Annotated in this window: 95 protein-coding genes, 2 tRNA genes, 2 pseudogenes and 1 riboswitch (2 of these 100 running past the window's edge); of the genes and pseudogenes, 47 read left to right on the top strand and 52 right to left on the bottom strand. The window is 71.1% G+C overall.

Going from position 1 to position 115,343, the window contains the following annotated elements:
* A protein-coding gene (locus tag ACQEVU_RS51000; RefSeq protein WP_433337762.1) for a PASTA domain-containing protein crosses the window boundary here: on the bottom strand, window positions 1-684 show its 5' portion. 219 nt of this gene lie to the left of the window's left edge; only the first 684 of its 903 coding nucleotides appear in the window; the start codon lies at window positions 682-684; its stop codon lies beyond the left edge, outside the window.
* A 149-nt stretch (window positions 685-833) separates the two neighbouring features.
* Between ACQEVU_RS51000 and ACQEVU_RS50995 the strand changes: the two genes are divergently transcribed.
* The 4 genes and pseudogenes from ACQEVU_RS50995 to ACQEVU_RS50980 all read left to right on the top strand — a co-directional run bounded on the left by ACQEVU_RS50995 (window position 834) and on the right by ACQEVU_RS50980 (window position 7,745).
* Window positions 834-2,216: a hypothetical protein gene (locus ACQEVU_RS50995; RefSeq protein ID WP_433337760.1), complete on the top strand. Its 1,383-nt coding sequence runs from the start codon at window positions 834-836 to the stop codon at window positions 2,214-2,216.
* Between the two features lie 166 nt (window positions 2,217-2,382).
* Window positions 2,383-4,482, top strand: a complete 2,100-nt coding sequence (locus ACQEVU_RS50990; RefSeq protein ID WP_433337758.1) for an MMPL family transporter — start codon at window positions 2,383-2,385, stop codon at window positions 4,480-4,482.
* A 71-nt stretch (window positions 4,483-4,553) separates the two neighbouring features.
* Window positions 4,554-4,772, top strand: a pseudogene (locus ACQEVU_RS50985) (helix-turn-helix domain-containing protein); the annotation flags it as partial.
* Window positions 4,773-5,663: 891 nt separating this feature from the next.
* The gene (locus ACQEVU_RS50980) at window positions 5,664-7,745 is read left to right on the top strand and encodes an ATP-binding protein (RefSeq protein WP_433339726.1); all 2,082 of its coding nucleotides are present in this window, start codon (window positions 5,664-5,666) and stop codon (window positions 7,743-7,745) included.
* 513 nt (window positions 7,746-8,258) lie between these two features.
* Here the strand turns inward: ACQEVU_RS50980 and ACQEVU_RS50975 are convergent.
* Window positions 8,259-8,747, bottom strand: a complete 489-nt coding sequence (locus tag ACQEVU_RS50975) for a MarR family winged helix-turn-helix transcriptional regulator (protein WP_433337756.1) — start codon at window positions 8,745-8,747, stop codon at window positions 8,259-8,261.
* A gap of 97 nt (window positions 8,748-8,844) precedes the next feature.
* On the opposite strand from ACQEVU_RS50975, the gene ACQEVU_RS50970 reads away from it, so the two are divergent.
* Complete coding sequence (locus ACQEVU_RS50970; RefSeq protein ID WP_433337754.1) at window positions 8,845-9,420, top strand: YceI family protein; 576 nt, start codon at window positions 8,845-8,847, stop codon at window positions 9,418-9,420.
* A gap of 182 nt (window positions 9,421-9,602) precedes the next feature.
* On the top strand, window positions 9,603-11,078 hold the full coding sequence (locus tag ACQEVU_RS50965; protein WP_433337752.1) for a glutamate-cysteine ligase family protein: 1,476 nt from the start codon (window positions 9,603-9,605) through the stop codon (window positions 11,076-11,078).
* A 30-nt stretch (window positions 11,079-11,108) separates the two neighbouring features.
* On the opposite strand, the gene ACQEVU_RS50960 is transcribed toward ACQEVU_RS50965, so the two are convergent.
* The 9 genes from ACQEVU_RS50960 to ACQEVU_RS50920 all read right to left on the bottom strand — a co-directional run bounded on the left by ACQEVU_RS50960 (window position 11,109) and on the right by ACQEVU_RS50920 (window position 25,237).
* On the bottom strand, window positions 11,109-12,266 hold the full coding sequence (locus tag ACQEVU_RS50960) for an acyl-CoA dehydrogenase family protein (RefSeq protein ID WP_433337750.1): 1,158 nt from the start codon (window positions 12,264-12,266) through the stop codon (window positions 11,109-11,111).
* A gap of 12 nt (window positions 12,267-12,278) precedes the next feature.
* Window positions 12,279-13,793 carry an acyl-CoA carboxylase subunit beta gene (locus tag ACQEVU_RS50955; RefSeq protein WP_433337748.1) on the bottom strand — a complete coding sequence of 505 codons (1,515 nt, stop codon included), beginning with the start codon at window positions 13,791-13,793 and terminating at the stop codon, window positions 12,279-12,281.
* A 175-nt stretch (window positions 13,794-13,968) separates the two neighbouring features.
* The gene (locus ACQEVU_RS50950; protein ID WP_433337746.1) at window positions 13,969-15,582 is read right to left on the bottom strand and encodes a chaplin family protein; all 1,614 of its coding nucleotides are present in this window, start codon (window positions 15,580-15,582) and stop codon (window positions 13,969-13,971) included.
* A 235-nt stretch (window positions 15,583-15,817) separates the two neighbouring features.
* The gene (locus ACQEVU_RS50945; protein ID WP_433337744.1) at window positions 15,818-16,687 is read right to left on the bottom strand and encodes a hypothetical protein; all 870 of its coding nucleotides are present in this window, start codon (window positions 16,685-16,687) and stop codon (window positions 15,818-15,820) included.
* 121 nt (window positions 16,688-16,808) lie between these two features.
* Window positions 16,809-17,702 carry a hydroxymethylglutaryl-CoA lyase gene (locus ACQEVU_RS50940; protein ID WP_433337742.1) on the bottom strand — a complete coding sequence of 298 codons (894 nt, stop codon included), beginning with the start codon at window positions 17,700-17,702 and terminating at the stop codon, window positions 16,809-16,811.
* The gene (locus ACQEVU_RS50935; protein ID WP_433337740.1) at window positions 17,699-19,045 is read right to left on the bottom strand and encodes an acetyl-CoA carboxylase biotin carboxylase subunit; all 1,347 of its coding nucleotides are present in this window, start codon (window positions 19,043-19,045) and stop codon (window positions 17,699-17,701) included. The genes ACQEVU_RS50940 and ACQEVU_RS50935 overlap by 4 nt, the downstream gene beginning before the upstream one ends.
* 70 nt (window positions 19,046-19,115) lie before the next feature.
* Entirely contained in the window at window positions 19,116-19,742 is a 627-nt protein-coding gene (locus ACQEVU_RS50930; protein WP_433337738.1) for a TetR/AcrR family transcriptional regulator, read from the bottom strand.
* 943 nt (window positions 19,743-20,685) lie between these two features.
* Window positions 20,686-23,472, bottom strand: coding sequence for a hypothetical protein (locus ACQEVU_RS50925; protein WP_433337736.1), 2,787 nt, complete (start codon window positions 23,470-23,472; stop codon window positions 20,686-20,688).
* Window positions 23,462-25,237 (bottom strand): HSP90 family protein, encoded by a 1,776-nt coding sequence (locus tag ACQEVU_RS50920; protein ID WP_433337734.1) that lies wholly within the window; start codon window positions 25,235-25,237, stop codon window positions 23,462-23,464. The genes ACQEVU_RS50925 and ACQEVU_RS50920 overlap by 11 nt, the downstream gene beginning before the upstream one ends.
* Before the next feature lie 54 nt (window positions 25,238-25,291).
* Between ACQEVU_RS50920 and ACQEVU_RS50915 the strand changes: the two genes are divergently transcribed.
* The 3 genes from ACQEVU_RS50915 (at window position 25,292) to ACQEVU_RS50905 (ending at window position 29,715) form a co-directional block, all read left to right on the top strand.
* On the top strand, window positions 25,292-26,167 hold the full coding sequence (locus ACQEVU_RS50915) for an ADP-ribosylglycohydrolase family protein (protein ID WP_433337732.1): 876 nt from the start codon (window positions 25,292-25,294) through the stop codon (window positions 26,165-26,167).
* 205 nt (window positions 26,168-26,372) lie between these two features.
* Entirely contained in the window at window positions 26,373-28,775 is a 2,403-nt protein-coding gene (locus ACQEVU_RS50910; protein ID WP_433337730.1) for a glycosyltransferase, read from the top strand.
* Window positions 28,765-29,715 (top strand): hypothetical protein, encoded by a 951-nt coding sequence (locus tag ACQEVU_RS50905; protein ID WP_433337728.1) that lies wholly within the window; start codon window positions 28,765-28,767, stop codon window positions 29,713-29,715. The genes ACQEVU_RS50910 and ACQEVU_RS50905 overlap by 11 nt, the downstream gene beginning before the upstream one ends.
* A 46-nt stretch (window positions 29,716-29,761) precedes the next feature.
* On the opposite strand, the gene ACQEVU_RS50900 is transcribed toward ACQEVU_RS50905, so the two are convergent.
* The 3 genes from ACQEVU_RS50900 to ACQEVU_RS50890 form a co-directional block, all read right to left on the bottom strand.
* Window positions 29,762-30,652, bottom strand: coding sequence for a sulfurtransferase (locus ACQEVU_RS50900; protein WP_433337726.1), 891 nt, complete (start codon window positions 30,650-30,652; stop codon window positions 29,762-29,764).
* Window positions 30,653-30,662: 10 nt separating this feature from the next.
* Window positions 30,663-31,460 carry an SGNH/GDSL hydrolase family protein gene (locus ACQEVU_RS50895; RefSeq protein WP_433337724.1) on the bottom strand — a complete coding sequence of 266 codons (798 nt, stop codon included), beginning with the start codon at window positions 31,458-31,460 and terminating at the stop codon, window positions 30,663-30,665.
* A gap of 178 nt (window positions 31,461-31,638) precedes the next feature.
* Window positions 31,639-33,669, bottom strand: a complete 2,031-nt coding sequence (locus tag ACQEVU_RS50890) for a S8 family serine peptidase (protein WP_433337722.1) — start codon at window positions 33,667-33,669, stop codon at window positions 31,639-31,641.
* 313 nt (window positions 33,670-33,982) lie between these two features.
* Between ACQEVU_RS50890 and ACQEVU_RS50885 the strand changes: the two genes are divergently transcribed.
* The 3 genes from ACQEVU_RS50885 to ACQEVU_RS50875 all read left to right on the top strand — a co-directional run bounded on the left by ACQEVU_RS50885 (window position 33,983) and on the right by ACQEVU_RS50875 (window position 37,096).
* Window positions 33,983-34,720 carry an arginase family protein gene (locus tag ACQEVU_RS50885; protein WP_433337720.1) on the top strand — a complete coding sequence of 246 codons (738 nt, stop codon included), beginning with the start codon at window positions 33,983-33,985 and terminating at the stop codon, window positions 34,718-34,720.
* 130 nt (window positions 34,721-34,850) lie between these two features.
* The gene (locus ACQEVU_RS50880; RefSeq protein ID WP_433337718.1) at window positions 34,851-36,575 is read left to right on the top strand and encodes a VWA domain-containing protein; all 1,725 of its coding nucleotides are present in this window, start codon (window positions 34,851-34,853) and stop codon (window positions 36,573-36,575) included.
* 2 nt (window positions 36,576-36,577) lie between these two features.
* A complete protein-coding gene (locus tag ACQEVU_RS50875) occupies window positions 36,578-37,096 on the top strand; it encodes a YbaK/EbsC family protein (RefSeq protein ID WP_433337716.1) in 519 nt (172 codons plus the stop codon).
* On the opposite strand, the gene ACQEVU_RS50870 is transcribed toward ACQEVU_RS50875, so the two are convergent.
* The 3 genes from ACQEVU_RS50870 to ACQEVU_RS50860 all read right to left on the bottom strand — a co-directional run bounded on the left by ACQEVU_RS50870 (window position 37,055) and on the right by ACQEVU_RS50860 (window position 38,526).
* Entirely contained in the window at window positions 37,055-37,495 is a 441-nt protein-coding gene (locus tag ACQEVU_RS50870; RefSeq protein ID WP_433339725.1) for a SufE family protein, read from the bottom strand. The two genes, ACQEVU_RS50875 and ACQEVU_RS50870, sit on opposite strands and share 42 nt — an antisense overlap.
* 178 nt (window positions 37,496-37,673) lie before the next feature.
* Window positions 37,674-38,099 (bottom strand): CBS domain-containing protein, encoded by a 426-nt coding sequence (locus ACQEVU_RS50865; RefSeq protein ID WP_433337714.1) that lies wholly within the window; start codon window positions 38,097-38,099, stop codon window positions 37,674-37,676.
* Window positions 38,100-38,157: 58 nt separating this feature from the next.
* Window positions 38,158-38,526 carry a hypothetical protein gene (locus ACQEVU_RS50860; protein WP_433337712.1) on the bottom strand — a complete coding sequence of 123 codons (369 nt, stop codon included), beginning with the start codon at window positions 38,524-38,526 and terminating at the stop codon, window positions 38,158-38,160.
* A 169-nt stretch (window positions 38,527-38,695) separates the two neighbouring features.
* Here ACQEVU_RS50860 and ACQEVU_RS50855 point away from each other — a divergent pair, with 169 nt between their 5' ends.
* Entirely contained in the window at window positions 38,696-39,847 is a 1,152-nt protein-coding gene (locus tag ACQEVU_RS50855) for a sensor histidine kinase (RefSeq protein ID WP_433337710.1), read from the top strand.
* Window positions 39,844-40,497 carry a response regulator gene (locus ACQEVU_RS50850; RefSeq protein ID WP_433337708.1) on the top strand — a complete coding sequence of 218 codons (654 nt, stop codon included), beginning with the start codon at window positions 39,844-39,846 and terminating at the stop codon, window positions 40,495-40,497. Before ACQEVU_RS50855 ends, ACQEVU_RS50850 begins: the two co-directional genes overlap by 4 nt.
* A gap of 434 nt (window positions 40,498-40,931) precedes the next feature.
* Here ACQEVU_RS50850 and ACQEVU_RS50845 read toward each other — a convergent pair.
* The 6 genes from ACQEVU_RS50845 to gyrB form a co-directional block, all read right to left on the bottom strand.
* A tRNA-Ala gene (locus ACQEVU_RS50845) sits at window positions 40,932-41,007 on the bottom strand.
* Between the two features lie 37 nt (window positions 41,008-41,044).
* Entirely contained in the window at window positions 41,045-41,173 is a 129-nt protein-coding gene (locus ACQEVU_RS50840) for a DLW-39 family protein (protein ID WP_360368069.1), read from the bottom strand.
* A 439-nt stretch (window positions 41,174-41,612) separates the two neighbouring features.
* Window positions 41,613-41,686: transfer RNA gene (locus tag ACQEVU_RS50835), tRNA-Ile, on the bottom strand.
* Between the two features lie 130 nt (window positions 41,687-41,816).
* Complete coding sequence (locus ACQEVU_RS50830; protein ID WP_433337706.1) at window positions 41,817-42,647, bottom strand: DUF3566 domain-containing protein; 831 nt, start codon at window positions 42,645-42,647, stop codon at window positions 41,817-41,819.
* 3 nt (window positions 42,648-42,650) lie between these two features.
* Window positions 42,651-45,161 (bottom strand): DNA gyrase subunit A, encoded by a 2,511-nt coding sequence (gene gyrA / locus ACQEVU_RS50825; RefSeq protein ID WP_433337704.1) that lies wholly within the window; start codon window positions 45,159-45,161, stop codon window positions 42,651-42,653.
* A gap of 55 nt (window positions 45,162-45,216) precedes the next feature.
* A complete protein-coding gene (gene gyrB / locus ACQEVU_RS50820) occupies window positions 45,217-47,160 on the bottom strand; it encodes a DNA topoisomerase (ATP-hydrolyzing) subunit B (RefSeq protein WP_433337702.1) in 1,944 nt (647 codons plus the stop codon).
* Window positions 47,161-47,606: 446 nt separating this feature from the next.
* Between gyrB and ACQEVU_RS50815 the strand changes: the two genes are divergently transcribed.
* Window positions 47,607-48,164, top strand: a complete 558-nt coding sequence (locus tag ACQEVU_RS50815) for a hypothetical protein (RefSeq protein ID WP_433337700.1) — start codon at window positions 47,607-47,609, stop codon at window positions 48,162-48,164.
* Between the two features lie 12 nt (window positions 48,165-48,176).
* On the opposite strand, the gene ACQEVU_RS50810 is transcribed toward ACQEVU_RS50815, so the two are convergent.
* From ACQEVU_RS50810 to dnaA, 5 genes are all read right to left on the bottom strand, one after another.
* A complete protein-coding gene (locus ACQEVU_RS50810; RefSeq protein WP_433337698.1) occupies window positions 48,177-48,749 on the bottom strand; it encodes a DciA family protein in 573 nt (190 codons plus the stop codon).
* Complete coding sequence (gene recF, locus ACQEVU_RS50805) at window positions 48,682-49,794, bottom strand: DNA replication/repair protein RecF (protein ID WP_433337696.1); 1,113 nt, start codon at window positions 49,792-49,794, stop codon at window positions 48,682-48,684. Before recF ends, ACQEVU_RS50810 begins: the two co-directional genes overlap by 68 nt.
* A 2-nt stretch (window positions 49,795-49,796) precedes the next feature.
* Window positions 49,797-50,672: a phosphogluconate dehydrogenase (NAD(+)-dependent, decarboxylating) gene (gene gnd / locus ACQEVU_RS50800; protein ID WP_433337694.1), complete on the bottom strand. Its 876-nt coding sequence runs from the start codon at window positions 50,670-50,672 to the stop codon at window positions 49,797-49,799.
* Window positions 50,673-50,688: 16 nt separating this feature from the next.
* On the bottom strand, window positions 50,689-51,819 hold the full coding sequence (gene dnaN, locus ACQEVU_RS50795; protein WP_433337692.1) for a DNA polymerase III subunit beta: 1,131 nt from the start codon (window positions 51,817-51,819) through the stop codon (window positions 50,689-50,691).
* Between the two features lie 1,049 nt (window positions 51,820-52,868).
* Window positions 52,869-54,557 (bottom strand): chromosomal replication initiator protein DnaA, encoded by a 1,689-nt coding sequence (gene dnaA, locus ACQEVU_RS50790; protein WP_433337690.1) that lies wholly within the window; start codon window positions 54,555-54,557, stop codon window positions 52,869-52,871.
* A gap of 558 nt (window positions 54,558-55,115) precedes the next feature.
* Between dnaA and rpmH the strand changes: the two genes are divergently transcribed.
* From rpmH to ACQEVU_RS50765, 5 genes are all read left to right on the top strand, one after another.
* Complete coding sequence (gene rpmH / locus ACQEVU_RS50785; RefSeq protein WP_033360019.1) at window positions 55,116-55,253, top strand: 50S ribosomal protein L34; 138 nt, start codon at window positions 55,116-55,118, stop codon at window positions 55,251-55,253.
* A 37-nt stretch (window positions 55,254-55,290) separates the two neighbouring features.
* Window positions 55,291-55,719 (top strand): ribonuclease P protein component, encoded by a 429-nt coding sequence (rnpA, locus tag ACQEVU_RS50780; RefSeq protein ID WP_433337688.1) that lies wholly within the window; start codon window positions 55,291-55,293, stop codon window positions 55,717-55,719.
* Window positions 55,716-55,970: a membrane protein insertion efficiency factor YidD gene (yidD, locus tag ACQEVU_RS50775; protein WP_433337686.1), complete on the top strand. Its 255-nt coding sequence runs from the start codon at window positions 55,716-55,718 to the stop codon at window positions 55,968-55,970. The genes rnpA and yidD overlap by 4 nt, the downstream gene beginning before the upstream one ends.
* Before the next feature lie 30 nt (window positions 55,971-56,000).
* On the top strand, window positions 56,001-57,080 hold the full coding sequence (gene yidC / locus ACQEVU_RS50770) for a membrane protein insertase YidC (protein ID WP_433339724.1): 1,080 nt from the start codon (window positions 56,001-56,003) through the stop codon (window positions 57,078-57,080).
* 120 nt (window positions 57,081-57,200) lie between these two features.
* The gene (locus ACQEVU_RS50765; protein ID WP_433337684.1) at window positions 57,201-57,929 is read left to right on the top strand and encodes a protein jag; all 729 of its coding nucleotides are present in this window, start codon (window positions 57,201-57,203) and stop codon (window positions 57,927-57,929) included.
* A gap of 62 nt (window positions 57,930-57,991) precedes the next feature.
* Here ACQEVU_RS50765 and ACQEVU_RS50760 read toward each other — a convergent pair whose 3' ends face one another.
* Entirely contained in the window at window positions 57,992-58,366 is a 375-nt protein-coding gene (locus ACQEVU_RS50760) for a hypothetical protein (RefSeq protein ID WP_433337682.1), read from the bottom strand.
* Between ACQEVU_RS50760 and ACQEVU_RS50755 the strand changes: the two genes are divergently transcribed.
* The 7 genes from ACQEVU_RS50755 to ACQEVU_RS50725 all read left to right on the top strand — a co-directional run bounded on the left by ACQEVU_RS50755 (window position 58,365) and on the right by ACQEVU_RS50725 (window position 66,618).
* Window positions 58,365-58,634 carry a hypothetical protein gene (locus tag ACQEVU_RS50755; protein WP_433337680.1) on the top strand — a complete coding sequence of 90 codons (270 nt, stop codon included), beginning with the start codon at window positions 58,365-58,367 and terminating at the stop codon, window positions 58,632-58,634. The genes ACQEVU_RS50760 and ACQEVU_RS50755 overlap by 2 nt on opposite strands.
* A gap of 78 nt (window positions 58,635-58,712) precedes the next feature.
* A riboswitch (ZMP/ZTP riboswitch) is annotated at window positions 58,713-58,797 on the top strand.
* Between the two features lie 16 nt (window positions 58,798-58,813).
* On the top strand, window positions 58,814-59,689 hold the full coding sequence (locus ACQEVU_RS50750) for a bifunctional 5,10-methylenetetrahydrofolate dehydrogenase/5,10-methenyltetrahydrofolate cyclohydrolase (RefSeq protein ID WP_433337678.1): 876 nt from the start codon (window positions 58,814-58,816) through the stop codon (window positions 59,687-59,689).
* A 586-nt stretch (window positions 59,690-60,275) separates the two neighbouring features.
* Window positions 60,276-60,959 (top strand): 16S rRNA (guanine(527)-N(7))-methyltransferase RsmG, encoded by a 684-nt coding sequence (gene rsmG / locus ACQEVU_RS50745; RefSeq protein ID WP_433337676.1) that lies wholly within the window; start codon window positions 60,276-60,278, stop codon window positions 60,957-60,959.
* Window positions 60,960-61,511: 552 nt separating this feature from the next.
* The gene (locus ACQEVU_RS50740; protein WP_433337674.1) at window positions 61,512-62,879 is read left to right on the top strand and encodes an AAA family ATPase; all 1,368 of its coding nucleotides are present in this window, start codon (window positions 61,512-61,514) and stop codon (window positions 62,877-62,879) included.
* Entirely contained in the window at window positions 62,876-63,910 is a 1,035-nt protein-coding gene (locus ACQEVU_RS50735) for a ParB/RepB/Spo0J family partition protein (protein WP_433337672.1), read from the top strand. The genes ACQEVU_RS50740 and ACQEVU_RS50735 overlap by 4 nt, the downstream gene beginning before the upstream one ends.
* A 738-nt stretch (window positions 63,911-64,648) precedes the next feature.
* Entirely contained in the window at window positions 64,649-65,428 is a 780-nt protein-coding gene (locus ACQEVU_RS50730; RefSeq protein ID WP_433337670.1) for a hypothetical protein, read from the top strand.
* A 509-nt stretch (window positions 65,429-65,937) separates the two neighbouring features.
* Window positions 65,938-66,618, top strand: a complete 681-nt coding sequence (locus tag ACQEVU_RS50725; RefSeq protein ID WP_433081870.1) for a GNAT family N-acetyltransferase — start codon at window positions 65,938-65,940, stop codon at window positions 66,616-66,618.
* 497 nt (window positions 66,619-67,115) lie between these two features.
* Here the strand turns inward: ACQEVU_RS50725 and ACQEVU_RS50720 are convergent, their stop codons facing one another.
* From ACQEVU_RS50720 to murJ, 7 genes are all read right to left on the bottom strand, one after another.
* Entirely contained in the window at window positions 67,116-68,297 is a 1,182-nt protein-coding gene (locus ACQEVU_RS50720; RefSeq protein ID WP_433337668.1) for an N-acetylmuramoyl-L-alanine amidase, read from the bottom strand.
* A 347-nt stretch (window positions 68,298-68,644) separates the two neighbouring features.
* A complete protein-coding gene (gene trxA / locus ACQEVU_RS50715) occupies window positions 68,645-68,974 on the bottom strand; it encodes a thioredoxin (protein ID WP_433337666.1) in 330 nt (109 codons plus the stop codon).
* Between the two features lie 26 nt (window positions 68,975-69,000).
* Entirely contained in the window at window positions 69,001-69,927 is a 927-nt protein-coding gene (trxB, locus tag ACQEVU_RS50710; RefSeq protein ID WP_433339723.1) for a thioredoxin-disulfide reductase, read from the bottom strand.
* Between the two features lie 92 nt (window positions 69,928-70,019).
* Window positions 70,020-70,931 (bottom strand): hypothetical protein, encoded by a 912-nt coding sequence (locus ACQEVU_RS50705; protein ID WP_433337664.1) that lies wholly within the window; start codon window positions 70,929-70,931, stop codon window positions 70,020-70,022.
* Window positions 70,928-71,602, bottom strand: a complete 675-nt coding sequence (gene sigM, locus ACQEVU_RS50700) for an RNA polymerase sigma factor SigM (protein WP_433339722.1) — start codon at window positions 71,600-71,602, stop codon at window positions 70,928-70,930. Before sigM ends, ACQEVU_RS50705 begins: the two co-directional genes overlap by 4 nt.
* Window positions 71,603-71,668: 66 nt before the next feature.
* Complete coding sequence (locus ACQEVU_RS50695; protein WP_433337662.1) at window positions 71,669-73,186, bottom strand: protein kinase family protein; 1,518 nt, start codon at window positions 73,184-73,186, stop codon at window positions 71,669-71,671.
* Window positions 73,187-74,386: 1,200 nt separating this feature from the next.
* On the bottom strand, window positions 74,387-76,330 hold the full coding sequence (gene murJ / locus ACQEVU_RS50690) for a murein biosynthesis integral membrane protein MurJ (RefSeq protein WP_433337660.1): 1,944 nt from the start codon (window positions 76,328-76,330) through the stop codon (window positions 74,387-74,389).
* Between the two features lie 167 nt (window positions 76,331-76,497).
* On the opposite strand from murJ, the gene ACQEVU_RS50685 reads away from it, so the two are divergent.
* Window positions 76,498-77,940: a CCA tRNA nucleotidyltransferase gene (locus tag ACQEVU_RS50685; protein WP_433337658.1), complete on the top strand. Its 1,443-nt coding sequence runs from the start codon at window positions 76,498-76,500 to the stop codon at window positions 77,938-77,940.
* Here ACQEVU_RS50685 and ACQEVU_RS50680 read toward each other — a convergent pair.
* Window positions 77,918-78,862: a peptidylprolyl isomerase gene (locus tag ACQEVU_RS50680; protein WP_433337656.1), complete on the bottom strand. Its 945-nt coding sequence runs from the start codon at window positions 78,860-78,862 to the stop codon at window positions 77,918-77,920. The genes ACQEVU_RS50685 and ACQEVU_RS50680 overlap by 23 nt on opposite strands.
* A 210-nt stretch (window positions 78,863-79,072) precedes the next feature.
* Between ACQEVU_RS50680 and ACQEVU_RS50675 the strand changes: the two genes are divergently transcribed.
* Window positions 79,073-79,915: a hypothetical protein gene (locus ACQEVU_RS50675; protein WP_433337654.1), complete on the top strand. Its 843-nt coding sequence runs from the start codon at window positions 79,073-79,075 to the stop codon at window positions 79,913-79,915.
* On the opposite strand, the gene ACQEVU_RS50670 is transcribed toward ACQEVU_RS50675, so the two are convergent.
* The 3 genes from ACQEVU_RS50670 to ACQEVU_RS50660 all read right to left on the bottom strand — a co-directional run bounded on the left by ACQEVU_RS50670 (window position 79,909) and on the right by ACQEVU_RS50660 (window position 83,419).
* Window positions 79,909-81,273: an MFS transporter gene (locus ACQEVU_RS50670; RefSeq protein ID WP_433337652.1), complete on the bottom strand. Its 1,365-nt coding sequence runs from the start codon at window positions 81,271-81,273 to the stop codon at window positions 79,909-79,911. The two genes, ACQEVU_RS50675 and ACQEVU_RS50670, sit on opposite strands and share 7 nt — an antisense overlap.
* 110 nt (window positions 81,274-81,383) lie before the next feature.
* Window positions 81,384-82,904: a flotillin family protein gene (locus tag ACQEVU_RS50665; RefSeq protein ID WP_433337650.1), complete on the bottom strand. Its 1,521-nt coding sequence runs from the start codon at window positions 82,902-82,904 to the stop codon at window positions 81,384-81,386.
* 14 nt (window positions 82,905-82,918) lie between these two features.
* Complete coding sequence (locus tag ACQEVU_RS50660) at window positions 82,919-83,419, bottom strand: NfeD family protein (RefSeq protein WP_433337648.1); 501 nt, start codon at window positions 83,417-83,419, stop codon at window positions 82,919-82,921.
* A gap of 97 nt (window positions 83,420-83,516) precedes the next feature.
* Here ACQEVU_RS50660 and ACQEVU_RS50655 point away from each other — a divergent pair, with 97 nt between their 5' ends.
* Window positions 83,517-83,990, top strand: coding sequence for a methylated-DNA--[protein]-cysteine S-methyltransferase (locus tag ACQEVU_RS50655; RefSeq protein ID WP_433337646.1), 474 nt, complete (start codon window positions 83,517-83,519; stop codon window positions 83,988-83,990).
* 50 nt (window positions 83,991-84,040) lie between these two features.
* On the opposite strand, the gene ACQEVU_RS50650 is transcribed toward ACQEVU_RS50655, so the two are convergent.
* Together ACQEVU_RS50650 and ACQEVU_RS50645 are read right to left on the bottom strand one after the other, a co-directional pair.
* Complete coding sequence (locus ACQEVU_RS50650) at window positions 84,041-85,120, bottom strand: inositol-3-phosphate synthase (protein ID WP_433339721.1); 1,080 nt, start codon at window positions 85,118-85,120, stop codon at window positions 84,041-84,043.
* A gap of 23 nt (window positions 85,121-85,143) precedes the next feature.
* Window positions 85,144-85,740: a PadR family transcriptional regulator gene (locus tag ACQEVU_RS50645; protein WP_433337644.1), complete on the bottom strand. Its 597-nt coding sequence runs from the start codon at window positions 85,738-85,740 to the stop codon at window positions 85,144-85,146.
* Window positions 85,741-85,944: 204 nt separating this feature from the next.
* On the opposite strand from ACQEVU_RS50645, the gene ACQEVU_RS50640 reads away from it, so the two are divergent.
* The 4 genes from ACQEVU_RS50640 to ACQEVU_RS50625 all read left to right on the top strand — a co-directional run bounded on the left by ACQEVU_RS50640 (window position 85,945) and on the right by ACQEVU_RS50625 (window position 92,108).
* Entirely contained in the window at window positions 85,945-86,370 is a 426-nt protein-coding gene (locus ACQEVU_RS50640; RefSeq protein WP_433337642.1) for a DUF5318 domain-containing protein, read from the top strand.
* A 145-nt stretch (window positions 86,371-86,515) separates the two neighbouring features.
* Window positions 86,516-89,341, top strand: coding sequence for a transglycosylase domain-containing protein (locus ACQEVU_RS50635; RefSeq protein WP_433337640.1), 2,826 nt, complete (start codon window positions 86,516-86,518; stop codon window positions 89,339-89,341).
* Window positions 89,342-89,425: 84 nt separating this feature from the next.
* On the top strand, window positions 89,426-90,631 hold the full coding sequence (locus ACQEVU_RS50630; protein ID WP_433337638.1) for a glycosyltransferase family 87 protein: 1,206 nt from the start codon (window positions 89,426-89,428) through the stop codon (window positions 90,629-90,631).
* Window positions 90,632-90,635: 4 nt separating this feature from the next.
* Window positions 90,636-92,108, top strand: a complete 1,473-nt coding sequence (locus tag ACQEVU_RS50625) for a glycosyltransferase family 87 protein (protein WP_433337636.1) — start codon at window positions 90,636-90,638, stop codon at window positions 92,106-92,108.
* Window positions 92,109-92,227: 119 nt separating this feature from the next.
* Here the strand turns inward: ACQEVU_RS50625 and ACQEVU_RS50620 are convergent, their stop codons facing one another.
* Window positions 92,228-92,596 (bottom strand): hypothetical protein, encoded by a 369-nt coding sequence (locus ACQEVU_RS50620; RefSeq protein WP_433337634.1) that lies wholly within the window; start codon window positions 92,594-92,596, stop codon window positions 92,228-92,230.
* A 94-nt stretch (window positions 92,597-92,690) separates the two neighbouring features.
* Window positions 92,691-93,173: pseudogene (locus tag ACQEVU_RS50615) on the bottom strand (MFS transporter); the annotation flags it as partial.
* 89 nt (window positions 93,174-93,262) lie between these two features.
* Here ACQEVU_RS50615 and ACQEVU_RS50610 point away from each other — a divergent pair.
* On the top strand, window positions 93,263-93,865 hold the full coding sequence (locus ACQEVU_RS50610; protein ID WP_433337632.1) for a TetR/AcrR family transcriptional regulator: 603 nt from the start codon (window positions 93,263-93,265) through the stop codon (window positions 93,863-93,865).
* Window positions 93,866-94,249: 384 nt separating this feature from the next.
* Here ACQEVU_RS50610 and ACQEVU_RS50605 read toward each other — a convergent pair whose 3' ends face one another.
* On the bottom strand, window positions 94,250-96,529 hold the full coding sequence (locus ACQEVU_RS50605) for a hypothetical protein (protein ID WP_433337630.1): 2,280 nt from the start codon (window positions 96,527-96,529) through the stop codon (window positions 94,250-94,252).
* Window positions 96,526-97,299, bottom strand: coding sequence for a deoxyribonuclease IV (locus tag ACQEVU_RS50600; protein WP_433337628.1), 774 nt, complete (start codon window positions 97,297-97,299; stop codon window positions 96,526-96,528). The genes ACQEVU_RS50605 and ACQEVU_RS50600 overlap by 4 nt, the downstream gene beginning before the upstream one ends.
* Before the next feature lie 202 nt (window positions 97,300-97,501).
* Here ACQEVU_RS50600 and ACQEVU_RS50595 point away from each other — a divergent pair, with 202 nt between their 5' ends.
* The 5 genes from ACQEVU_RS50595 to rplI all read left to right on the top strand — a co-directional run bounded on the left by ACQEVU_RS50595 (window position 97,502) and on the right by rplI (window position 100,227).
* Complete coding sequence (locus tag ACQEVU_RS50595; protein WP_433337626.1) at window positions 97,502-98,332, top strand: hypothetical protein; 831 nt, start codon at window positions 97,502-97,504, stop codon at window positions 98,330-98,332.
* Between the two features lie 230 nt (window positions 98,333-98,562).
* Window positions 98,563-98,853, top strand: coding sequence for a 30S ribosomal protein S6 (rpsF, locus tag ACQEVU_RS50590; protein WP_033359943.1), 291 nt, complete (start codon window positions 98,563-98,565; stop codon window positions 98,851-98,853).
* A gap of 118 nt (window positions 98,854-98,971) precedes the next feature.
* Complete coding sequence (locus ACQEVU_RS50585; RefSeq protein ID WP_433337624.1) at window positions 98,972-99,505, top strand: single-stranded DNA-binding protein; 534 nt, start codon at window positions 98,972-98,974, stop codon at window positions 99,503-99,505.
* Between the two features lie 20 nt (window positions 99,506-99,525).
* On the top strand, window positions 99,526-99,765 hold the full coding sequence (gene rpsR, locus ACQEVU_RS50580) for a 30S ribosomal protein S18 (protein WP_223100246.1): 240 nt from the start codon (window positions 99,526-99,528) through the stop codon (window positions 99,763-99,765).
* Between the two features lie 12 nt (window positions 99,766-99,777).
* A complete protein-coding gene (gene rplI / locus ACQEVU_RS50575) occupies window positions 99,778-100,227 on the top strand; it encodes a 50S ribosomal protein L9 (RefSeq protein WP_433337622.1) in 450 nt (149 codons plus the stop codon).
* A gap of 93 nt (window positions 100,228-100,320) precedes the next feature.
* On the opposite strand, the gene ACQEVU_RS50570 is transcribed toward rplI, so the two are convergent.
* Together ACQEVU_RS50570 and ACQEVU_RS50565 are read right to left on the bottom strand one after the other, a co-directional pair.
* The gene (locus ACQEVU_RS50570) at window positions 100,321-101,844 is read right to left on the bottom strand and encodes a YfbK domain-containing protein (protein WP_433337620.1); all 1,524 of its coding nucleotides are present in this window, start codon (window positions 101,842-101,844) and stop codon (window positions 100,321-100,323) included.
* Window positions 101,845-101,956: 112 nt separating this feature from the next.
* Window positions 101,957-102,631, bottom strand: coding sequence for a hypothetical protein (locus ACQEVU_RS50565; protein ID WP_433337618.1), 675 nt, complete (start codon window positions 102,629-102,631; stop codon window positions 101,957-101,959).
* Between the two features lie 337 nt (window positions 102,632-102,968).
* Between ACQEVU_RS50565 and dnaB the strand changes: the two genes are divergently transcribed.
* Window positions 102,969-105,542 (top strand): replicative DNA helicase, encoded by a 2,574-nt coding sequence (dnaB, locus tag ACQEVU_RS50560; RefSeq protein ID WP_433337616.1) that lies wholly within the window; start codon window positions 102,969-102,971, stop codon window positions 105,540-105,542.
* Window positions 105,543-105,766: 224 nt separating this feature from the next.
* On the opposite strand, the gene ACQEVU_RS50555 is transcribed toward dnaB, so the two are convergent.
* From ACQEVU_RS50555 to ACQEVU_RS50545, 3 genes are read right to left on the bottom strand one after another with little or no spacing between them, the layout of a single operon-like run.
* Window positions 105,767-106,390: a phosphoribosyltransferase gene (locus ACQEVU_RS50555; RefSeq protein WP_433337614.1), complete on the bottom strand. Its 624-nt coding sequence runs from the start codon at window positions 106,388-106,390 to the stop codon at window positions 105,767-105,769.
* Between the two features lie 32 nt (window positions 106,391-106,422).
* On the bottom strand, window positions 106,423-107,637 hold the full coding sequence (locus ACQEVU_RS50550) for a glycosyltransferase 87 family protein (RefSeq protein WP_433337612.1): 1,215 nt from the start codon (window positions 107,635-107,637) through the stop codon (window positions 106,423-106,425).
* Window positions 107,638-107,648: 11 nt separating this feature from the next.
* Entirely contained in the window at window positions 107,649-110,171 is a 2,523-nt protein-coding gene (locus ACQEVU_RS50545; RefSeq protein WP_433337610.1) for a putative bifunctional diguanylate cyclase/phosphodiesterase, read from the bottom strand.
* A 356-nt stretch (window positions 110,172-110,527) separates the two neighbouring features.
* On the opposite strand from ACQEVU_RS50545, the gene moaC reads away from it, so the two are divergent.
* Genes moaC through ACQEVU_RS50520 form a run of 5 tightly spaced genes read left to right on the top strand, consistent with a single transcriptional unit; the run spans window position 110,528 to window position 113,467 of the window.
* Window positions 110,528-111,001, top strand: coding sequence for a cyclic pyranopterin monophosphate synthase MoaC (moaC, locus tag ACQEVU_RS50540; protein ID WP_433337608.1), 474 nt, complete (start codon window positions 110,528-110,530; stop codon window positions 110,999-111,001).
* The gene (locus ACQEVU_RS50535) at window positions 110,998-111,465 is read left to right on the top strand and encodes a MogA/MoaB family molybdenum cofactor biosynthesis protein (RefSeq protein WP_433337606.1); all 468 of its coding nucleotides are present in this window, start codon (window positions 110,998-111,000) and stop codon (window positions 111,463-111,465) included. The genes moaC and ACQEVU_RS50535 overlap by 4 nt, the downstream gene beginning before the upstream one ends.
* A gap of 56 nt (window positions 111,466-111,521) precedes the next feature.
* Window positions 111,522-111,845 (top strand): hypothetical protein, encoded by a 324-nt coding sequence (locus ACQEVU_RS50530; RefSeq protein WP_433337604.1) that lies wholly within the window; start codon window positions 111,522-111,524, stop codon window positions 111,843-111,845.
* An 18-nt stretch (window positions 111,846-111,863) separates the two neighbouring features.
* A complete protein-coding gene (locus ACQEVU_RS50525) occupies window positions 111,864-113,057 on the top strand; it encodes a molybdopterin molybdotransferase MoeA (protein ID WP_433337602.1) in 1,194 nt (397 codons plus the stop codon).
* Window positions 113,054-113,467: a molybdenum cofactor biosynthesis protein MoaE gene (locus ACQEVU_RS50520; protein WP_433337600.1), complete on the top strand. Its 414-nt coding sequence runs from the start codon at window positions 113,054-113,056 to the stop codon at window positions 113,465-113,467. The genes ACQEVU_RS50525 and ACQEVU_RS50520 overlap by 4 nt, the downstream gene beginning before the upstream one ends.
* Here the strand turns inward: ACQEVU_RS50520 and ACQEVU_RS50515 are convergent.
* On the bottom strand, window positions 113,430-113,951 hold the full coding sequence (locus ACQEVU_RS50515) for a DoxX family protein (protein WP_433337598.1): 522 nt from the start codon (window positions 113,949-113,951) through the stop codon (window positions 113,430-113,432). The two genes, ACQEVU_RS50520 and ACQEVU_RS50515, sit on opposite strands and share 38 nt — an antisense overlap.
* Window positions 113,952-114,006: 55 nt before the next feature.
* Between ACQEVU_RS50515 and ACQEVU_RS50510 the strand changes: the two genes are divergently transcribed.
* Window positions 114,007-115,343, top strand: partial view of an SWIM zinc finger family protein gene (locus ACQEVU_RS50510; protein WP_433337596.1) — the 5' portion only. The gene runs 13 nt beyond the window's last position; only the first 1,337 of its 1,350 coding nucleotides appear in the window; its start codon is at window positions 114,007-114,009; the stop codon falls past the right edge of the window.

Raw genomic sequence — 115,343 nt, 5'->3', positions numbered from 1 at the left:
CAGCGCATCGCCCCGCAGCGGCGGGATGACCACCTGCCCCGCCGGCGCGCTCGACGGCGGCTCCGACGACGGCGGCGGGGACGACTCCGGCGGCGGGGTGCTCGCCGGCACCGGGGGCGCCGGCGCGGCGGTGGCGACCGACGGCTCCTCCCCGGCCGGCGCGTTGTTCCCGTTCGCAGTGGCGCGGTATATGAGGTACAACCCGACGCTCAACGCCGCGACGAGCACCAGCGCGACGATGCCGACGATCACCGGGGTCAGCCACGAACGCCCCTGGTACGGATCCTCTTCCTCCACCCACTGCTGCTGCGGCGCCGCCCGCCGCAACGCCTCCTCGGGCGAGGGCACCCCGGCTCGCGCCGACCACCGCTCCCCCTCGTCGGCCGCCGGCTGCACCCGCGTCCCGTCGCCGGCCCCCTGCACCCTCGTCGCGTCGGGCTCCCCCGGCCGGTGCGGCTGCGTGGCGTCGGGCTCCCCCGGCCGGTGCGGCTGCGTGGCGTCGGGCTCCGGGGCCCGGTGCGGCTGCGTCGTCTCGTCGCCCGCCGCGGGCTGAGGCCGCGTCGAGCCGCCTCGCACGCGCGGATGAATCTGCGTGGCATCGGCGTCCGACGGGCCCGTGGGGCCGGAGGCAACCGTGGGCTCATCGCCGTGCGGGTCGGGTGAACGGTCCGCGCTGTTCGACATAGGTCCAGTTCACCACCTTGTCCGACTTGTCCGCCCGCATGCATCAACCTGCCCATTGGTGAACGCTCCTAACACGGGCGCCGGTTGGCCGCTGACGTTCCGCCGACTAGGACTCGCCGGGGTGGACGGCTGGGCGTACGCTGCGCGGCATGGCGGCACGAAGCTGGGCAACCTCAATATTCACGGCGATCGGCGTAGCGGCCGGCGCGGGTGCCGCGCAGCTCGGGCTGGGTTATGGCCTCGGCATCATCTCCTGGCAGCCGACCGGCAGCAGCGCCACCGTCTGGGTGAGCAGCCTGGCCTGGGTGGCGTGGCTCGCCGCGTCCTCGACGGTCATCGGCGCCATCTGCGCCGACCGGCTCGCCGGCGCGGGCACCCCGGTCCCGGCCGATCCCGACAGCATCGGCGGGCAGGCCCTCATCGCCGCCTGGCGGGTGGTCATCGCGCTCGCCGCGGCCGTCGGATCGCTGATCATCGTGCCGCTGGTCGCAATACCGGCCCGCACGCCGCGGCCGGACAACGCCGCCCCGTACTTCACCGCCGGCGGCTACGCGATCGCCGGCCTCATCGTCGGCCTGCTCATCGCCGTCGGCGCGCTCGCCGCCCGGGCCATCGCCGCGAACATCATCGCCTCGTCCGCCTGGCTGTGGACGCTGGCCGTCGTCGCCGTCGCCGACGTGGTGCGCGCCGACGGGGACACCGCCACCGCCGCCCAGCTCGGCACCTGGCAGTTCACCGACGCGACCTGGGTGAACGGCATGGTCAACCTGCCCGGCGCCCTGCTCATGCTCGCCATAGCCCTGGTCATCGGCGCCCTCGCCGCCTGGCCGGCCGGCCGCCGCGGCGACAACCGCGTCGGCGTGGCCGTCTCCGGCGCGACCGGCCCGCTCCTGGTGGCCCTCGCCTACTTCCTGGCCGCGCCCGCGCTCGGCGAGCACGACCAGCACCTGTCCGCGTTCGTCATCGCGCCGTATGCGGTGCTCGCCGGCCTCGCCGGCTCCGTCATCGTCTCGGCGATCGGCCCGCGCGGCTCCCGCGCCAAGGCCCGGGCCGTGCGCCGCGCCGCCGCCGAGGAGCGCGACGCGCGCTCCGCCGCCGAGTACTCCGACTGGGCCGCCGCGCTGGCCGAGGCCGACGCCGCCGACGACCGCCGCCGCCCGAGCGACGACAACGCCGACTCCCCGGCCGAGCCGGTCCACGCCTCCGCGAGCCGCACGCGGGAGCCGGTCTCCGTCGGCGCCGAGCTCGACTCCGCGACCGACCTCGAGTCCGACGCCTACGCCCCGTCCCGCGCGTACGGCGGTAGCAGCGAGTCGGCCACCGGCCGCACCTACACGTCGGACGCCGCCAAGCGCGCCTACGCCGAGGACACCGTCGATGAGGAGCCGGCGCCGGCCCCGAGCGCGTCGACGACGAGCTCCGGCCGCGCCGCCGTCGCCCCGCTCTGGCCCACCGAGGCCACCAGCGGCGACTCCTCGCCGTCGAAGCCGTCATCGCGCTCCAAGCGCGGCCGCGGCAAGCCCACCGAGTAGCCCGACCCCGGCAAAGCAGCTTCAGGCTGGGCCGCGGCAAGCCCGCCGAGTAGTCCAAGCCCGGCAAAGCAGCTCCGGTGCGGGCAAAGCTCGGCGGGTCGAGGGAGGGCCGGGCCGCCGGGATGGAGGATGTCCCGGCGTACGTGAGGCGTGCTTGCATAGCGCCGTGTTCGCGAAACTCGGGGCGGTCATGGACCGCGGTCGCTGGCTCGTCGCCGGCGCCTGGCTGGTCGCCACGATCGCCGGCGCCGTCTTCGGCGGCGGGCTCTTCGACCGGCTGACCACGACGGACACCAACCGTCCCGACAGCGAGTCCGCCGTCGGGCAGGCGCGCATCGACCAGCTCGCCCCGACCGGCTCGCTGGTGTGGGTGGCGATCGAGGGCCTCCCGCCGTACGACCCGGGGCTCGTCGCCACCGTCTCCTCCGCCGCCACCGACGTGCGCGCCATGCCGGGCGTGAAGGAGGTCAACGACCTCTACACCGGCGTCGGCGGAAGGATCGGCGCCGACAACAACAGCGTGCTGGTCCAGGTCGAGCTCGACCCGTCGCTCGCCGAGGCGCCGCGCGAGGCGCTCGAGGACCGGGTCAAGGCGCGCCTCGAGCAGATCAAGGCGCCGACCGTGAAGGTCGGCGGCACCAAGCTCGCCGAGCGCGCGTTCGCCGACCAGTCCGTGCACGACCTCGCGATCGGCGAGAGCGTCGCGTTCGCGGTGCTGCTCGTCGCGCTGTTCCTCATCTTCGGCGGGGTCGTCGCCGCAACGCTGCCGCTGTCCGTCGCGATCGCCGGCGTGACCGGCTCGCTCCTGCTGCTGCTCGGGATCAGCTACGCGACGAAGGTCAGCGAGTACTCGCTGAACGTCGTGACCCTGCTCGGCATCGGCCTCGCGGTGGACTACTCGCTGCTGATCGTCGCGCGGTACCGCGAGGAGCTGCTCCGCCACGATCCGCACGAGGCGCTGGTCGTCGCCGTCGACCGGGCCGGCCGCGCGGTCGCGATCTCCGGCCTCGCCGTCATGCTGACAATGGCCGGCCTGACCGCGTTCGCCGAGCCGCTCCTCGCCGCGGTCGCCCTCGGCGGCGCCGCCGTCGTGGCGGTGGCGACGCTGGCCGCGCTCACGCTGGTCCCGGCGCTCATCGCCCTGGCCGGGCGCCGCATCCGACCCCAGGGCGAGGGTTTCCGGCTGCCCTTCAAGCCCCGCCCAGGTGTACTCGCACGACTCGCCACCCGCGCGCAACGCGACCCGGCCCGGGTCGCCCTGCTCGCGACGCTGGCCCTGCTGATCCTGGCCGCACCGCTGCTGGGCGCCAACCTGGCCAACTCCGACGCCCGCGCGCTGCCGCGCAGCAACGAGGCTCGCCAGGAGTACGACATCATGGCTTCGAAGTTCTTGAACCACGAGGCCGAACCGGTCGTGGTGCTCATCCAGGCCGGCCCGGAGCGGGCCGAGGTGCGCGACCTCATGAACCGCATCGGTAACCAGCTGCAGGCCGACCTGCTGCGCCAGGACGTGCGGGACAAGGTGCCCGCCGGCTGGACCATCCTCGAGCTGACCCCGAAGGGCGGCGTCGGCGGCGAGGAGGGCTACGACCTGGTCCGCCGCGTCCGCGCGATGCCCACCCCGTTCGCGAAGTGGGTGACCGGCCCGGCCGCCGAGGTCGTCGACTACCGCGAGTCGCTGGCCGCCCGGCTGCCCATCGCCGCGTTGATCGTGCTGCTGGTGACGGTCGTGATGCTGTACCTCCTGACGGGCTCGGTCGTCATCCCGCTCAAGGCCGTCCTCATGAACCTGCTGACGCTGGCCGCCACCCTGGGCGTTCTCGTGGTCGTCTTCCAGTGGGGCTGGGGCCAGATCCCGCTCTTCTTCGACTCGTGGGGCGGCCTGGACCTGACCACGCCGGTACTGCTGTTCGTCTTCGTCTTCGGCCTGTCGATGGACTACGAGGTGTTCCTGCTGGCGCGGATCAAGGAGGAGTACGACCAGCGCCCCGACACGGCCCGCGCCGTCCTGCGCGGCATCACACGCTCGGGCCCGGTCGTCACGGCCGCCGCGATCTGCATCGGCATCGTCTTCCTGGGCTTCGCCGCCGGCGGCCTGGTCGCGGTGAAGGAGATCGGCGTCGGCATGACGGTCGCGATCCTCATCGACGTGACGATCGTCCGCGGCCTCCTCCTGCCGGCCCTCATGGCCATGCTGGACACCTGGAACTGGTGGTCCCCGCGCTTCCTGCGCCGTGAGGACCGCCCGGAACCGGTCCGAACGTGACATATTGACAACGGTCGTGGTTCCGACGCCCGCCTGTTTCGGGCCCCCTTCCCCCCGTACCCTTCCAAAACATGTCTCCAGTTGCGGATCATGATCCGCGAAGCGCCGGAGCAAGCTTTTCCGCGATGCTGCGGGCGCGCCGCCTCGCCCGGGGACTGACCCAGGACGAACTGGCCGCCCGCGCCCACCTGGGCGTGCGGACCCTGCGCGAACTGGAGCGCGGCCGGGTCGCCCGGCCGCAGCGCAACACGGTGGCCCTGCTCGCGGACGCACTGGCCCTGACCGGTCCGGAGCGCGAGTCGTTCCTGATCGCCGCCCAGGCGCCGTACGACACGGCAGGTTCTTACGCCACCTTGCCGCCACAGCGCAGCCCGCGCGGGCGGCCAGGGGCACCGTCCACTCCCGGCTCAGCGGCCCGCGCTACGGCGGATGGCGGCCGCCACGCGCGTGATCCGGCGGTCATGCCGGTCGCCGAGAGTGGAAAGCCGTCTTCGGGCACGCTGCCGCTGCCGACGTTGCCTCCGCTCATCGGCCGCGACGCCGACGTGGCCGAACTGCTGGCGCTGCTCGGCGTGCCAGCCATGAACGACGCAGCGCCGACCGCCGCTGCACCCGCCGGCCCCGCTGCACCCGCCGGGTCCGCTGCACCCGCCGGGTCCGCTGCGACGGCCGGCCGCGCTACGACCGTCGGCGCTTCTGGAACCGCCGACGATCCCGCGACGGCCGGCGTCGCTGCGACGACCGCCGCTCCTGGCACCGCCGGCGCTCCTGGCACCGCCGGCGCTCCTGGCACCGCCGGCGCTCCTGGCACCGCCGGCGCTCCTGGCACCGCCGGCGCTCCTGGCACCGCCGGCGCTCCTGGCACCGCCGGCGCTCCTGGCACCGCCGGCGCTCCTGGCACCGCCGGCGCCGCTGCGACGAGCGGCAACCCCGGAACGGCGAGTGACCCGGGAGCGGCGACTGACCCGAGAGCGGCGAGCGACCCGAGAGCGGCCGAAGAACCGGGAAGAGCTGGAGAACCGGCAGCCGCCTGGGGATCTGCGAGCCCCGAGGACCCCAAGACGGCTGCGGGCGTGGCGTTTGCGGGCCGCCCAGCGGCCGGATCAACGAGGGCGGACGGGGGCATCGGGCCGCCCGAGCTGGCGCCCGGGACGACCGCGGAGATCATCGCACTGATCGGCATGGCTGGAGTCGGCAAGACCGGGCTGGCTCACGCGGTTGCGCATTCCGCGGCGGCGGCCGGCTGGACCGCCGTCTCCATCACCATCACGAATATATCCCAGCCCACCGACATTTTTTCCGCCGTCGCCGCCGTCTTCGGCGTCGCCCGGGTCGATGAGCTGGTCGAACGGTACGCGCGCCGTCGCGCCGAGCGGCCCGCGCTCCTCGTGCTCGACAGTGTGGACCGGTCCCCGCGGGCCACCGTCGAGGCCATCTCCTGGCTGCGCTCGCGGCTGCCGACCGTGCGCATCCTCGTCACCTCGCGGCGGCCGCTGGCGGCGGAGGTTCCGGGCGCCGCGGACTGGCAGGTACTGCCCCTGGAGACGGCGGCGGCCGAGGCGGACCTCGACGTGACCGGGCTGCGGCGGGTGCCGGCCGTCGCGCTGTTCGTCGAGCGCCTACGGCTGGTGCGTCGCGAGCCGGCCCGGGACGACGAGATCCCGACGATCGCCGAGCTGGTACGGCGGCTCGACGGCCTGCCGCTCGCGATCGAGCTCGCGGCGGCCCGCGGGCGGGTGCTGGAGCTGCCGGAGCTGCTGTCGCGGTACGGTAACCGGCTCTTGGATCTTGCCGCGACGGACCCGGCGGGGCAGCGGCTGCGCGATGCGGTCGCGGCCAGCTATCAGCTGCTCGGGGATCTGGAGCAGGCGGCGCTGCGGCGGCTGTCGACGTTTCGCGGGCGGTGGTCGGTCGAGCTGGCCGAGGCCCTGCTCGACGGCGTGGTCGAGGACGTCGAGGCCGTCCTGGACCGGCTCGTCGGGCTCGGGCTGCTGAGCGTGCGCGGGCCGGGCGACCTGCGGTTCCGGCTGCTCGACGTGGTGCTCGACTTCGCCGCCGAGCAGTGCGCGGACGCCGGGGAGCTGCGAGCCGCCCGGCTGCGGCACGCGCAGGTGATCACGCACGTCGTCGTGCGCGTGTCGGCCGGGCTGACCGGGCCGGACAGCGCGGCCGCCGTGTCCCGGCTGGACTATCTGAACAGCGATATTCGTACGGCGCTGCGGTACGCCGCGGTCCGCGAACCCGACCTCGCCCTGCGCCTGGCGGGCGCGATCCCGCGCTGGTGCCGGCTGCGCGGGCGCGACGTCGAGGCGCACCAGCTGCTGCGCCGGCTGCTGGACGACCCGCGGACGCGGGAGTGCGATCCAGGCGTACGCGCCTGGGCCCAGGTCGGCGCGGCCATGCTCGCCATGGCGCACGGCCGCGGCGTCAACGAGCTCTTCGCGACCGAGTCGGCCCTGCTCGTGCTCGAGGCCCGCGGCGACGTCATCGGCGAGCTCACCGCGCGGGCGCTGCTGGCCGGGATCTGGCAGGCGCTCGGCGGCAACGACGAGGCGCGCCGGCACAACGAGCTCGTGCTGGGCCTGGCCATCCGCACCGGGCGCGTGCGCGAGATCGCCGTCGCGCAGAACAACCTCGCCTGGAACGACGTGCTCGGCGGGGACCTGGCCACGGCCGCGCGGCGGCTGGCCGGGGCCGGGCGGCGGGCGCTCGAGGCCGGCGACACGCGGATCCGGGCGCTCGTCGAGGCCAACCTCGCCGAGGTCGCACGCTTGGACGGGCGGTTCGACGACGCGGTCGCGCTGGCCCGGCGGGCCGCGGCGGCGATCGCCGAGGTGGGGGATCCGACCCATCGCGTACGCGTACTGGGCACCCTCGGCCAGGCGTTCGCCGAGGCGGGGCGCGCGAGCGAGGCGGCCGCCGTGCGGGAGGAGCTCTCCGCGGTCCCGGGCAGCGACGGTACGGCGGCCCTGATCGACGGCTACCTCGCGCTCGCGAGCGGCGACCACCCGGCCGCGGCGGACGCGTTCGAGTCGGCGGCGAACCTGCTGGCCGGCCGCGACGACGTGCGTGACGTGCTGGAGGCGCTCACCGGCCTGGCCGCCAGCGCCGAGCCGCCGCGGCGGGCCCGGGCCCTCGAGGAGCTGGCCGGCCTGCGCCGGCGCGGGCGGATGGCGCTGCTGGCGCGCGAACACCGGCTGCTGTCGGCCCTGAAGGGCACGGACGAAGACCCCCTGGCTGCGTTCACACGCCTGCCCACCTAGCTTCGTCCGTGCCGGCCCCACCGGGGCGCGCTGCACCTCCCCGGCCGACGACGCTAGCCCAGCCGCAACCGCTCAGAACCGATTTTTCCGACTTGTACCCCAGTCAGACCCAGACCTGCCGGTGTTTCTGCCGGTAGGCGCCTTGACCCACGGTTCCGAATGTTTCTCACGTTCCGCAAGGATCCGCGACCGGTCGGACGGCATCGTCGCGGCCACTGAAGCGCCCCGAAGTGCGGCCGCCGCATTGTCGGCGCATATCCGATATTTCGGACATGCGCGGCGCAGGAGCTACGAAGTGCCATGTTTCCCGTGAAACCATCACAAGTCACGCAGCGCGATCGAGCCGCTACGCTGGGCATGCGCACACCGCCCGGCTATATGTTGAAATATCGGATTTGTCGGGCGCGGGGTTTGCGCCCGACAAATCCGGCGTCAACCAACGACCCGTCCGTCAGACGTACACATCGGAGATAGGGTCAACCGCCGGGAGGCGAAGGAGATGTCGAGCCGGTCTCAGGCCGCGGGGCGCATCGACGCGGCGCCCGAGGTGGCCTCCGGGCGGACCGCGTCGCGGATCGTGCGCAGGCCGGTCAGCAGCGACTCCAGCGCCGCCGGCGACAACCGGCCCGTGAACCACTCCTCGATCAGCGCGAGGTGGCCCGGCAGCACCTCCCGCATCTTGTCCAGGCCGGCCGGCGTGATCACGGTGAACGAGCCGCGGCGGTCGGTCGGGCAGGCGCGGCGCGTCGCCAGTCCGTCGCGCTCCAGGCGGTCCACCACCCGGGTCACGCCGCTGGTGGACAGGCCGGTCTGCGCGGCCAGGTCGGTCATCCGCAGCTCGCCGCCCGGCGAGCGGGCCAGGCGCACCAGCACCTCGAAGTCGACGTTGCCGAGACCGTGCTCGGCCAGCTGGACGTTGAGTCGCGCGTTCACCCCGGAGAAGGCCTCCACGAACAGGCCCATGGCGGTGATTCGCGGATCCTCCAGCATTTCGTCGGTCACAGTGCGAGTCTACCAGAGAACTTGACGAACGAGAGTCTGTCGTGTGTATATTTGCGGTGGCAATCTTCTTCAGAACCGCACAACCGAGGGAGTCACCATGACGGCACCCGCGAACACCCGCGAGTACAACGGTCTCACCATCCCGACGCCCGGCAAGTTCGAGCTCGACCCCGCGCACACCCGGGTCAGCTTCACCGCCCGGCACATGATGGTGAGCAAGGTTCGCGGCGGCTTCACCAGCGCCAGCGGCAGCATCGTGATCGCCGAGGACCCGCTGCAGTCGCACGTCGAAGTGAGCATCGACGCGGCCAGCATCGACACCGGCGTGGCCGACCGCGACGGCCACCTGCGCAGCCCGGACTTCCTGCACGTCGAGCAGTGGCCGGCGCTGACGTTCAAGAGCACCCGCGTGGTCGGGCTGTCCGGCAACGAGTTCAAGCTCATCGGCGACCTCACCATCCGTGACGTCACCCGCGAGGTCGAGCTCGACGTCGAGTTCGAAGGCCACGCGAAGAGCCCGTGGGGCCAGGAGGTCATCGGCTTCAGCGCGACGACCGAGATCGACCGCGAGGAGTTCGGCATCACCTGGAACCAGGCCCTCGAGACCGGCGGCGTCCTGGTCGGCAAGAAGGTCAAGATCGAGATCGGCGCCGAGGGCGTCCGTCAGTCCTGACCCGAAAAGTGCAAGACCGGCACCAATTGCCGGAGTTTGACCATCGTGCAGAGGGTGGGCGAAATCTCCCACCCTCTGCAAGGTTTCGCTCACCCTCGGCTGACATGATGCCCGCTTTGTCCCTAGCGGTACATCTGGACTGCTCCTAACGTGAGGGGTCCAGATAGGGCCAGGGGGCAGGCATGGGCCAGGACGTCACACGGGGCTCGTTCTCGCGTGAGGACCGTGCTCGATATCGGCGAAAGGTACGCCGATGCCTGGACGTCTTCGCACTCATGCTCAACGATTTCCGGTTCGACTCCGACCGGCCGATGACCGGCCTGGAGATCGAGGTCAACCTCATCGACCCGGACGCCCAGCCGGCCATGCGCAACGCCGAGGTCCTCGCCGACCTCGCCGACCCGTCGTTCCAGACCGAGCTGGGCCAGTTCAACCTCGAGATCAACGTCGCGCCGCGCGTGATCGAGGGCGACGGCCTGGACGTGTACGAGCGCGAGCTCCTCGCGAGCCTCGTGCACGCCGACGAGCGCGCGCACAAGTCCGACGCCCGCCTGGTGCTCATCGGCATCCTGCCCACGCTGCGCCCGGAGCACCTGGTGCTGGCCAACATGTCGGACAACCCGCGGTACCGGCTGCTCAACGACCAGATCATCAACGCCCGCGGCGAGGACATGACGCTCGACATCCGCGGGCAGGAGCGGCTCGAGGCCCAGTCCGACTCGATCGCCGGCGAGTCCGCGTGCACCAGCGTGCAGTTCCACCTGCAGGTCGCGCCGGAGGAGTTCGCGCGGTACTGGAACGCCTCCCAGGCCATCGCGGGCATCCAGGTCGCCGTCGGGGCCAACTCGCCGTACCTCTTCGGCAAGCGGCTCTGGGCCGAGACCCGCATCGCGCTGTTCGAGCAGGCCACCGACACCCGGCCCGAGGAGCTCAAGGCGCAGGGCGTGCGGCCGCGGGTCTGGTTCGGCGAGCGCTGGATCACCTCGATCTTCGACCTGTTCGAGGAGAACGTCCGCTACTTCCCGCCGCTGCTGCCGATCACCGAGGACGAGGACCCGGTGGCCGTGCTCGAGGCCGGCGGGGTGCCGCGCCTGGGCGAGCTGCGCCTGCACAACGGCACGATCTACCGGTGGAACCGCCCGGTGTACGACATCATGAACGGCCGTCCGCACCTGCGCGTCGAAAACCGGGTGCTCCCGGCCGGCCCGACGGTGGTCGACCAGCTCGCCAATGCCGCGCTGTACTTCGGCCTCGTCCGCGAGCTGTGCGAGCAGGACCGCCCGATCTGGACGCAGATGTCGTTCTCGGCGGCCGAGGAGAACTTCCACACCGCCGCCCGCGAGGGCCTGGAGGCGCAGGTCCGCTGGCCGGAGCGCGGCGAGGTCGGGGTCGCCGGCCTGGTGCTCGACGAGCTCCTGCCGCTGGCCGCCACCGGGCTGGACCGCTTCGGGGTGCACCCGGCGACGCGGGACCGGCTGCTCGGCGTGATCGAGGGCCGCTGCCGCACCGGGCGCAACGGCGCCGCCTGGCAGACCGAGGTCGTGCGGACCCTGCAGGAGCGGCACGGGCTGGACCGGCCCACGGCGTTACGCCAAATGCTGCAGCGGTACGCCGAGGGCCTCCACGAGAACGTCCCGGTCCACACCTGGCCGGTATAGCAGCCGGTCTAGAGCAGGTCTAGAGCAGGTCTAGAGCCCCATCGACCGCGAAATGATCATCCGCTGGACCTCGGACGTGCCCTCGCCGATCTCGAGGATCTTGGCGTCGCGGTACATGCGCCCGACCGGCGTCTCGTTCATGAACCCGTAGCCGCCGTGCACCTGCGTCGCCTCGCGCGCGTTGACCATCGCCGCGTCGCTCGAGGCGAGCTTCGCGATCGCGGCCTGCCGCTTGAAGTCGCGCCCGTTGACCAGCCGGCTCGCGGCGTCGTAGTACGCCAGCCGCGCGGTGTGGGCCCGGCTCTCCATGTCCGCGATCTTGAACTTGATCGCCTGGAAGTCGCCGATCGTCCGGCCGAACGCCTGCCGCTGCCGCGCGTACGCGAGGGACTCGTCGACGCAGCCCTGCGCAAGGCCGACGCCGAGCGCGGCGAACGCGACCCGGCCCTCGTCGAGGATCTGCAGGAACTGTGCATAGCCGCGGCCCCGCCGGCCGAGCAGGTTGGCGGCCGGCACCCGCACGTCGTCGAAGGTCAGCTCGTGGGTGTCGGAGGCGCACCAGCCGACCTTGGAGTATCCGGGCAGGACGGTGAACCCGGGCGTGCCGCTGGGCACGATGATCGCCGAGAGCTCCTTGCTGCCGTCCGGGTTGACGCCGGTGACCGCGGTGACCGTGACCAGCGCGGTGATGTCGGTGCCGGAGTTGGTGATGAACGCCTTCGACCCGTTGATCACCCACTCGCCGGCCGCCTCGTCGAGCACGGCCCGGGTCAGGGTGCCGCCGGCGTCGCTACCGGCGCCGGGCTCGGTCAGCCCGAACGCGGCCAGGGCCTCCCCGGCGGTGAGCCGCGGCAGCCACTGCTCCTTCTGCGCCGTCGTGCCGAACCGGTAGATCGGCATCGCGCCGAGCGAGATGCCGGCCTCGAGCGTCACCGCGATCGACGAGTCGACGCGGGCGAGCTCCTCCAGCGCTATGCAGAGCGCGAAGTAGTCGCCGCCCATCCCGCCGTACTCCTCGGGGAACGGCAGCCCGAACAGCCCCATCTTGCCCATCTGGCGGACCAGCTCGTAGGGGAAGGCGTGCCGCTCGTAGTAGTCGCCGATCACCGGCGCGACCACCTCGTGCGCGAACTCGCGGACGCTGTCGCGCAGCGCCTCGAGCTCCTCGGTCAGTGTGAAGTCGACCATCTCAATCGCCCCTCAGACGGGAGTCACGCCGTGGCGGCGGCGGGAGAACGCGCGGTCCTTGGTCCGGGCCGCGGCGAAGCGGCGCACGAGCTCGCCGCGCAGCGCCGCCGGCTCCACGACGGCGTCCACGACGAGCTCGCTGGCCAGCCGCATGATGTCGATGTCGCGCTCGTAGTCGGCGCGCTTCGCGGCGACGAACGCGGCCCGCTCGGCCTCGTCCTCGATCGCCGCGATCTTGTTGGCGTAGACGGCGTTGACCGCCGCCTCGGCGCCCATGACCGCGATCTTTGCCGTCGGCAGCGCGATCGTGGCGTCGGGCTCGAAGCCCGGTCCGGCCATCGCGTAGAGGCCGGCGCCGTAGGCCTTGCGCACCACGACGCAGATCTTGGGCACCGTGGCCTCGGAGATCGCCGTGATCATCTTGGCGCCGTGGCGGATGATGCCCTGCTTCTCCACCGCGGAGCCGACCATGAAGCCCGGCACGTCGGCGAGGAAGAGCAGCGGCACGTTGAAGGCGTCGCAGAGCTGGACGAACCGGGTCGCCTTGTCGGCCGAGTCGACGAAGAGCACGCCGCCCTTGAACATCGAGTTGTTGGCGACCACGCCGATCACCTGGCCGTCGAGGCGGCCGAAGCCGACGGTCAGCTCGCGCGCCCAGAGCGCCTGGATCTCGAAGAACGAGCCCTCGTCGAGCAGGCCCTTGACGACCTTGCGCATGTCGAACGCCTGCCGCTCGCTGGCCGGGATCTCGGGCAGCCCGGTCTCGGCGCGGGCGTCGGCGGCCGGCGGCTGTGACGTCCAGCTCGACGGCAGGTAGGAGAGATAGCGGCGTACCGCATCAATGGCTTCCTGCTCGGTCTTGCACAGAAAGTGCCCGACGCCGCTCTCGGCGCAGTGCAGGCGCGCCCCGCCCATCGCCTCGAGGGTCGTCTTCTCCCCGGTGACCATCTCGACCATGCGGTCCGATCCGAGGTACATCGACGCGTTGCCCTCGACCATGGCCACGACGTCGCAGAACGCGGGGATGTAGGCACCCCCGGCGGCGGAGGGCCCGAAGAGCGCGCAGGCCTGCGGGATGCTGCCACTGGCCCGCACCTGGCTGTGGAAGATGCGCCCGGCGCCGCGCCGGCCCGGGAAGAGCTCGACCTGGTCGGTGATGCGCGCGCCGGCGGAGTCCACGAGGTACACCATCGGGACACCGGTCGCGTAGGCCTTCTCGATGATCCGGATGATCTTCTCGACGGTCCGCGCGCCCCAGGACCCGGCCTTGACGGTGGAGTCGTTGGCCATGAGGCAGATCGGCCGCCCGTCGACCGTGGCGGTGCCGGTGATCACCCCGTCGGCCGGCAGACCGTCGGCCAGCGCGTTGGCGAACATGCCATCCTCGACGAAGGACCCCTCGTCGACGAGCAGGGCGACCCGCTCCCGGGCGAAAAGCTTGCCGCGGGCCGCGTTGGCCGCGTGGTACTTCTCCGCGCCGCCGGCCTCGACCCGCTTGCGCGTCTGGGTGAGGGCATCACCCTCCATGGTGCGACCTCCGCGTCGGCTGCCTGAACGATCGTTCATGCCTAACGATCGTTCAGGTTAGCCGACGCGGAGGTGAAGTTCCAACTCCGGCGACGGACCCGTTCCGGACAGCGGGTCGGCGTGCGCCCAGCCGGGTCCCGATACCCCCTGCGGATCAGGGGGTACCGCTATCGCTTCAGCAGGAGTAGGCCAGCGCCCCGCCCGAGCTCGACGCGTTCGAGAAGCCGAGCAGCGAGACCGCGTTGCCGCTGATGTTGATCGGCACCTGGACGGTCGTGTCGAACTGGTTGCCGTTGAGCAGGCCGGCGTTGTACCCGGTCGTCCAGTCGCCGCAGCCGCCCTTCACCGCGGTGGCCCCGCCGTTGCCCTGGCCCGCGCCGCCGTGGTGACGGTGGTGACGACGGCCGCCGTTGCCCCAGCCGCCGTTGTCGTCGCCGTTGCCGTTGCCGTTGCCGTAGCCGCCGTTGTTCTGGCCGTTGTAGCCGTTGTCGTCGCCCACGCCCGAGCCGTTGCCGTAGCCCGAGTCGCTGGCCGGCGACAGGCCGGCGCCGGTGCCGTTGTGCTTCTTGTTCTTGGCGTGCTCGTCCAGGTCGATCGCCTTGTGGGTCTTCTTGCTGGCCTTGTGCATGCTCTTGTGCGTCATCGAGGCGTTGTTGGCCTTGACGTCGCTCGCGTTGCCGCTGGCGTGGCTGTAGGCGTTGCTGTTGCCGTTGGTGTCCGGGCCGTAGCCGTTGGCGTCACCGTTGTCCGAGCCGTTGCCGTAGCCGTTGCCGCCGTTGCCCTGGCCGTTGCCGTCGCCCCAGCCGCCGTGGTTGCGGTGGTGGCGGTGGCCGCCCTGGCCGTTGCCCTGGCCGTTGCCGTCGCCCTTGACCGCGGTGGCGCCGCCGCCGCAGGACGCGCTGGAGAAGCCCAGGATCGCGATCGAGTTGCCGCACAGGTTGATCGGCAGCTGCAGCGTGGTGTCGAGCTGGTTGCCGTTGAGCAGGCCGGCGTTGTACCCGGTGGTGTGGTTCGACTCGGTGGCCTGCGCGCTCTCGGTGGCCTGGTAGCTCTCGCCCTTGACCGCCCACGCGCCGCCCTGGCTGGACGCGCCCGCGAAGCCGAGCAGCGCGATCGCGTTGCCGCTGACGTTGATCGGCAGCTGGGCCGTGGTGTCGAACTGGTTGCCGTTGAGCAGGCCCGCGTTGAAGCCCGAGGTCCAGTCCTCGGTGCGGTTCGCGGCGCTCTCGGTGGCGTAGTTGCCGTTGTTGGAGGCGCTGTAGCCGCCGTTGGCGCCGCCGTTGTACCCGCCGTTGCCCTGGCCGTTGCCGTCGCCGTCGTGGCGGTGGTGGCGGCGGCCGTGGTGCGAGTCGTCGGAGGCGATGCCGCCCTTGACCGCGGTCGCCCCGCCGGCGCTCTGGGCGCTGGAGAAGCCCAGGACCGACACGGCGTTGCCGCTGACGTTGACCGGCACCTGCAGCGTGGTGTCGAGCTGGTTGCCGTTGGCCACGCCGGCGTTGTAGCCGGTCGTCCAGTCCTCGGTGGTGGCGCTCTCGGTGGCGCTGGCGCTCTCGGTCTTGACGGCCGTGGCGCCGCCGCCGCAGTGGGCGTTGGCGAAGCCGAGCACGGCGATCGAGTTGCCGCAGACGTTGACCGGCACCTGCAGCGTGGTGTCGAACTGATTGCCGTTGAGCAGGCCGGCGTTGTAGCCCGTCGTCCAGTCGGAAGCGTGCGCGACCCCGCCCGAGACGAGCAGGAAGCCCGCGGAAAGCACGCCCACGTTGAGCGACTTACGAACCCACGTCTTCATGGTGGAAGTGAGACCCTTCGGTAGTTTTCGATTCTCGGTACTGCAAATGGCGCGGGACTGGAGCCCCAGAACCTGCGTGCGGGCAGGCTCGGCCCGGCTCCGCCCTGTCGACGTGCGCCCGGTGGTGCGTATTGCGTGTTACGAGATGCCGCGATGTGGTCGATGCGGGTTCGCTGGGACCAAGGCTTGGCTTCCGGCGGCCCGCCGCGCGTCGCGTTGGCTGGCCGGAGCCGCCTCAGTCGGGTGAGACTGTCGGCTTCTCGGCTGCGAGCAGCCGCAACTCGACGTCCTCGACCGCCTCCGGCCGGAAGGTGAGCACCTTCGCGCCGGCCGGTGCGGCGGGCAACGCGGCGGCGGCGCCCGCGTCTTGGTTGAGGCCCGAGCCGGTGCTCGGCGCCCCCGACGTGAGGCCGGCCGCCGGCGGCGCCGGGACGGGCGCCGGGCGGGGCAGCAGCGGCACGTGGTGCGTACCCTGCGCTACGGTCCGGTCGGCGACCGGCTTGGCGTGCGCGCCGCTCAGCGCCTCGGCCGCCGGGAGGGCGCGGAGGCGGTCGGCCGCACGGGCGGCGGCGACGACCGGGTCGACGCCGGCAACAGAGGTGCCGGTCGCCGCGGCGGTGACGTCGCCGACGGACCCGGAGCGGACCGGCACGGCCTGGACGGCCGGCTCCTGCGTCCGCTTCGAGTGGGTCTTGACGATGCCGGCCTTTGCCGGCCTCCTGGTGCTCGCGTGCTTGGCGCTCGGCGCGTCTACCGTCGTCGAGCGGGTTGTGCGTGCGGTCACCGTCCGGTGCACGGTGCCGGTCACGGCCCCGGTGACCGTTGAAGTCACAGGCTCCTTCGTCATCGGGCGCAGCACCGTGAGCACCGTGCCCGTCAACCGGTCAGCGTGCTGGTGGTGGATGCCGCCCCCGTTGAGCAGGCCGGTGACCTGCGCTTCGATGGCGTCCGAGCCGTCCGAGGCGTGCGCCGCGGAGGCCGACAGCAGCCACACGGCGCCGGCGAACCCGGCGACGATCAGGCCGCGGACGGCGTACCTCGCGCAGCGGGAAACGGCCGGCAGCGAAGCCGTGCGCGGGTTGCGCTCGCTCCTCGACTGGGCCATTTCCGCCTCTCAGTACGGCTCAATGTCGGGCATACGCCCTACATGTGACTGTTTCCGTACTGAGCAACGAACCGCCCCGGCCTGGGACACGCCACAACACCGGGCGAATCGGGCACAAGCCTCACAAGGGTATGCGCGGGCCCGCTTTCAGGACCCCGGACGGCAGCTCCCGCCCCACGATCTCCTGCGCCAGCCGCGCCGCCTCAAGCAGGGCTTTCAGGTCAATCCCGGTCTCGTACCCCATGTCGTGCAGCATGTGGACGACCTCCTCGGTGGCCACGTTGCCCGTCGCCCCCGGCGCGTAGGGGCACCCCCCAAGCCCGCCGACGCTCGCGTCGAACTCGGTGATGCCCAGCCGCAGCGCGGTCAGGATGTTGGCCAGCGCGGTACCGCGGGTGTTGTGGAAGTGCAGCAGCAGCGGCAGGTCCGGGTGGCGGTCGCGGACCTTCTGCACGACCTCCTCCACCCGCCGGGGCGTGCCCATGCCGGTCGTGTCGCCGAACGCGATCCGGTCGGCGCCGTCGGCCACCGCGCGGTCGACGATCGCGGCCACCCGGCCCGGGTCGATGTCGCCCTCGAACGGGCAGCCGAAGCTCGTGGAGATGATGACCTCGGCCGTCGCGCCGTGCTGGTGCAGCAGGTCGATGAGCCCGGCGATGTCGTCGAGCGACTCCTCGGTCGAGCGGTTCACGTTGCGCCGGTTGTGCGTGTCCGACGCGGACACGACCACCTCGATCTCGGTGAAGCCGGCGGCCAGCGCCCGCTCGGCGCCCTTCGTGTTGGGCACCAGCGCCGAGTACCGCACCGACCTGTTCTTCTCGGCCCGCTCCCACACCTGCGCGGCGTCCGCCATCTGGGGGATCGCCTTGGGGTGGACGAATGAAACCGCCTCGATCCGCTGTACGCCGGTCGCCGAGAGCGCGTCGAGGAGCCGGACCTTCGCGTCGGCCGGCACCGGGTCCTCGTTCTGCAGCCCGTCGCGCGGCCCGACCTCGCGGATGGAGATGAAGCTCATTTGACGGCCCGCATTCTCGCGACGATGCCGGTGTCGTAGTCCCCGCTGACGAACTCCGGGTTGTCGAGCAGCTCGGCGAAGAACGGCAGGTTGACCTTGGGCCCGGCGACCTCGAAGGCCTGAACCGCGGCTCTCAGCCGCGCGAGCGCCTCGGCCCGGTCCTCGCCGTGCACGATCAGCTTGGCCATGAGCGAGTCGTAGCTGGGCGTGACGGTGTTGCCTTCGGTGTACCCCGAGTCGACCCGGACGCCGGCCGTCTGCGGTTCCACCCAGGTCGTGATCGTGCCCGGCCCCGGCAGGAAGCGCTTGGGGTCCTCGGCGTTGACGCGCACCTCGATCGCGTGCCCGGTCACGGTCAGCGCGCCGGGGTCGAACGTCGGCTCGAGCCCCGAGGCGATCCGCAGCTGCTGCTCGACCAGGTCGACGCCGAACACGGCCTCGGTGACCGGGTGCTCGACCTGCAGCCGGGTGTTCATCTCCAGGAAGTAGAACTGGTCGCCGGCCGGGTCGTACAGGCACTCGACGGTCCCCGCGTTGCGGTAGCCGACCGCCTCGCCGGCCCGCACGGCCGCCGCGAGAAGGTCCGCCCGCCGCGCCGGCGTCAGCGCGGGCGACGGCGTCTCCTCGACGAGCTTCTGGTTGCGCCGTTGCACGGAGCATTCGCGCTCGCCGAGTGCGACCACGCGCCCGTCGCACAGCCCCAGGATCTGCACCTCGATGTGGCGCACCCTCGGGAAGTAGCGCTCGATCAGCACGGACCCGTCGCCGAACATCCGCTCGGCGAACGCGCGCACCTTGTCGTACTCGGCGCGCAGCCCGTCGGCGTCGTTCGCGACGGCCATGCCCATGCCCCCGCCGCCGGCCGCCGCCTTGACCATGACCGGAAAGCCGATCCGTTCCGCCGCGGCGAGCGCCTCGTCCGCGCTTTGCGCCGGCGCCTCGGTCCCCGGCGCCACGGGCACTCCCGCGGCCGCCATCAGGTTCCGAGCGTTGATCTTGTCGCCCATCGCGTCGATCGCCTCGGCACCGGGCCCGACCCAGATGAGCCCATGCTCGGCCACAGCCGCCGCAAATGCCGCATTCTCGGACAGAAACCCATATCCCGGATGAATCGCCTCAACTCGGCTCATTTTCGCCGCCGTGAGGATCGCCTCGGTATTGCGATACGACTGCGCGGGATTGGCCGGCCCGATGAGCACCGCTTCGTCAGCCTCAACGACGAACGGCAACCCCGCATCGGCCTCGGAATACACCGCCACGGTGCGAATCCCCAGGCGACGCGCCGTGCGGACAATCCGCCGCGCGATCTCTCCCCGGTTGGCGACGAGCAATGAGCTCAGCATCGTTGCTGTTCTCCTGTGGATAACTCTGTGGGCAGGAATGCGGCGAGCCTGTGGATAACTTTGCCGACCGTTATCCTTGCAGCGCGGAGAGTGTCGCGGCCCGCAGCAGTTCGGCGCGCCGCGTGCGGTCGACCTCGCCCCCGAGGAACGGCGTCGAGTTCATGAGACCGAACGCCGCGTGCGCGAGCACCCGGGCCTCCCCCGCGTCGAGCTGCCCACCGCGCAGCGCCGTCAGCGTGGTCACCCACTCCTCGACGTAGAGCCGCTGCAGCCGCCGGATCTGCCGCCGCGGCTCCTCCGGCAGCCGATCGAGCTCGTGCAGGTGCAGCGCGATCACGGCCGGGTTGGCCAGCGCAAACTCGACATGGAAGTCGACGAGCGCGGCGAGCGCCCGGCCGGGGTCCTCCCCGGCCTCGGCGATGCGCGCCTGCCCCCCGGCGAGCAGCTGCTCGCTCACGGGTATCAGCGCCGCCGCAAGCATGGCTTCCTTGCCGGCAAAGTGGTGATACAGGGCGGGCCCGGTCACGCCGGCGGCCGCCCCGATGTCATCCATGGACACCCCGTGGTACCCACGCGTGGCAAAGAGCCCGACGGCGATCTCCAAGATCTCGTCGCGCCGCGAGCGCCGCCGCTGACCAGCGGGCCCCGCCCCCCGCGACTGAGCCGGCGGCCGAACGACATGCTGTTCCAGCGTCATGGAGAAAGCCTAACCTCATGTCAAGCGTCGGACTAAACGATCGTTAAGACTGTACCTATAGCCCACCGGCGCTCGCGGCGGGGGGCGTGGACGGCACCCTCCGCGCGTGCGAGCGCAGGTGGTGCGGCCACGATCGGTTCTCCCACACGCGCTCACGATCGGACAGAGCGAAGATCATCACGGCCGGGCGGGCGCTCGCCTTCGCCTTTGCCGCGCGACGCCTGCGCCGTCCGTCGCCGCCGGGCCGGGCCTGATCGCGTGCGCTTCCGGAAACGATCTTGGTGCCGGGCACATACGCGCGCGTGAGGTCGGAGGCGGGGCGGGACGTGGGCGGTTGGCTTCGTCGGCTTGGTTGGGCGACCTCGCGGTCCAGCGGGAACGTGGGCCTTGAGGTGGTGCCGGCCGGTCTATCAGCACCCTACACGAGCCGAAAAAAGCCGATCTTGCGAAAACTCGGAGCGTGATCGGTCCATTACTGAAACCGGACACATCTTCGCGCGCCCGCTAAGTATTCATTGGGGACGCGCATCGGAAGGCATGCAGCCGCTTCCGACACTAAACGATCATGCGAAAACGTGGACATCGCGAAGATCCTGGAGAGGAAATGCACGCCCTGCTCCCGAATCACGACAATGTCCGTTTTGTCCCAACAGGACTACGAACGCTCTCCGTAGGGCGACCGAGCGGCAGTCGGAAGCCAGCAAAGGCCGAGGACATTAGGCCCGTCGAGCACGACCGGTGCCAGCGGCAATGCCAAACCGGCCCGGCCCGGCGACCGCGCGAGTCGCGACCTCGAGCCGATCCACAGCCGCCATGTCGGGAGGCGCTGCTGCGCATCGCCGGGCCGCCCCGCGCGCCCGCGCCGCGTCGGCGCGTCGATGCGAGAGGGCGCGCTTCCGGTGCCGAAACGACGCCGGCGGGATCGGAGGCGTCGAGCCGCGGCCTACCGGTTCAAGTACTCCGCGCGGATCTGAGCGGCCTCCTCACCCCGCCCCTGCGCCTCGAGCGACTCAGCCAGCATCCAGGCCGAGTTCTGCTCCAGCTGCGAGCCCCGCGGAGCCGCGCCCACCACCGAGCGCAAATGAGGCTCGGCGGCCGACGGGTCGCCCTGGCGCATCAATGCCTCGGCGTGCAGAAAGTCGGCATCCAAGGCGTCACCGAGGGAGCCGATCGAGCGCAGCGCCGCCGAAGCGGACGCCGAGCGGGTGATGGCCTCGTCCAGGTGGCCGGCGCCGATGAAGACGCGGGCGGCGTCGCTGTCGAGCATGGCGCGCTGCCAGATCAGCCAGGGCTCGGCGGCGTCCGGGCCGGCGGACAGGGAGGCGGACAGGGCGTCGGCCTCGGACAGGGCCGTCAGGGCGGCGGGGAGATCGCCGGCCCAGCGCAGGGACAGGGCGCGCATGCGGCGGGCGTACATCTCGCCCTGCACGACGCCGCCGGCGTGGAAGGCGTCGGCCGCGGCGGCGAAGCGGTCGGCGGCCTGGGCGTCGCGGTCGGCCTCGTAGAGCAGCTGGGCCGCCTCCTGCAGCATGCGGCCGCGGGCCGGGAGGTTGTCGTAGCCGTCGAGGTTGGTCGCCAGGGTTTCGAGCAGGGACAGGGCGAGCTCGGTCTCGCCGAGCTCGCGGTAGATGCGCGAGAGCAGGTAGCGGGTCTGGTCGGCCTGCTCCTGGGCGCCGGCGCGGTCGAGGGCGTCGAGTGCGCTCTCGGCGGCCTCGGCGGCGTCCAGCGGCTGGCCGGACTGGTGGTAGGCGGTGGCCAGGTCGTAGCGCAGCAGGCCGGCCGGTGTGTCCTCGCCGTGGGCGACGTGGTCGGCGACGGCCTCGACGAGGTCGTCGATCGCGTCGGCCGGGCGGTCGGCGGCCAGGCGGGCGCGGGCCCGGCCGACCAGGGCTGAGAGGCGGACCGAGCGGTCGGCGGCGAGGGACAGCGCGGTGTCGAAGGACGCGACGGAGTCGTCGAAGCGCTCGAGGTTGCCCAGCGCGTGGGCGCGGATGAGCGCGGCGATGCCGGCCGGGGGCGGGGTGCCGATGGCCGCGTAGCGCTCGAGGGACTCGTCGGCGCTGGCCACGGCCTCCTCGTAGCGCTCCAGGATGAGCAGGCCGCGGGCGCGGCGGGCGAGCAGGTCGGCGCGCAGCGACGGGCGGGGCGGGTCCTCGGCGAGGGCGGCGTCGACGGCGTCCAGGGCCTCGGCCGAGCGGTCCAGGCGCAGCAGGGCGGACTCGGCCCGCAGCCGGGCCTCGGCGCGCATGTCGGCGTCGGCGTCGGGGTGGGTGACGATCCGGTCGATCAGGTCCGTGAGCTCGGCGAGCAGGGACTCGTCCGCCTCGCGGCAGAGCGCGGCGCGGGACCGGGCGGCCAGGGCGAGCACCTCCTCGCCGCGGGCCTCGCGGACGGCGGCGACCTCGTTGAACAGCGCCTCGGCCGCGGGGCCGCCGTCGTCGCGGACCGCGGTCAGGCGGGCCCGGCCGTCCAGGCGGCGCACGGCCAGGTCGGCCGGCGGCTCGGGGTGCAGCTCGTCGAAGCGCTCGAACGCGGCCGCGGCGGCTTCCATGCGGTGCTCGTCGTAGAGCTCCCAGGCGCGGTCGAGCAGCTCGGCCGGGTCGGTGGGCAGCTCCCGCGGCGGCGGGGTGGGCGCGGCCGGGGTCTCGACCCGGCGGCGGGCGACGGCGCTCAGCGGCAAGTACTCCACCAGCGACGCCGCGCCCAAAGTCGCCTCGATGCGGTCCGACACCGACGAGGTGCCGTTGCGCTCGTCGAAGCGGCCGGCCCAGTCGCGGGCCCGCTCGGACATCCGGGCGGCGAGCTCGCCGGCGGTGGTGTCGGCGAGGGTGAGGGCCGGGTCGATGCGGCTCAGCAGCAGCGCGGCCGACGCCGAGAACCACATGTCGGCCTGCGGGCTGGGGGCGCGGTCGAGCCAGGGCAGGTGGCGCTGGACGAGCTCGAGGCCGCGGGCCTCGTTGCCGGTCCGCGCGCAGAACTCGACATGCGTGCCGATGCTCTGCAGGTCGGCGATGTTGCCGCGCAGGCGCCGATAGGCCTGGCGGTGGGCGTCGGCGGCCTCGACGAGCCGGCCCGTGCGCACATACGGCACCAGCAGCGACGTCAGGATCGACTGCGGCTGCTCGACGCAGGTGAGGCGGCCGGCGAGCACGGGCGCGGCCATGGCCACCGCGTCCTCGTCGCGGCCGAGGCCGGCGAGGTGGTCGACCTTGGCGCCCGGGTCGCAGCCGGCGCAGTCGGAGTTCTGGTCGCGGGGTGCGGCGTTCCATTTCGCATACCACTCCTCGGCCGCCGGGTCGCCGAGGTGCGCGGCGACCTGGTAGCGGTGGGAGTAGACGGCGTGGAGGCTGTGGCCGCCGGCCCGGTAGCGCCGCTCCATGTCGTCGAGGACGTCATAGGTGCGCGCCAGCGGCACGGCCGGAAACTTCATCAGGCCGTTGACCATGTACTTGTAGTGCCACAGCAGGGAGTGCTCGTCGTCGGCGTCGAAGCGCTCGGGGTGGGCGTCGTACTCCGCCCGGCACCACGAGAACGTCACGAACGACTTCGCCGGCTCGCCGCCCTGCACGTAGGCGGTCGTCGCGAACAGTCGCGAGGCCAGCCGCAGCTCGTCGTGCCCGCCCGCGTCGGCGTGCTGCATGACCTGCTCGACGAGCGCGATCTGGGCGCCGCCGTAAGGCATGTGGTAGGCCTCGCGCAGCAGCGACCACAGTTCGTCTTCAGTCTTCATGTCCGACCGCCTTATTGAGCAGGCCCAGGAACGAGCCGTTGAGCAGCGCGGCGTCGGCCGGCCGCAGCGGATGATGGCCGAGCAGCAGGGCCTGGCCGTAGAGCCCCTCGACCGCGAGGCGGACGAGGTCCGGGTCGGGGATCTCGCTGACCCGCCGCACGAGCGGGTTGCGGTAGTTGAGCACCAGCTGGGAGCGGTCCTGCTCGTCGGTGCGGGCCAGCGCATCGAGCACGTCGGCCCAGACCTCGTCGACCCGCTCGCGGGTGGCCCGCAGCTCGGCGGCGAAGGAGGCCGAGCGGCTGGTGAGGTACATCGCCGGGAGCCCCGCCGGGTCGTAGGCGCGCAGCACGACCTCGCAGCCGAGCCGGTCGAGGGCCCGCTGGGCGAGCTGCAGGAACGGCCGCTTGGCCAGCTCCACCTCGGGCTCGAGCGCGTCGAAGGCGGTGCTGAGGTCGCCGGGCTCGACCCGCTCGATGAGCGCGCCCGGCTCGACCTGCGGCAGCCGCTCGATGATCTCGGTGTCGTAGATGTAGCCGGCGTTGACCAGCGGCATGCCCTGCGCGGCGGCGACGGCGCCGATCTGGCGGAACTCGTCGAGCTGCGCGGAGTAGCGCACCAGCCCGTGCTGGGCCCGGAAGTCGGCGAGCGTCATCCGCCCGGTGTTGGTCTCCATCGGCCACCAGCGCTCGACCAGGCGCAGCATCTCGTCGTCGTGCAGCGCGAGCGCCTTGACGCCGAGGTGGTGCACGTCGAGGAACTCCCCGAGGCGGCGCGGGTTGCGCCCGGCCAGCCGCATCAGCCAGCCGCGCAGCTGGTCGCCGAGCGCCTCGCGGGTCGCCTCCAGCAGGGAGTCCTCGTAGAGCGCCTCGCGGCTCGCGGTCGGGCGCAGCTCGCTGGTGTCGATCACGCAGCGGGCGAAGAACGCCCACGGCGGCAGGACGCCCTCGGCGCCCTCGGCCAGGAGCATGCGCTTGAGGTAGACCCGGTGGCCGGCCCGCGCGGCCGGGTTGGCCGGCGTCGGCAGGACGAACGCGACCCCGGTCAGGCCCGACTCCGGCACCGAGAGGTCGATCGCGTCGAAGGGGACAAACCCGAAGACCTGCCGGCAGTACTCCTGGAGCCGCTCCCGCCGCCCGTCGCCCCCCGCCCGCCACGGCAGGCCGTCGCCGCTGATCGGCACGCCCGCGACCTCGACCCGGAAGGGCAGCAGCGACCCGTACAGCCCGGCGAGCTCCACCACCGTCATCCGCTGCAGCCACTGCTCGGCGTCGCGCCGCGGCACGAGGGTGACCGTCGTGCCGACCTCGTCGCGCCGCCGCCCCTCGGTCTCCACGCTGTAGCGGCCGTCGGCGTATCCGCGCCAGAGGACCGCCGGGGCGCCCTCGGCCCGGGTCAGCACCCGGATCTCGTCGGCGACGAGGAAGCACGACAGCAGCCCGATGCCGAACTGGCCGAGGAAGTCGTGCCGGGCGAAGCCGAGGTCGTCGCGCTTGGAGCTGCGACCGATGGTGGCGAGGAACTGGTGCACCTGCTCCTCGGTCAGCCCGATGCCGGAGTCGATGACCCGCAGCGTGCCGTCGCCGGTGACGTCCGGCGGCTCGATGCGGATCAGCGCCGTTGCGCCCGGGTCGACCGAGCGCCGGGCGGTGATGGCGTCGACGGCGTTCTGCAGCAGCTCCCGGACATACACCCGGGGGCTGGCGTAGAGGTGATGGCTGAGCAAGTCGACGATGCCGCGCAGGTCTACTTGGAACGTCCGATCCACGCGGGCACGCTACCGCGTTGGTCTGACATTTCCTGCCCCGTTATCTTCGGGCCCGTGAACCGACGTGCCGCCGCCGACAGCCTGACCGGACTCTCCGTCGGCGACGCGCTGGGCGCGCCGTTCGAGATGAAGCCGCCCCTGCCCGACGGCGCGCCGTTCGCGCTGCGGCCGGCACCGTGGCGCTGGACCGACGACACGGAGATGGCCTGCTCGCTGCTGCAGGCCCTGCTTCGCGACGGCCGCGTCGACCAGGACCAGCTGGCCCTGTCGTTCGCGCTGCGCTGGAGCTCCGACCGCGGCTACGGCCGGGGCGCGATCTCGCTGCTGGCGAGCGTCCGCGAGGGGGTGCCGTGGCGCTCGGCCGCCGGCGACCTGTTCTCCGGGCGCGGCTCGGCCGGCAACGGCGCCGCCATGCGGGTCGCGCCGCTGGGCGCCCTGTTCAGCCATGATCCCGACCTCGCGGCCCGCGAGGCGGCGCTGTCCGCCGAGGTGACCCACCGCCATCCGGAGGGGGTCGCGGGAGCCGTGGCCGTCGCGCTGGCCGCCGCCTGCGCCTCTTCCGGCGGTACACCCGAAGGCTTTCTGCGGATCATCCTGAACCAGCTGCCGCCGTCGGACGTGCGCGACGGCATCGCCCGGGCGGCCCGCATCGCGCCGGGCGCCGACCCCCGCGAGGCCGCGGCCGAGCTCGGCAACGGCTCGCACGCGCTGGCCCAGGACACGGTGCCGTTCGCGCTGTGGGCGGCGGCGGCGCACCTCGATGACTACCCGGCGGCGCTGGAGGCGTGCGTGCGGGCCGGCGGCGACGTCGACTCCATGTGCGCGATGGTCGGGGGGATCGTGGCGGCCCGCGTCGGCGAAGCCGGAATTCCGCGGGAATGGATCGACTCGCGCGAACCGCTGCCCGAATGGTTCCAGAGTCCACGGTGACATTACGTGAGCTTTGAGCGCTCGCGCAGGCGAATGCCATAGATTGACGAGTATCAACGTTAATCGAGGGGTGATATCGGGCATGAGCAGCGGGTGGGCAAGATCTGCCCACCTCCCTCATCCGGGCGTATGAAGGTTTTTCGGTGTCGCCGGGGGTAACAATGTGCTCATGTCACACCCTGCCGCGACCTATCGACTCGGTATCGTGTCGACCTATCTGCCTCGCCAATGCGGTCTTGCGACGTACACCGCGGACCTGCGCGAAGCACTGGGTGTCGCCACCGACGATCTGGAAACAGTCGTCGTGGCCATCGACCGTGACGGGCTCACCTACGGCGACGAGGTCGTCGCCACCATCAATCAGGACCGCATCGAGGACTACTCCGCGGCCGCCCGCGCACTGCGGGAGGCCGGCGTCCAGGTCGTGCTGATCCAGCACGAGTACGGGATCTTCGGCGGGCCGGCCGGCTCGCACCTGCTGGAGCTCACCCGCGCGCTCAACGCCTGCGGCATCCCGTACCTGCTCACGCTGCACACCGTGCTGCCCACGCCGTCGCACGGCCAGGCGGCCACGCTGCGCGCGCTGTGCGCCCGTGCCGCGCGGGTGACGGTGTTCACCGAGACGGCGCGCCGGGTCGCCATCCGCACCGGCATCGCCGCCGGGCACCAGCTGGTCGTGGTGCCGCACGGCGCGCCCGAGGTGATGCGCCGCCCGCCGGAGCCCGCGACCCTGCGCCCCGAGCTGCGCGAACTGCTCGACGCCGTGCGCGACAAGCCGACGCTGACCACGTTCGGCCTGCTCGGCCCGGGCAAGGGCATCGACATCGCGATCGACGCGCTCGCCGAGGTGGTCCAGAAGCACCCCGACGTGCAGTACATCATCGCCGGCACGACCCACCCCGAGATCAAGCGGCAGGGGGGCGAGGTCTACCGGGAGGGCCTGCACGCGCAGGTGGAGCGGCTCGGCCTCACCGGCAACGTGCACTTCGTCGACGCGTTCCTCGCCCTCGACGAGCTCTCGGCGATCCTGCACGCGAGCACGCTGTTCGTGACGCCGTACCGCCAACCGGAGCAGATCTGCTCGGGCGCCCTGACGTTCGCCCTGGGCGCCGGGCTGCCGGCCGTGTCGACGTCGTACAGCTACGCCGAGGACATGCTCGCCGGCGGCGCCGGCCGGGTCGTGCCGATCGGCGACGGCGGCGCGCTCGCCGCCGAGATCATCGACCTGCTCAGCGACGCCCGGGCGCTCGCCGCGGCCAAGGCCGTCGCGGAGGCGTGCGCGTCGTGGCTGCCGTGGCCGGCGGTCGCGGCCCGCGAGGCCGACCTGTTCGCCGACGTCGTACGCCAGTCGCAGGCCGCCTCGGCCCGCCCGGGCCACGCGACGGCCGCCGCGCCGGTGCTCAACCTCGACCACCTCGACCGGCTCACCGACGAGATCGGCATCATCCAGTTCTCCCGCGGCCCCAACCCGGACCAGACCTCGGGCTACTGTGTCGACGACGTCGCCCGGCTCGCGATCGTGGCCGCGGACCTCATCGCCGTCGGCACCGACACGAAACAGACGGCGCTGGCCACCCGCTGGCTGCGCCAGTCGATGCGGTTCCTGACCGCGGCGTACGACCCGACCGGGGCGATGCACAACGTGCTCAGCTACGGCGGCACCTGGCAGGACTGGCCGCACATGGGCGACCACGTCGGGCGCACGGTCTGGGCGCTGGGCGTGCTCGTGGGCACTCCGGCCGTACCGGATGACATCAGAAGGCCGGCGGCGGCCCTGCTGGACGAGCTGGGCCCGCGCACCGAGGCGCTGGCCGGGCTCGGCCTGCGCTCGGCCGCGTACGCGCTCATCGGCCTCGCCCGCGCGGGGCGGACCGAGCAGGCCGCGCCGCTGCTGGCCCGCCTCGACGAGGCGCTCACCGAGACGGCCGCGGTCGACCCGGGCTGGCGCTGGTTCGAGCCCGAACTCACGTACGACAACGCGCGCCTGCCGCAGGCCATGCTGCTCGGCGCCGCGCTGCTGCAGGACGACGAGGCGGCCGCCCGGGCCGTCGCTTCCCTGGACTGGTACGTGCAGCACGTCGGCCTCGCCGACGGCACCCTGCGCTGCGTGGGCAACCGCTGGCACCGCCGGGGCGAGACGAGCTCGACGTGGCTGGCCGACGACGGCGACGAGCAGCCGATCGACGCGGCCGCGGTCACCGAGGCGCTGGTCGACGCGTGGCAGCACACCGCCGATCCGCACCTTGCGCAGCTGGCCGGCTGGGCCTATGCGTGGTTCCTCGGGCGCAACCGGGCCGGTGCCCGGCTCTACGTGGACGCCACCGGCGCCTGCCACGACGGTTTGTCTGCTACTGAGCCAAATGGGAACCAAGGCGCCGAGTCCACGCTAGCCTATTACCAAGCGCTCCTCAGCCTCCTCAGGGCCGGTCTGGCCGCGTTGCCGCATCCCGTTGCGCCCACAACGCCGGTCCCGACCGCCCTGCCGGTCACCACGTTGTCCAAGCCCACCAACAAGGGCCGCGTGGTCGGCCGGGCGTCGGCCGGGTTCAGCGCGACCGCGACACCGCCCCGTCTGCGCAACACGGAGGACCATTCCGATGCACTTTGACGCGGAGCTGTTCCACCGGGAGGCCGCCAATCCGCTGCTCACCGCAGCGGACTGGCCCTATCCCATCAACAGTGTGTTCAACCCCGGCGCTGCCATGCACAACGGTGACACGGTCCTGCTCTGCCGGATCGAGGACCGCCGAGGCATCTCGCACCTCACGGTCGCCCGGAGCAAGGACGGGCGTACCAACTGGGTCGTCGAAGGCAAGCCGCTCATCGCCGACGACCCGACCGACGCGCACAGCTGCTGGGGCGTGGAGGATCCGCGGGTCACCTACGTCGAGGAGCTCGGCGGCTACGTGATCGCCTACACGGCGTACGGGCCGGGCGGCCCCTGCGTCGCGCTCGCACGGACCGAGGACTTCCAGACGGTGGAGCCGCTGGGCGTCGTCATGCCGCCCGAGGACAAGAACGCGTCGCTGCTGCCGCGCATGATCAACGGTCAGTACCACCTCTTCCACCGCCCGGTGTCCGTGCTGTCGGCCCGGGCCGACGTGTGGCTGTCCAAGTCGTCCGACCTGCGCTCGTGGACGACGCCCGAGCCGGTCATGCAGTCGCGGTCCGGGCCCTGGTGGGACGCCACCCGGATCGGGATGGGCCCGCCGCCGATCGAGACCCCGCACGGGTGGCTCGCGGTGTACCACGGCGTCAAGCAGATGGTGGCGACGTCGATCTACCGCGTCGGGCTCGTCATGCTGGACCTCGACGACCCGACCAAGGTCATCCGGCGTACGCCGAGCTGGGTGCTCGGCCCCGAAACGGAGTACGAGCGGGTCGGCGACGTGCCCAACGTCGTCTTCCCCACCGGTCTCGTCCACGACGAGACGCGTGACGAGCTGCGGATGTACTACGGCGCAGCCGACCTCACCGTGGCGATGGCCAGCGCCAAGTACTCCGAGGTCGTCGACTACCTGGTCTCGCTGCCGGCCGAGGACGAGTAGGAAACATCGGGGAGCGGGGGCCGCCGTTGCGGCCCCCGCTCCTTCGTCACTTCGGCTCGGTGCCCTTGACCACGGGCACCCGCACGAGGTTGCCCCACTCCGTCCACGAACCGTCGTAGTTGCGCACGCGCTGGTAGCCGAGCAGGTGCGTCAGCACGAACCAGGTGTGCGACGAGCGTTCGCCGATCCGGCAGTACGCCACGATGTCGTCGCCCGCCGAAAGCCCGAGCTCGTCGGCGTAGATGCGGCGAAGCTCGTCGGCCGCCTTGAACGACCCGTCGTCGCGGGCGGCCTGCTTCCACGGCTTGCTCACCGCGCCCGGGATGTGGCCGCCGCGCAGCGCGCCCTCCTGCGGGTAGTCCGGCATGTGCAGCAGCTCGCCCGAGTACTCCCCCGGCGATCGCACGTCGACCAGTGGCCGGCCGGCCTTGATGTGCTCGAAGACGTCCTCGCGGAAGGCGCGGATCGGCGCGTCGTCGCGCTCGCGCACCGGATACTGCGTCGCCGGCCGGGGCACGACCTCCCTGGTCATCGCCCGGCCCTCGGCGACCCACTTGGACCGGCCGCCGTCGAGGATGCGCAGGTCGCGGTGGCCGAAGAGGCTGAAGACCCACAGCGCGTAGGTGGCCCACCAGTTGAAGTTGTCGCCGTAGAACACGATCGTGTCGTCGGGCCCGATCCCCTTGGCCGAGCACAGCGCCGCAAAGCCCTCGGCGTCGAGGTAGTCGCGGGTGACCTGGTCGTTGAGCTCGGTGTGCCAGTCGACCTTGACCGCACCCGGGATGTGTCCGGTGCCGTAGAGCAGCACGTCCTCGTCGGACTCGACGACGACCAGCCCGGGGTCGCCGAGATGCTCGGCCAGCCACGCCGTGGTGACGAGCCGGTCCGGATGCGCGTAGGCGCCGAGCTCGGGCGCCGGATCGGAAGCAACAGCCATAAGCCCGACCCTAGCGCCGCGGCGGGTGGGTCCAGGCGTCGTTGAGAGGAGCCAGTTCCGGGCGCTTCGCGGTCACCATGTCGCCCGACGAGCGCCCGGTCAGCCGGCGCTTCACCCACGGGGCGAGGTGCTGCGTGGCCCACATCGCGTCGGCCGCCTTGCGCGAGACCCAGGACAGCTCCTCGGGCGGCGGCGGGGCGGCGAGCCAGTCGGGGTCGCACTCGACGCCGAGCTCGGTGAGCACGTGGCCGGCGACGCGGCGGTGGCCGGCCGGCGAGAGGTGCAGGCGGTCGATGCCCCACAGCCGCGGGTTGGCGAACTCCGGGTCGTCCCACAGGCTCACCACGTGCGCGCCCTGCCGGTCGCCGACCGACTGGATGGCCGCGTTGAAGGTGTCGACGCGCGGGCGCAGCATCTTGCCGCCCGGCATCCGCCCGGTCATGTCGGCCCAGCGGAAGAGGATCACGTCGGCGCCGGTCGCGCGCAGCCGCTCGATCGTGCGGTCGAAGCGCTCGACGAGGACGTCGAGGTCGAAGGAGCGGCGCAGCGCGTCGTTGCCACCGCCGGCGAAGCTGATGAGGTCGGGCTTCATCGCCACGGCCAGCGGCACCTGCTCGGCGACGATGTTGTCGAAGAGGCGGCCGCGCACGGCCAGGTTGGCGTAGCGGAAATCGGTGTCGTCGCCGGCCAGAACACCGGCAACGAGATCGGCCCAGCCGCGGTAGCCCTTGCCGTCCGGCCGTGGATCGTCGAGGCCCTCGGTGAAGCTGTCGCCGACCGCCACGAAGCTTCCGTATTGTCGCGCCACCCTGTGTTTCCTCCCCGTCAGCCCTCGAGCCGTCCCCGCTTCGCATCCTGTCAGCACCGCGCGGCCCGAGAAAGCGACTTTGGCCGAGACCACACCGCCGCCGAACGACGAACCGCCCGGTCGCGTTCCCCTGCGTGGGAAACGCGGCCGGGCGGCCGTGGGTATCGCGTTTCGTGACTTACTTGCCGTACGTGTTGGTGGCCCAGATCACGCCGTGGTCGCTGTTGCGGTACAGGACGAGGTTGCCGTCATCCTGCAGCGTCAGCGTGCCCTGGCCCTTGTTCTGGGTGTTGGAGGCCCAGACGGCGCCACCCTCCGACTTGTAGGCAACCATGTTGCCGTCGGTCTGGACGGTGAACCACGAGTCCCAGCGCGGGCCGAACGCCCACAGCGCCTTGGTGCCGTTCTTGTACAGCACCAGGTTGCCGTCGAAGTCCTGCAGCACGAGGGTGTAGATGCCGTTCGGCGAGGTCAGCTTCTGGCCGAGGTGGATCGACTGGCCGACCCCGATGGTGTTCTTAATTGTGGGCGACGGGTTCGGCGGCGGCGCGCCGTGGCAGCAGGTGCCCGCGGCCCAGAGGACCTTGTGGTCGCTGTCACGGTAGAGCACAACGTTGCCGTCGTTCTGCAGCACCAGGGTCGACTTGCCGCCCCCGGTGTTGGTGGCCCAGCCCGCGTAGGTGCCGGAGCTGTTGTTGTCCACCACGTTGCCGTCGGGCTGGTTGAGCAGCCAGGCCGCGCTCGTCTTGATGCCGCTGGCCCAGAGCGGGCGCTTGCCGTACTCGTACAGGACCAGGTTGCCGTCCTGCGGCTGCAGCGTCAGGGTGAAGCGGCCGTCGGGCGACGTGATGGTGTTCTTCGTCGGGTCGTTGCGGATGAGCGCCTCGCCGCTCTTGAGCCGGTCCGCCTCGGACGGCCCACGGGTCGGCGTGTTGGTCTTCTGCACGTCCGTCGTGTAGAGGAACGCGTTCGGCGAGCCCTTGACGTCCTTGACCGCGTTCTGGGTCGCCGCGCCCATGATGCCCGCGCGCACCTCGGCCGGGGTCGCCTGCAGGTTCTTCTGCAGGAACAGCGCCGCCGCGCCGGTCACGTGCGGCGTGGCCATCGACGTGCCGGAGAGGTAGACGTAGTAGTACGGAGCGTCGGAGTACAGGTTCGGGTTGAACGTGGAGGGCACGTCGGTGCCCGGCGCGAACAGGTCGACGCAGGTGCCCCAGTTGGACGCGTCCCCGGCACCCGGGGTCGGGTCCCACACGGAGCGGTTGTCGGCATCGTCGGTGGCTGCGACCGTGAGCGCGTCCGGCACGTCCGCCGGCGACGACTGGCACGCGTCGGCGTCCTCGTTGCCCGCGGCGACGGAGTAGGTGACGCCGGAGTCGATGGAACGCTTGACGGAGTCGTCGAGCGCCTGGGACACGGCGCCGCCGAGGCTCATGTTGGCGACGGCCCAGGCCGAGTGGTTGGCGGTGACCCAGTCGACGCCGGCCATGACCGTGGCGACGGAGCCGTTGCCGTTGCAGTCGAGCACGCGCACCGGAACCAGGCCCACGTTCTTGGCGACGCCGTAGGTCTTGGAGCCGACGGTGCCCGCCACGTGCGTGCCGTGGCCGTCACAGTCGTTGGTGCCGTTGCCGTCACTGATGCTGGTGTAACCAGCCCTGACCCGGCCGCCGAAGTCCGGGTGCGAGGCCCAGATGCCGGAGTCGATGATGTAGGCGTTAACGAAGGATCCGTCCGCCGTGTAGTTGTACTTGTAGTCGCCCGGAAGGCTTCGCTGGTCGATCCGGTCGAGGTTCCACGCGTCGATCTCGTAGGTCGGCTCGGTGGCCTTCGCCTGGATCGGCGATGCCGCGATGACCTGGTCCGCCTCGACGTAGGCGACGTTCGGGTCCTGGCGGACCTTCGTCAGCTGCTCCTGGCTCAGGCTGGCGGAGAAGCCGTGCACCGCGTGCTGGAACTGCCGGTCGACCTTGATGCCGTACTTCTTCGCCGGGTCGGACGACGACGTGCTGTCGGCGTGCAGGTCGCCCTTGATGTTCTTGTCCGACTTCAGCACGACGATGTACTTGCCCGCGATGGCCTTACTGGACGGCGCCTTCATGGGCGCCAGCGTCGGCGGGGTGACGCCGGCCACCGCTGACGGCGAAGCCACGACCATCGCCGCGGCGAAGCCAGTCAGCGTGATAAGCCACTTTTTCCCTACAGACATCTCCCGCTCTCTCCATAGTGGACGGTCTGCGGTCTGTGCCGGTGCACTGTAAGCCTTCTTGGTGTTTGCGCGCTGCCCCGCATTTTCGTGATGGCGTTCGCGATCGTGAATCGCGACAACACCCAATTCGCTCGGCGAACGGGCGGACACGTCGAATTCGGACGTGTCATTACGTATAGCCCCGGACACTCCGCGTTACGAGATCGTCATAATCCCTGGTCGCGACGCAAACGCAACGGAACAGAGGCCCAAAAAGGCCGCACCGGGGGAGAGTGGTGAAAGTCACTCACTAAAGGTTCGCTAAAGTCGGGAAATGATCCTCGTGCCCTACCACTTGGACGAACGGCTGCACGGATTGGAAGCCGATCTGCCGGGCTTGCCGGACCGAACGGTTACCGCCGAACTGCCGGATGGTGACATCTGGGCGCGCCTTGCCGCGCTCTACGACCGGGCCGCGGACGCCGTCGCCGACGACGTCGCCGCCGGACACCGGCCGGTGGTCGTGTCCGGCGACTGCACCACGTCGCTGGCGACCGTGACCGGCCTGCAGCGCGCCGGCGTGGAGCCGGGCGTGGTGTGGTTCGACGCGCACGGCGACGTGCAGACGCTGGAGACCACGACGTCGGGGTACATCGGCGGCATGCCCCTGCGCATCCTCGTCGGCTACCGCCCGGAACTCATCGCGGACCGGCTGGGCCTGCGAGCCGTGCCGGAGGAGCGCGCGGTGCTCGTCGACGCGCGCGACCTCGATCCGGCCGAGGCCGAGTATCTGGCCGGGGCGCGGCTCATGCGGTACGACATCGAAGAGCTCCAGGCGCCCGACGGACCGTTTCTGGTCCACGTCGATCTCGACGTCGTGGACCCCTCCGAGGTGCCCGGAGTACTCTTTCCCGTCGATGGCGGCCCCACCGGGCCCGCCCTCGTCGCTGCGGTCGCGCGGCTCGTGGCTACCGGCCGGGTCGTGGCGCTGGACGTCGCCTGCACGTGGCGGCCCGATGGAGGCGATGCGCGGCGACGGAGTTTGGTCACCGCCCTTACTAAGTGTCTCTAAAGGAAACCTACAGAGTTTCCCACTCCGCGTGATCAAGGAGATGCGGAGTGTACACGAGCCCGGTGATCCCGGCCGACGAATGACCGAACGCTGGACCCACGAATCACTTATCTAGGGAATATTGGTACCTGTGAGAGGACGGCACCGGGCGACGGACCTGAGGAGCAACGGGTTCGCCGCCCTCGCGGCCGGCATGATCCTTCCCCTCGTCGCCATCGGTGCCGTCTACGGCGGATATCGAGTCATGTCGACGTCGGGCTGCTCGGGAACGGTGCGCCTGGCCGTCGCCGCCAGCCCGGAGATCGCGCCGGTCATCAAGGACGCCGCGGCCCGCTGGGTGAAGACCGAGCCGCGCGTCGACAACGAGTGCGTCGCGGTCGACGTGACCGCGGTGGACTCCGCCCAGGTCGCCGCCGCGGTGACGGGCGAGGGCGGCGCCACCGTGCCCGGCCTCGGCCAGGCCGACGGCAAGACGCAGGTTCCCCAGATCTGGATCCCCGACTCGTCGCTGTGGCTGCAGCGCCTGCGCACGGCCCGCGGAGACCTCGTGCCGCTCGTGGCGCCGTCGCTGGCCCGCAGCCCCATCGTGCTGGCCGTGCCGGAGCCCACCGCGAAGGCCCTCGGCTGGATCGAGACCAAGGTGACCTGGAAGCAGGTGCTCGAGCAGATCGTCGGCAACACCGGCATCAACTCCGCCATCGTCGACCCCAACCGCGACTCCGTCGGCGTGTCGACGCTCGTGGCGATGGCCTCCGTCCGCGACCAGTTCGGGCCGGAGGGCGACTCGCTCACCGTCGGCGCGGTGAAGTCGCTGATGACGGGCAAGTCCGAGCAGCAGACCGGCCTCGTCGCGCGCTTCCCGCGCGACGCCGACCCGAAGACCCTGTCCACCGCGGTGACCCTGGCCCCGCTGTCCGAGCAGGCGCTGCACGCCTACAACGCGGCGAGTCCGGCCGTGCCGCTCATCGCCGTGTACCCCGACCCGGCCCCCATCGCCCTGGACTTCCCGTTCGCGGCGATGCCGCGGCTGTCGCCCAACCGGGCGGCGGCGGCCGAGCAGTTCCGCTCGGTGCTCACCGGCGTCTCGTTCCGCAACGCGCTGGCCCAGCACCAGCTGCGCGCCAACGACGGCACGGTCGGCGCCGGCATGACGCTGAGCCCCAGCGCCCCGGTCGGCGGCCAGGTCACCCCGGTGCCCGACGCCACCGTGATCTCCAAGGCCCTGCAGATGTGGGTCGAGATCACCCAGCCGTCGCGCATGCTCGCCGTCGTCGACGTGTCCGCGGCCATGAAGACGCCGGTGCCCACCGCCGGCGGGATCACGAAGGAGCAGGTCGCCGTCCAGGCCGCCCAGGGCGGCCTGGACCTTTTTCCCGATTCGTGGGCCGTCGGGCTGTGGAGCTTCTCCACCAACATGCCCGGCGGCCATAACTACCAGGAGCTTGTGCCGATCGGGCCGCTGACCTCGCAGCGCGACCAACTGCGCGGCGCGATCGGCGGCCTGAAGCCCAACCCCAAGGGCGGCAGCGGGCTGTACGACACCATCCTCGCCGCCTACCAGACGGTCCAGCAGGGCTGGGACCCCGGCCGCGGCAACTCCGTCGTCGTGGTGACCGGAGGGCGCAACAACGACCCCAACGGGCCGTCGCTGGATAGTCTGGTGTCGTCCCTGCAGAAGGCGGAGAAGCAGGATCAGCCCGTGCAGATCATCATCATCGGCGTCGGCTCCGAGGTGAACGAGACCGACATGCAGAAGATCGTCGACGCCACCGGCGGCGCGGTCTTCGTCGCGCCCGACCCGTCGAAGATCGGCGAGATCTTCATGAAGGCGCTCGCGCTGGACGACGGGCGCTGACCTTGCGACTCGATCTCTCGCCCGCGCTTTCCACCCCCGAACTGCTCGCGCCGCCCGTGCGCGACGCCCTGCCGAAGGTGCCCGGCCTCGACACCGTCCGGGTCGCGCCGATCGATCCCGGGCTCGCCGACACCGCGGCGTTCTGCGCGGCGTACGACGTGACGCTCGAACAATCCGCAAACTGCGTCATCGTCGTGGGCAAGCCCGCCGGGGTGTACGCCGCGTGCGTCATCCTCGCGACGACCCGCGCCGACGTGAACGGGGCGGTGCGCCGGCTGCTCGGCACGCGCAAGGCCAGCTTCGCGCCGATGGACGAGGCCGTGGGGCGCTCCGGGATGGAGTACGGCGGCATCACCCCCATCGGCCTGCCCGCCGACTGGCCCATCTACGTCGACGCGCGGGTGACCGACGTGGCCGACGCCGTCATCGGCAGCGGCATCCGCGGCAGCAAGATCGTGCTGCCCGGCAGCGTGATCGCGTCACTGCCCGGCGCCACCGTCGTGGACGGCCTGGCGCTGTAGCTGGTTCTTGAGCCGCTGCAGGATCGCGGTGCCACCGCGCACGCGCAGTGGGCTGATCGCGTTGGCCAGGCCCATGCGCTGGTAGATGTCGGCCGGGACGGCGAGCACCTCGTCGACCGTCGCGCCCTCGAGCCCCTCGGCGAGGATGCCGGCGAACGCGCGCGTGGTCGGCGCCTCCGGCGGGCAGTCGAAGTGCAGGTCCACCGTCCCCTGCGCGGTCACGTCGGCCTTCAGGAAGAACGGCGTCTGGCACTCGGGCACCTGCTCCATGCCGGCGTGGCCCTCGAGCTCGGGCGGCAGCGGCCGGACCGCGTCGGAGTACTCGAGCAGCATCTCGAGCACGACGTCGCGCGGCGCGGAGGCGAAATCGTCGACGATCGCGGCCAGCTTTTCGGGCATATCCACCCTGCTAACGTACCGCCGTGCCGTACCTCGTTGCGGATGTGGTGACCGCCGGAACGCTCGCCTCGACGCCCCAGCCGACCCTTGCCGCCGGCGGCCTGACGCTGCGCCCGCTGGCACGACATGCACATCCACGCCCGCGTTGCCACGGACGTGGATGCTTTCGGACCTGGAACTAGTTGTTGGGGTGGGCCCGGCTGATCCCGCCGAGCACCGACTCCGGGTCGATCTCCTCGGCCAGGTCGCCGATCGACACGATCCCGACGAGGCCGTTGTTGTCGTCGCAGACAAGGACGCGGCGCACGGCCTGGTCGCGCATGAGCAGCGCGGCCGAGTGGATCGAGTCCTCGGGCCGGACCGTCACGAGGTTCTTGCTGAGGATCTCCCCGATCGTCGTGGCGGCCGGGTCGCATCGCTCGGCCACCGCGCGTACCACGATGTCACGGTCGGTGACGAGCCCGGCCAACTCCGGCCCGTCCGCCACCACGACGTCGCCGATGTCCTGCTCACGCATCGTCCGCGCGGCCTCGGCCAGCGTGGTCTCGCTGGGCAGGTAGACCACATTCGTGGTCATCACATCCCTGACCGTCTGCATCGTCATTATCGACCTCCCGCCGCTCGATGCAGACCTGTTACCCAGCGTGGGATTCACTTAACGATCAAGCAATCACCCCGGCCGGGTTGAAGTGCCGGCGGCTGGCCGGCAGCGCGAGCAGCCCGGCCGCGACCGCGACGAACGCGAGGAACACCAGCGACGCCGACTCGCCGAATGCGATCAGCTTGAGCAGGCAGAACGCGGTCTGCGCGGCGAGCAGCACCAGCGCGGCCCGCAGCCGCCCCGGCTCGCCGCGCCGCAGCCGCAGCGCGGCGATGATGCAGGCGAGCGACATGATCGGCGCCCACACGACGGCGATGTAGTCCTTGCCGGACAGCGACATCGTGAGCGAGAAGGCGATGGTCGCGACGAGCTGGAACCCGCCGAGCGGCACGAGCATCATGAACTGGGCGCCACGAACGGAAAAGGGCATCGGAGCCTCCGAATATGCGATGGTGTTTGGGTCGACGCCGATCGTGCGCTGCGCGGGCCCCCGCGCTCATCGAGCCGAGGGCGGGAACTGCGCCGACACCGCGGGCGGACCGCGAGCTCAGCCCTGGGGCTGATGACACTCCCGCCGCCGCTCACCTAGCGTTTGCCGCGTGTCCGCCACCACCGTCCGGCCCGCGCGCGTGTCCGCCACCGTCCGGCCCGCACGCGTGGATGCCGCCGCCGCGATCGTGCTGGCCGTCGTGGCGCTCGCGCAGGTGCTCGTGTTCCTGCCGATCGCCTCGCGCCCGATCGGCGCGTTCATCGCGATCGCCTCGACCGCGCCGATCGCCTGGCGCCGCACGCACCCGGTCCCGGCCGCCCTGGTCGGCTCGGCCGTGTGGCTCATACCGACCGACGGCTATCTCCTCGTCGGGTACATCGCCTCGCTGCTGCTGTTCTACGCGGTGACCGCCCACGGCGCGGACCCGTACCTGGCCGCGGCCACGATCCTGATCGGCGCCGTGTTCGGCATCATCGGCACCGCGCTGCAGCCCTCGGGCATCGGCGACTACGTCGGCGCGCTGCTGGGCGTGCTGGCCCCCGCCGCAGTGGGCGTGCTGGTGCGCCGGCAGCGGGGCAGGACCGCCCGCCTGGAGGAGCTGACACGGTACCTCGAGCAGGAACGCGACCGCCGCGAGCGCGCCGCCGTCGCCGACGAACGCGCCCGCATCGCCCGCGAGCTGCACGATCTCGTGGCCCACGCGATCAGCATCATCGCCGTGCAGGCCGACGCCGCCGAGGCGGCCCTGGAGCGCGACCCGGCCCTGGCCCAGCGCCCGCTCGCGGCGATCCGCGGCTCCGCCGGCGAGGCCCTGACCGAGATGCGCCGCCTGCTGGGCGTCCTGCGCGCCGACGAGCCGGACGACGACCGCGAGCCGCTGCCCGGCCTGGCCCAGCTGCCCTCGCTGGTGGCCCGCACCCGCGCCGGCGGTGTCGTCGTCGACCTGTCGGTCGAGGGCACCGCGGTGCCGTTGCCGCCGAGCCTGGATCTCACGGCGTATCGCATCCTGCAGGAGGCCCTCACCAACGCGGTCAAGCACGCCCCCGGCGCCCCCGTGGCGATCGCCCTGTCCTGGCGCCCCGCCTGGCTGGACATCGAGGTGACCGACCGCGGCCCCGGCACCGCCGGCCCCGCCTCCCCGGACGCCCACGGCCTGGTCGGCATGCGCGAGCGCATCCGCATCCACGGCGGCGAGCTGCACACCGGCAACGTCGACGGCGGCTTCGCCGTGCAGGCCCGCCTCCCGATCGAGCCCGCATGACCACGGTGCTGCTCGCCGACGACCAGGACCTGGTCCGCTCCGGCATCCGTCTGATCCTCGAGGTCGCCGGCCTCGATGTCGTCGGCGAGGCCGCGGACGGCGCCGAGGCCCTTGAGCTGGCCGAGCGCCTGCGGCCGGATGTGGCGCTGATGGACGTACGCATGCCGGAAATGGACGGCATCGCCGCGACCAGCCGCATCGTCGCCGCTTCCTTGCCCACCCGCGTCCTGATGCTCACGACCTTCGACCTCGACGAGCACGTCTTCGCCGCCCTGAAGGCCGGCGCGAGCGGCTTCCTGCTCAAGGACGTGGGCCGCCAGCAGCTCGTCGAGGCGGTCCATACGGTCGCCGCGGGCGAGTCCCTTTTCGCCCCGTCGGTGCTGCGCCGCTTGGTCGCGCACTACGTGTCCCGCCCCGCGCTGGTCGCCACGCCCCCGACGCTGTCCGACCTGACGGCCCGCGAGCGCGAGATTCTGCGCCTGATCGCGCGCGGCCGCTCCAACACGGACATCGCCGCCGACCTGGTGATCTCGATGGCCACGGTCAAGACCCACGTCCGCCACCTGCTGCAAAAACTCAACCTGCGCGACCGCGCCCAGGCCGTGGTGGTCGCCTACGAGTCCGGCCTGATAACCCCGAACACCCCATAAGATCGACGCCCATGGCCCGCATGAGGGTCGAACGCGCCGAACCTGCCGCTCCGCCTCGACGACGTCACGCGCATCGCCACGGCACAGCTGGTCACGGATGGGGTGATGTTGCTCCGCGCTACCCGGCAGGGAAGCCGCATACCGATCGCACATGGGCGCGGTGGTGGGGCCAGTGGCATGAGGTGGCCGGGCAGCGAGCGCGCCGGCTTTCATGTGCTGCGGCTGTCCATCGCCACGATGCTGATCGCTCGCAACCTGGACCCGCATGAGGTGCGGCGACCGCTTCGGCGCCGAAGCCGACCCGGAACGCGACACCGTGGGCACGGCGCTGCGGAAGCTGGCCGGACACAGATGACCGCGAGCCAACCTGAGTTGGCCCCGATTCGGTCCGGGCGATCATGGCGGACCCGAAGCCACAGGTCGCAGCCCAAGATTGGTGGAGACGAGGGGACTCGAACCCCTAACCCCCGCCTTGCAAAGGCGGTGCTCTGCCAGTTGAGCTACGCCCCCGCGCGCCGGGGTGTGCGGGCGGACCCGCGCGTAGAGACTACCGCAGATCGGGAGCGGTGGTCGCCTCGTGCCAGAGGGCCCGCTCCTCGTTGGCGGACTTCACGCGCTTAGCAACGTACGCAGCCGCGCCAACGACAGCAACTACGAGAAGCACCTTTTTCCACATGTGGGCCTACCTGGACTCGAACCAGCGACGTCACGAAACTCCATGACCGCCCGCGCACCAAGCTGCGCTTATCCCGGGCAACACAGGAAGACGGAGCGCCTTCCTTGCCGCCGACCGGAGCTTAGCACCGCAAGACTGCCCAAGACGCAGGGGGCCACAAACCCGACACCGCACCAAAACCACGCACACAAACAACAAGACCAAGCCCGCGGCGCGGTTGCTGAAAGGGGAGTCTGGCATGCAGACGAGCCGCGGCGCGGTTGCGGGAGTGCGGCACGCAGGACGGCCTGCGGTGCGGCTGCGGAAGCGTCGCACCCAGAACGACCCGCGACGCACTTGAGGGGGCGTGGGTGGAGCGAAGCTCCCCCACAGCGAACAAAACCCACGGCCACAAACGGCAAGCGGCCCCCGCCGCGAAGCAGGGGCCGCCAGTTGGCCGTGGGGCTAGCTGGAATCGAACCAGCGACCTCAGAGTTATCAGCTCTGCGCTCTAACCGACTGAGCTATAGCCCCGTGACACCGAAGCCGCGGATCGTGGTGTCCCGCGCGGTGCGAACAGAAGGTTACCGTACCCGACGCGCTCGCCTCAAACCGGTTACCCCCTGGCGCGGCGCGCCGGCGCCAGGGGGAACGAAACGGCAGGTCAGTCCTTCTCGGCGAGCGTCAGCTCGATGCCGCCGACCAGGTCGGCGCACACGTTGTAGATGAACGAGCCCAGCGTGGCCAGGGCGGTGAAGAGCACCACGTTGACGACGCCCAGGAGGGCGGCGCTGCCGATGACGCCCTTCGCGGTGATGCGGAAGGTGTCGTTGCCGGTGCCGCCGGTCGAGCTGATGAGCTCGGCCAGGACCTCGTTGATGCTCTTGAAGACGTCCATCGCGTCGAGGGCCAGGTAGAGCACCGAGGTCGCGACGATGAGGACGACGAAGAGGACGAAGCTCACGGCGAACGCGAACTTCATCACCGACCACGGGTCGATGCGCTTCAGGTGCAGCCGCGCCCGGCGTGGGCCGCGGCCCACGGCGGAGCTGACCGTCTTGCGGGCCGCGCGGACGGCCTCCGTGACGCGGGCCGAACCGCTGACCGCGGGGGCCGGCGTGTTGATGGCCTGCGTGGCGGCGGCGGCCGGCGTCCGCACGGCGGCTCGCGCGATCGCCGACACGCTCGCCGTGCCCGTGGCCGGGCCGCTGGTCGGCGCGACGCCGGCCGGGATCGAGACGGGCGGCGGCCCTGCGGCCGACGGCGACTGCAACGGCACCGTGAGCGAGTCGGGAGGCGGCGCCATGCCCGGAGCACGCGTGAACCTCGGCGTGCCGCCGGTCGTGGTTTCGCCGGGGAAGCCGCCGTTGACCGCTCCCGGCTCTCCGCCGGCGGCAGGCGCCCCCGAGTCAGATCCCGTCATGGCAGCCTCTCCGGCCTCCGAGGCCTCGTCGGTTGCCGAGGCGGACCCCGACTTCGCCTGAGTGTCTGTCATCAACTAGTCCTGTTCGTCGGGCTCATCGGCGTTGCGGGCGATCGCAACGATCGTCACACCCTCGGGAAGGTCCATAAGCTTGACCCCCATTGTGTTCCGATCCCGCGTACGCCGTACAGGCTTCACGGGAGTCCGGATCACGCCACCATTGGAGGTGATGGCGAACAACTCGTCATCCGGACTGATCACCACCGCGCCGACGAGACCACCGCGCCGCGACGTGATTTTAGCGGTCAGGACGCCCTTGCCACCGCGCCCTTGCACCGGATATTCCTCGATCGGAGTCCGCTTGGCAAAGCCACCGTCGGTGGCCACCAGAACGTCCAGGTCCATCCCCTCGCGAACCACTTCCATGGCGAGCAGCTCGTCGCCGTCGGCGAACCGCATCCCGATCACGCCGGACGTGGCGCGGCCCATTGGGCGCAGGGCCTCGTCGCTCGCCGTGAAGCGGATGGCCTGCGCCTGCTTGCTGACCAGGAGGAGGTCGTCCTCCGGGCCGAGCAGCGCGGCGCCGACCAGCTCGTCGTCCTCGCGCAGGTTGATCCCGATGATGCCACCCGACCGGTTGGAGTCGAACTCCTCCAGTTTGGTCTTCTTCACCAGGCCCTCCTTCGTCGCGAGGACGAGGTACGGGGCGATCTGGTAGTTCGGGATCTCGATCACCTGCGCGATGTGCTCGTCGGGCTGGAAGGCCAGCAGGTTGGCAACGTGCTGACCCTTCGCCGCCCGGCTCGCCTCGGGCAGCTCGTAGGCCTTTGCCCGGTACACCCGACCTTTATTCGTGAAGAAGAGCATCCAATCGTGCGTGGAGCACACGAAGAAGTGGCTGACGATGTCGTCCTGCCTCAGTGTCGCACCCGAGACGCCCTTCCCACCCCGCTTCTGGGATCGGTACAGGTCGACCTTCGTGCGCTTCGCGTAGCCGGTCCGCGTGATCGTCACCACAACGTCCTCCCGCACGATGAGGTCCTCCATGGAGACCTCGCCGTCGAACGGGATGATCTGGGTGCGGCGGTCGTCGCCGCGGCGGGCGACGATCTCGGCCAGCTCCTCGGACACGATCTGCCGCTGCCGGGCCGGCGTCGCCAGGATGTCCTTGTAGTCCGCGATCTCGATCTCGATCTTGGCCAGCTCGTCGAAGATCCGCTGCCGCTCGAGGGCGGCGAGGCGGCGCAGCTGCATGTCGAGGATCGCGGTGGCCTGGATGTCGTCGATCTCGAGCAGGTTCATGAGGCCCGTCTTCGACTCCTCCGCGCTCGGCGAGCGACGGATGAGCGCGATGACCTCGTCGAGCATGTCGAGGGCCTTGACCAGACCGCGCAGGATGTGCGCGCGCTCCTCGGCCTTGCGCAGCCGGTAGCGGGTGCGCCGGACGATGACGTCGATCTGGTGGGCGACGTAGTACCGCACGAACTGCGCGAGGTTGAGCGTGCGGGGCACGCCGTCGACCAGCGCCAGCATGTTGGCGCCGAACGTCTCCTGCAGCTGCGTGTGCTTGTAGAGGTTGTTGAGCACCACCTTGGCGACGGCGTCGCGCTTGAGCACGATCACCAGGCGCATGCCGGTGCGGCCGGAGGACTCCTCGCGGATGTCGGCGATGCCGGCGAGCTTGCCCTCCTTCACCAGGTCGGCGATGCGCTCGGCCAGGTTGTCGGGGTTGACCGCATACGGCAGCTCGGTGACCACCAGCTGCGTACGCCCCCGCGCCTCCTCCTCGACCTCGACCACGGCGCGCATGCGGATCGAGCCGCGGCCGGTGCGGTAGGCGTCGATGATGCCCGCCGTGCCGACGATGAGGCCCTTGGTGGGGAAGTCCGGCCCCTTGACGATCTTGATCAGCTCGTCGAGGGTCTCGGCCTCGTCCGCCTCCGGGTTTTCGAGGCACCACTGCACGGCCGCGGCGATCTCCCGCAGGTTGTGCGGCGGGATGTTGGTCGCCATGCCGACCGCGATGCCGGTGCTGCCGTTGACGAGCAGGTTGGGGATGCGCGACGGCAGGATCGTGGGCTCCTGGGCCCGGCCGTCGTAGTTGGGGACGAAGTCGACGGTCTCCTCGTCGATGTCCCGCAGCATCTCCATGGCCAGCGGGTCGAGGCGGGCCTCGGTGTACCGCATGGCGGCGGCCGGGTCGTTGCCCGGCGAGCCGAAGTTGCCGTTGCCGTCGATCAGGGGGTAGCGCAGCGACCAGCCCTGCGCCATACGCACGAGGGCGTCGTAGATCGAGGCATCGCCGTGCGGGTGGTAGTTGCCCATCACGTCGCCGACGACGCGGGCGCACTTCACGTAGCCGCGGTCCGGGCGGTAGCCGCCGTCGAACATCGCGTAGAGGATCTTGCGGTGCACGGGCTTGAGGCCGTCGCGCACGTCGGGGAGGGCCCGTCCCACGATCACGCTCATGGCGTAGTCGAGGTACGAGCGCTGCATCTCGACCTCGATGCCGACCGGCTCGATCCGGCTGGCGACCGCGGACCCACCCTCGTTGGGAGTCTCAGGGGTGGAAGTCGGTTCCGTCACGCTCTTATATCCCTTTTCTCAGGAGCGGCGATTCCTGTTCTCATGTGTCCGCGGGTCAGATGTCGAGGAACCGGACGTCCTTGGCGTTTCGCTGGATGAACGAGCGTCGAGCTTCCACGTCTTCGCCCATGAGGACGCTGAAAAGCTCGTCCGCGGTTGCAGCGTCGTCCAAGGTCACTTGGCGCAACATGCGCGTGTCCGGGTTCATCGTGGTCTCCCACAGCTCCGGGTAGTTCATCTCACCCAGACCCTTGAACCGCTGGATGTCGTCCGGCTTGGCGTTGGGCTTCGAGCGCTGCCGCAGCTCGATCAGGCCGTCGCGCTCGCGGTCGGTGTACGCGTACTGCGCGTCGTCGCCCTTCTTGTTCCACTTGATCTTGTACAGCGGGGGCGCCGCAAGATACACGTGCCCGAGCTCGATCAGCGGCCGCATGAACCGGAAGACCAGCGTCAGCAGCAGGGTCTGGATGTGCTGGCCGTCGACGTCGGCGTCGGCCATGAGGATGAGCTTGTGATACCGCAGCTTCTCGATGTCGAACTCGTCGTGGATGCCGGTGCCCAGCGCCGTGATGAGCGCCTGGACCTCGTTGTTCTTGAGCACGCGGTCGATGCGCGCCTTCTCCACGTTGAGGATCTTGCCGCGGATCGGCAGGATCGCCTGGACCCGCGGGTCGCGGCCCTGCTTGGCCGAGCCGCCGGCCGAGTCGCCCTCGACGATGAACAGCTCGCACAGGCGCGGGTCGTTGGACTGGCAGTCCGCCAGCTTGCCCGGCATCGAGCCCGACTCGAGCAGCGACTTGCGCCGCGCCAGCTTGCGCGCCTGCGAGGCGGCGATGCGGGCCCGGGCGGCCTGGGAGGCCTTCGTGATGATGGTCTTGACCTCGGCCGGGTTGCGGTCGAACCAGTCGACCAGCCACTCGTTGCACACCTTCTGAACGAAGCTGCGGGCCTCGGTGTTGCCCAGCTTGGTCTTCGTCTGTCCCTCGAACTGGGGGTTGGCCAGCTTCACCGAGATGATCGCGGCCAGGCCCTCGCGGATGTCCTCGCCGGTGAGCTTCTCGTCGCCCTTGAGCAGCTTCTTGTCAGCGCCGTACTTGTTCACGACCGTGGTCAGCGCGCTGCGGAAGCCCTCCTCGTGCGTGCCGCCCTCGTGCGTATTGATCGTGTTGGCGAAGGTGTAGACGCTTTCGCCGTACGACTCGTTCCACTGCATCGCGATCTCCACCGCGATGCCCTCGCCCTCGGACCCGAACTCGATCACCGAGCGGTGGATGGGGGTCTTGGTGGCGTTGAGGTGGCGCACGAAGTCGGCGATGCCGTTCTCATAGCAGAAGACGACCTCCCGCTTCTCCTCCGGCACGTCGGGGCGCTCGTCGCGCAGCGCGATCGTCAGACCACGGTTCAGGAAGGCGTACTCCTGGATGCGGCGGTAGATCGTCTCGTAGACGAAGACGGTCGTCTCGAAGATGGTGTCGTCGGGCCAGAAGGTGACGCTGGTGCCGGTGCGGTCGGTCGGCTCGCCCTTCTGCAGCGGCTCGGGCTTGGAGTTGTTGTATCGCTGGCGCCAGACGAAGTCGTCCTTGTGGATCTCCAGGTCGATGCGCGTGGACAGCGCGTTGACGACAGAGATGCCGACGCCGTGCAGACCGCCGGAGACCGCGTAGGCCTGGCCGTCGAACTTGCCGCCGGCGTGCAGCACGGTCAGCACGACCTCGACGGTGGGCCGCTTCTCCTTCGGGTGCATGTCGACCGGGATGCCGCGGCCGTTGTCCACGACCCGAACCCCTCCGTCGGCCAGCAGCGTGACCTCGATGGTGTCGCAGAAGCCGGCCAGGGCCTCGTCGACGGCGTTGTCCACGACCTCCCACACCAGGTGGTGCAGGCCGCGCTCGCCGGTCGAGCCGATATACATACCCGGGCGCTTGCGAACCGCCTCGAGGCCCTCGAGCACGGTGATCGAAGAGGAGTCGTAAGACTGTTCGGGCTTGTTTGCTGACACCCTCTGTCGCTTTCTCGCACTGGCCGGCCGCGCGGTGTGCGCCCCGGGTCTCGTGCGGAGTCGGTGCGGGGGCGCCCGGGACAGCAGTAGGCACGCCGGTAGCCGGCGCCCCTGTGACAGGCGCCCCGACCTCGGCGGGCCGACCACTGCTGTGACGCACACGCGGATGTGATCGACTGTTCTATGAGCCGATGCAATCCTACTGTGTCCGTGCGACATTTTCGCGCCGGGACGGTGCCTGTAGTCGACGTAGCGGCCCGAACGGTGCGGTCCGAAGGTCCCCCTACGCGGGAGGGGTCTCGGTGCCTGGTGGCGGGCGGCACAGCCAGTGCGGGATCCTGTTGCCGCTTTGGGAACCTCCGGGGGTCGCGCAAGTGGCCGTTCGTGCCGTATGTTCCCCGCCGCGGGGCGGGTTGAGCGTTACATGAACAAGCGGAGGGTGCGCGATGGGCCTGGACAACGTCGCCGTGCAGTGGCCGCGCACCGGCCGGTTCTACGATCCGGTCGCGCCGGCCGAGTTCGTCGACTTCGCGGACCTGGCCGAGAAGCTGCCGCTGCACGCCGGCCCGGCCGCGGCGCTGGCCGACCACGTGGCCAAGACCGGCACCGTCCGGGTGACCGGCTACACCGAGCTGGTCGACCTGCTCTTCGGGCTCAATGGCGTGCTCTTCGCCACAGATGCGGCCGCCGAGGACGAGGACCCGGTGATCAGCCCGGACGACTGCGCCTGGATCGCCGGCGGGCTGGAGCGGTTCGTCAACGGCCACCAGGAGTACGGCGACGAGATCACGTTCGAGACGGTGAGCACGGTCCTGCGTAAGGCCCTCGAGGGCTCCCGCCTGGCCGAGCAGCAGCTGCGGTGGCTGCAGAGCCGCCTCGACGCGCTGCGCGACGACTCCGGCAACGCGCCGCAGTGGAGCTACTCGATCGCGGAGCTCGACGTCCTGGCCAAGTTCTACCGCCGCTGCGCCAACCGCGGTTTCGCGGTGTACGCCGACTTCTGACACTGCTCGGTCTCAGCCGTAGGTGTCACGGGGACCGCGGCCGCGGACGCGGCGCGGCCCGCTGCTCCACGACGGCGCGCTCGGCCCGTGGATGTGCAGGCGCTTGACGACGTTGTGGCCGACCTCCTTGGCGATGCCGGCCAGCAGCCGCGCGGCCAGCAGTCGCAGCTGCGTCGCCCACGCCGTCGACTCCGCCTCGATCGTGAGCTCGCCGTCCTCGAGCTTGACCGGCCGGCTGTGCGCGGCGATGTCGGCCCCGACGACCTTCTCCCACTCGCCGAAGATGCGGGCCTCGCGCGTCGGGCGCTGCCAGCCGCGCTGCTTGACCAGGCGCTCGAGCACCGCGCCGAACGGCTGCGGGTCGCGCGGGTCCGGGCCGGGCCCGGTGTAGCCGCGCCGGCGGGGCTGGCCGTCGATGACGGATTTGCGACGCGGCGCCGCCCGGTGCTTGGCCAGCGCGGCCTCGACCGCGGCCCGCGCCAGCTCCGGACCCGACTTTTCCGATTTATCCGAATTCTCAGACACGCCGCACCTCGCCCCCGCCGACTGCGAACCGCGCGCCTCGCAGCCCGGCCGGCACATCATCTTCCACCGCGCAGGTCACGATCACCTGGCTGGCCCCGCCGACCAGGGCCGCGAGCCGGTCCCGCCGGCCCGCGTCGAGCTCGGCGAACACGTCGTCGAGGATCAGCACCGGCTCGATGGCGTCATCGCGCAGCAGGTCGTACGCCGCCAGCCGCAGCGCGAGCGCGTATGACCAGGACTCGCCGTGGCTGGCGTACCCCTTGGCCGGCATCTCCCCGAGCTGGAGGGTGAGCTCGTCGCGGTGCGGGCCCACGAGCGTGACGCCCCGCTCGATCTCCGACGGTCGGGATTCCGACAGCGCCGCCAGCAGGGCCGCCTCGAGGTCGTCCTGCAGAGCGAAGGAGGGACTGTACGCGACCCGGGCGTCGGAGCGGCTGGCGCTCACGGCCGCGTAGGCCTTCGCGACGTGCGGCGCGAGCGCGGCGACGAGGTCGAGCCGGGCGCGGACGAGCTGTGCGCCGTGCCGGGCCAGGTGCGCGTCCCACACGTCGAGGGTCGACAGGTCCCCGCCGCGGCTGCCGCCGGTCTTGCGGGCGAGGTAGGAGCTGCGCAGGAGCGCGTTGCGCTGCTTGAGGACCCGGTCGTAGTCGGATCTGACCCCGGCGAAGCGGGGCTGGCGGGCGACGAGCAGCTCATCGAGGTACCGCCGCCGCTCTGAAGGGTCTCCGCGAATCAGCGAGAGGTCCTCCGGCGCGAAGAGCACCAGGCGCAGCGCGCCCAGGATGTCGCGCGTGCGGGTCACCGGGGAGCGGCCGAGGCGGGCCCGGTTGGCGCGGCCGGGCTCGATCGAGAGCTCGATCAGCAGCTCCCGCTCCTCGTGCACGACCGCGCAGCGGATCACGGCGCGGCCGGCACCGAAGCGGACCAGCGGCGCGTCCGTGGCGACCCGGTGCGACTCCAGGGTCGCCACGTAGGCGAGCGCCTCGACGAGGTTGGTCTTGCCCACCCCGTTCGGGCCGACGAGCACGCACGGCCCGGGGCCCAGCTCGACGACGACCCGCTCATAGCTTCGGAAGTCGACGAGCTCCAGGCCCCGGACGTACAAGCTCAGCCCTTCTTGACCGCGTGGCCGCCGAACTGGTTGCGCAGCGCGGCGACGGCCTTCATCGCCGGCGAGTCCTCCTGGCGCGAGGCGAACCGGGCGAACAGCGATGCGGCGATCACGTTCATCGGCACGGCGAGGCGGATGGCCTCCTCGACGGTCCAGCGGCCCTCGCCGGTGTCGTCGGCGTAGCCCTTGATCCCGCCGAGGTCGGGGTCCTCGTCCAGCGCGCGGTCCAGAAGATCCAGAAGCCACGACTGTACGACCGAGCCGGCGCGCCAGCTCTTGATGATCTCGGGGATGTTGTCGACGTACTCCGACGTCTCGAGCAGCTCATAGCCCTCGGCGAAGGCGTGCATCATCCCGTACTCGATGCCGTTGTGGACCATCTTGGCGTAGTGGCCGGCACCGGGGGTCTCACCGGCGTGCGCGAAGCCGAACTCGCCCTCGGGCTTGAGACCCTCGAAGATCGGCATGCAGTGCTCGACGTGCTGCTTCGGGCCGCCGACCATGAGCGCGTAGCCGTTGGTCCGGCCCCAGATGCCGCCCGACACGCCGACGTCGAGGTAGCCGATGCCCTTGGCCCCGAGCTTGTCGGCGCGGGGCTTGTCGTTGCTGAACCGCGAGTTGCCGCCGTCGATGACGATGTCGCCGGCCGCGAGCAGGCCGGACAGCTCGTCGATGGTGGGCTCGGTGAACTGCACCGGGACCATGATCCAGACCACGCGGGGCGCGGCGAGCTTCTCGACCAGTTCGTTGAGGGACGACACGTCGGTGACGTCGGGGTGGCGGTCGTAGCCGATGACCTCGTGCCCGGCGGCGCGCAGCCGCTCGCGCATGTTGAAGCCCATCCTGCCCAGGCCGATGAGACCGAGCTGCATTAGTGGTGCCTCCGAATCAGCTGCCGATGCGAACCGGCATGATCAAGTACCAGTACCCAGGGATGATTTCTCCATCATCCTTGGCCGGGGACATGACCGCAGGCTTCTTCGGGTCAGTGAACGACAGCACCGCAATGGGCGCGTCGAGCGCTTTGAGCCCGTCGAGCAGGTACTGGTGATTGAAGGCGATCGTCATCGGTTCACCTTCGTACTGGCAGTCCATGGCCTCGCTGGCCCGCGCGTCCTCGCTGCCGCTGGCCTCCACGACCAGCCCGTCCGCGCTGAAGGACAGCCGCACCGGCGTCTGGCGCTCCGCCACCAGGCCGACGCGCCGGACCACCTCGTTGAGGGCCGCCACCGGGACCCGCGCCTGCGCATTGTGCGTGTCGGGCAGCAGCGCCCGAACCTTCGGGAAGTCGCCCTCCAGGAGCCGCGACGTCGTACGCCGGGCGCCGCCGGAGAAGCCGATCATCCCGTCGCCGATCTTGCCCCGCGACAGCGCGACGGACACGTTGCCGCCGAGCGGGCCGAGGGTCTTCGCGGTGTCGTCGAGCGTGCGGGCCGGCACCAGGGCGTGAACGCTCATGTCCGGCTCGTCGGGGTGCCACATCAGCTCGCGCACGGCCAGGCGGTAGCGGTCGGTGGCGAGCAGCGTCAGCGTCGTGCCCTCCAGCTCGATCCGCACGCCGGTCAGCATCGGCAGGGTATCGTCCCGGCCCGCGGCGATCGCGACCTGCGACACCGCCTTGGCGAACAGCGCGGCGTCGACGGCGCCGGCCGACTCGGGCATCTCCGGCAGCGTCGGGTAGTCCTCGACGGGCATGGTTGGCAGCGTGAACCGGGCGCTGCCGCAGGTGATCTCGACGTGGGAGCCCACCGCGGCGACGTCCACCGGCTTGGCCGGCAGCGACTTGGTGATCTCGGCGAGCAGGCGCCCGGAGACCAGCGTCGCGCCGTCGGCGTCGGCCTGGACCTCGACGGTCACCTGGCTGGACACCTCGTAGTCGAAGCTTGACACCTGCAGGCGGCCGTCGGCGACGCGCAGCAGGACACCGGCGAGCACCGGCACCGACGGGCGGCTGGGCAGGCTCTTGGCCGTCCAGGCGACGGCATCGGCGAGCGCGTCGCGCTCGACTCGGAACTTCATCGCGGTCCTCCCGCATTCTCTTCGGTACTTCATGTTCGCCGCATGACGCGCGCCGGGCCGGGCGGCCGCGGTCGATTCGCTCTGGGGCGTACGTCCGGGTGTGCCGAGTGTGCCGTCTGATTGTCGCCGGTGTCCGGCGCCGCCGGTTGCTCGGTGCCGGTGCTTGCTGCGGATGGTCGGTTGGTGCCCGATGGTCAGTGCCCCGGGTCGCCGGCGGCCGTGTGGTGCCGCCGGGTTCCCGACGGCGGTCTCTCGCCTTGCCGGATCGCCGGCTGTTCGGTTTCGCCGGATCGCCGGCGGTGGTCGTTGAGCGGTGGCCCGGCGGTCGTGGTGCGTCCGGTCAGGCTCGCTCATCGAACCTTAGGGCTTCCGGCCGATGGTCGTGCAACGACCCCGCCAAATCGGGCGGCCCGAACTTGCCCACACGCTGATGATTGTTTTTCTTCTCTTCTTAAAAGAAATTTCCTTCGTAGTCATAGGGGGTGTGGATTCTGTGGAAAACCCTCGTATTCGCAGCTCAGGAGACGTAGGTACCTTTGGATGAGCTGTGCATAGAGCGGTGTGTACAGCCCTGTGGATTGTGGATGACCGTCTGTCCACAGGCGTTATCCACCGCTTATCCACCGGTGATCCCCAGGGTTTGTCCACCGCTGTGGATAACGTATGGCCCGAACTTACCTCACGTTTGGTCGTTCGACCGTCACTCTCCGGAAGCATCCACACGACGTCCACACGTCGTCCCCAGAAGTTATCCACAGCCTGTGGCTAACTCCTGTGAGCAATCCGTAGTCACCCGGTGACTCACCCCCGGAACTTGGCACAAAGAAAGTTATCCACAGGAAATCTGTGGACAGCGTGTGGACGCTGGGGACAACCGGGCGAGCTCGGGCCCGGCCGGCCTGTGGATCACCTGGGGATGAAATGTGGAAAACGTAGGGCCACACGGCCCCTCGCCCGAGGTCACCCGCCTGTGGACACGGTGGAAAACCCAGTTGTCCACAGGCTGTGATCAACCCCGGTGGACGGTGCAAACCTGTGGATCAGGCCCGTCAGGTGGTCTGCTTGATCCGGTTCGTCAGCTCGGCGATCTGGTTGTAGAGCGAGCGCCGCTCCGCCATCTGCTGCCGGATTTTGCGGTCCGCGTGCATCACCGTCGTGTGGTCGCGGCCCCCGAATGCCTGCCCGATGCGGGGCAGCGACAGGTCGGTGAGCTCGCGGCAGAGGTACATGGCGACCTGGCGGGCGTTGACGAGCACCCGGGAGCGGCTGTGCCCGCGCAGGTCCTCGAGGCTCACGCCGAAGTAGTCGGCCGTGGACGCCATGATCTGGTCGGCGGTGATCTCGGGGCCCGAGCCGTCCGGGATGAAGTCGCGCAGGACCTCCTCGGCCAGGCCGAGCTCGACCGGCGAGCGGGTCAGGTTGGCGAACGCGGTCACCCGGATCAGCGCGCCCTCGAGCTCGCGGATGGACGATGCGATCCGCGAGGCGATGAACTCGAGCACGTCCGGCGGCGCGAACAGCCGCTCCTGGGCCGCCTTCTTCTGCAGGATGGCGATGCGCGTCTCGAGGTCCGGCGGCTGGATGTCGGCCAGCAGCCCCCACTCGAACCGCGTGCGCAGCCGGTCCTCGAGGGTGGCCAGCTGCCGCGGCGAGCGGTCGGAGCTGATGACGATCTGCTTGTTCGCGTTGTGCAGGGTGTTGAACGTGTGGAAGAACTCCTCCTGGGTCCGCTCGCGGCTCTCCAGGAACTGGATGTCGTCGATCAGGAGGATGTCCACGTCGCGGTACCGCCGCTGGAACGCCTGGGTCTTGTCGTCGCGCAGCGAGTTGATGAAGTCGTTCGTGAACTCTTCGGTCGACACGTAGCGCACGAACCGCGCGTTGCCGAGCATCGTCGCGTACTGCCCGATGGCGTGCAGCAGGTGCGTCTTGCCCAGCCCCGAGCCGCCGTAGATGAACAGCGGGTTGTAGGCCTTCGCCGGCGACTCGGCCACGGCGACCGACGCGGCATGCGCGAAGCGGTTCGAGGAGCCGATGACAAACGTTTCGAAGGTGTACTTCGGGTTGAGCCGGTTCCCCGCGGAGTCCCCGGCCGGCGTCGGCGCGCTCCGGCGGTCGTCGCGGCCGGTGCCCGGCGTCGAGGGTCGCGGCTGTTCGTTGCGGGGCGCCTCGAACTGGGGCTGCTCGTAGCGGCCGGCCTCGGACGCGGCGGCCTCGACCGCGGTCCCGGAGTGCTCGTACGGCTTGTCCGGCCCGTACGTACGCTCCGGCGTCATCTTCTCCGGACCGTAGGTGCGCTCGGCCGGCATCTTCTCCGGGCCGTACGTGCGCTCCTGCGGTATCTCGAACAGCCGGTCGGACTCGGGCGCCGGCCGGTCGTCGCGCAGCGGCTCGGGCCGGCTGTCGAGCTGGTCACGCAGCGAGGCCGACGCCCCGTTGGACCAGTGCGACGCCGACGGGGCCGGCAGCGACGGGGCGTCCTCGGGCGGCCGCACGGTCACGGCCACCTGGATCGCGCGGCCGAGCAGCCGCGAGAGCGCCTCGGTGATGACCGGCCGGAGCCGGCTCTCGATCATGTCGCGCGAGTACGGGTCGGGCACGGACAGCAGCGCGGTGTCCTCGACGATCGCCCGCAGCCTGGTCATGCGCAGGTAGGCTCGCTGCTGCGCCGAGTCGATACCATCGGCGAGCTGATCCGTCGCTGCATGCCAGATCGCTGCGAGGTCGGTGTCAGTCACCGTTCGCGCACCCCCATCATTGTTCGCGGCCCCCACCGCGAGTGGACGGTGCCCGGTACTTCCCGCCGCCCCCGGCCATTGTCCACAGGTTTTCCACAACCTGTGTATCAACGAGTCATGTGCCGTGGACGGATCGTCCTGTTTCCACCCGCGTCGCGCTGACTATGCGGTGATCAGCGCATACGCAGAGGTGGTGCAGGCCGGGCGCGCGCCCTTTCCCCCTCGTCGAGCGCCCGTTCGTGCCAGAAAGTCCGTTGTGCCCCGCCGCCGGTCGTCGCGGTGTCTACCGGCAACCGGGCACGTTAACAGCGTTGTCCACAACCGCTCAACCGTTGTCCACAACGAACCTGTGGATTACCGCCCTGACCTGGGGATTATTTATTCACATCCCCCCGGTTCGCGAGCGTCGGGGGGCGCGCGTCGGTGATCGTTGACGGCCAGTAGGGCGGCGCGTACCCTGTTTCGGTTGGAGCACCGCTCCCTGGTAAACTCCAAAACACCGTTCGACATCCCCGAGGGCGCCTCGCGTCCCCCCAAGCCACGAAGACGGAGCCCGACGTGAGCAAGCGCACCTTCCAGCCGAACAACCGCCGGCGCGCGAAGACCCACGGTTTCCGGCTGCGCATGCGCACCCGCGCCGGCCGTGCGATCCTCTCGGCGCGCCGCGCCAAGGGGCGCGACCGCCTCTCGGCCTGAGCCTGAACCACCACGACCGGGCCCTCCGGGAGGCAGCGTGCTTGCGGCCGCTCAGCGACTGCGGCGGCGGGAGGATTTCGCCGCCACCATTCGCAACGGCCGGCGGGCCGGCCGGGGGGCCTTGGTCGTGCATTTCCTGAACCCCGGGCTGTCGCAGCCCGGGGTTGCTCCATTTGAGGGCGATGCCCGCTCCGAGGACGGCGCCGGTACTCACGCCGAAGGCGCGGGTGCCCGGGCCGGCTTCGTCGTGTCCAGGGCCGTGGGCAACGCCGTGGTGCGCAACGCCGTGAAGCGGCGCCTGCGGCACCTGGTGCGTCCGCGCCTGGCCGAGCTGCCCGAGGGTTCCGTGATCGTCGTGCGGGCGCTGCCGGAGGCGGCCCGTGTCGGGTATCACGCCCTGGAACAGGACCTCGACGCGGCGCTACAGGCGGCGCGCCGACCGAAGAGCCGAGGTGAGCGTCGATGAACGCCGGAGCCCGGATCGTGATCGCTCCTATCGTCGCGTACCGTCGTTGGGTAAGCCCGGCGTTGCCGGCGCGTTGTCGGTTCTACCCGTCGTGCAGCGCTTATGCCCTGGAGGCGGTCAGCACCCACGGCGCGATCCGGGGAATCGGTCTCGCGATCTGGCGGCTGCTGCGCTGCCACCCATTCCACCCCGGTGGGTTCGACCCGGTGCCTCCGCGCCGGGGACACTCGCCCGAGCCCGAGTCGACGTGACGTGACTGGAGCAGTGTCGTGAGTAAGCTGATGGGCGGGATCTACTGGCTGATCTCGAAGGTGATGCTGTTCTGGCACACCGTCTGGGATTCGATCCTGCCGGACCACCGGGTGCTCAGCACCAACTGGCAGTGGGTCCTGGCGATCGTCTTCCTGGTGATCACCGTCCGGGTCGTGCTCTTCCCGATCTTCGTCAAGCAGATCAAGTCGCAGCGCGCCATGCAGGCGATCCAGCCCAAGATGAAGGCGCTGCAGGAGAAGCACAAGGGCGACCGGGAGACCCTCCAGAAGGAGGTCATGAAGCTCTACCAGGAGGAGAAGGTCAACCCGCTCATGGGCTGCCTTCCGATGTTCCTGCAGATCCCGGTGTTCATCGGCCTCCTGCACGTCCTGCGCCACCTGCGCCCCGGCCAGTCCGAGCACCAGCAGACGCTGTACGGCTGGACGGTCGACGAGTTCAAGAGCGCGGTCGACGCCCGCCTCTTCGACGCCCCGATCGTCGCCAAGTTCAGCAGCAGCACCGCCGACCTCATCCAGATCAACGCCAGCTCCACCACGGTCAAGATCGTGGCGGCCATCCTGGTCGCGCTGATGATCACCACGACCTACCTGACGCAGCGTCAGATGATCAAGAAGACCGGCTGGAACACCGACCCGCAGCAGCGGATGATCCAGAAGTTCATGCTGTACGGCATCCCGTTCTTCACCCTGACCTCCGGCTGGTACTTCCCGATCGGCGTCATCATCTACTGGGTCACGAACAACGCCATCACGCTGGCGCAGCAGTTCTGGGTGCTGCACAAGTACCCGCCGCCGGCGAACGCGACGACCACCACCACGCCGCTCAAGGCCGGCGGCACCGCGAAGGTTGCCGAGAAGCCGAGCGGACTGGCCGCCCTGTTCGGCCGGGCTCGCGAGGAGGCCGCCGCGCAGCGGACCAACGGCAGGAGCCCCGCGAAGGCGACGGGTGCGAAGGCGACCGGCGCGAAGGCGACCGGGGCCAAGGCGACCGACACTGGCGCCAACGGCGCGCCGTCCCGGGCCCCGAAGCCCGGCGCCAAGCCGATCAACCCGAAGAAGGGTGGCGCCGCGAAGCGGCAGTCGGGTTGATGCGACCCCGCCGGGCCACCCCTCACTTGGCCCGGCGCGGGGCGCTCCCTGTAGCAACCCACCCCTCACCGACGACCTGTGACGGCGCTTCGGCGCCCCAAACAAGCGGAGATGAGTTTCGTGACCGACACCACCAGTGATCTCGACGCGGCGGCCGTGAGCCGAGACCGGGACAAGGACGTGGATCAGGCCGAGCACCAGGACGCCCGCCTCGCCGAGACCGACGAGGTCGAGGAGTCCGATGACGAGCTCGCGGAGGGCGAGGACGCGGAGGACGACGAGGCCGAGGACGAGGACGGCGAGGAGGATGAGGAGGAGGACGAGGCCGAGGACGCCGAGGCCAAGTCCGGCGCCGGCTCCGGCCGCGCGGCCGCCGACCTGTTCCGCGAGAGCGAGATCGCGGCCGACTACGTCGAGGGCCTGCTCGACATCCTCGACTACGACGGCGACATCGACGAGCTGGTCGTGAGCGGCCGCCCGGTCGTCGAGGTCGTCGAGGGCGGCGACGGCTCGGGCAAGCGCCTGCAGGCCCTGGTCGGCCAGCGGGGCGCCACGCTCGAGGCGCTGCAGGAGCTGAGCCGCCTGGCGGTGTTCCGGCAGACCGGTTCGCCGAGCCGCCTCCTGCTCGACGTGGGCGGCTACCGCGCCCTGCGCCGCAAGGAGCTCGGCGCGATCGCGAAGAACGCGGCGGAGAAGGTGAAGGAGTACGGCGAGGCCGTCCGCCTGGAGCCGATGAGCGCGTTCGAGCGCAAGTGCGTGCACGACGTCATCAACGCCCTGCCGGGTGTCGAGAGCGAGTCGGAGGGCGTCGAGCCCGCGCGCCGGATCGTGGTTCGTCCGACCGCTTAGTTTCGTTCTGCCTCACAGACCGCCCCATCCGCCTCGTCGCGGATGGGGCGGTCTGCTGTTTTCTACTCGTAGCAGTGGTGCGGGCGGACCTGCAGCTCGAGGAAGTTCACGACGCTGATGTTGTACTCCGCCTTGCCGTTGCTGCCCGGTGCGAGGGCCACGCCGCGGGCGTTGTCCGGGTTCGGGTCGGAGGCGGGAGTCCAGTCCGGGCAGGCCTTGCGCATGCCGGCGCCGGACGAGCCGACGTGTACGCCCTCGGGCGTGCGGACGCTGGTGCCGCGCACGTCGATGGCGACGACCCCGGACGCTCCGTCGAAGAAGACGGTGGACTCGGACCCGACCGTTGAGGCCCGCAGCTTCGTTGTGCTGCAGCCCTTGTCGGCGGCGGGGTCGACGCCGGTGACGAGGCCGGTCGCCTCGGCCTGCTGGCGGGTCATGCCGAGCTTCAGCGCCCCGAACCCGTTCGGCCCGAGCACCGTCGCCGCGGTGTTCCCGGTCTCGGTGGCGTTCGCGGTGGCGGACGGCGTGGCGGAGGTGGTGGAGGTCGCCGGCGACTGCGCGTCGGCGGAGGCGCTGCTCTACGGCACGTTCTTGCTTGACGGCGCCTCACTGCTTGACGGCGCCTCACTGCTTGACGGCGCCTCACTGCTTGACGGCGCCTCACTGCTTGACGGCGCCTCCTTGGTACATGGCGCCTCGCCGTGACGGGACCCAGGGCGGCGGGCTTGGCCCCGGTTGGGCTTCCGGGCTGCCGCCTCGTTCACGTCCGTCGGTCCGGCATAATTGAGAGGACGCGACTGGCGGCACCAAGGATGGGCCAACCATCGGGAAGCCTCGTCGTGGGACGTCGACCGCCTGGGCTCCCACGATTTGCGAGGAGCCGTATGTCTGTCGCCTCCCCCACCACCGCGCGCATGCTTCCGGGCGCCCCGGTCGCCGATCAGATCCTCGCGGACGTCGCGTCCCGCGTGTCGGCCCTACGCTCAAAGGGCGTCACCCCGTCGCTGGCCACGATCCTCGTCGGCGACGACGACGCGAGCGCCGGCTACATCCGGATCAAGCAGCGTCAGGCCGCCGCCTTGGGCTTCGAGTCCCCGCACAGCCACCTTCCGGCGACGGCGACCCAGTCCGATCTGCACGAGGTCATTGACGCCTTCAACGCGGACCCCGACGTCCACGCGCTCCTGATCCAGTACCCGACGCCGGCCCACCTCGACTACGACGCCGCCCTCATGCGCGTCGACCCCGACAAGGACGTCGACGGCATGCACCCCCTCAACCTGGGTCGCCTGGCGGCGGGCATCCCCGGCCCGCTCCCCTGTACGCCGGCGGGGATCGAGGCGCTGCTGGCGCACCACGAGATTCCGGTGAGCGGCCGCGAGGTTGTGATCCTCGGTCGCGGGGCGACGCTCGGCCGCCCCCTGGCGATGCTCCTGGCTCAGAAGCGCCCGACCGCGAACGCTGCCGTCACCGTTGTGCACACCGGCGTTCCGGACTGGTCGCGGTACACCCGCCGCGCCGACATCCTCATCGCCGCCGCCGGCGTTCCGGGCATCATCCAGCCCGAGCACGTGAAGCCGGGTGCGGTCGTGGTGGGTGGCGGTGTGCGCTACGAGGGTCGTCGCCTCCTGCCGGACGTCGACGAGTCCTGCGCCTCCGTCGCCGGCGCCATCACGCCGCGAGTCGGCGGCGTGGGCCCCACGACGGTGGCCATGCTCTTCCGCAACGCCATCGAGGCCGCCGAGCGCCGTTTCACGTGAAACACGGGTGCGGTCGCTGACCATCGCTGAACCGCGGCTGTCCGCGGGTCGGATGTCCCCGACCCGCGGGCGCCGGGCGCAACACCGGCCGTCGTGGGGCGACCGCCCTGACCCCTTGCCGCCGTACAACAACCGGCTCCGGGGCGACGGTCCCGACCGGGCGGGCGCCGGGCAACAACCGCCGTCCGGGGCGACGGTCCCGACCGGGCGGGCGCCGGGCAACAACCGCCGTCCGGGGCCACCGCGCCGCCGGCGCCCCGTCTGAGCGTGGCGTGCGTCTCGAGCTGCCGGGCCAAACCGCATCCCGGAGCTCCGCCCCGGCTGTTGCGTTCGCCGAGCGGCACGGTGCGCGCAGCGCGGTCTGCCACCAGTCGTAGCCTGGCCTCCCGAGCCGCCCGCCCGAACTGGGCTCCCTGCTGATTGTCCCGAGGTTCGAGGTTCCCGTTTCACGTGAAACAGGGTCCGGTCCGTATTGCCGCCGACTGGACTACCCTCCCGCGCGTGGGGGCGAGACGCTCGGTCGGCGGAGCTGGGGCCAGTGCACCCGCGTCCGGGGAGACCGCATCGGGCATGGTTTGCTTGACGGATGGATGGTGCGGTACCGAATGAGATCCTCCCGGCGGCCGAGAAGGCCTTCGGCGATCGTCTGCCCGACGCGCGGCGGTTCGCGGAACTGCTCGTGACCGATGGGGTCGTGCGGGGGCTCATCGGGCCGCGCGAGGCGCCGCGGATCTGGGAGCGGCACCTGCTCAACTGCGCCGTGGTCGCGGAACTCATACCGTCGGGTGCCTCAATCGTCGACGTCGGGTCGGGGGCCGGTCTGCCCGGTATGGTGCTGGCAGTGGCTCGTCCCGACCTTTCCGTCACCCTGGTCGAGCCGCTCGCACGACGTACCGCATTCCTTTCCGAAGCGGTGACGGCGCTCGGCCTGGAGCGGACCACCGTGGTTCGCGCCCGGGCCGAGGAGTGCGTCGGGAAGCTCCCGCTCGCCGATGTCGTCACCGCCCGGGCCGTCGCTCCGCTGGATCGACTCGCCGGTTGGTGTCTCCCCCTCACCGCCATCGGTGGCCGGCTGCTCGCGATGAAGGGTGCCTCCGCCTCGGCCGAGATTGCCGAGCACGCGGAGGCGCTCGCCCGGCTCGGTGCGGGGGCTCCGTCGGTGCGCACGTGCGGGGAGTCGTTCCTGGCCGAGCCCACCACGGTCGTCGAGATCGTGCGCGAGCGGGAAGCCGCGCGTCCGCGAAAGGCGGGGGGACGCCGCGGCCGATGACCCGGGGGGCGGTACCGCATCCCCGGGCGACGGGGGAATGCGGAGGCACTCATGGGGGACGGCAGAACGGTGGGCATCGGGTGGCCGATGTCGCCGATACAACGGCTCGGCGGCTTGCTCCGGCGAGTTGACGGTTTTCTGGTCTTTTGGCGTACGACTCGAGGTGACAAGGCCAACGACGCGCCGGTGGGTCATGGCTCCGCCCGGCGAAGCGCCGTAGGCTGGCCCCGCGCCACTTCTCTGTCCGATGGGACGGGCCCCGAGGAAGCCGGCCTGGACGGAACGGATCCGCGCGCATCGCCCTCCGAGGGAGCGGTGTCGACCGGATCCGAGCCCGACGGGACGAGTCACGAAGGGCCGGGCCCCGAGCGGCGGGCTCCCAGTGAGCCGGTTCTCGGCGGGCCGGCTTCGGGTAACCAGACTTCAAGCGCGCCGGACTCCGGTCTGACTCCGGAGGCGGCGACTCGAGGTCCGGCGGGAGATCCCACCGCATCGGAACCGGCGGACGAGGCGGCCGAGGGTGCACATCTTTCCGAGCGGGACGGGACTGACATGGTGCGCGACAGCGATGATGGTCCGGGCTACGGCGATGCTGACGGTCATGTTTCACGTGAAACGGGGATAGAGGGTTGGGGCGTCCGTCCCGCCGGTCGCGCGGTGCCACAGCCGCGGAATGAGGGCACCGAACCGCCCCGCCCGGGCGAACCCGCGCGCGGCACGGAGTACCGGTCGGAGCATCGAACCGACCCCGGCCCGGCGCGCATGGACCAGATTCGGGCACCCGAGCAGGGCCACGTCGCCGAGCCGATGCGGGCACCTGACTCGACACGCGGCGGCATGGTGGAGTTTCACGTCTCGGGGTCAAGCGACCGCGCCCAGACCGGTACTCTGTACGGCCGGGGAGTATCGCCGACAGTCGACGCTTCTCCGGCCGAGGTGAGGCCCGAACGACGGAACCCACCATCCCCCCGGCCGCACCCGACCGTCGTCACCGCGGATTCCGAGGGCGCAATGACTGACGCGTACGTTTCACGTGAAACCGAAGACCCCCCACTGGCACAGGAGGCAAAACGCGCCGTGGAGATTCTGAACCCGAGCGGGGAGATCACCATGCCCCGCCCACCACGGCGTCGCACGATGTGTGTGGCCAATCAGAAGGGCGGGGTCGGCAAGACGACCACCGCGGTGAACATCGCCGTCGCCCTGGCCCTCCACGGCAACCGCGTCCTCGTGATCGACCTCGACCCCCAGGGCAACGCCTCCACGGGGCTCAACGTGCCCCACCACTCCGGCGTGCCCGACGTGTACGACTGCCTTATCGACGGCGCCCCGCTCGACGCGGTGACCCAGCAGGTGGAGGGGATCCCGAACCTGTGGGCCGTACCGGCGACAATTGACCTCGCCGGGGCGGAGATCGAGCTCGTGTCGGTCGTCGCCCGTGAGTCGCGGCTCAAGCGCGCGATCGAGGCCGGCGGCGACAACTACGACTACATCTTCATCGACTGCCCGCCCTCGCTCGGGCTCCTCACGGTCAACGCGCTCGTCGCCGCCGAAGAGGTCCTCATCCCGATCCAGTGCGAGTACTACGCGCTCGAGGGTGTGCAGGCGCTGACGAACAACATCGAGCTGGTGCGGTCGCACCTGAACCCGAAGCTCGACATCACGACCGTGCTGCTGACGATGTACGACCGGCGCACGCGACTGGCGGATCTGGTCGAGCAGGACGTGCGGAACCACTTCGGTGAGAAGTGCCTGAACGCCGTCATCCCCCGCAACGTCCGCGTGTCGGAGGCGCCGAGCTACAGCCAGTCGGTCATGACGTACGACCCGGGCTCGCGGGGTGCGGTCAGCTATTTCGAGGCGGCGCAGGAGATCGCGCTGCGTGGTGCGCAGGGCGCGCAGGTGGGAGGCGTGGCATGAAGTCCAACCGACGTGGAGGTCTCGGGCGAGGGCTCGGCGCTCTCATCCCAACGGCCGCCGCGCCGGTCGAGGGCACGACCGGTACGGGTACCGCACTCGCGACGCCCCCCTCCCCCGCTGTCGCCAACGGCGCCCCCGCCGCCGCTCCCGAGCCGCCGGCCGAGGACACCCTCGCCCCGGTGCCGGGCGCGCGGTTCGCCGAGATTCCGGTGGGCGCGATCATCCCCAACCCGAAGCAGCCGCGGCAGGTCTTCGACGAGGAGGCGATCGAGGAGCTGAAGACCTCGATCCAGGAGGTCGGATTTCTCCAGCCCATTGTTGTACGCGAACTTCGCGAGACTGACGGCGAAAAGCAGTTCGAGCTCGTCATGGGCGAGCGCCGCTGGCGTGCCGCCCAGGCGCTCGGCAAGGAGGCCATCCCGGCGATCGTCCGCGAGACGCGCGACGATGCGATGCTGCGGGATGCGCTCCTGGAGAACATCCACCGGGCGAACCTGAACCCGCTCGAAGAGGCGGCCGCGTACCAGCAGCTGCTCGAGGAGTTCGGCGCCACCCATGAGGAGCTCGCCCGGCGCATCGGCCGGAGCCGCCCGCAGATCTCGAACACGATCCGACTCCTGAACCTCCCCGCTCCGGTACAGCGGCGCGTCGCCGCCGGCGTCCTCTCCGCCGGCCACGCGCGGGCGCTCCTCGGTCTCGACGACTCGGAGGAGCAGGAGCAGATGGCGACGCGGATCGTCGCCGAGGGGCTTTCGGTGCGCGCCACCGAGGAGCTCGTCGCGCTCGCCGCGTCGGAGGGCGCGCCGGCCAAGAAGCAGGCACCGGCCCAGCGCCGCGCGAAGCCACACGCCCCGGCGCTGTCCGATCTGGCCGACCGCCTCTCGGACCGCTTCGACACTCGGGTCAAGGTCGACATCGGCCGCCGCAAGGGCCGCATCACGATCGAGTTCGCGACGGTCGACGACCTCGAGCGGATCGTCGGCATCATTGGCGTGCCCGAGGAGGGCGCGGGAGGGCAGCGGGAGCAGTAGCAGCCGCCGAGGCGAACCGCCGGTTTCAACGACACGAAGGCCGATCCCACGAGGGGTCGGCCTTCGTCATACGCGGGGTCGCGTGAGGCCGATGCCGCCGGGTCGGCGTGCGCGGCGGCTAGGCGAGCGGCGGTCGGCGCCGGCGGTGCGGGCGGTGACTGAGGGCGGCGTGGGCATGACGGGGTCAGCGTGGCGCGGGCGGGCGGCGGCGGGGGCGGTTGCGGTGCAGCGAGCGATGGAAGCCGCGCACCGGGCGGTCGATGGCGCGGGGCGGCGAGTGACCGGTGGCGTCGGCGAAACCGACGGCACCGCGGGGCCGCGAGTGTTCCTGCGGCGTGGCGATGCGCGGATGACGAGACCACGGTCCATACGGTCGACTGACGCCGGCATTCGATGGCCGACGCGGGCGGATGCGCTCAGATGCCCGCCGCGACGGCGCGACAGGCATAGAAGGCCGATTTGGATTCCCTGGAGGCCGAAAATGGGCACCGGGCGAATCTTGAGACAACGGCTCCTACAGAAGTCTGTCCACAGGAGTTATCCACAGGCTCACCCGTTTCACGTGAAACCACGTGCTAGGCCCAGTGCGGGCCTGTGGATGAAGCTGCGTTCGGCAGGGCCGCGACCGAACCTCGAAGCGGCTTCATCCACAGGGCCGCTGTGGATAACTCCCCGACACGGTGGCTCACTGTCCACAGGGTACGGACACCGGCCCCGCGGTCGGCTAGGGTCGGCTTCGTGCCTGAGACGCCAGCAACCCCGGCCGATCCCGCGGCCAACCCACAGCGGTCGGCCCCGCAGCAGCTGCCCGCCTTCACGTACTGGCCGACCTTCCCGTTCGAGGGCGACCTTCGAGTCAAGCGCCTCCTCGATCCCGTGCCCATCGAGCCGCCCCGCCACGGCGACAACCCTGCCGAGTGCCGGGCGTGTGCGGCGCCCGATGACGCGTACATCTGGGTGAGCGACCGCTGGCGGGTCCGCGCCCTCGACCGCCCGACCGGTCTGCCCGCCGTGCTGATCCTGGAGTCTCGCTCGCATCTCGACCTCGGCGACCTGCCGAACATGCTCGCGGCCGAGCTCGGCGTGATGACCGTCCGGCTCGAGCGGGCCATCCGCTCGCTCGACGGCGTCGCTCGGGTTCACGTGAATCGGTGGGGCGACGGCGCGGCGCATCTGCACGTGTGGTTCCTCGCCCGGCCGTACGGGCGGCTGCAGCTCCAGGGCACCTTCCTCGCACTGTGGGACGACATCCTCCCGCCGATCCCGGAGGAGCGCTGGCGGGAGAACCTTGCGCTCGTGGCGGCGTGGTTGGCCGAGTTCGGCGGGCGTCCGCTGGCCGAGCCTCCACGCATCAACTGGACCGCGCCGGCGAGCCTTGCCCGCGACCAGGCCGTCGATGATGACGAACTCGAACCGGCCGCGGCCGCCGAGGAGAACGACGACATCGTGGTACCGGAGCCGGCCGCCGGCAACGCCGACGGCGAGAAGGACGGCGGCAAGAACGGCGAGAAGGTATGACCGGATTCGGCTCGCGGGGACCTTCGGCTCAGGACTGACAGTCGGCCGCCGACGGCAGCTGAGAGCGGCGAGCACAGCGCCCGCCAGCCAGCCAGTCCAACGACCGGCAGCGATTCGCGCCCTCGGCCGCAACTCGACGCCCAGCGAGAACTACGCCCCTGTGTGCATGCCGGCCTCGGCCGTCACTACTAGCGAGCTCAATCGGCCTTGCGGCCCCGGGGATGACAGGCACGGTGAATCGGGGTCGCGAAATTGACCAGCGGGGCGTCACACGGCGACGGTTGGAGCAGGCGGTCGAGGTTGCCGGCAAGAGGCCGGTCGCGCAGAACAGGGCGATCGGCCAGGGTGCGGCGACAGATCGGTGAGACGTCGGGGCAGCAGGGGGCACGGATGGCCAAAGGTGAGCCGGACGTCCCAGGGATGAGGAACTGTGGCGGATGGCTCCCATGACGGATCGTGAGTGCGTACCATCATGACGAGCTAATGCCGGGTGCGGTGGAGATGGGCCAATGTCGCGACGTCTCGTCAGTCTGACGCTCGACACCCTCGAGGATCTTCCTCGATCGTGCCGCGATTGCGTGTTCTGGGAACTCGACCCGGTCGCGGCCGACCGCGCCTGTGCCAACGGCGATCCCGGGTTGGAGAAAGAGGCCTGGGTCTCGCAGACGCTGCTCGAGTGGGGCTCCTGCGGCAAGCTGGTCTACGTCGACGGGATGCCGGCCGGGTTCGTGATGTTCGCGCCGCCGGCGTACGTGCCGCGGAGCATGGCGTTCCCGACGTCGCCGGTGTCGCCGGATGCCGTGCTGCTGATGACCGCCCACGTCGTCCAGCCGTTCGCGGACGGCGGGCTCGGTCGCATGCTCGTCCAGGGCGTTGCGCGCGACCTCACCAAGCGCGGCGTCAAGGCGATCGAGGCGTTCGGCGACGCGAAGTTCGGCGAGGTCGACGAGGCGGGGCGCAACGAGCGCGGGTGCCTCGCGCCGGCGGACTTCTTCCTGTCGATCGGCTTCAAGACCGTACGGCCGCATCCGCGCTATCCGCGCCTGCGCCTCGAGCTGCGGACGGCGCTGTCGTGGAAGTCCGACGTCGAGTACGCGCTGGAGAAGCTGCTCGGGTCGATGAGTCCGGAATCGCTGCTTCGACCGGTTCTTCCGGTTCGCCCGGCAACGAGGGAAATGACCTCTGGCTGAACTCGCGCCGAGGCCGGCCGAGGCCGGCCTTCGGACCGAGGACCTGCACTTTGCCTAGGGTGTGACAGCTCCCTCGGCCGGCGGCGGCTCGAAAATCCCGGCCTGAGAAAGCCGCGCGCGGAACCGAGAGGCGGCGCGACCGCGAGGCGGCGCGACCGCGAGGCGGCGCGACCGCGAGGCGGCGCGACCGCGAGGCGCGAATTACGAAGCCGAGGGAACCCACGGCGGACAGGACGGGCGGCGAAGAGGATGCCGGCCCTCTTCCGTGCTTCGCGCGAGTTCGGGCAGGCACGACATTTCTCTTCGCCGCGCGGCGACGAGGACCGCGCGGCGAAGAGAGAACGAGGACACCGCGCGGCGAAGCGAGCCGCGGGGCGAAGCGAACCGCGCGGCGATGAGAACTGGGCGGCGATGAGAACTGGGCGGCGAAGAACCGCGCGGCAATGGAACTGCCGGGCAGGACAGCTGCCCGGCAGGAGACGACGAGGCGAAGAACGCTACGGCGTCGGGGCCGGGGACGAGTTCGTAAGGGCGCGCAGCAGGCTGACGTCGATCGAGCCCGTCGGGACGTCGGCCTCCACCGGGAGGTACATCCGCTGGACCGCCGCCATGATGGCCTCGACCACCCGGTCGCGGAACGCCGGGTCGATGAGCTGGCGGCGGTCGCCGGGCGAGGTGAGGTAGCCGACGTCCACGCGGACGGCCGGCATCCGGGTGAGGCGCAGCAGCTCCCACGTCTTCGCATGGGTGTGGCAGTCGCGCAGGCCGGTGCGTACGACGATCTCGCGCTGCACCAGGCCGGCCAGCCGCTCGCCGACGACCGAGGTCGGGCCGGAGGCGGAGCCGTAGTGGTAGGTGGCGACGCCGTCCGCGGTCGGGCTGTGGTGGCCGTCGATGTGGATCGAGATGAGCAGGTCGGCGCCGAGCTCGTTGGCAAGCTGCACCCGGTCACGGTCGCTCAGAGCCCCCGTAGGCTGCGGACCCCTGGTGAGGTTCACCCGCATCCCCGCGGCCGCCAGACGGCCCTCCAGACGGGCCGCAAGGTCATACACGAGGTCCGCCTCCACCCACCGCAGCGGGCCGTCGGGGACGACGTGGCCGGTGTCGGGGCCGCCGTGGCCGGGGTCGATCACGATGCGCTTGCCGAGCAGGGTCGGGCCGGACTCGCGGAAGGCCTCCGCCTCGCGCAGCAGCTGCGGGCGGCCGCCGATCACCTTGCGGCCGAGGCGGCGCAGGGCGCCGACCGTGGCCGGGCCGCACTCGCCGTCGGGGCGCAGGCCGACCTCGCGCTGGAACTGGGCCACGGCGTGCGCGGTGCGGCCGCCGTAGATGCCGTCGGCGCGGCCGGGGTTGTACCCCATCTCGAGCAGCCGTTCCTGCAACTGGCGCACGTCGTCGCCGATGTAGGGGTCGGCAACGGTGTGGAAGAGGGCGCGCTGGCCGAGCCGCCAGCGGGCCGCGTCCAGCGCCCGCCAGGTCTCGTCGCCGACCTCGCCGTCGACCGTCAGGCCGCGGCTCTGCTGGAAGGCGCGCACGGCGCGCTCGACGTCCGCGTCGTACTCGGGGTCGTGCGCCGCCGGATCGGTCGGCAGCAGGTCCTCCAGCAGCTCCAGCACGACAAGAATGCCGCGGATCTCGGCAACCGCCGCTCCCCGCGCCCCGCGCCGGATAGCCCGCATGTGGTCCTCCTGACAGCCTGTGACCCCGCGACGGAATCGTACGTGCCCGGCCGAGCACGCCGTTATCGGGCGAATGATCCCGCGCGGCGCCGCACCCGCGAGGCAGCGTACTCCCACCACCCCCACAGCGCGCCCCTGCCGAGCCGTCACCCCGGGTGCAGCCGGCGGCCAGGTGCAGACCGCCGAGAAGCAGCGTGCCCGCGCCGAGCCGTCACACCGAGAGCGCCTTGCCCCGCCACGACGGATCGGAAACGCGTCGCCCCGCCTCGGAACGAAACCGGGCGGGGCGGCGTGCAGAAAAGGACGTACAAAAGCGACGTACTACGACGTATCAAAAAGTGGAGATGTCAGTCGAGCGCGGACTCGATCAACCGCACCAGCGCGCTCTTCGGCTTGGCCCCGACCTCCGACCGGAACGGCTCGCCGTCCTTGAACACGGTCAGCGTGGGCACCGACAGCACCTGGTACGTCCGGGCGATCTCGGGGTTGTTGTCGATGTCGACCTTGACGATCTTGACCTTGTCGGCGAGCTCACCGGCGGCGATCTCGTTCAGCATGGTCTCGATCTTGCGGCACGGCTGGCACCATTCGGCCCAGAAGTCCACCAGAACCGGAATATCCGATTTGAGAACATCGACCTCGAAGGTCTTGTCACTGACGGGCTGGATGGCTCCCATGCGCTCTCCTTCTCTTCAAAGCTTGCTTACAGCGCCGCGATGAAACGCTCGGCGTCGAGGGCCGCGGCGCAACCGGTGCCGGCCGCGGTGATCGCCTGCCGGTACGTGTGGTCGACGACGTCGCCGGCGGCGAACACGCCCTCGATGTTGGTACGGGTGCTCGGCGCGGCCACCTTGACGTAGCCCTCGTCGTCGAGCTCGACCTGGCCGCGGAACAGCTCGCTACGCGGGTCGTGGCCGATCGCGACGAACACGCCGGCGACGGGCAGGTCGCTCTCCTCGCCGCTGACGACGTTCTTGACCCGGATGCCGCCCACGCGGCCGCCGCCGTCAAGGACCTCGGTGACGACGCTGTTCCAGAGGACCTCGATCTTCTCGTTGCTCAGCGCGCGCTCGGCCATGATCTTGCTGGCCCGGAACTCGCCGCGCCGGTGGATGATGGTGACCTTGGTGGCGAACCGGGTGAGGAAGGTCGCCTCCTCCATCGCCGAGTCACCGCCCCCGACCACAACGATGTTCTCGTTGCGGAAGAAGAAGCCGTCACAGGTCGCACACGACGACACGCCGCGGCCGAGCAGCTCCTGCTCGCCCGGGACGTGCAGCGGGCGCCAGGCGGAGCCGGTGGCCAGGATCACGGCCTTGCCGCGGTACTCCGTCTCGCCCACCCACACGCTCTTGACCGGGCCCTCCAGGGCGACGCGGGTGGCGTCGTCGGTGATGAACTCGGCGCCGAAGCGCTCGGCCTGCTTGCGCATGCTGTCCATGAGCTCGGGGCCGTTGATGCCGTCCGGGAAGCCCGGGAAGTTTTCGACCTCGGTGGTCGTCACCAGCGCGCCACCGGAGGTAACCCCCTCGATCACCAGGGGCTTGAGGTTGGCGCGGGCGGCGTAGACCGCGGCCGTGTACCCGGCGGGGCCGGACCCCACGATGATCAGGTTGCGGACCTCGTCCACGGTCGACTCCTCGATTTCAGCCTGTGCCAGCAAAACGTCATCCTACGAACCGGCAATTCCCGCCGGGTGGTGACTGGTGTGCCACATCACCGCTACGGGGCGGTAGTCCGGTACCGCTCGTCGGCGATGGCGCCGCCGATACCGCAATCGGGGCCCACCACGACGATCAGCCGCTTACCGGCGCCGACCCGCGTGCCGTCGACGACGACCACGAGCGCGGGCCGGCCCTCGAACGCGGCGTAGTCGACCAACGACACCTGACCACCGTATTCCCCGGTGATGGCGCCGAGGCAGGCGGCCCGGGCGGCCGGCTGGGCCAGGCGCGCGAGCGGGCTCGGCACGTTGTCCGGCGCGGGCGCCTGCGCGGCCATCGGCGCCCCCGAACCCTCACCCTGCAGGTTGTTGCTCTTCGCACCGGCGGTGCCGGCGGCGGCGAGGTCGCCGAGCGTGCCCCGCCCGTAGTCGCGCCCGCTGCTGATGACGCCGCCACCGCTGGTGCGCCCGCCGGTCGACAGCTCACCCTTGCCCTCGGCCGGCGTCGGCCGATCGTTCGGACCGGCCGCCACGCCCGGGGCCGCCGAGTCGACCCCCTCCGTAGTCACGATGCCGGAGCGCAGCGCCTGCACCCCGACGCCGCCGCACACGATCACCGCGGCCGCGGCGGCGAGCCCGACGGCCCAGCGCGTCCGCCGCCGCTTGCGCGCCTCCCGCGCCCGGGCCAGATCAACTACCGGGGCGTCCGCCGGGGGCGCGGTCACCGCCGCCGCCAGGGCCGCGTCCAGCCGCTGCTGCACTTCCGGCGGTACACCTGGAGCCTCCGCGCCCAACGAATGCAATTCGTCGCGGATGGCCGCGTCGGCGGACACGAGCATCGCGTAGGCCTCGGCCCAGCTCGTCTCCGTGCTCACCAGGCGACGCACGTCGTCCGCCTCCGGGGTGCCGTCGAGCGCCCCGCCGACGAAATCGGCGAGCCGGTCGAGGTCGGCGTCGGAGAAGGCCGTCACGCGCCAGTCTCCTTTCCGGATGCAGACGGAACGTCGGTCGCGACGTCCACGGGCGGGACGTCGGCCCGGGCCTCGGCGTCGGCTCGGACCGCACCGCGGCCCTGAGCGGCGCCGCCCCGGACGTCAGATGGGACGCGGCCGCCGTCGGCCGGGTTCCGCAGGTGGCCGAGGAGCAGCGCCAGCCGGGCCCGGCCGCGCGCACATCTGCTCTTGATGGTGCCCTCCGCGACGCCGAGTATTACGGCCGCCTCGGCCACCGCGTACCCCTGCACGTCGACCAGGACCAGCGCCGCGCGCTGCTCGGCGGGGATCTGCTGCAGTGCCTGCCGCACGTCCATCGCCGTGTCGCGGTCGGACGCCGGGGCCGGTGTGACGTCGGTCTCGGGCAGCGGCACGGTCGGGCGGGCCTGCCGCCGGCGCACCCGGTCCAGGCAGGCGTTCACCACGATCCGGTGCAGCCAGGTCGTGACGGCCGAGTCGCCCCGGAAGTTGCCGGCTGAGCGGAAGGCCGACAGCAGGGCGTCCTGCAGCGCGTCGGCGGCCTCCTCGCGATCGCCCAGCGTGCGCAGGGCGACGGCCCACAGGCGGTCGCGGTGGCGCCGCACGAGCTCGTTGAACGCGTTGGGGTCGCCCGTCGTGTGGGCGCGCAGCAGCCACGTGTCGTCGCGCATCTCGTGCGCGATCGGGCCCGCAGCGTCCACGGCACGCACCTTATCGATCCGGGCGCGTCCGTGGGGTCACTGCACGCGGACGGTTATCTCTCCGATAGCCAGTCGGTATCCGCTGGAGCTGCTCTCCTTCGGCAGCTTCGTGATCCAGACCAGCAGGTAACGGGTCTTCGCTTCCGGCCCGTTGAAGATCGTGGTGGTGTTCATGCTTTCGCGCTTCTGCCCCACGAGCGTGTACTGCTGGACGGTCGCGGCGTCGCCCTGCGCACTGCTGCCGAGGTCGGCGGTGCCGGCCCGCAGCTCGCCGTCGGCGCCCGGGGTCTGCAGCACGACCTGCACGGAGCTGACCTGCTTGGCCTCGCCGAGGTCGATCCACACGCCCATGCCGGTCTTCAGGCCGCCGAAGTCAGGCTTCGGATACCGGGCGGTCTTCCACACCGTGTTGGTGTCGCCGTCCACGGTGTTGGCCGCGTCCTTGACCTCTTTGCGGTCGCCCTGCGGGTCGACGATACGGACCTTGCTCGGGTCGATCTTGAACTCGACCGGCTGCCCCTGCGGCTTGGCCTGCTGCGACGCGCTCGCACCGGGCTGCGTGGTCGCTCCCGGCGCCTCGGGCGTGGCCGGGTCGCCCAGCACCCGCGCCGCGGCCAGCGTGCCGGCCAGCGCGAGCACCAGCAGCCCGACGACGCCGACGGCGAGCTTGCGCCCGGCCGGCTTCGGCGGCACGGGCGAGGCCGCCGCGGAGTCGAAGGCGTCGAAGTCGACGCGCCCGCCCTCCTCGGCCATCTCGTCCTCGTCGAGGGTGCCCATGGACGCCAGCTCGCCGGCCAGCGACTCGGCCGACGGCAGCGGAAGATCGGGGTTGAGCAGGTCGGCGACCAGCGAGTCGAGGTGCGCGGGGACGCCCGCCCGCACCTGGCGCGGTGTGGTCAGCGCGCCGGAGGAGTCGCGCACGCCGTCGGGCACGGAGTACACCCCGGCTTCGGCATGCGGCCAGTACCCGGTCAGCGCGCAGTAGAGGATCGCGCCGATCGCCCGGATGTCCGTCTCCGGCGTGGCGCCGTCGTCGGCCCGGGCGTCGGTCAGCACCACCCGACCGTCGTGCGCGACCAGCACCGTGCCCGGGTGCACGTTGCCGTGCGCCATCCCGGTCCCGTGCAGCGCCGCGACGGCGTCGGTGACGGCCCACGCGATCGCGACCGACCGCCCGGCGTCCAGCGGCCCGGAGGCGACGATGTCGCGCAGCGCGATCCCGTCGACCCACTCGCGGACCACATACGCCCGGCCGCCCTCGTCGATCGCGTCGTAGACGCCGACGAGGTGCGGGTGCACGATGCGGCTGGCGGCAACGGCCGCGGCCAGCATCTCCTTGGCGCTCTCCCCGCCGGGGTAGCGCAGGACCACCGCCACGGGGCGGCGCAGGATGACGTCGATGCCGCGGTACAGCTGGCGGCCTAGCGAGTCGTTGCCGATGTGCTCTTCGAGCTGGTATCGCTCGGCAAGGATTTCACCGACGGATGGGGTGCCGAAGGTCAGGACCTGAGGGTTGCCCCCCGAAGCCTGCAGCCCTTCGTCGAGCTCAGCCACCCGTCCTCCCTTCCGATCCGTGTGCCGTACTTCATCGCTGGCCAGAACGGCGTCTGTCGTAACGCGAGTCGCAGTCACTAAGCCTAAGCGCTTCGGCAGGGCGCCGGGGTTGACCTTACCTGTCGCCAGTTCGGTCTCCGACACGTCATCATCTCCGGACCACCCCGTGTGAGGCCAATTGATCACCCATGTCCCGACATGGCGGCCATTTACTCTTTACCTACATTTCATCGGATCACCGCAGGCCGCATGAGAAGCCCCGAGCCCCGCGCGCCTCGAGGCGCCCGGCGGGCAAAATGGACGGATTGTGACGAATCGCCAGATTTCTCGCCGGTGACTTACGGTTTCTCAACAGTCACGCCCACCGCGACGCCGCAACGCAATACCGCCGACCCCGATTCGTCCCCACGAGTCGATTCCCTCACAGCCGCGCGACGTCCGGCGTAGCTCCACACGGCCCCCACCGGAAGCACCGGTTACGCGACGCCGAACGCCGTGTGCGGGCCGCGCGAGCGCCAGACTTGCATCGCGGCCCAGCGCTCGGCTCGGCGGTGCCGAATCGACCCGCCGGCCGTCCGCCGCGCGGCGCTCGCACGGTCCCAGCGCGAAGTAGCGACGGCGACCACTCGACGGTTACTCCCGCCACCGCGGCGAAGGCCCCGACCAGGAGGCGCCTGGTCCACCGCCCGCGCCGGCGTGGGAAGGACGGTGGCGCCGGTGAGGCGGTGCGAGTCGGATGCCGCGACGACATCGGCCCGATCCTGACGGAGGCGCGCTGCCCGCCCCGCCGCCGGTCGAGGAGTTCCACCCCGCACGACATCTCCGCCGGGCGACGGCCGCCTCGCACGGCGAGGGCGCGCTCCCATCCCCCGTACGGCACGGCGGTCGGCCTTCTCTGGCTGCGAGGGCGCGCTCCCGCCCACCGGGTCGATGTCGACTTCCCCGGCCCCGCGCACGACGGCGACACGGGGCGCCGAGAGGACGCATTACACGCATAACCGCATTTGCCGCCTGCCAGGGTATAAATCCGACAAGTCGTGGCGCGCCAGCGCCCGACTTGTCGCTCGGCGAGGCCGGCGAGCGCTTCGGAGCGCCCGGCATCATCCCGCCCCCGGCGGGTGTGGCGACCGTGCGGCGCCACCGCCGCGCTGGCCAGTGTGGCGCCAGAAGGTGCGGCGACTGCGCGGAACGAGGGCCGGGTCAGCGGCCCAGCCGCGAACGGATCATGCCGGCGAACTGGCGGACCTCGGGAACCTTCAGGAAGACGGCGCCGGCCGCGTACACGGCCAGGAGCACCGCGCTGCCGAACACCAGCTGCACGATCCCCTGCACCTTGCCCGGGTCGATGATCAGGCCGATCAGCCACGAGACGGCCAGGGCGAGCAGGCCGCCGGCCACCGCCGCGGCGCCCAGGCGCAGCAGGGTGTCCAGAAGGCGGCGCAGGCCCAGGCGGCCGAGGCGGCGGCGGAGCAGGACGTAGCCGACGACCAGGGCGACCACGTAGGACAGCGCGGTGCCCACCATCAGCGACGTCGTGACCACCGCGACCGGCAGCAGCACGTAGAAGCCGATGTCCAGGATGAGGCGGACGGCCACGCCGCCGATGTTGACCAGCGCCGGCGTCTTCGTGTCGCGCAGCGCGTAGAAGACGCTCGTCTGCATCTGGCTCAGCGCGAACGGGACCAGGCCGACGCCGGCCGCGGCGACCACCCAGCCCGTCGCGACGGCCTGGTCGTAGCTGTAGCTGCTCCAGTTGAACAGCGTCACGGCCAGCGGGCGGCCGAGGACGATGTAGACCATGGCGGCCGGGATCAGGATGACCGACGCCAGGCGGCTGCCCTGGGAGAGCTGCTCGGTCACGTCGTCGAAGCGGCCGTCGGCGGCGGCCGCCGAGATGCGCGGCATGATCGCGGTGATGACCGAGACGGCCACGATGCCGTGGGCCATCATGAAGATCAGGAAGGCGTTGTTGAAGATGGCCGGGCCGTCGCCGCCGCGGAGCTGGTTGTTCTTGGCCAGGGCCATGACGACGGTGATGCCGAGCTGGTAGACACCGACGTAGAGCAGCATCCAGGCGCTGAGCTTGGCCAGCTCGCGCAGGTGGAGCTTGCGGAAGTCGAAGCGCCACTTCCAGCGGAAGCCGGTCTTGCGCAGCGCGGGCCACAGGCCGGCGGCCTGGACGACGATGCCGAGCGTGGTGCCGATGCCCAGCACGAGCACCTGGGTGAGCGTGATCGTGTCGGGGGTCGGGGCCTTGTCGCCGCGGACCAGGATGAACAGGCCGGCGGTGGCGATGATGACGATGTTGTTGAGGATCGGCGTCCACATCGGCGCCGCGAAGTGCCCGCGGACGTTGAGGATCGCGGCGGAGATGCCGGCCATACCGTAGAAGAAGATCTCCGGCAGGAGCAGGTAGGCCAGGAACGTGATCAGATGGCGGTCGCCCGCCGTGACCTTGTCGTTGCCGAGCGTGTACATCGCGGTGATCAGCGGCGCCGCGATCACCACGATGAGGGTCGCCGCGCCGAGCGCGACGGCGGCGAGGGTCAGCAGCCGCTGGGCGTGGGCCTGGCCGCGGTCGGACTCCTCCTTGCGGGCCCGCACCAGCGTCGGGATGAGCACGCTGGCCAGCACGCCGCCGAGCAGCAGCTCGTACACCTGGTTGGGCAGGTTGTTGGCCAGCGTGTAGTCGTCGCCGACGACCGCGCCGCCGATCGCCGCCGCAATGGCCGCCGCCCGCACGAAGCCCGTCGCGCGGCTGACCAGGCTCAGGATCGCCATCGTGCTGCTGTTGCGGACCACGGTGCCGGTGCTGTCGTCGTCGTCGGCCGCCGGCGGTGGCGCGGACTCCTCGACGACCGGTGCGTCGGCGACCACCTGCGGCCGCGGCGTGATCAGCGGCAGCTTGACGGTCGGCGCGTTGGCCGGATCGACGGACATGCCCTCGGGCCGCCGCCCGACGTGCAGCTTGACCGTCTGTCCAGGATCCGGCTGCCCGGGATCCGGCGCCGGCTGCGCAGCAGGCGCGAGCAACTCGGTCGGCTCCTCGGGCGCGCGATGGGCCCCGCCGCCGGTCGGCCGCAGCTTGACGGTCGGCTCAGTGCTCCAGCCCCCGCGCTGAGCCGGGTCGCTACCCGGTTCCATTCGCCACACCTCGACTCGGCCGTGCTTCCGCTCGCAGCACAGACCATAGTGGCACCCCCCGACACTTGCGGTGCGCGGCGGATTTTCGCGCGACCCGGCGCACACCGGGCGGCTACCCTCGGTGCCGATCTTCTCCGTCGCGATAGGCTGACCGACCGATGTCCGAAATGACCCGTGCCCTCACCGAGGCGCAGCGCCGTGCCGTCCACGAGCTGCTGCGCGTCTCCCCCGTCGCCGACGAGCTCGGCCGGCGCTTCGCCAAGGCCGGCTTCGAGCTGCACCTCGTCGGCGGCTCGGTCCGCGATGCGCTGCTCGGGCGCCTCGGCGACGACCTTGACTTCACCACCGACGCCCGGCCCGAGGACACCCTGCGGGTCATCAAGGGGTGGGCGGAGTCGGTGTGGACGACCGGCCAGGAGTTCGGCACGATCGGCCTGGCCCGCCGCGGGCTGCGCATCGAGGTCACGACGTTCCGCGCGGACGCGTACGACCGGGTGAGCCGCAACCCCATCGTCCGGTACGGCGACAACCTGGCCGACGACTTGCGCCGCCGCGACTTCGCCGTCAACGCGATGGCGGTCTCGGTGCCCGGCCACGAGTTCACCGACCCCCACGGCGGCCTCACCGACCTGGCCGAACGGGTGCTGCGCACCCCGGGCGCGCCGCAGGAGTCCTTCGCCGACGACCCGCTGCGCATGCTGCGCGCCGCCCGGTTCGTCAGCCAGCTCGGCTTCGAGGTCGCGCCGGAGGTGCGCGCCGCGATGACGGCGATGGCCGGCGACCTGTCCCGGATCACGGCCGAGCGCATCCGCGACGAGTTCGTCAAGCTCATGTGCGGCGCCGACCCGGTCGCCGGCCTGCGGCTGCTGGTCGACACCGGCCTGGCCGAGCAGTTCCTGCCGGAGCTGTCCGGCCTCAAGCTGGAGATCGACGAGCACGCCCAGCACAAGGACGTGTACGAGCACACGCTGATCGTCGTGCGCAACGCGATCGCCCACGAGCGCGAGGGCGCCGACTTCACGCTGCGCATGGCCGCCCTGGTGCACGACATCGGCAAGCCGGCCACGAAGGCGGTCGGCCCGGACGGCGGCGTGAGCTTCCACCACCACGAGATCGTCGGCGCCCGGCTGACCAAGCAGCGGATGAAGGCGCTGAAGTTCCCGAAGGACGTGATCTCCGACGTCGCCGAGCTTGTCGCGCTGCACCTGCGCTTCTACGGGTACGGCCGCGGGGAATGGACCGACTCGGCCGTGCGCCGCTACGTGACCGACGCCGGGCCGCTGCTGTCGCGGCTGCACAGCCTGACCCGCTCCGACGTCACCACCCGCAACCGGCGCAAGGCGGCGCAGCTCGCGGCCGACTACGACGCGCTGGAGGAGCGGATCGCGCGCATCGCCGCCGAGGAGGACCTGGCCCGGGTCCGGCCCGACCTCGACGGCAACGCGATCATGGAGCTGCTGGGCGTGCCGCCCGGCCCGATCGTCGGCCGGGCCTGGCGCTACCTCAAGGACCTGCGGCTGGAGCGCGGCCCGCTGGACCACGACGAGGCCGTGGCCGAGCTGCGGCGATGGGCCGAGGCGGAGGGCGTCACGCCACCCGGATCTCGCTGATCTGCACCGTGAGCTTCGGCGGGCCGTCCGGGCCGCCCGTCGCCGTCCCGGCGGCGGCGATCCGGTCGAGCAGGTCCAGCCCGCTGGTGACCGTGCCGAAGACGGTGTAGTCGGCCGGGATGTCGCTGTCCTTGTACACCAGGAAGAACTGCGACCCGTTCGTCCCCGGCCCGGCATTGGCCATCGCCAGCGTCCCCCGCGGGTACGGCGGCACCGTCGTGGGCAGGTTCTCCTCGCCGAACTGGTACCCCGGCGTCCCCGTGCCCGTCCCGCTCGGATCCCCGCACTGCAGCACGTACAGCCCGTCGGTGGTCAGCCGGTGGCACGGCGTGTCGCTGTAGAAGTCGTCGCGCGACAGGTGGACGAAGGAGTTGACGGTGCAGGGGGCCCGGTCGGCGTACAACTGCAGCCCGATCGGGCCGAGGTTGGTCTGGATCGTCGCGGACACGCGCCCGGCGAGCGTGGCCCGGGGCGCCGGCGTGGCGATCAGGCGCGTGTCGCCCTCCCCCCGCTCCGCCGGCGCGTAGGTGCAGGCCGCCCCGGCGGCCGCGGCCGAGCTCGTCACCAGCGGCGCGCCGACCTGGGGCGCCGGCCCGCGGCCCGAGGCCGTGGCGGGCGGTGGGCCGGCCGAGACGATCGACCCTCCGATGGATTCGACCGACCGGCCGGACTGGCTCAGCGCCAGGTAGGCGACCAGCGCGCAGACCAGCACGGCGAGCACCGCACCGCCCGCGATGGGCACCATCGAACGCCGCGGCGGTGGCGCAGCGGCTCCGGGCAGCGCGGGCACGGGCGGCGGGAAGGCCGGCGGCTCCGCCTTGCGCACGGACCGGCGCGGCGAGTCCGGCGTCGGCGCGGAGGGCGGGAGCGGCTCGACGGGTTCGGGCGGGCGCCGGTCACCGGGCTCCGGAGGCGTTGACACTGTGTAATCATACGACTACACAAGGCCACGAGTTCATCGATTGCTGCTCGTTGTCAGAACCCCGACCACCGTAGCGTCGCCCATGTGGCGATTCAGCCGGTTCTGCACCTAGACCGGTTCCGCTACCGTCGCTAACACGAACCCCCGAATCGTTTTCCCTGGAACCTGAACCTGGAGGCAGACATGCAGCCGTGTCCCAACTGCGGCGGCATGGGCATTGATGCGAACGGCTACTGCACGCAGTGCCGCACATATCGAGGCGTCCCACAGGCGCCGCAGCAGCCGACGAGCGGCACGCCCTACAGCGGCGCACCGTACGGCGGACAGCAGCAGCCCTATGCCGGCTACCCCGCGAGCTCCGTACCGTCGTACTCCGACCCGGTCAGCGCGCCGCCCACCGCCTACGGCGCGACGTACGGCGCGACCCCGTCCGGCTCGGGCCGGAACAAGTTCCTCATGCCGGTCCTGGCGCTCTCGGGCGTGCTGGTGGTCCTGGTCGTGGCGATCGTCGTGGTCGCCGCACTGAAGAAGGACGACCCGAAAACTCCGCAGGCCAACTCGACCGGCGGCCCGGCCGCCACCGCGACCGGCAAGTCCAAGCCGTCCGCCGCGATCGACGAGTGCCTGGTCGGCACGTGGACCACGAAGACGTACACCGAGAAGACCGCGATGGAGACGGTCGGCACGGTCGAGTTCACGCTGCAGAAGAACGGCTCCACGCTGAAGTTCGCCCCGGACGGCAAGTCGACCGAGACGTACAAGGACAGCACGTTCGGGGCCAACCCGACGATCCAGGGCCAGGCGGTCGCGATCACGATCGTCGCCAACGCCACGGTCACCGCGAACATCGCGACGACCAGCGGCAGCCTCGCGTACTCGAACGTCGCCGCGACCGGCACGCTCAACACGAAGGCGCCGTTGATCAACTACGACGAGACCGAGCCGTTCACGGCCAACGACGACCCGGCGAAGTACACCTGCAACGGCGACTCGCTGAGCATCACGACCTCGATCTACAGCCAGACCCTGACGAAGTCGGGCTCGAGCTACTGATCCGCGCGTGAGACCGCCCCGCCGGGGCCGGCGATGTCGTCGCCGACCCGGCGGGCCCAGCGGCCGCCGAGGGCCCCGTACGCCACGGCGGCCAGCACGTAGCCGACGGCCACCGCCGACAGTACCGCCGCCGAGTGCCCCGTCTCGGGCAGGGTGAGCGCGCCGATGTACATGCCGGCGACGAGCGTCACGTTGAACGCGGTGTCGTTGATGCTGAACACCCGTCCGCGGAACTCGTCCGCGCACTCGTGCTGCAGCGACGTGTCGGTCACGATCTTGATGCTCTGCGCGGCCAGGTTGGTGACGAAGACGGCGCCGAGCAGCAACACCGGGTCGAACGGCAGCCCGAAGCCGAGGATCGCCGCCCCGGTGCCGCCCAGCACGACCGACACCCACCGCCAGCCCCCGATGCGGCGCGCGACCGGGGGCGTCATGAACGACGCGACCAGCATTCCGGCGCCGCCGGCGGCAAAAGCATTGGCGATGGTACCGAAGGAGCCGCTCACGTCCGTGCCATGGTTGAACTCCGTGCGGAAGAGCAGCAGGCTGGCGAGCAGGATCACGCCGTACAAGAGCCGGAACATCGCCTGCGCGAGCACCAGGTAGGCGGCGCCGCGCTTGGCCCCGAGGTGCCGCGCGCCCGCCACCGTCCCGCGGCTGGTCTCCCTGATCGCGGCGAGGATCGAGCCGCCCCGCCGGTCCTCGGCGTCCGGCCCGAGCTCGTCCGGGCCGTACGAGGTGTGCCCGACGAGCGCGGAGACCAGGTAGAACGCGGCGGCGCCGGCGGCGACCAGCGCGTAGCCGTGAAACGACGTGTGCAGGACGGTCTTGATGAGCGTCGCGCCGACCCCGATGCCGACGGAGAAGCTCAGCGAGCCCAGCGTCGCGGCGAACGAGTTCGCGGTCACGAGCACGTCGTCGGAGACCACGTGCGGCGTGGCGGCGCTCAGCCCGGCCAGGAAGAACCGGTTGAGGCCGATGACCAGCAGGGCGAGCAGGAAGGGTACCGGCGAGTGCTCTCCCTGCCAGATGTAGAGCGCGATCGGCAGGACCAGCACCGCCCGCACGAGGTTGGCCACGGCGATGATGGAGCGGCGCCGCCAGCGGTCGAGGAACACCCCGACGTAGGGCCCGACGAGCGAGTAGGGCAGGAGCAGGATCGCGAACCCGGCCGCGATGGCCATGCCGCCGGCCCGCTGCTCCGGGTTGAACAGGACGCTGCCGGCCAGGCCGCCCTGGAACAGCCCGTCGCCGATCTGCGCGACCATCCGCACCACGACCAGCCGGCGGAAGCCGCGCTGGCGCAGCACGGAACGCACGTAGTGCGCCTGCGTTTGGGCGGTAACGACGGCGGACACGGCAAAAGCCTACGGCGCCGCGAGCCGGACGCGAGTCGCACGAACGGAAGGGGGCCCGCGCCGAGCGGCGCGGGCCCCCTGTCCGGGATGTGTTTGCGGGCGGTTCAGGACTACTTCGGGGCCTCGACCGCGGGCCGGCCGTTGACCGGCTCGTCGTCGCCGCCGGTGAGGGCGTTGAGCTTGCTGAGCAGCTTCGGCAGGTCGATGCCGGTGAGGTCGGTGCCCAGCTGCAGGCCCTGGGCCACGTTGCTGGCGACCGACCTGCTCAGCGAGGACGCGCCGTCGGTGGAGATCACCGTCAGCTTGTCGATGTTGCCCATCGGGTCGCTGGCCGCCTTGACGACGTCCGGCATCACCCGCACGAGGAGGTCGAGGATGGCGGCCTCGCCGTAGGTGGCGAACGCGTCGGCCTTGAGCTTCATCGCCTCGGCCTCGGCCTGGCCGCGGGCCAGGATGGCCGACGCCTCGGCCGAGCCCTCGCGCTCGAGCGCCTCGGCGATGGCGACGCGCCGGCGCTGCTCCGCCTCACCTTCCTTGGCACCCTCGATGGCGTTGGCCTCGGCGAGCGCGGCGCGGCGGGACCGCTCGCCCTCACCGGTCAGGCGGGCCTGCTCGGCCTGGGCCTGTGCGGCCGCGATGGTGGCCTGCCGCTGCGCCTCGGCGTTGGCGATCGCCGCGTTCTTGGCCGCCTCGGCCTCCTGCTCGACCCGGTACCGGGCGGCGTCGGCCGGCTTGCGGACCTCGGTGTCGAGCTGGCGCTCCTTGAGCTCCGCGTTGCGCTCGGCCACCTTCTGCTGCTCGGCGAGGATCGCCTGGTCGCGCTCGGCCTGGGCGAGCGGGCCGGCCGCGGCCGACCGCGCCTTGGCCGCGTCGATCTCGGCCTGGATGCCCGCCTGCTTGAGGGCCAGGTTGCGGTTGGCCTCGGCGATGGCCTCCTCGGACTTGAGCCGCTCGGACTCGGCGGCCTGGCGGGCCTGCGCCTCGGCGATGGCGGCGTCGCGCAGCACGCGGGCGGCCTCGGGCCGGCCCAGGTCGGCGAGGTACGAGCCGTCGGCGATGATGTCCTGCAGCTGGAAGGTGTCCAGCACCAGGCCCTGGTTGGTCAGCGAGTGCTCGGCCTCCTCGGCCACGGCGCTGGCGAACGCCGTGCGGTCGCGGATGATCTCCTCGACGGTCAGCCGGCCGACGATCGAGCGCAGCGCGCCGGCCAGGACCTCGCTGGTGAACAGGTCGATGCCCTGCTGCTGGTTGAGGAAGCGCTGGGCGGCCGCGCGGATGGCGTCCTCGGTGCCGCCGACCTTGACGATCGCCACGCCCTGCAGCTTGGCGCGAATGCCCTGCTTGCTCACCGCGCCGGTGATCTCGACGTGGATGCGGCGGCTGGACAGGTCGAGCACCTGCAGCTTCTGCACGATCGGCATGACGAAGACCGAGGCGCCCATGACGACCTTCTGCCCGGACAGGTCGGTCGAGCGGCTGCCGTCGACCCCCTGGACCGACTTGCCCTTGCGGCCGGTGACGATGAACGCCTCGTTGGGGCCGGCCACCTTGATGCGAGAGACGATGAAAATCACCAGGAACAGGACCAGCAGCACGCCGCCGCCGATCGCGATGAGCAGGACGGTATCCATCCGCTTCCTTACTGCTAGAGGGGGGTTTCTTCCACGATCACGCTGGTGGGGCTCGTCGCCTCCACCACGAAGATGCGGGCACCGAGCGCGATCGGGCGGTCCGCGCGGGCGCTGAGCTTGACCGGCTGGCCGCCGAGGGAAATACGCACCTCGCCGAAGCCGTTGCCGGTAATGGGCGTGACGACGACGCCCGTGGTGCCGATCATGTCCCGCTGGGTGGGGGTCGCGTCGGTGCGCATGTTCATCGCCATGCGGGCCAGCCGGGTCGCGACCCACGCGGTGGGTAGCGCCGCCACGACGCCCGCGACGGCCGGCACCAGGGGGCCTTCGGACCCGGTGATCGCGGCGGTCGCGGCGCCGGCGAAGCCGAAGGCGCCGATGAACCCGGCGATGGCGGGCACCGAGAACGGGCCGGCCGAGTCGGGATGGCCGAAGTGGAAGAGGTCGCCGATGAGCACCGACAGGGCCAGGACCACGACACCGACACCGCCGATGACGAGGAATGTCGTCTCCACGGTCCCCTCCCCTCCAGGACAATTGGAGGGTAGACCCGGTGCGCCACTCATGGCGTCCGGCAAAAGGAGCAGAATCGACCCCGTGCGGTGGGTTGAGGTGGCGGCGCCGATCGATGCGCTCGGCGTCGCGGTGGACGACGGCGGGATTTGCCGGATCCGATTCGGGGGCGTGCCGCCGAATCAGGCCGTCTCCGCGCCGGACGAGGTGATGGCCCGCGCCGCCGACGAGCTGGCGCGCTATTTCGCCGGCGAGGACGTCCCATTCACGGTGCCCTTGTCGGTGACCGGGGGATCCGAGTTCGAGCGGGCGGTCTGGCGGCAGCTCTACGCCATTCCGTACGCCGAGATGCGCACGTACGGCCAGATCGCCGCCGCGGTCGGCGAGCCCGACGCGGCCCGGGCGGTCGGCACCGCGTGCAACCGCAACCCGATTCCCGTGATCATTCCGTGCCACCGCGTCGTGGGCGCCGACGGCAAGCTCGTCGGTTTCGGCGGCGGGCTCTGGCGCAAGAAGCTGCTGCTGGAACTCGAGGCAAAGGTGCGCATCGAGCGCGAGTTCGGGCTGGGCTGACAAAAAAGGCCGGCCCGGGTGGGCCGGCCTTTCTTATGTCGCTGGGCGGGTCAGCGCTCGACGTCGCCCTTGATGAACGCCTCGACCGAAGCGTGCGCGTCGTGGTCGTTGTACTGCACCGGCGGCGACTTCATGAAGTAGCTCGAAGCCGACAGGATGGGGCCGCCGATGCCGCGGTCCTTGGCGATCTTCGCGGCGCGCAGCGCGTCGATGATGACGCCGGCCGAGTTCGGCGAGTCCCAGACCTCGAGCTTGAGCTCGGCGTTCAGCGGCGTATCGCCGAACGACTTGCCCTCGAGGCGGATGTACGCCCACTTGCGGTCGTCGAGCCACGGCACGTGGTCGGACGGCCCGATGTGCACGTCGGACTTCACCATCTCGTGCGGGATCTGGGACGTCACCGACTGGGTCTTCGAGATCTTCTTCGAGACCAGGCGGGTGCGCTCCAGCATGTTCATGAAGTCCATGTTGCCGCCGAAGTTGAGCTGGTAGGTGCGCAGCAGCTCGACCCCGCGGTCCTCGAACAGCTTGGCCAGCGCGCGGTGCACGATCGTGGCACCGACCTGGCTCTTGATGTCGTCGCCGACGATCGGCAGCCCGGCGTCCTCGAACTTCTTCGCCCAGACCGGGTCGGAGGCGATGAAGACGGGCAGGGCGTTGACGAAGGCGCAGCCGGCGTCGATCGCGGCCTGCGCGTAGTACTTGTCCGCTTCCTCGGAGCCCACCGGCAGGTAGCACACGACCACGTCGACCCGCGCCTCGCGCAGGGCGGCGGCCACGTCGACCGGCTGCTCGTCGGACTCCTCGATGATCTCGCGGTAGTACTGCCCCATGCCGTCGAGCGTCGGGCCGCGCTGGACGGTCACGCCGGTCGGCGGCACGTCGCAGAACTGGATGGTGTTGTTCTCACTCGCGCCGATGGCGGCGGCGAGGTCCTGGCCGACCTTCTTCGCGTCGACGTCGAACGCCGCCACGAACTCCACGTCGCCGACGTGGTAGTCGCCGAACTTGACGTGCATGAGACCCGGTACTCGGTCATTCGGGTCGGCGTTGCGGTAGTACTCCACGCCCTGGACAAGGGACGAGGCGCAGTTGCCGACACCGACGATGGCAACGCGGACGGAGCCCATCGCGGATGCCTCCTTCTTGTTGTTCACGATGACCGCTCCGGATTTGCCGAAGGCGGCTGTGGGGTGTTGCCATTGCGTTCGTTCGCAATGAGCTCTTCGAGCCAGCGAACCTCGCGCTCGCAGGCATCCAGGCCGTGACGCTGCAGCTCGAGCGTGTAGGCGTCGAGCCGCTCGGCGGCTCGACTGAGCACGTCGCGCATGCCCTCGCGGCGCTCCTCGACGCGGCGGCGGCGGCCCTCGAGGATCCGCAGCCTGGTCGCGGGGTCGGTGCGGGCGAAGAACGCGAAATGCACCCCGAAACCGGCCTCGCTGTCGTAGGTCTCGGGGCCGGCGGCGCTGAGCAGCTCCTGGAACCGCTCCTTGCCTTCCGCGGTGATCGTGTAGACCACGCGGCCCCGCTTGCCGGTGAGCAGGGGCACCTCTTCGGCGCTTGCCGGCATGCCCGCCGGCGCACCCTCGGTGATCCAGCCGTCCGCTTGTAGGCGGCGCAGCGTGGGGTAGAGGGAGCCGTAGCTGATCGCGAAACGGAAGGCCCCGAGCTTGGTCGTGAGCTGCTTGCGCAGCTCGTAGCCGTGCATGGGGGACTCGTGAAGCAGGCCCAGGATCGCCAGTTCGAGCACTCCCGGCCTCCTTCCCGTAACCAGCCAGTCGCTTCGGTAACCTGCCCGATGTATCGGGCCGATACATCGAACGGTAAGTCGCTGCCCGAACGGATGCAACAAATCTGACCAAGTGGTCTCCGACACAGCGCTGGTCGTCTATCGGACGGTTACCGATCGTGACGGAACTCGCCGACGACGGCGCGACCGCGTACCCTCGGGCGCATGCGTACCCAGCGTCAGGTCGTGGACTTCTCCTTGCGGAGACGCGCCCTCCTGCGTGAGGTGCACTCGGGCCGCGTCGGCACCTATGAGGTGTGCGACGCGTCGCCTTACCTGAAGAGCGCAGCGAAGTTCCATGGCGAGCCGACGGAGGAGCTGTGCCCCGTCTGTCGCCGCGAGAACCTCACCCATGTGCACTACATCTATGGCGACGAGCTGCGCCAGTCGTCCGGACAGGCGCGCCGGCTCGCCGAGCTGCCCGTCCTGGCGATGACGCTGAGTGAGTTTCACGTCTACGTGGTGGAGGTCTGCCGCGCGTGCGGCTGGAACCACCTCGTCGAGCAGTACCTCCTCGGCCGCGACGGACTCGCGGCCGGCTCAGACGACGGCGAGCGGCCGTCGCGCCTTCGGGGAGGAGCGGTCGAGTGATCGGCCGAGAGCGCGGACTTCCTGGTGAGGGCCGCGAAGTGTGGCTACGGCGCCATAGCGGCGCCGCCGCCGGTCGAGTGGCCCAGGTCACAGACGTGATGGCGACGGAGCATGGGACGACGATGCAACCGGCAAGGTGGGACGAATGAGCTACGGTGACCCGAGCAACCCGCAGTCGGGCCGCGCCCAGGTTCCCGGATTCCAGTCGGAACCACCCTCCCACAATCCCCCGCCACCATCCGCCCCGCCCGCCGGCCGGGCGCAGGTGGGGCGCGCGAGCGTCGGTGGAGCCAGCGGTTCGGCCCGGGTCTCGCCCGGCGGCCCCGCGTCCGGCTCTGCGAGCGTGGGCTCGGCGCGCGTGACGCCGCCCGGCGAGCCGCGCACCGGCCGCGCCTCGGTGACCGGCTCCGCCTCCGTCAGCGGCTCCGCGTCGGTGAGCGGCTCGGCCTCCGTGCCGGGCGCGGCGGGCCGCGCCACTGTCGGCCGCGCCGTCGTCGGCTCGGCCTCGGTCGGCATGCCGATGGGCGATGTCATGGACGGCCCGGGCGGCCCGCCCGGCGACCTCCCGCCGGGTCGCCCCGGCGGCCGTGGTGGCGACGGCCCGGGCGGCGGGCGCAGCCCCAACGCCAAGGCCAAACGGCGCCGGCGGCGCAACATCCTCATCGCCGCGATCGCCGCGTTCATCATGATCGCCGGCATCGGCATGGTCAGCGGTACCTACTACTTCGACCAGGTCGCCCTACCCGACGACATCACGCTGAACCAGTCGACGACGATCTACTACTCCGACGGCGTGACGCCGATGGGTCGCATCGGCGAGAACCGCACGGTCCTGCCGCTGAACAAGATCCCGCCGGATGTGCAGCACGCGGTGGTCGCGGCCGAGGACAACAGCTTCTACACGAACGACGGCGTGGACTACAAGGGCGTCGCCCGGGCGGCGTGGAACAACGTGACCGGCGGTGACCGGCAGGGCGCCTCGACGATCAGCCAGCAGTACGCGCGGCACTGGGCGGACCTGGAGGGCGTCACCTACGCCCGCAAGGTGCGCGAGGCGGTCATCGCGTTGAAGCTCAACCAGCAGTACTCCAAGGACGAGATCATGGCGATGTACCTCAACATCGTCTATTTCGGCCGGGGTGCCTACGGGATCGAGGCGGCGGCGCAGGCGTACTTCGGCAAGCCGGCCGAGAAGCTGAGCATGGCCGAGGGCATGGTGCTGGCCGGATTGATCAAGAACCCGGAGGGCACGGCCGGCAAGGGCAGCCCGTTCGACCCGAACATCGACGCGAAGCAGGCGCACGACCGGTTCGACTACATCAAGGGGCAGATGCTCAAGCTGAACTTCTGCTCCGCGGCCGACGCGCCGACCAAGATGAAGTACCCCGACAAGGTCATCACCCCGGCCGAGGCGCGGGCCAACGCGGCGCAGTCGCAGAACTTCAGCAAGCCCGAGGGCCTGATCATGCACCACGTCCTCGGCGAGGTCGCGGCGCTGACCGACCCGGGCACCGGCAGCCTCCTCTACGAGGACACCGACGCCGACGGCAAGAAGAACTTCGACAGGATCCGCAACGGCGGCCTGAAGATCGTGACCACGATCGACAAGGACATCCAGCCGATCGCGGTGCGCGAGGGCAGCAGCCAGAGCAAGGACTCCAACATGTACGGCCAGCCGGGCAACCTGCAGGCCGCGCTGGTCGCGGTCGAGCCGGGCACGGGCGGCGTGAAGGCGTACTACGGCGGCGACAACGGCAACGGCAACGACTACGCCGGCTACTACAACGATCCGGTGCTCGGCGACGGCAAGGACAGCTGCTGCGGCGGCCACCCGCCGGGATCGACGTTCAAGGTGTACACGCTGGCCACCGGTCTCATGGCCGGGTACAAGATCGATTCGATGTGGGACGGCAACTCGCCGGCCGACTTCCCGGCCAGTGGGCGTACGGCCAAGAACGGCAACCCGGTCAAGAACGCCGGTGACGGCTCGCCCCAGTCGCCGAAGTGCGACTCCGGCCATGGCGACTGGTGCACCCTCGAAGAGGTCACCGTCATGTCGCTGAACGTGCCGTTCTTCGCGCTGACGGAGAAGGTCACCCCGGCCAAGGTGATCGACACCGCCCGGGCCGCCGGCATCACCGACATGTGGGCGACCGTCGACGGCAAGTCGCAGAAGATCGACCTCGTGGCCAACGACGGCGCCAAGGTCTCGCCGAAGTACTTCCAGACGGAGGTCGGCTTCGGCCAGTACCCGGTCACGGTGCTCGAGCACGCGGGCGGCATCGCCACCTTCGCGGCCCGCGGCGTCGCGGTGAAGACGCACTTCCTCAAGGAGGTGTGGACCGGCGGGAAGAAGACCTACCAGGAGGTCATCAACCCCAAGCGCATCCCGGGCTTCACCGACCAGATGTCCGACGACCTCAGCACGGTCCTGCAGGGCGTGCCGAAGCACTACAACCTCAAGACCCACGACGGGCGCCAGATCGCCGGCAAGACCGGCACCTGGCAGTACGGCGACAACAAGGGCGGCGGCGGCAACGCGCACGCCTGGATGGTCGGCTACACCGCCTACGACCCGGCCAAGAAGTCGCCCGGCCTGGCCGTCGCCGTGTGGGTTGGCAACAAGGACAAGGAACAGGCGATCAAGGACAAGAAGGGCACGTCCATCATCGGTGGTTCGCTGCCCGGCCCGATCTGGCGAGATTTCCTCGACGCCGCGTTGACGCAGCTCAAGGAGCCGAAGATCACCTTCCGGCCGCCGGCCAACACCGGCCGGATCGACGTCGGCACCGGCAAGTCGCCGGCGCCGGCCCTGCCGTCGATCGACCCCAACAACCCCGGCGGGCCGGGCAACGGGGACAACAACGGCAACAACGGCAACCCCAATCCGAACACGAGTCAGGGCCCGGGCGGCAACGGTGGCGGTGGCGTGGTGCCGGTCCCGACCATCGAGGGCACCCGAAGACGCTGACGCGCACGGGTTGGAAGTGTGCGGCCACGGTACCGGCGGTATGTTCGCCCGGGACCGTGGCCGCAGTCGTTGGGGGTGTGCGCGTTGGAGTCGGGCAGGCGCAGGATCGTCCGTTGGGTCCTGCTCGGGCTCTTCGTGGCCCTGGTCGTCTATGGCCACATCTGGTACCGCAACCGCCACGACTGGTTCGACCTGGGCATCTACCGCCAGGCCGTGAACTTCTGGCTCGACGGCCACAACATCTACGACTACGTCAAGCCCGACGACACCCAGGGCGCGCTCGGGTTCACCTATCCCCCGTTCGGCGCGCTGGTCCTCGTGCCGTTCGCGCTCCTCGGGTGGATCCCGGCCGTCGTGCTGTACAGCATCATCACGGTCGCCGCCGTGCTCGTCACCACCTACTGGCTGCTCGCGCCGGTCGCCCGCGAGAAGGGCTGGGACCTGCCGTGGGCCATGGTGCTGGCCATCACCGTGATCAGCACTCTCGAGCCGATCCGTGAGAATTACACGTTCGGCCAGATCAACATGGTGCTGATCCTGCTGATCCTGGCCGACCTGCTGGTGCTGCTGCCCCGCGGCAGCCGCTGGGCCGGCGTGCTCATCGGGCTCGCCGCCGCCATCAAGCTCACGCCGGCCATCTTCATCGTGTACCTGCTGGTCAGCCGCCGGTACCGGGCCGCCCTGACGGCCATCGCGAGCGGCGCCGCGGTGAGCCTGCTGGCGTTCGCGATCATGCCGAAGAGCTCGGTGCGGTTCTGGACCGACGCGTTGTGGCAGGGCGAGGGGATCGGCAACGCGGCGTACACCTTCAACCAGTCCTTCTACGGCATGCTCGCCCGGCTCTCGGCGCCGCACGACCCCAGCCGGCTGATCTGGGCGCTGCTGTCGCTGCTCGCGCTCGGGTTCGGCCTCTGGCGCGCCCGCCGCGCGGCGCTGGCCGGCGACGAGGTGGTCGGGATGACGCTGACCGGCATCGTCGGCTGCCTGATCAGCCCGATCACCTGGGTGCACCACATCTACTGGTTCGTGCCGGCGATCATCGTGCTGGCCGCCTCCCGCCGGCACGCCTGGTTCGCCGCCGTCATCGCGGTCACCGTCGGGCTCGGCCTGGTGTCCTGGTTCGAGCAGGGGCTGCCGGTGGACCCCTGGAGCCACGGCGTCCAGGGCTTCCTGATCAAGAACTGGTACCTCCTGCTGCTCGTGGCCCTCCTCTTCGCCCTGCCGATTCGCGCCCGTGCCCGCGTCGGGCCGGGCCTTAGCACCGCTTCCGAGTCGGTGACGGTACCGTGACGGGATGCCGCCGAGTGTGCGACCCGAACGTCTAGTCGACGAGCCCGCCAACTCCGACCGCTTCATCGGTGGCCTGTCCGAATCGATCGGCGGCCCCCTCGGTAACCATGCCGTGCGATCCAGCGTCCGGCTGCCCGGCGGCCGGTTCTGGACGCCGGCTCGCGTGGTGCTGCTGCTCATCTGCGCCATGCTGAGCTTCCACTGGGTGCAGAAGTCCCCCTGCCGCGACGCCGCGTGGGCGGACATGAAGCAGTACAAGTACTTCTGCTACACCGACGTGCTCGCGCTGTACTACGCCGAGGGCCTCAACGAGGGCCAGGTCCCCTACAAGGACCACCCGGTCGAGTACCCGGTGCTGACCGGCGCGTTCATGGGCGCCCTCGGCCTGCCCATCCACGACCTGCACCAGCGCAACGTGATCAACAACGACGGCCAGGCGTTCTACGACGTCAACGCGGTCGTGCTCGGCGCCTTCGGCATCGCCGCCGTGGCCGCCACGCTCGCGGTGCGCCGCCGCCGGCCCTGGGACGCGGCGCTGCTGGCCCTGGCGCCCGCGCTCTTCGTGTCGGCGACCGTGAACTGGGACCTGTTCACGGTCGGCCTCACGGCGGTGTCGATGGCGTACTGGGCCAAACGAAAACCCGTGCTCGCCGGCGTGTTCTTAGGCCTGGCGACGGCGGCGAAGTTCTATCCGATGCTGATCATCGGCGCGCTGCTCGTCCTGAGCATCCGCACCGGCAAATGGCGGGACTTCTTCGCCTACGTCGGCGCGGGCGCGGTCACCTGGGCCGCGCTCAACGGCCCGGTCGCGTTCTTCTTCTGGGACTCCTGGGTCAAGTTCTGGGAGTTCAACCAGCTGCGCGGGATCGACTGGGGCACGCTCTGGTACATCGGGGCGCACTTCCCGCGCGGCTCCGGGCAGTACGGCTTCCCGTTCTTCCAGAACCTGGACCTGGACCCTCAGCACGCGACGCTCAACATCCTGTACCTGGGCCTGTTCCTGATCTGCTGCGCGGGCATCCTGATCCTCGGGCTCACCGCGCCCAAGGAGCCCCGCCTGGCGCAGCTGGCGTTCCTGATCGTGGCGGCCTTCCTGATCACGGGCAAGGTGTGGTCGCAGCAGTACGTCCTGTGGCTGATCCCGCTCGCGGTGCTGGCCCGTCCCAAGTGGGGAGCGTTCCTGGCCTGGCAGGTCGCGGAGGTCATCTACTTCGTGTCCTTCTACGGCGAGCTCATGGGCGCCTCGGGCCGCCAGGTCTTCCCCGAGGGCGTGTTCGTCCTGGCCTCGCTGCTGCGCCTGGTCACCCTCGCGGTGCTGTGCGGGTACGTCATCCGCGAGATCCGCCAGCCCGAGGAGGACGCCGTGCGCCAGACCTATGAGGGCCGGGACCCCGACGGCGGCGTCTACAACGACGATCCGCTCGAGGAGGACCTGCTCGAGCCCCCGCCGGCCCCCGCGCTGGCGCGGACCGGTTAGTCCGGTTTCACGTGAATCAACAGCGGCCCGGCGCCTTGGTGCGCGCCGGGCCGCTTTCCTTTCCTTTGGGTTCAGACCACCGCGTCCTTTGGGGTCAGACCACCGCGCGTCCTTTGGGGTCAGACCACCGCGGGCTCCGGCTCGCCGATCGCCCGCGGCCTGCTCTCCTCGCGCAGGCGGGCCGAGAAGAGCATCGCGAGCAGGACGACCGCGCCTACGGCCAGGAAGACGACCTCGATGCCGAAGGTGAAGTCGGACCTGCCGCCCGGGTGGCCGGCGATGGTCGCGGCCGACATCGCCGTACCGCTGCGGGCCTCGTACACGCGGCTCAGCACTGAGCCGAGGGCGGCCGCCCCGACCGCGGTGCCGAGCGACAGGAAGAACCGGATGCCGGTCGTCGCCACCCCGATCTGATGCGCCGGCGCGGTGCTCTGCACGACCACGATCAGCCGCCCGATGAGCTGCCCGAACCCGATTCCGAGCAGCACCAGCGCGCCGCGGACCGCCCACAGGGACGCGTCGAGGTGCGACGACCAGCCCGAGCGGCACGTTGATGTAGAAGATCCCGCGCCAGTTGTCGTGGTCGGCGAACAGCCCGCCGATGAACGGCCCGATCGCCATGCCGACCCCGGCGAAGAGCCCGCCCATGTTGCCGCCGCGCCCCTTGCCCGGCTTGCCGGGTTCTTCGCCGGCGGCATTCGTCTCGTCCTCGGCCAGGCCGGCGATCACGACCATGGTGACGCTCATCAGTCCCCCGGCGCCTGCTCCCTGGATCGCCCGGAACGCGATGAGCTCCCCCATGCTCTGCGCCGCCCCGCACAGCACCGATCCGACGAGAAAGATCCCGACCGCGACAAGCCAGATGGGCTTGGCCCCGAACGCATCGCAGAGCCGCCCGTACAGGGGCAGGACCACGGTCGCGGCCAGCGCAAACGCCGCCACGAGCCAGGCGACGTGCTCGACCCCGTGGACCGGATCGAGGTCCCGCACGATCGGCACGATGGCCGAGGACACGATGTTCTGATCGAGGATCGCCAACACGATCGTGAACAGGCAGAGCAACATCCCGAGCCGCCGCTGGAATTTCGTCATGTTGAATAGACTAGGAACAACTTTAGACCGAGTACAAGTTTGTTCCTGGTACAGTCGTCCTCGTGGAGACGACGACGCTGCGCGAGCGCAAGAAGGCCCAGACCCGCACGTCGCTCTGGCGCACCGCGATCTCGCTCTTCGTCGAGCACGGCTACGACAACGTCTCGATCACCCAGATCGCCGCGGCCGCCGACGTCTCGAAGATGACCTTCTTCAACTACTTCCCGTCGAAGGAGGAGCTGGTCGTCGGCCCGATGGCCGAGCACACCGAGGAGCTGGCCGAAACGGTCCGGACGCGCGCGCCCGGTGAGTCCCCGGTCGACGCCCTGCACCGCCACTTCCTGGACGGCCTGTCCCGCCGCGACCCGGTGACCGGCCTGTGCGACAAGCCCGAGGTTTTGGCCGTGCAGCGCCTGATCCACGAGACCCCGGCCCTCATGCACCGCGCCTTGGTGATCCTGTACTCCGCCGAGGAGGCCCTGGCCAAGGAGCTCGGCCCCGGCTTCCGCGCCCAGGCCGCCGCGGCGATGATCACGGGTGCTCGCAACACCCTGGTCCTGGAGAACACCGCCCGCCTGCTGGCCGGCGAGACGAGCGACACCGTGTACTCAATCGCCGTCCAAAACGCGAACGAGGCCTTCGAGCTGCTGAGATCCGGCCTCTAGCTTCTCTCGGCGACCGCGTCCGAGCGCCCTGGTCGAACTCAGGCCGCAGCACCCGGTACGAACCGCGGTCCACGACTTCCTGGTCCCTGAACCGGCCGAATCGCTGTTCGACCCTCGACCCTCGACCCTCGACGCCCGGGCCTTGCGCCATCGCCAACGCCCTCGTATCGCCGCACGTTCGCCGTCGCCCCGCCTCGAGGCGCCCGTGCCGCTGGGTCGCCGCGCCCGCGCCCGTGCTCGCCGTCGCCGCGCCGGCGCCTCTGCGTCGGCGCGGGTCAGGCCGGTTGGCGAAGGCGTCGGCCTTGTTGTCGCCGTCCTGAGCCGGCGCGCGCCCTTGCGGCCTCTTCGGCCTACGCCGGGCGCGCGCCGGCCGGGTGCTCCTTCTCAGCCGTCGATCTTGTACAGGATGACGTTCCCCTGCTCGGTGCGGGTGATGCCGAGACCGTCGATGGGGGCGTCGATGGCCCGCGCGTACGGGGTGCCGGCGGCCTCGTCGCGCAGGACGACGATCGTGTGGATCTTCAGTTCGCGCAGCTGCGTGACCGTGGCCTCGTCCGGGAACTGCTGCATGTTGAGGCGCAGGATCTCCTGGTCGGCCGGGGTGAAGCCGCTGCCGCCGTTGACTATCTTCGGCAGGCCGTCGGTGCTCCACAGCATGACGTTCATGTCGAAGAGCTCGCTCGTCGGCAGCACCATCAGCGGGGCCTGCAGCGTGCTCATCTTGACCGGGGCGGCCGGCACCTCCGGGTTGGCCTGGAACGGGTCGTGCAGGCCCTCGGACAGCACCAGCAGCAGCGGGATGAGCGTCACGATGCGCCAGGCGCCGGCGCGGTTGCCGACGTCGGTCTGCGTGCGGTCGGCGAAGAGCTCGACGGCCCGGTCCGCGAACGCGCTCACCGCGCCCGCCGCGAGCAGCGCCAGGAACAGCGTCACCCAGACCATCAGGCGGCCCGAGGTGCGGATGCCCTCGAAGCCGGGCAGCGCCCGGTACAGTGCCATGTAGCCGAAGTTGCCGTCCGCCGGGCCGTTGGTGCCCATCGCGAGCATCGCGGTGACGACGACGCCGACGCCGAGCAGGATGCGGTGCTTCAGCCGCCACACGGAGACGAACAGCCCGACGAACGCCAGCCCGTACAGGAAGAAGCCCGGCAGCAGCGCCATCTCCGGCGCCCAGCCGAGCGTCGAGCGGGCGTTGGCATACGCTTCGCCCCACAGCCACGACTCCGGCGGCGAGATGAAGAAGCCCTTCAGCGGCGGCGAGAACAGCCCGATGATCTCCGCGCTGCGCTTGGCCTCGGCGTGCTGCTTGAGGACCTGCAGGTAGGGGTACGCCATCATCGCGCTCACCGCGGCGAACACGAGCCCGCCGCCGAGGTTGGCGAAGAACAGCTTCCAGCCGAACGGCCGGCGCACCGCCCACCGTCGCGCGTAGCGGTATCCCCAGATGATCGCCGTGATCACCACGATGATCAGCAGTGCGTAGGCGAACGGGATGCCGATGCCGAACCCGAGGCTGATCTGCCACGCCGCGACCAGCCAGCCGCCGAGGACCCAGCCCCAGCGCCGCTTGTCCGGCTCGTAGCCCTTGCTCAGCGAGAACCCGTGCCCCCGGGCCAGCATGGCCAGCGCCAGCGCGATGCCGCCGATCGACAGCACGTGCAGATGCCCGGCCTGGCCGAGCCGCCACGGCGCGTAGGCGAACGCGGCCCCGGCCACCGCGGCGCCGGTGCGCCCGGCGCCGAGCTGGCGGACCAGCGCATACGCACCGAAGAAGGCGAACGCGAAGATCAGGACGAAGATGATGTTGTATCGGACGACGGCCGCCTCGGGCCCCGAGCCGATCATGCCGGCCGGCGCGTAGCCGAGGAGGGTGTCGGAGAAGGCGTAGCTGTACTGGTCCGGGTAGAACGCGTTGGCCTGCCACAGCCGCAGCGGGTCGGTGGTCAGGATGTGCCCGGCCCACGACATCTGCCACGCCTGCAGCGTCGGGTCCCAGATGTCCTGCGGGATCGTCGTCGCCGGATGGGCCAGCGCGGGCCACGTCATGACGACGGCGAGCAGGATCGAGCCGAGCGTCGCGAGGGTCCACTCATGCGAAAAGAACCGGGCCAGCCACGACCCGGTCCGTTGGGAAACGCGTCCGACGCGCCCCGGCACCACCTCCGGCTCGGGCGCGAACGCCGTGAACGGGTCCGCCGGCTCCTTGTCGGCGCCGTCCTCCCCCGCGTCGCCGTCTTCGGCCTCGTCCTTCTTGTCCGTTTCGCCGACCTTGTCATCGGCGACCGAGCCGGAGCCCTTGCGCTTCGAGCCCGACGTCTTGTCGCTGGTGGCCGAGGCCTTGTCGCTGGTGGCCGAGGCATTGTCGCGTGTCTCGTCACCGCCGTCGCCGTCCAGGTCACGCGGCTCGCGCTCGTCATCGCCCGAGCCGCCGCCCGCCGCATCCCCACCCACACGACGACCGTCGACGCGCTCGTCGCTGTCGGCCAAGGTGTCCGCCTCGGTGGGGCTCTCAGGGGACCGCGACCCGTCGTCGACGGCGTCGGGGTCCTGACCGGCGGCCGATGGCGGGTGCGCGGATCGGCCGGACTCGGGTAGTACCGAATCCGGGGAATCGTCCGGCGAGGGCTCTTCCGACACCGTCCGCTCCGACGAAACGTTGCTCACGCCAGCCGCTCCCGCAGGTAGGTGATGTCGGCGCCCTGCCCCTCGGCGCCGCCCGGAGTCTCCACGAGCGCCGGTGCGCCCGCCGCCCGGATGACGGCGACGATCAATTCGGGGTCGATCTCGCCGGAGGTCATGTTGTCGTGCCGGTCTCGACCCGAGTCGAAGCCGTCGCGCGAGTTGTTTGCGTGGATGAGGTCGATGCGGCCGGTGATCGCCTTGACCCGGTCGACGATGCCGAGCAGGTCCTCACCGCCGGCGTGGGCGTGGCAGGTGTCGAGGCAGAAGCCCACCTCGTATTCGCCGATGGCGTCCCACAGCCGGGCGAGGTTGTCGAAGCGGCGGGCGCAGGCGTTGTCGCCGCCGGCCGTGTTTTCGATCAGCACCGGGGTGGCGAATCCGCCCTGCTCGGCGGCGTAGGCGAAGGTCTTGCGCCAGTTGTCGAAGCCGGCGTCGAGGCCGTCGGCCTTCTCGACGTGGCCGCCGTGCACGATCAGGCCCTTGGCGCCGACCTTGGCCGCGCCGGCCGCGTGGCTGAACAGCAGCTTGCGGCTGGGTATGCGGATGCGATTGTTCGACGATGCGACGTTGATCCGGTACGGCGCGTGGACATAGACGTCGATCTCGGCCGCCCGGATCGCCTCGGTGTCGGCACGGTCCTTCGGGTCGGTCCAGCCCTGCGGGTCGGTCAGGAAGAACTGAATGAGGTCCGCACCCCGGGCGGCGGCCTCAGCCAGCGGCTCAGCGGGGTCGACGTGAGCACCGATTCGCATGCCGCAGAGCCTACGACGTGGGTGTGACACTTTGCGCGACCCGCCTCTGGCCGCACGACCGATGCGCCCGGAATGCAGGCCTTCCGTCACCGTCTCGTCGGCCGCGTCGTTACGCACGTAGCCGCCCGTGATCGCTCAGGCTTCCCCCGGGGCTTCCGAGACGCGGCTCGTTGAAACTTCCCCCAGAACGAGGATGGCTACGTTGTCTGGACACCGAACGGCAGTCCGCCTGGCGGCGACCGCCGCGGCACTGGCCACCGCGGCCCTGACCGTCGGCGCCAGCCCGGTGAGCGCCGCCCCCGCTACGCCGACCGTCGAGTTCTCCGGCGGCAGCGTGCTGAGCCTGCTGGTCTGCAAGTCCGAGCCGAGCGCTCCGGACGTGTCGGTTCCGGCCGACTCGCGCGTCAACTTCGTCAACCGGCTCGGCCAGAACGCGTTTCTGAAGGTCGACGGGCAGTCCGTGGCCACCGTGCAGCCGAACCAGCAGGTGCCCGTCGTGTTCAAGAAGGGGCCGGTCGAGGTCGCGATGACCTTCGACTGCGGCGTCGGCGTGGTGCAGCAGTTCAAGCCGGTGGCGGTCGGTGTGACCGCGCCGCCGCCCGGAGCGGCGCCGACGGGCGGGGCGCACGCCACGCCGGGCGCGACGAAGACCGGGCCGGCGGCCGGGCCCGCGGGGGCCGCGGCCGGCGCGGCGAACAACGCCATGACCGACCACTCGGGCGCCTCCGGCCGCTCGTCGAAGTCGCCGCAGGGGCAGGCCGCCCCGTCCGACCCGACCGGCGACCTCGGCCTCGAGGGCGACCCGTCGCTGCTGGACCCGAGCGCGGCCGCGGCGCCGGCGATCGGCGCCGGACCGAGCACGCCGGTCGACGATCGGGTCACGGTGGAGGAGCCGGTCGCGGCCAGCGGCCCGGCGCGCAACGGCCCGGCCGGCCTGCTGGCGCTCGTCGCGACGGTCTGCGCGGTTGGCGTGGGAATCGCCGCAATTCGGGCTATTATTGCTCAGCGGGCATCACGTGCGAGCTTCGCTTAAGGTACAATTTCCCTTAGCTCCGCGGGGCGCCGTCATCCAACGCACCGGTGTGGTCGTTCCTCCCCAGGTCCCACCCAACGAAGCGGATGACGCGCCCCGCGGTCTTTTTTATGTCTTGACACCTCAGCGTGTACTCTGGTTCGGTCCATCGGCGCAACGCCGCTGGACGACGCATGACCTCCTGCCGCGGATGGACCGCGGCCGCTTAGCCCGTAGGAGGTGAGAACGTCTTGCGTCATTACGAGATCATGGTGATCCTCGACGGAAGTCTCGAGGAGCGCACCGTCGCCCCGTCGCTCGACACGTATCTCAACGTGATCCGGACGTCGGGTGGCTCGGTGGAGAAGCTCGACGTGTGGGGCCGCCGGCGCCTCTCGTACGAGATCAACAAGAAGACCGAGGGTATCTACGCCGTCATCGACCTCCAGGCCTCGCCGGAGTCGGTTGCCGAGCTGGACCGTCAGCTGCGACTCAACGAGTCCGTGCTGCGCACCAAGGTCATCCGGCCCGAGGTCCGCTAAGCGGATCCGGGCGAGATCGATCTGCTTCGCCCGGCCACGCTCCACGGGCGCCGACGGGAAACTGTCGTACCCCTGTGACATCGTGGCCATACACCAGCGCGCGAGGAGTTGAACTCAGATGGCAGCGGGAGATACCACGATCACGGTCATCGGCAACCTGACCGATGACCCTGAGTTGCGTTTCACTCCGTCGGGACAGGCGGTCGCGAAGTTCCGGGTGGCCTCGACCCCCCGGTTCATGGACCGTCAGACCAACGAGTGGAAGGACGGCGAGCCGCTGTTCCTGGCCTGCACGGTTTGGCGTCAGGCGGCGGAGAACGTCGCCGAGTCGCTGACCCGCGGGGCCCGGGTCATCGTCTCCGGTCGGCTCAAGCAGCGGACCTACGAGACGCGCGAAGGTGAGAAGCGCACCGTCATCGAGCTGGAGGTCGACGAGATCGGCCCCTCGCTGCGCTACGCGACTGCCAAGGTGCAGAAGATGTCGCGCAGCTCCGGTGGTGGTGGCGGCTTCGGCTCCGGCGGCGGCGGCAACAACGGCGGTGGCGGTGGCGGCGGCGGGTACAACGATGACCCGTGGGCCAGCGCGACCCCGGCCGGCGGCGGTGGCGGCGGCAGGTCGAGCTCATCCTTCGACGACGAGCCCCCGTTCTAATGGCATCAGGAGCAAGAGCAATGGCGAAGGCTGCGGCCCTGCGCAAACCGAAGAAGAAGGTGAACCCTCTCGACAAGGAGGGCATCGCCTACATCGACTACAAGGACACCGCGCTGCTGCGGAAGTTCATCTCCGATCGCGGCAAGATCCGCGCTCGGCGGGTGACCGGCGTGACCGCCCAGCAGCAGCGGCAGATCGCGCGCGCCGTGAAGAACGCGCGCGAGATGGCGCTGCTGCCCTACACCGCGACCACGCGCTAAGGGGCCGGCGACATGAAGATCATCCTTACCCAGGAGGTCACCGGCCTCGGGACCCCCGGCGACATCGTCGAGGTCAAGGACGGTTACGGGCGCAACTACCTGCTGCCGCAGGGGTTCGCGATTCCGTGGTCCAAGGGCGCCGAGAAGCAGATCGTGACGATCAAGCGGGCCCGCTCGGCCCGTGAGATCCGTGACCTCGGGCACGCCAACGAGGTCAAGGCCCAGCTCGAGGGCCTCACCGTCAAGCTCGCCGTCCGGGCGGGCTCGGAAGGCCGCCTCTACGGCTCGGTCACTCCGGCCGAGGTCGTCGAGGCAGTGCAGAAGGCCGGCGGGCCGCAGCTGGACCGCCGCCGCCTCGAGCTGCCCGGCCACGTGAAGTCGGTCGGCGACTACAAGGTGCAGATCAAGCTGCACCCCGAGGTTGCCGCGGTCTTCACGCTGAAGGTCAGCGCCGCCAAGTAGGCGAGCGAACCGCCAGCAGGCGAACGGAAGGGGCCCCGGCACTGCCGGGGCCCCTTCCGCGTGCGCAGACCCCCGTGACCGCCCGGCGGCCGACTACTCGTAGAGCCGGACGGCGGCGTCGACCATCTCGCTGAGCTCCACCACCTGCGGATCCTCGCGGCGCTCCAGCGCGATCGAGCGGAGGTCGGTGAGGCGGACCTCCTGGCCGTACTGGCTGTTGCGCAGCACCTCGGCCAGGTAAGCGGCGACGTAGTCGACCCGCACGGGGTCCGGCGCCCGGTCGAAGTCCTCGTCCAGGGCCGTCACGGTGACCGGCTGGAACAGCTCGCTCGCCTTGTGGGTCTTGGGGTCCTGCCAGCGCACCCGCACGTCGGCGAGGTGGCCCTGGGCGCCCGGGCGCAGGTGCAGGGCGTAGAGGGCGGTCACCGCGTGGCCGGGGCCGACCTCGCCGCCGTCGACGCGGTCGTTGCGGAAGTCCGACGCCGAGAGCGCCCGGTCGTCGTAGCCGATGAGGCGGTACGACGACACGGCCTTCGGGTCGAACTCGACCTGCGCCTTCGCGTCCAGCGCGCGCAGCGCCACGGTTGCCGGGAGCTGCTGGACGAAGACGCGGTCCGCCTCGGCCTGGTCGCTGACGTACACGACGTAGCCGTCGCCCTTGTCGGCCAGCTGCTCCATGAACTTGTCGCCGTAGTCGCTGCCCACGCCGACGCCCAGCAGCGTGATCTGCTTCGCCGCCGCCTCCTGGACCTCGCGCACCAGCGGCGTCGCGTCCGTCGTGCCGACGTTCGGCAGGCCGTCGGAGAGCAGGATGACGCGGTTCGTCGCGCCGGAGCGGAAGCCCTGGCGCGCCGTGTCGTACCCGGCGAGCAGGCCCGCCTCCAGGTTCGTGCTCCCGGCGACCTTCAGCCGGCCGATCGCGTCGTGCAGCGCCTCGCGGTCGCGGACCGGGGTCATCGGGCGCAGCACGGAGGCCCGGTCCGAGTACGACACGAGCGCCACCGAGTCGGTCGGGCGCAGCTGGTCGACCAGCGTGTCCAGGCCGTGCTGCACCAGGTCCAGCTTGCCGGGCTCCGACATCGAGCCCGACACGTCGACGACGAACGTCAGCGCCGCGTCCGGGCGCGACTCGCTGGACTCGCCGCGCGTCTGCAGGCCCACGCGCAGCAGCCGGGCGTCGCCGTCGGCGTGATGCCGCTGCGGCAGCCGGGTGCCGTCGCCGGTGATGGAGAAGCCGTTGCCGTCCGGCTCGGGGTACCGCTGCGGGAACGAGTTGACGAACTCCTCCGGGCGGATCGTGTTCGCCGCGGGCCGCCGGCCGCCGAGCAGGGTGCGCTTGGCGAAGCCGTACGAGGCCGTGTCGACGTCCACCGCAAACGTCGACACGGGCCGCTGGCTCGCCGAGACCTCGCCCGCGGCCGGCCGATCGGCGGCCTCGCCGGTGTCGCCGTTGTCGTTGGCGAGGCCGTTGGGCTGCTGCGGCGGGCCGTACCCCGTGGCCTGCGGCGCGGCCTTCCCGCTGTCGTTGTAGGAGCCCGCGCCGCACGCCGTCACCAGGGTGAGCGTGAGAGCCGCGACGGCGGCGACGCGCAGATGCTGCAGGGTCCGACTGGCCATCGATGCCTCCCTCGAGAGTGTTTGGCCAGTCAGACGGCGGCACCCCGCGGACGGCTCCGGGCGTGACCGGACGGTGACCCAACGGTGATCAATACGTTGGCAAAGATCAAGATCAAAGCTGCGTCTTCAGTACCGCAAAAGCCACCGTAGCCACGCCAGCGCCCAGCACCGAGCTGGAAAAACCGATCGCGAAGGGCCGCCAGCCCGTCGTCACCCGGCCCAGGAACATCGCGAACGTGATGCTCAGGGCCATCGCCACGGCGATCATCGGCACCATGTCCATCAGGTTGCTCAGCGCCTCGTCCCGCGGCGCCGGGCACGGCAGGCCGAACGCGTTGGTGCACCCGGGCCGCGACTCGGCGGACTGGGTCATCGACCAGCCGGTGTACGCGGCGGCCGGAATGAGGTACCACAGCGCGGTGGAGATGAAGGACCCGATGTAGATGGAGCGCTGGTCCGGCTCCTCCTCGTCGTCGTCCTCGTCCTCGTCGTCCTCGCGCGGGCGCGGCCGCCCACCGGGCAGCTGACGGGGCGGGCGGCGGCGGGCGACGGGCGGCGCCTCGGATCGCGGGTGGTTGGCGGTGTTCCACTCGTCGTAGTCGAGCACGTGGCCGCGGCCGGGCCGGCTGGGATCCGAGCGCGCCTGGAACGGCTCGATGCCGAAGTCGCCCCCCTCAGGCGCGCGCTGCTGAGGTATCCAACGCTCGTGCCGCGGATCCCAGCGCCCGGTCTCCGGCCCCTGGCGATCCCGGCCTTCGCGCGACCTCTCCCACTCCGGGTATCCCACCGGCGGAGCGTCACCTGTTCGTGACCTTTGCGCAATCGACCGTCCAGTTGAAAAATCCGTGACCCTCTTTCTCTCACACACAGGCTGTGAATGGTGGTTTCGCAGGTCAAGGGCGATTTGACGGTACCCCTGGCGGCGTTATCCACAGGCATGTGCACAACGTTTCCCAAGGTTTGTGCCCGTGGTCCACAGGTTGTCCAGAGCCTTGTCCACCGGCTAACTTTCATCGAACGCCAGTCGCCCCATACGGTTGCGCGGGCGCGCCGTCGCGCCGGCGAGTTTTTGTCATACCCGCGAGGTCTACTAGTCCTGGCAGGTGTGGCGTTGGGGGGCGAAAGTGTCGATCACCGAAGACAGGCGCACGGATCCGTGGGACGATGCGTCCCGGCCCGACGAGCCGCGCGGCGAGCGGCCCGACCGGGGCGAGCGCGGCGACCGAGGTGAGCGTGGCGAGCGCCCGTCCGGCGGCGCCGAGACGTTCGAGCGCACCCCGCCCCAGGACATCGCCGCCGAGCAGAGCGTCCTGGGCGGCATGCTGCTGTCCAAGGACGCGGTCGCCGACGTCGTGGAGATCCTCAAGACGCACGACTTCTACAAGCCGGCGCACAGCGTGATCTTCGACGCGATCCTCGACCTCTACGGCCGCGGCGAGCCCGCCGACGCCGTCACCGTCGCCGCCACGCTCACCGACTCGGGCAACATCGCCAAGATCGGCGGCGCGCCCTACCTGCACACCCTCATGACGACGGTCCCGACCGCCGCCAACGCGAGCTACTACGCCCGCATCGTCGCCGAGCGCGCCGTTCTGCGCCGGGTCATCGAGGCCGGCACCCGGATCGTCCAGCTCGGCTACGGCTCCGGCGGCCAGGGCGGCCGCGACGTCGACGACGTGGTCGACCTCGCCCAGCAGGCCATCTACGACGTCACCGAGAAGCGCGTCAGCGAGGACTTCGCGGTCCTCGCCGAGATGCTGCAGCCCACCCTCGACGAGATCGAGGCCGTGGGCGCCCAGGGCGGCATGATGACCGGCGTCCCGACCGGCTTCAGCGACCTGGACCGCCTGCTCAACGGCCTCCACGCCGGCCAGCTGATCATCGTCGCCGGCCGCCCCGGCCTCGGGAAGGCGCTGGCGCTCGACACGCCCCTGCCCACGCCCGACGGCTGGACCACGATGGGCGAGGTGCGGGCCGGCGACCGCCTGCTCGGCGCCGACGGGCGGCCCACGACCGTCGTCAACGCCTTCGAGGTGCGCCACGACCGGCCGTGCTTCGAGGTCGAGTTCTCCGACGGCTCCGTGATCGTCGCCGACGCCGAGCACCTGTGGAAGACCACCACGAGGGCCGCCCGCCGGCGGCGCGCCCAGGCGAGCGTGACGGCCGACCGCCGGCGATGGCTCGAGACGGTCGGGGCGCCGCAATGGCCGGGCGTGGCCCGCGTCGAGCTCGGTGCCGTGCACCGGCTCGCGGCGGCCGGTCCAGAGCCGCTGGCCACCCTGGACCCGGCCGCCCGGCCGGCGCGACGCTCCCGGCGGACCCTCTCGCAGCGGGCCGTCTCGCGGCGGGCGCTGGCCGAGTCGGTGCGGCGCCGGCGCGACCGGGCTGGCAACGGTGAGATCGCGGCGGTGGACCCGGACGTGATCACCACCGCCCAGATCGCGGCCACGCTGCATCTTCCGGACGGCCGGCTCAACCACGCCGTGGAGAACGCGGCCGCGCTGCAGCTGCCCGACCAGGACCTGCCCGTCCCGCCCTACACGCTCGGCGCCCGGCTCGGCGGAGGCCACCCGGCCGTGTCCCCCGACCCGCACATCCCCGCGCGCTACCTCCGCGGATCGCAGTGGCAGCGGCGGGCGCTGCTGGCCGGCCTGCTCGACAGCGCCGGCACGGTCACGCCGACCGGCGAGGTGCGGTTCACGGCCGTCGGTGAGCGCCTGGCCAAGGACGCCTACGAGCTGGTGGTCAGCCTCGGGCATTCCTGCACGGTTGCCAGGCTGCAGGGGCGGGGCCATGCGCCGTCCTATGTCCTGACCTTCACCCCGGCCGACGACGTGTTCCGGCTGGAGCGCAAGCGCGAAGCCCTGCGGTCGTGGCGCTCGGCGAGCACCGCACGGCCCGGTGAGCGATATGTCGTCGCGGTGCGACCGGTCGCGAGCGTGCCGGTGCGGTGCGTGCAGGTCGACAACGCCGATCACATGTACCTCGCCGGTCGCGCCATGATCCCCACGCACAACTCGACCGCCGCGATGGACTTCAGCCGCGCCGCCTCCGTGAAGCACAACCTGGCCTCGGCGATCTTCAGCCTGGAGATGTCCAAGGTCGAGATCGTCATGCGCCTGCTCTCGGCCGAGGCCCGCGTGCCGCTGCACGTCCTGCGCTCCGGCCAGCTGTCCGACGACGACTGGACCAAGCTCGCGCGGCGCATGGGCGAGATCAGCGAGGCCCCGCTGTTCGTCGACGACACCCCCAACATGAACCTGATGGAGATCCGCGCCAAGGCCCGCCGCCTCAAGCAGCGCCACGACCTGAAGCTCATCGTGGTCGACTACCTGCAGCTCATGACGAGCCCGAAGCGCACCGAGAGCCGCCAGCAGGAGGTCGCCGACCTGTCCCGAGGCCTGAAGCTGCTGGCCAAGGAGGTCGAGTGCCCCGTCGTCGCGGTGAGCCAGCTCAACCGTGGCCCCGAGCAACGCACCGACAAGCGCCCACAGCTGTCCGATCTGCGCGAATCCGGCTCAATCGAGCAGGATGCCGACGTCGTCATCCTTCTGCACCGCGACGACTACTACGACAAGGAGTCACCGCGGGCCGGGGAGGCGGACTTCATCGTGGCCAAGCACCGTAACGGGCCCACCGACACGGTCACGGTCGCCGCGCAGCTGCACCTGTCCCGCTTCATCGACATGGCGATCTGACCGGCGCACCGTTTGGGCTCAGATCCATCCGCGAGGCGACAGCGTCCGTGCACCTCATCGCGGCTAGCTCCCGGGACGCCTCGCGCCGAGACGGACGTCAACGTGTCCTTCACGATCGACCTTGCGCACGACGTGCGCCCGGGGACCTGGCGACTGTATGTCGTAGACAACGGGAACGTGGCGAGCGGCTACATACTCGGTGAACCGATCGACCGCGTACGCGGTCAGCGGGTCAGAAGTGTGGTCACGTCCGCGTCGGTGAGCTGGTGGAAGTCGTCGTAGAAGCGGCTCACCGCGCCGAAGTTGGGGGTCGTCAAGGGGCAGACGAAGGCGTCGGTCAGGCGGGTCAGGCGCGCCGCGGCCGCGTCCGCCGCGACCGGGACGGCCAGGATCACCTGCGCGGCCGACAACTGGCGGGCGACCGCCACGGCGGCGCCGGACGTCGCGCCCGTCGCCAGGCCGTCGTCGATGACCAGGGCCGTGCGGCCGGTCAGGTCGAGCGGTGGGCGGCCGTGGCGGAAGAGGAGCTCGCGGCGGCGGAGCTCGGCCGACTCGCGGCGTATGACCTCGTCGATCTCCTCCTGGTCCAGGCGGCCGGCGATCTCGTCGTTGAGGACCTGCACGCCGCCGGGGCCCACGGCGCCGAACGCCACCTCCGGAGCCCACGGGACGCCCAGCTTGCGGACCACCAGGACGTCGAGCGGGATGCGCAGGCGGGTGGCGACCTCGGCGGCCACGGGGACGCCGCCGCGGACCAGGCCCAGGGCGATGGCGTCCGGGCGGTCGGCGTACGCGATCAGGAGCCCGGCCAGTTCCTCGCCCGCCTCGACGCGGTTGCGGAAGCCCATACGTCCTGTCTACGCCGAGTGCGCGGCCGGCGTCATCCGGTCACGGCATCGGGGCGGGGGCGCAGCGACCACCAGAGGGCGACGAAGGCGACGGGATAGAGGAGGTACCCGAACCGCGTGCTCGGCGTGAGCGTGATCGCGGCGGTCAGGCCGGCGGCGATGTACGCGGCGGCGGCGCCGGCCGTGGCCGGGGGGCGGCGGTAGAGCAGGACGGCGATCGTGGCGCCCGCGACCAGGAGCAGGGCGAGGGCGATGGTGCGGCCGCCCGCGGTGCTCTCGGCGATGAGGTGGCCGGGCAGCGGGGACTGCGCTGGGCTGGTGACGAGGCCGTGGCCGGCGGGGAAGCGCAGGGCGTTCTCGACGTACGCGTCGGCTCCGACGAGGAGGGCCGGGAGCAGCGCCAGCAGCGGGAGTCCGATGGCGCCGAGGGCAAACCGGCCGGCCTGGCGCAGCCGACCGGCGAGATCAAGGCGTCCACCGGCGCAGAGGACCAGCACGAGCAGGACGGCGGCGACCGGGAGGGCGAAGAGCTTGAGGGCGCCGGCGACGCCGACCGCGACGCCGGCGGCGGTGTAGCGGTCGCGGGCGGCCAGGGCCGCGGCGAGCAGGCAGAGCGTGAGGACGGGCAGGTCGTCGCCGCCGGTGGCGAGCGTCAGCGTGCAGAGCGGGAGGACCGCCACGGACTGGACCAGGCGCAGCGATCGGTCCGCGGGAGCGATCGGGGCGAGGAGGCTCACGGTGTACCACAGGCAGAACACCGTGACGACGGCGAACCACACGCGGGCGTCGGTCCACCAGGCCGGGCCGAAGGCGGCGCGCGGCAGGCCGAAGAGGGCCATGCCGGGCTGGTACGGGGCGTAGGCCATCAGGCGGTCGGCGTCGGGCAGGGCGGCGATCGCGGCGTGGCCGAGGTACGGGGTGCCGGTGTCGGCCAGGCGCCGGCCCATCTGCTCGACGACGAGTACCTCCTCCTGGGCCCGGTCGGTGCGGCCGGCGGCGCGCTGGACGGCCTCGACGACGAGCGGGAGCAGGGCGGTGGCGGCGAAGACGAGCGGCACGATGCGGAAGCGGCCGATGGCGAACACCGCGGCGACGGCGGCCGCATAGCCGATCCAGGTGATCGAGCCCCAGGCCCGGTGCGGCAGGAGGGTGGAGGTGAGCGCGGTGACGCCGGCGAATGCGGCGCACAGCGCGTAGCCGGTGGCATCGATGAGGCGGGCGCGCAGGTCGGTCACGATGCCGACCATTCTGACGCAGGCTAGGTCGACTTCTCGCGGCCAGGGGGTTCGCCGCCCATGCTCATGCGGCGGGCGCGGCGGCTGCGCGACATGCGAATGACCGCGCCGGTGTCGTGCAGCGGGGCGGCGAGGTGGCCGTCGCCGCGGTCGAGGGCGGCGAGGAGCCGGTCGGCAGGCATGGCGCGGGCGAAGAGGTGGCCCTGGCCGGCGGGGCAGCCGAGCTCCCAGAGCTGCTGCCGCTGGTCCTCGCGCTCCACGCCCTCGGCGACGACGAGCAGGTCGAGGCTGCGGCCGAGGTCGATGGTGGAGCGGACGACGGCGCCGGGCGCGGAGGCGTTCATGGCGGCGACGAAGCTGCGGTCGATCTTGAGTTCGTCGACCGGCACGCGGGCGAGGGTGGCCAGCGACGAGAACCCGGTGCCGAAGTCGTCGAGGGCGAGGCGGATGCCCTGGTCGCGCAGGGCGGCGAGGACCTCGTCGACGACCTCGAGCTTGCTCAGCGTGACCGACTCGGTGAGCTCGATGACGAGCGAGGACGAGGGCACGCCGCGGGCGGCGAGGCGGCGGGCGACCGCGTCGGGGAACGACGGGTCGAGCAGGCTGCGCGGGGAGACGTTGACCGCGACGGGGACGAGGTGGCCGGCGTCGGCCCATTCGGTGGCGGCGATGAGGGCCTGGTCGAGTACGGCATCGGCGAACGCGGCGAGCTGACCCGAGCGCTCGATGGCGCCGAGGAAGCGGTCGGGGGCGAGGTAGCCGCGGTCGGGGTGGTGCCAGCGGGTCAGCGCCTCGGCGGCGATGACGCGGCCGCTGGCGAGGTCGACGATGGGCTGGAAGTGCACCGTGAACTGCTGCTCGGCGACGGCGCGGGCGAGGTCGCCGCCGAGGGTGAGGGTGCCGACGTCGGCGGTGTCGCGGGCGCGGGCGTAGACGACGACCCGCTGGCCCTCCTGCTTGGCCTGGTACAGCGCCACGTCGGCCCGCCGCAGCAGCTCGCCGATGGAGCCGCCGCTGCCGGTGGCCACGCCGCAGCTGGCCTCGACGCTGATGCGCATGTCGTCGAGCTCGATCGGCGGGGCGAGCGCGTCGAGCAGGGACTGCGCGCGCGGCTCGGCCAGCGCCGGCGCGCTCAGGCCGGTGAGGACGACCGCGAACTCGTCGCCGCCGAAGCGGGCCACCAGGTCGTCGGGGCGGGCGGCGGCGACGAGGCGCTCGCCCACGCTGATCAGCACCCGGTCGCCCTCGGCGTGCCCGAGCGTGTCGTTGACCTCCTTGAAGTGGTTGAGGTCGATGAGCAGGACGCCCACGACGCCGGAGGCGAGGACCTCGTCGCCGTACTGCTGCAGCCGCCTCCGGTTGGCCAGGCCGGTCAGCGGGTCGTGCGCGGCCGCGCGGGCGTGGCTGTCGGCGAGCCGCTGCGTCTCGGCGAACGTGGCGGCGTTGCGGATCGCCGTGCACAGGGCGGCGGCGAAGGTGCGCAGGGTGTACTGCTCGCGCTCGGTGAACTTGACCGGGCCCTTGCCCCGGAAGCGCAGCCGCAGCTCGCCGAGGTCGGCGTCGCCCTGGTAGCTCTCGAGGGCGATCGGGATGAGGAAGCCCTCGGCGGTCGGGGCGTCGTCGGGGGCGCCGTCGAAGAGGATCTGCTTGCCGTCGCTGCGCACGAGGCGGGGCCGGCCGCCCGGCGGGCTGACCTGGACCTCGGCCTCGTCGGTGGAGAAGATGTCGGCCGCCCGGCGCACGGCCGCGTACAGGACGGCGGTCTGGTCGACGGAGTTGAACTCGTCGGTGGCCTCGGCCAGGCGCTGCCACGCCTCGTTGCCCTGCCGGGTGCGGACCTGATTGGCGGCGGCGAGGTGGATGGCGTACGCGAGCGGCGGCAGGACGAGCAGGAGCCATTCGCTGACGTGGTACGCCGTGATGGTCGCCACGGCCACGATGAAGAGCCCGGACCGGGTGATGAGCTGGGTCCGCATGGTCGCGGTGAGCCGCTGGCGCAGCGATGTGCCCGTAATGATCGCGAATAGCGTGTTCGAAATGAGTTCGTCCGTCACGGCATATGCGACGCATGCGGCGAACATGCCGGGAATGACGTCGATGACACTGAAGTCCGGCTTCAGCAGAATTGGCTGGAGACCCGCGGCCTCAGCCGCAAATGCGGCCGTACCGAAGCAAAGCGTCTCTTTCGCGACATTGAAGCTGACCTTTACCGGGTCGGTATGGCGCCGGATGAGTGCCAGGAGCAATGTGCCGCACAATGCGCCGAGGATGATCGGCGCGGGGGGCAGGAGAGCGGCGGCGACGACGAGGATGGCACTGGTCGGCGATGTGTCGAAGTTTGTCGATCTAACCCGGATGCGGATCGTCAGGTAGCCGTTGCCGATCATCACCGCGGTCAGAGCCAGCATGGGCAGGAAGAGCCGGCCGTAGTTGGTGATGTTCCAGAGCCCCCAGAGGCCGAAGATGCTCCCGCCGACGACGACGGGACCAACGAGACGCCACGGGCGCCGGTTGGTCGCGTCGTCGGTTCGCGGTTGACTCTGCATCGCCGTCGACCCATCGTTGCCGACGATGCTGCGGTGTTGTCAAGCCGTACATCGGACCTAGGCCCAACTCCACTCCTTCTGCATCTTGCTCACCCCCAAAAGGTCGTCGCGGATACGACCCCCGTGGCGCTAATGCATCGAAACTTGTCGAAGTGCTGAGCGCTGAACGCAGCCTAGGGTGCAAAACGCAAGATGCTCAAGGCGATTTGTCGGTCGAATCATAGTTTGCGAACTATAGCTGCCATTGTCACGATTTGATGAGGCGAAAGTGACGCTCCGTATAGTGATTTCGACCCAACTAGCCCTAAGCGTGCATGATCAAACAAACTTCCGCGCGGGGCGACTAGGCTCGGCGGGTGGCACATGAGCTGACCCACGTGGACGCCTCCGGCGCCGCGCGGATGGTCGACGTGGCCGCCAAGGACGTGACCGTCCGGCGGGCCGTCGCGGCGGGATTCGTCCGCACCACAACCGAAGTCGTCGACCTGTTGCGCGACGGGGCACTGCCGAAGGGCGACGCGCTGGCGGTCGCCCGGATCGCGGGGATCATGGGGGCCAAGCGGACCCCCGACCTCATACCCCTGTGCCATCCGATCGCCCTGCACGGCGTGACGGTGGAGTTGACGCTGCGTGACGAGACGATCGAGATCGAGGTCGCCGCGCGCACCGCCGACCGCACCGGCGTCGAGATGGAGGCGCTCACCGCGGTGGCGGCCGCCGGCCTGGCGCTCATCGACATGGTCAAGGCGGTCGACCCGGCGGCGTCGCTCGAGTCGGTGCGGGTGCTGCGGAAAGAGGGCGGCAAGACCGGACTGTGGGAGCGCCCGTGAAGGCCGTCGTGGTGGTCGCCTCGAACCGGGCCGCGGCCGGGGTGTACGCGGACACGAGCGGCCCCGTCCTCGTCGACGGCCTGCGCGAGCTGGGCTTCGACGTCGCCGACCCGGTCGTCGTGCCCGACGGGCCGCCCGTGGAGGCGGCGCTGCGCGAGGCGGTCGCCGCCGGCGCCGACGTCGTGCTGACCAGCGGCGGCACCGGGGTCACGCCGACCGACGCGACCCCGGAGATGACGCGGCGGGTGCTCGACTACGAGGTGCCCGGCATCGCGGAGGCCATTCGGGCGGCGGGAGCGGCCAAGGTACCGACGGCGATCCTGTCCCGCGGGCTGGCCGGCGTGGCCGGGCGCACGCTCGTGGTCAACCTGCCCGGCTCCCGCGGCGGCGCCAAGGACGGCCTGACCGTGCTCGGCCCGATCCTCCGGCACGCCGTCGAGCAGCTCCGTGGCGGCGATCACTGACGGATACGGGTCATCGACGCACGGCACGCGGTCCCGGGCTGCCAGGCTCGGAGGCCATGCGCCTCAAGTCGACCATTCTTGTTTTCCTTTTGTCGGTACCCCTGGCCGCCTGCACGACCAGCAGCGTGAACACGAAGTGCAGCGGCGGCTCGTGCACCCTGACCGTCAAGACCACCTCGTCCACGAAGACCGATCTGTCGCTGTTCAAGCCGGCCCGCACGGTGTACTTCAGCAACCTTCGCGACGGCGGGCTCGACGTCCGCGAGAGCGGGACGACCCGCACGATCGAGGCGGGCGCCGAGAGCGACGTCGGCCGCATTCACGTCAAGGTGACCTCGGCGAAGGCCGGCGAGGCTCACCTCGTGGTGACCCGCAGCTGAAGGTCTAGGCTTTCCGGCGTGACGTTACCGATCGCGTGGGCCGCGGCCCGCGAGGCGGTGTTCGAGGCGGGCTCGGCGGCCGCGCCGGGCCCGGTGCCGGTCCCGCTCGTGGAATCCGACGGCCTCACGCTCGCCGAACCGCTGGTGACCCTGACCGACCTGCCGGCCTTCCCGACCTCGAGCGTCGACGGCTGGGCCGCCCGCGGCCCGGCACCGTGGCGGATCGTCGGGCGCGTCCTCGCCGGTGACACGGCGGTGCCGCTGGCCATGGACGGGACCTGCGTCGAGATCGCCACCGGCGGCATGGTCCCCGAGGGCACCACCGCGATCGTGCGGATCGAGGACTCGGTCACCACCGACGGCGCCGTCACCGGCGAGCCGCGCCAGGGCCGGATCCCCGACTGGCGGCGCCGCGGCGAGGAGGCCGCCGCCGGCGAGGAGCTCCTGCCCGCCGGCACGCCCGTCACGCCCGGCGTCATCGGGCTGGCCGCCTCGTGCGGGTACGACACCCTCAGCTGCCGCCCCGCGCCCCGCGCCGCCCTGCTGGTCTTCGGCGACGAGCTGCTCACCGCGGGCGTCCCCGGCGACGGCCGGGTCCGCGACGCGCTCGGGCCGGCGCTGCCGTCCTGGCTGCGCCGCGCCGGCACCGACGTCGTGCACACCCGCGGGCCCGTCGCCGACACCCTCGCCGACCACGTCGCCGCGCTGCGCGGCGCGATCGACGCCGGCGCCCAGGTCATCTGCACCACCGGCGGCACCATGCACGGGCCCGTCGACCACCTGCATCCGGCGCTGGCCGAGCTCGGGGCGCAGTACATCGTCAACACCGTCGCGGTCCGGCCCGGCTTCCCGATGCTCGTCGCCCGGCTGCCCGGTGGTCAGTTCGTGGCCGGCCTGCCCGGCAACCCGCAGTCCACGTTCGTCGCGCTGGTGTCGCTGGTGATGCCGCTGCTGGCCGGGCTGACCGGCCGCCCGATGCCCACGCTCGGCACCGTCACCCTCGGCGCCGACGTGCCCGGCCGTGGCGACTTCACCCACCTCGCGCTGGTCACGCTGGCCGACGGGCGGGCGCACCCGGTCGCGCACGTCGGCTCCTCGATGCTGCGCGGGCTGGCCAACTCGGTGGGGTTCGCGGTGATCCCGCCCGGGTCCGAGGGCCGCGCGGGCACGCAGGCCCAGCTGGTGCCGCTGCTGGACGGGGAGCGCTCGTGATCAGGACCACCGTGACCACCGAGCCGCTGGACGTGCGCGCGCACGAGCTCTTCGTCGAGCACCGCGCGGCCGGGGCCGTCGTGTCCTTCGCCGGCGTCGTGCGCGATCACGACGGCGGGCGGGGGGTGGTCGAGCTCGAGTACGAGGGGCACCCCAGCGCCGCCGACGTCCTCGCCGAGGTGGCCGCGGAGATCGCCGCCGACCCGGCGGTGCGCGGCCTGGCCGTGTCGCACCGGGTCGGCCGCCTGGAGATCGGCGATGTGGCGCTCGCCGCCGCCGTGTCGACCGCGCACCGGGCCGAGGCCTTCGCCCTCTGCGCGCGGCTGGTCGACGAGGTCAAGGCCCGGCTGCCCGTGTGGAAGCGTCAGGTGTTCACCGATGGCGAAGAGGAATGGGTGAACTGTCCTTGAGCTGATGCTTGAGGTGGCGGCGGGCGCGCCGCATCGTCTTCGCCGCGTGCCCGGCCCGCCAGCGCAGGTCCGGCCGGCCCTCGCGGTCGACCGCGGCCATGAGCAGGCCGCCGATCAGCCCCAGGTTCTTCATGAACTGGATCCTCTGCGCGGCGCGCTGCTGCGGGTCCTCGAGCTCCCAGAACGCGTGGCCGGCCAGCGTCGTGGGCACCAGCGAGCCGGCCAGCACCAGGGCCGCCGGCCGGGTGGCGTGCCCGGTCGCCAGCAGCACGCCGCCGGCCATCTGCGCGGCGCCGTTGATGCGCACCAGCGTTTCGGCCTCGGTCGGCAGGCTCGGGTGCACGGCCTTGATCGTCGGCTCCAGCCGGTCGGTGACCGCCCGCGCCCGGACGGCGAGCTTTGCCGGGTCGCGGAACGCGGCCCAGCCCTGGACCACGAAGATCGTGGCGAGCAGCGAACGGGCGACGGTGCGCACGGGTCTCATGACGGGAAACATACCCAGCGCGGAAATGTCGTACCCCCTCACTACGGTTAGCAGCATGGCCGAAACAACGACGGTCACCGCGGTCTGGACCACCGACCAGGTGATGGCGCTGGCACCCGACTCGTCCGCCCAGCGGGCGGCGCGCGGGCTCGCCGGCGATCGCGCCTGGCTGGAGACCGGGTTGAGCGCCGGCGACGACATCGACCCGACCCTGTGGGGCCTCTGCCAGGGCAGCGGCGCCACGCCGTATCAGACCGCGGTCGACCTGACCGAGCCCGCGTTCAAGTGCACCTGCCCCAGCCGGAAGCTCCCCTGCAAGCACGCCCTGGCCCTGCTCCTGCGCTGGTCCTCCGGCTCGGTCCTTGAGGCCGTCGCGCCCTCGTGGGCGAGCGCCTGGCAGGCCTCGCGAGCCGCGCGCGCCAATCGCGCCGCCGCCGCGCCGCCCTCCCAAGATCCTTCACCCCGCAGCGGTACTGCGGGACGCGCCGCCCCCAGCGAAAAGACCCAGGCCCGTCGCGCCGACCGGATCTCGGCCGGCCTCGAGGAGCTGGACCGCTGGCTCGCCGACCAGGCGCGCTCCGGCCTCGCCGGCACCGGCCGCGACGCCGCCTCGTGGGACACGATGATCGCCCGGCTCGTCGACGCCCAGGCGGCCAGCGCCGCCGGCATCCTGCGCCGCACCGCCGCGGCCATGGGCTCCCCCGAGCGCCTGCTGGGCGAGCTCGCCCGCCTGCACCTGCTCGTCGGCGGCTACCGGCGCCTGGCCGAGCTGCCCGAGGACCTCGCCGCCAGCGTCCGCATGCGCGTCGGCGTCCCCATCGCCACCGAGCAGGTCCTCGCCGGCCCCGCCGTCCGCGACCGCTGGCAGGTCCACGGCGTCCGCGACGAGATCGAGGACCAGCTGACCGTGCGCCGGGCCTGGCTGCGCGGCGCCGCCTCGGGCCGCCCGCTGATCATCCTGTCGTTCGCCGTCGCCGGGCAGTCCCTGCCGATCGACCTCCTGCCCGGCACCGAGCTCGACGCCGACGTCTGCCTCTACCCCGGCGGCCAGCCGGAGCGCGCCCTCATCGCCAAGCGCCACGCCCCGCCCGAGCGCATGCACAGCGTCGCCGGCGCGACCGGCATCGAGCCCAACCTGCAGTCCCACGCCGAGGCGCTGGCCGGCGACCCCTGGCTGGACTACTGGCCGATGGTCCTCGACGCCGTCTGCCCGGTCCGCGAGGGCAACGCCTGGCTCCTCGCCGACTCCGCCGGCAACGCCCTGCCGCTGGACCCGGCGGTCGGCGAGCCCTGGCGCCTGGTCGCCGTGACCGCGGGCCGCTTCGCCACGGTGACCGGCGAGTGGTCGGCGGCTGGGCTGCGGCCGCTCGGCGTGTGGTCCGACGACCGGCT

Origin of the sequence: Dactylosporangium sp. CA-139066 (genome assembly GCF_050936175.1) — a bacterium.
In the GTDB taxonomy this organism is placed as follows: Bacteria; Actinomycetota; Actinomycetes; order Mycobacteriales; family Micromonosporaceae; genus Dactylosporangium.
Note: the sequence above shows the minus strand (reverse complement) of the source record. Positions and strands in the feature narration are given on the sequence as shown.

Excerpts from the sequence above, each read along its gene's own strand:
- trxA (WP_433337666.1), bottom strand. The coding sequence starts at position 68,974 with ATGGGAGCCATCCAGCCCGTCAGTGACAAGACCTTCGAGGTCGATGTT.
- ACQEVU_RS50980 (WP_433339726.1), top strand. The coding sequence starts at position 5,664 with ATGGCTGGAGTCGGCAAGACCGGGCTGGCTCACGCGGTTGCGCATTCC.
- ACQEVU_RS50905 (WP_433337728.1), top strand. The coding sequence starts at position 28,765 with ATGCACTTTGACGCGGAGCTGTTCCACCGGGAGGCCGCCAATCCGCTG.
- ACQEVU_RS50550 (WP_433337612.1), bottom strand. The coding sequence starts at position 107,637 with ATGGTCGGCATCGTGACCGACCTGCGCGCCCGCCTCATCGATGCCACC.
- ACQEVU_RS50570 (WP_433337620.1), bottom strand. The coding sequence starts at position 101,844 with ATGGCCAGTCGGACCCTGCAGCATCTGCGCGTCGCCGCCGTCGCGGCT.
- ACQEVU_RS50860 (WP_433337712.1), bottom strand. The coding sequence starts at position 38,526 with ATGCCCTTTTCCGTTCGTGGCGCCCAGTTCATGATGCTCGTGCCGCTC.
- ACQEVU_RS50955 (WP_433337748.1), bottom strand. The coding sequence starts at position 13,793 with ATGGAGGGTGATGCCCTCACCCAGACGCGCAAGCGGGTCGAGGCCGGC.
- ACQEVU_RS50930 (WP_433337738.1), bottom strand. The coding sequence starts at position 19,742 with ATGACGCTGGAACAGCATGTCGTTCGGCCGCCGGCTCAGTCGCGGGGG.
- ACQEVU_RS50900 (WP_433337726.1), bottom strand. The coding sequence starts at position 30,652 with ATGGCTGTTGCTTCCGATCCGGCGCCCGAGCTCGGCGCCTACGCGCAT.
- ACQEVU_RS50640 (WP_433337642.1), top strand. The coding sequence starts at position 85,945 with ATGCGTACCCAGCGTCAGGTCGTGGACTTCTCCTTGCGGAGACGCGCC.
- sigM (WP_433339722.1), bottom strand. The coding sequence starts at position 71,602 with ATGCGCGACGACACGTGGCTGCTGCGCGCCCACACGACGGGCGACCCC.
- ACQEVU_RS50600 (WP_433337628.1), bottom strand. The coding sequence starts at position 97,299 with ATGCGAATCGGTGCTCACGTCGACCCCGCTGAGCCGCTGGCTGAGGCC.
- ACQEVU_RS50675 (WP_433337654.1), top strand. The coding sequence starts at position 79,073 with ATGGGCATTGATGCGAACGGCTACTGCACGCAGTGCCGCACATATCGA.
- ACQEVU_RS50890 (WP_433337722.1), bottom strand. The coding sequence starts at position 33,669 with ATGTCTGTAGGGAAAAAGTGGCTTATCACGCTGACTGGCTTCGCCGCG.
- ACQEVU_RS50585 (WP_433337624.1), top strand. The coding sequence starts at position 98,972 with ATGGCAGCGGGAGATACCACGATCACGGTCATCGGCAACCTGACCGAT.
- ACQEVU_RS50625 (WP_433337636.1), top strand. The coding sequence starts at position 90,636 with ATGCCGCCGAGTGTGCGACCCGAACGTCTAGTCGACGAGCCCGCCAAC.
- ACQEVU_RS50925 (WP_433337736.1), bottom strand. The coding sequence starts at position 23,472 with ATGAAGACTGAAGACGAACTGTGGTCGCTGCTGCGCGAGGCCTACCAC.
- ACQEVU_RS50885 (WP_433337720.1), top strand. The coding sequence starts at position 33,983 with ATGATCCTCGTGCCCTACCACTTGGACGAACGGCTGCACGGATTGGAA.
- ACQEVU_RS50685 (WP_433337658.1), top strand. The coding sequence starts at position 76,498 with ATGACCCGTGCCCTCACCGAGGCGCAGCGCCGTGCCGTCCACGAGCTG.
- rsmG (WP_433337676.1), top strand. The coding sequence starts at position 60,276 with ATGGATGGTGCGGTACCGAATGAGATCCTCCCGGCGGCCGAGAAGGCC.
- yidC (WP_433339724.1), top strand. The coding sequence starts at position 56,001 with ATGGGCGGGATCTACTGGCTGATCTCGAAGGTGATGCTGTTCTGGCAC.
- ACQEVU_RS50810 (WP_433337698.1), bottom strand. The coding sequence starts at position 48,749 with ATGATGTGCCGGCCGGGCTGCGAGGCGCGCGGTTCGCAGTCGGCGGGG.
- ACQEVU_RS50735 (WP_433337672.1), top strand. The coding sequence starts at position 62,876 with ATGAAGTCCAACCGACGTGGAGGTCTCGGGCGAGGGCTCGGCGCTCTC.
- ACQEVU_RS50555 (WP_433337614.1), bottom strand. The coding sequence starts at position 106,390 with ATGGGCTTCCGCAACCGCGTCGAGGCGGGCGAGGAACTGGCCGGGCTC.
- ACQEVU_RS50960 (WP_433337750.1), bottom strand. The coding sequence starts at position 12,266 with ATGGTCGACTTCACACTGACCGAGGAGCTCGAGGCGCTGCGCGACAGC.
- ACQEVU_RS50815 (WP_433337700.1), top strand. The coding sequence starts at position 47,607 with ATGGGCCTGGACAACGTCGCCGTGCAGTGGCCGCGCACCGGCCGGTTC.
- ACQEVU_RS50830 (WP_433337706.1), bottom strand. The coding sequence starts at position 42,647 with ATGACAGACACTCAGGCGAAGTCGGGGTCCGCCTCGGCAACCGACGAG.
- ACQEVU_RS50665 (WP_433337650.1), bottom strand. The coding sequence starts at position 82,904 with ATGGATACCGTCCTGCTCATCGCGATCGGCGGCGGCGTGCTGCTGGTC.
- gnd (WP_433337694.1), bottom strand. The coding sequence starts at position 50,672 with ATGCAGCTCGGTCTCATCGGCCTGGGCAGGATGGGCTTCAACATGCGC.
- ACQEVU_RS50545 (WP_433337610.1), bottom strand. The coding sequence starts at position 110,171 with ATGCAGAGTCAACCGCGAACCGACGACGCGACCAACCGGCGCCCGTGG.
- ACQEVU_RS50725 (WP_433081870.1), top strand. The coding sequence starts at position 65,938 with ATGTCGCGACGTCTCGTCAGTCTGACGCTCGACACCCTCGAGGATCTT.
- yidD (WP_433337686.1), top strand. The coding sequence starts at position 55,716 with ATGAACGCCGGAGCCCGGATCGTGATCGCTCCTATCGTCGCGTACCGT.
- ACQEVU_RS50850 (WP_433337708.1), top strand. The coding sequence starts at position 39,844 with ATGACCACGGTGCTGCTCGCCGACGACCAGGACCTGGTCCGCTCCGGC.
- ACQEVU_RS50870 (WP_433339725.1), bottom strand. The coding sequence starts at position 37,495 with ATGCCCGAAAAGCTGGCCGCGATCGTCGACGATTTCGCCTCCGCGCCG.
- ACQEVU_RS50950 (WP_433337746.1), bottom strand. The coding sequence starts at position 15,582 with ATGAAGACGTGGGTTCGTAAGTCGCTCAACGTGGGCGTGCTTTCCGCG.
- ACQEVU_RS50515 (WP_433337598.1), bottom strand. The coding sequence starts at position 113,951 with ATGAGACCCGTGCGCACCGTCGCCCGTTCGCTGCTCGCCACGATCTTC.
- ACQEVU_RS50740 (WP_433337674.1), top strand. The coding sequence starts at position 61,512 with ATGGTGCGCGACAGCGATGATGGTCCGGGCTACGGCGATGCTGACGGT.
- ACQEVU_RS50995 (WP_433337760.1), top strand. The coding sequence starts at position 834 with ATGGCGGCACGAAGCTGGGCAACCTCAATATTCACGGCGATCGGCGTA.
- ACQEVU_RS50945 (WP_433337744.1), bottom strand. The coding sequence starts at position 16,687 with ATGGCCCAGTCGAGGAGCGAGCGCAACCCGCGCACGGCTTCGCTGCCG.
- rplI (WP_433337622.1), top strand. The coding sequence starts at position 99,778 with ATGAAGATCATCCTTACCCAGGAGGTCACCGGCCTCGGGACCCCCGGC.
- ACQEVU_RS50750 (WP_433337678.1), top strand. The coding sequence starts at position 58,814 with ATGTCTGTCGCCTCCCCCACCACCGCGCGCATGCTTCCGGGCGCCCCG.
- ACQEVU_RS50940 (WP_433337742.1), bottom strand. The coding sequence starts at position 17,702 with ATGAGCTTCATCTCCATCCGCGAGGTCGGGCCGCGCGACGGGCTGCAG.
- ACQEVU_RS50865 (WP_433337714.1), bottom strand. The coding sequence starts at position 38,099 with ATGACGATGCAGACGGTCAGGGATGTGATGACCACGAATGTGGTCTAC.
- dnaN (WP_433337692.1), bottom strand. The coding sequence starts at position 51,819 with ATGAAGTTCCGAGTCGAGCGCGACGCGCTCGCCGATGCCGTCGCCTGG.
- ACQEVU_RS50760 (WP_433337682.1), bottom strand. The coding sequence starts at position 58,366 with ATGACCCGCCAGCAGGCCGAGGCGACCGGCCTCGTCACCGGCGTCGAC.
- ACQEVU_RS50635 (WP_433337640.1), top strand. The coding sequence starts at position 86,516 with ATGAGCTACGGTGACCCGAGCAACCCGCAGTCGGGCCGCGCCCAGGTT.
- ACQEVU_RS50720 (WP_433337668.1), bottom strand. The coding sequence starts at position 68,297 with ATGCGGGCTATCCGGCGCGGGGCGCGGGGAGCGGCGGTTGCCGAGATC.
- ACQEVU_RS50840 (WP_360368069.1), bottom strand. The coding sequence starts at position 41,173 with ATGTGGAAAAAGGTGCTTCTCGTAGTTGCTGTCGTTGGCGCGGCTGCG.
- ACQEVU_RS50755 (WP_433337680.1), top strand. The coding sequence starts at position 58,365 with ATGCCGAGCTTCAGCGCCCCGAACCCGTTCGGCCCGAGCACCGTCGCC.
- ACQEVU_RS50530 (WP_433337604.1), top strand. The coding sequence starts at position 111,522 with ATGCGCCTCAAGTCGACCATTCTTGTTTTCCTTTTGTCGGTACCCCTG.
- ACQEVU_RS50965 (WP_433337752.1), top strand. The coding sequence starts at position 9,603 with ATGGGCCAGGACGTCACACGGGGCTCGTTCTCGCGTGAGGACCGTGCT.
- ACQEVU_RS50935 (WP_433337740.1), bottom strand. The coding sequence starts at position 19,045 with ATGCTGAGCTCATTGCTCGTCGCCAACCGGGGAGAGATCGCGCGGCGG.
- ACQEVU_RS50970 (WP_433337754.1), top strand. The coding sequence starts at position 8,845 with ATGACGGCACCCGCGAACACCCGCGAGTACAACGGTCTCACCATCCCG.
- ACQEVU_RS50650 (WP_433339721.1), bottom strand. The coding sequence starts at position 85,120 with ATGGGCTCCGTCCGCGTTGCCATCGTCGGTGTCGGCAACTGCGCCTCG.
- murJ (WP_433337660.1), bottom strand. The coding sequence starts at position 76,330 with ATGGAACCGGGTAGCGACCCGGCTCAGCGCGGGGGCTGGAGCACTGAG.
- rpsR (WP_223100246.1), top strand. The coding sequence starts at position 99,526 with ATGGCGAAGGCTGCGGCCCTGCGCAAACCGAAGAAGAAGGTGAACCCT.